Origin of the sequence: Chryseobacterium sp. RU37D (assembly GCF_900156075.1) — a bacterium.
Classification (GTDB): domain Bacteria; phylum Bacteroidota; class Bacteroidia; order Flavobacteriales; family Weeksellaceae; genus Chryseobacterium.
Genome location: NZ_FTMM01000001.1, coordinates 115,344 through 203,741 on the forward strand (window position 1 = coordinate 115,344; position 88,398 = coordinate 203,741).

Consider the following 88,398-nt stretch of genomic DNA (forward strand, 5'->3'; position numbering starts at 1 on the left):
AAAAAATGTTGGAAGGATATTTCTTCCTAAAATGAAGATAATTCCACAAATCGTCATGAAAATAAAGGCTATTTTCAGGTTATTAATCCCTACTTTTCTTAGCTCAATAAAGTTCTGTTCACCAAGTTTTCTGCCAATCATTACTGTTGAGGCTACACTGAAACCAATACATAAATTAAAGGTAAAAGAAGCCATACTTAATGCGATCTGGTGAGAAGCAATGTCGTGGGCAGAAATTAATCCGCAGATGAATGCTGCACCCGCAAACGCGGTAACTTCAAAAAACATTTGTAAAGCTGTAGGAAAACCTAGTCTCACCATTTTTTCAAACATCTCTTTCGTGAAAACTTGAATTTTTAGGGAGAAATCTTTAATATATTGTCTGGTTTTTTTCTCATTCAGAAGAACAAAATAAAGGAAAACAACCATGAAAATTCTTGCAATAAGGCTGGCCAGGGCAGAACCCTTCACTCCCATAGGAGGAATTCCGAAAAGTCCTTTAATGAAAACATAATTTAAAACAATATTAATTAAATTCGCAATAATGGTAGCTTTAGTAACCCCAATCGTATAAGAAAGTCCCTCTGAAACCTCTCTTAATGTCTGAAACATCATGAAGGGAACTATACTGATCGCCATAATAGTCAAAAAAGAAACTGTATCCGGAATAATTTTTTCTGGCTGCCCTGAATGGTAAAGGAGAGGCATGCCTAAGAATAATATCCCCATCAAAATTATCCCCACTGATATGTTAATGACAAACCCATGACTGAATACTGAATTGATGGTTTGATAATCTTTTTTAGAATGCGCCTCAGAAACGAGTGGGGGAATGGCAAAAGAAAATCCCAGCGCCAGAACAAACATCGAAAAGAATACGGCATTTCCCAAAGATACGGAAGCCAGGGCATCTGCTCCTAATAATTTTCCCACAATAATGTTATCAAATAAGTTCACCGAAACCTGCCCTACTTGTGTCAGCATTACAGGAAGGGCCAGAGTGAGGCATTCTTTTGTATAGTTTTTATTTAAAAAGCTCATAGTTTATCATTAATTTATTAAAAAAAATTGCAGTAACATTATGATACTGCAATTTTTATATTTTTAAGTAATAATTATATTACTTCCTTACAAAACTTGCAACGTCTTCAGCAGAAACAGTGTTTCCTCCTAAAATAATTAATCTTTCGACAACGTTTCTTAACTCCCTGATATTTCCTGTCCAAGAAAGTGCTTTTAAAGCATCAACAGCTTTATCATTAAATTTTTTAGCAGCGGTTCCATGTTCATCAGCAATCATACCTGCAAAATGCTCTACCAACAATTTGATATCTTCTTTTCTCTCATCCAATGGTGGTACATAAATCTCTATTACAGAAAGCCTATGGTAAAGATCTTCCCTGAATCTTCCGGCTTCAATTTCTTTCTGCATATTTTTATTGGTTGCTGCAAGTACCCTTACATCAACTTTTATTTCTTTGTCGCTTCCTACAGGAGAAACTTTACTTTCCTGAAGCGCCCTCAACACTTTTGCCTGTGCAATGAGGCTCATATCACCGATCTCATCCAGGAAAATCGTACCTCCGTTAGCCTGTTCGAATTTTCCCTGCTTATCTTTAATAGCTCCTGTAAATGAACCTTTTACGTGTCCGAAAAGTTCAGATTCAATAAGCTCTGAAGGTATTGCTGCACAGTTTACCTCTATCATTGGCCCCTTTGCACGTTCACTTTGATTATGGATGGCATGTGCTACCAATTCTTTTCCTGCTCCGTTTGGACCTGTAATCAGTACCCTTGCGTCGGAAGCAGCCACCTTCTCAATCATCTCCTGAATCTTTTGCAAACTTGCTGATTCACCGATCATTTGATACTTTTTGCTTACTTTTTTCTTTAAGGTTTTATTTTCAGTCTGAAGATTTTTATTTTCTTTTTTCAATGTTTCTTTTACTAAAGCATTTTTAACGCTTGTAATCAATCTGTTGATATCAATAGGCTTAGAAATGAAGTCATATGCACCTTCCTTTAGACAGGATACCGCAGAATCTATATCAGCGTGCCCCGAAATCATGATAAAAGTTGTTTCCGGCTTTAATGTAAGGCTCTGTTTCAGAAGCTCGGTTCCAGAAAGCTTAGGCATTTTTATATCAGAGATCACGAGCGCGAAGTCTTCTTTTTCTACCTGTTTATAACCTTCAAGGCCATCTTCGGCAATAATAAATTCATAGTCAGTAAGTTCATCAGAAAGAATACTTTGAAGTACTCCTGAAATTGCTTTTTCGTCTTCTACAATAAGGATTTTTTGCATAGTTGCAAATTTAGATTTTTTGATTGAATTATTAGCAAAAACTATACCTAAAGATACTATTGGGAATAATCTCTTCTGCCGAAAATAGCTGAACCGACTCTTACGGAATTGGCACCGCAGCTAATGGCAATCAGGAAATCGTCACTCATTCCCATTGATAATGTTTCCAGTGATTTTACTTTATTTAATTCATCAAAAATTGTTTTTAAGGTTAAAAATTCCTTTCTGACCTGTTCTTTATTGTCTGTAAACGTTGCCATTCCCATCAATCCTGTAATTTCAATACTAGGAAATTCCCCGTCCACATATTTCTTAAACAGGCTTTCTGCATCAGGAATGTTCAGCCCGAATTTCGTATCCTCTTCCGCAATTTTTACCTGCAGCAGCACTTTAATTTTCCTGTTGTGTTTTATAGCTTCTTTATTGATCTCGAATAAAAGCTTTTCAGAATCAACACTTTGAATGGTTTCTACGAATTCTGCAATATATTTTACTTTGTTAGTTTGTAGATGCCCAATTAAATGCCATTGAATATCTTTAGGAAGCTGAGGATATTTTTCCATCATTTCTTGAACTTTGTTTTCTCCAAAAACTCTTTGTCCCAAATCATAAACCTCCTGAATGACAGAAACCGGATGTGTTTTTGAAACTGCTACCAGCTGCACATCTGCCGGAAGCTGGCTTTTTATATGATTATAATTTTCCTGAATGCTCATACCTGCAAATTTCTGAATTTTAATTTAAAACTTCATTAATCTTCGGATATTCTGATATTTTTCTAAAAACAAAACGGTTGCTTTTTTGTAGTTTTTCAATAAATAAATCCAGTTCATTTACAGAATCTGCATCCCTTAAATATTGATCATGAGTAAGAAAAACAAGATGTCTAGAAGTTTTTTCCAAATCATTAAAAAATATGCTGTCTACTTTTTTCAGCATTTCTTCATGCTTTCCTTTCAGAATCATTTTATTGGTTGGCTTCCATTCAAGATCCCAACCGATTAGCTTGTAACCCGCCTGTTTAAGCTTATCTGCCGCTGCGGTTGAACTTTTCAGATCAGTTACTGTGATATTATTCAGTCTCCATATATTTCTTCCGGTAGTTCTGGCGATTTTATCATATAGTTTCAAACTGTCTTTTGCTGTGTCAAAATCCTGAACAACAGCCATCGGATTTTTGTAAAAATCTGTGTATTTATTATGAGCATGGGTAAAACTGTGATTTGCCAGTTCCACCAACTGATCTTTTCTTAATAATTCTAAATCTTCTTGTTGCTTTTTACTTCCGTAGGCGTGTTTTCCTACAAGAAAAGCGGTTGCACAAATATTTCTTTTGTGCAGAATTTTCAGAAGATTTTCAGTTCCCCGATTCGGACCATCATCGAAAGTAAGGTAGATTACTCGTTTATCTAGAGAAACGTTTTCATCATCGAGTTTGGGGTCAATTTTTGCGACGGGATGGTCTTTTGAAATCATCTTTTCAGATTCTTTCTTTTCTTTTTTTTGATTGCAGCTGTTGAATAAAATTGAAGTTGCACACACCAATGCAAGCATCCCAAGAAAAGTCTTGTTTCGAGACTTTTCCGCAAAAGTTTTTCTCATAAAATTGCAGGAATTTAAATTGTTAAATATTGTTAATTTTTACAAATTATTCTTAACAAAATCTATGCCGATACCTACCTGAAAATTTATTTTAAAGCATATTTTAATACTAATAAATTGATGGGCGATTTACTTCAGGATTTTCTTTAAATACAATGAATTATTAATAGCTGCATTTCCCCATGTATTGTTGAAAAATATAAATGATTTCCTATTTTTTTCTTTAATTTTTTCAGCCAACTGATCAAGAAAATCTTTACTATATTCAGATTTATAAAGAATGGGTTTACCATGAAGCCTGTAATATAGAATATCTGGGTTATTAACTATGACAGTTTCCGGTAAAGCTCCGGGGAAAGTCACTCCAGAGAAAACAATATTCTTTTCTTTTAATATTGTAAGTATTTCATCTTCCCACCACGATTGATGCCGGAATTCAATGACATTTAAATAATTAAAATCAAGATTACCAAGTATTAAATTAACATTTTCCGGGGTATTCTTAAATAAAGGAGGAAACTGATACAGAAAACCGGAAAGCTTTTCTTTTATATTGGATTGAATATGATCGCAGAATTCGGAAATTTCTTCTTTACAATCTTTTAAACGTTTTTCGTGCGAGATTGCTTTTGGAATTTTAATGAAAAATTTAAAGTCTTCGGGAGTTTCATCAGACCATTTTAAAAGTGTCTTTTTTGTCGGTTTTCTATAAAATGTGGAGTTAATCTCAACGCAGTTATATTCTTGGGAGTACAGGGTAAGAAAGTCTTTACTTTTTGCGTCTTCAGGATACAATGAGCCTTTCCAGTCATTATTGTAAAACCCTGAACATCCGATGTAAAGATTTTCTTTTTCCATACTGCTATTTTTTTACTCTCACAGATTTAGCGGATGTTTGCACCTATTTTAAGAAACATATCTACTAAATCTGAGAGAATATTAAAGTTATTTAATATCCAAATCAACCGAATTTAATCGCAGAGAATTTAAAATCACAGATAAAGAACTGAAGCTCATGGCCGCAGCTGCAATCATAGGTGATAATAAGATTCCAAAAAATGGATACAATAATCCTGCCGCAATAGGAACTCCCAGCACATTATAAATAAAAGCAAAAAACAAATTTTCCTTAATATTTTTCAAAAGCTTCTCGCTTAGCAACCTGGCTTTGGCAACACCTAGAATATCTCCTTTCAATAAAGTGATTTCTGCACTTTCAATGGCGACATCCGTGCCGGTTCCCATGGCAATCCCGATGTTTGCTTGGGCAAGGGCAGGAGAGTCGTTGATCCCGTCGCCGGTCATGGCCACGATTTTTCCCTGCTGCTGAATTTTTTTCACTTCATTTAATTTATCTTCAGGATGGCAGTTTGCTTTATAATGCCTGATACCCAGCTCGTCTGCAACGGCTTTTGCAGTAATTTCATTGTCTCCGGTCATCATGATTACTTCAATGCCTTCATTCAATAACTGCTGAACTGCTTTTTTAGAGCTTTCCTTGATTTTATCTGTAAAGCTGATGAATCCCAGCACCTCATTTTCCTGAGCAATATACGATATGGTATGCGCTTTTGACTGTACTTCAAGGGCCTTTTGCTTCAGATTTTCAGGAATGGTAATTTGATTATTCATCAATAAGCTTTCATTTCCCAGATAAATTATTTTTCCGCCTGAAATTCCCTTTACACCTTTACCTGAAATATTTTCAAAGTTTTCAATTTTTTCCGGCAAAATATTTTTGTCTTTTGCTTTTTTGATCACCGCATCTGATAACGGATGTTCTGAATTCTGATTTAATGAATAGGCTAGTTTTAACAATAAATTTTCATTGCTATTTACAGCTTCAATATGTTCTACAGATGGTTTCCCTTCAGTTAAAGTACCTGTTTTGTCGGTAATTAAAACATTTACTTTATTCATTTGTTCAAGAGCTTCAGCGTTTTTAATAAGAATCCCGTTTTTGGCCCCTTTGCCAATCCCCACCATCAGTGACATCGGCGTTGCCAGACCTAAAGTACACGGACAGGCAACAATAAGCACTGCAACGGCATTAACAAACGCAAACAGGCTTTTTTTCCCTTCCGGGCCAAAAAACTGCCATAAAACAAAGGTTAGAACTGCTATTAAAATAACAGCCGGGACAAAAACCCTGGAGACTCTATCGGTTAATTTTTGAATCGGGGCCTTGCTTCTGCTGGCTTCGTTGACCATTTTTATGACTTGAGAAAGTAGTGTTTCGTCGCCTACTTTTTCAGCCTTCATAATAAACACCTGATTCCCGTTGATGGTTCCCGAAGAAACTTTATCATTGATGTTTTTTTCTACCGGAATGGGCTCACCGGTGATCATACTTTCATCGATGTAAGAATTTCCTTCCGTGATTTTTCCGTCAACCGGAATTTTCTCACCTGGTTTTACTTTTAATAAATCCCCGATTTTTACCTGAGAAAGCAATACCTTTTTTTCTTCACCATTAATCATTAAATTGGCTTCGTCAGGTGAAAGATTCATTAATTCACGGATAGCATTGCCTGTTTTTTTATGAGCTGCGGCTTCCATAAGCTGCCCTAAAATCACCAGCGTTAAGATCACGCAAACCGCCTCAAAATATAATGGTATCTCATGATTATGCCCCCGGATTTCGTACGGAATAACATCCGGAAAAATGAGAGCCACAATACTGAAAGTAAATGCTGCTGCTACCCCTAACGCGATGAGACTGAACATGTTTAAGTTCCGTGTTTTAAAGGAAAACCAGCCTCTTTTCATCAGGAACCAGCCTGAGTAAAATAAAACAGGGAGCGTTAAAACCAATTCAGTAACGCCCTGAATTTGATGTGAAAAAGGAAAATCAATAAACATTCCCCCCATCGAAAGAATAAAAACCGGGATGGTGAATAATAAAGAAATAATGAATTTTCTTTTTAAAATATTATATGTTTTATCATCATCATCATCTTTACCGGGTATTCTGACTAAATCCATTCCGCAAATAGGGCAGCTTCCCGGTTCATTACGTATAATTTCCGGGTGCATTGGGCAGGTATATTTTACGGTCTTCTTTTCAGGGTATTTTACGAGATCCATTCCACAGACGAAGCATCCTACATTGCTGTCATATACTTTATCACCTTCACAAAACATGGGACAATAGTATTTTCCTGCCATTTCATCTGTTACTTTTGCGGCTTCATGATGATGACTGTGACCATGTTTATGGGAATGATGATGTGAATGTGCCGATTTTTTTACTAAATCTTCGGTAATTTCTTCCAAATGCATATGACATACAGGGCAATCACCCTTTTCGTCATAGATTTTACTGCCTTCACAGAACATCGGACAGTAATATTTTCCGATATGATTTTTGAAATTTTCAGGAAGGTTTGTTTTGGAATAAATCGGTTTAAAATTTGGATCTTTTGCTTGTTTTTCCTCGATCGGGACCAGGTACATATTGCAGACCGGACATCTTTTGCCCTGCTGAAAATACACTTTATCACCTTCGCATTCCATCGGGCAATAATAAACAGAAGATGGCGAAACTCTGTCCTGGGGTTTTATGAAAGCTTTTTCAGGATTTTCGGGGTCTTCCAGCTTATAATTTCCAATTTCTTCCAGCGCTTTATTTAAGGTATTGAAATCTATTTCTTTTTCGGAAATAATGGTTGCCATACTATTTCCAAGATTAATTTCAGCTTTGATCCCATCAATACTGTTCAGCTTTTCAGAGATTTTTTTCTGGCAGCCGGAGCAGGTCATTCCTAGTATTTTATATTGCTTTTCCATGATCCTTTTAATTTATTGTACAAATTTCCAAAACGAAATTGGAAGGTTGTTATAAATTTAAGGATAATGTTTATAGAATTTTGTTTGAGTCGTTGTATTGAAGGGTTTTAGAGTTTGAGAATTTTAATGTTATATTTTTATCTCGCGGATTTAGCATATTACGCAGATGTTTTCGTATACTTTTAGTACTCTTAAATTACAAAATCTGCTAAATCCGCGAGACTTTAGTCTTAGACAAGATCTAAAGGTTTACGATTGTGTACTTTTAATTTCTTAAATTCTGTAGGGGTGAAGCCTGTGCTGCTTCTAAACTGTGATGATAGATGCTGAACGCTTTTATATCCGAGCTTTCCGGCAATTTCCGTAAGGGTAAATTCATTATAAAGCAGCAGTTCTTTTACTTTTTCGATTTTCTGAAGGATAAAAAACTGTTCAAGCGTAACATTTTCATTTTGTGAAAACGTTTTGGAAAGGAAGCTGTAATCTTTGTGAAGGTTTGAAACTAAAAATTCTGACAAAAGGAAATTTTCATCAATATCCAGCTCACTGATTTTTATAATAATTAAGCTTTTAATTTTCTCAATAAGCTGGTGCGCAGAATTTTTTATTCGTTCAAAACCGGCCTCCCGTAACCGATTTTCTATCAACAGCAGCTGTTTTTCTGAAATTTCAGATGGTGTTTCCACCTCGCCGAGATTAATATTTTTGATTTTAACTTTAAATTCGTTAAAAATAGACGAAACTACCGCAATACACCTGTTGCAGACCATATTTTTTATGAAAATCTTCATAGTCCATTCTGCTTAAGACGGTCTATTACAAATTCCACTTTTGTTTTTCCGTGAGGAGCAGGGTTTCCTTCTTCATCTAGGTTTACCATGACAATTTTATCGACTGTGATGATGGTCTGGTGCGTCATTTTATTCCTTACCTCACAGGCAAGCGTGAGGGATGTAGACCCAAATTTAACCACTTCAATCCCAATTTCAATAATATCGCCCTGTTTTGCAGAGCTTACGAAATTAATTTCGGAAATAAATTTTGTGACCACTTTTGTATTTTCCAATTGAATAATGGCATATAGTGCTGCTTCTTCGTCGATCCACTGTAGCAATCTTCCTCCGAAAAGAGAATGATTGGGGTTCAGGTCTTCGGGTTTAACCCATTTTCTGGTGTGATAGTTCATCTTTGATAATTTTCTTTACAAATCTAGTGTTAAAAACTGGCTTTAGAAAAGAAATTGGATTTAGTTATCAAAAGAGAATTATTTATTTTCTCAATTATTTACTTTTGGATCAAATAGCCTTTCCTTTTGTGACAAAACTGTCATTTACAAATTGTTGATATCCATTGTTTTACAAAAGATAAATTGCAACTTTTTCATTTTCATTATGATGAATTCCAAGGCAGTACCTTTTCGCCAGGGAGAGCATCTGATGCAGACTGACCTTTTGAGAAAAACTTATCTGCTTTTTCATTTTCCGAAATATCATTTTTAAGGGCATAACAATTAAAAATAAGATTATCAGAAGTATATTTATATGGATTTTTTACAATCTGTTTGAATGGGAGATTCGCTAATGTCTTTCTTTTTTTTCAGCAGAAATCTGTGACCGCGAGACGGGAAAATCTTGTGCAACTTCGATAAAAATATTGATGTAATTGATGGTATATCTTTTCATAATCCAATAAAGTTATTTAAATATAAGTTTTTCATTGTAAAATCTGATTATTCATACTTTGTAAAATCGGTTCATTCTTATTATTTGTTATTGATAATTATAGTTTTAATAATTATTCATGATTATTTAATAAACAATTAATACTTTTTAACAAAATAAAAAATTCGATGAAAAATTTATTAAAATATTTTTTAAAAAACCTTTGAAATGAAATTATTAATCGTATATTGCATGCGTCTATATTTGGAATCAATATTTGTTCATTTACTTTATGTTGTTTTTCTTTTATATACCAAATCATTTTTAACATTTTTAATTTTTTAACTCAGATGAACATTTTTGTTTCAAACATCAATTACGCAACTAAAGATTATGAGTTGCAGGATCTATTTTCAGAATTTGGAGAAGTTTCTTCAGTAAAAATCATTACGGATAAAGAAACTGGCCGCTCAAGAGGTTTCGGTTTTATCGAAATGGAAGACTCTGAAGGACAGCAGGCTATTGAAGCTCTTAACCAAAAAGAATTCAACGGAAAAACTCTTAACGTATCAGAAGCTAAACCAAGAGAAGAAAAGCCAAGAAGAACTTTTAGTAACAACGGCGGTGGAAACAGAGGCGGTGGAGGTTACGGAGGTAACAACAGAGGTGGTGGCAGCTATGGCGGCGGCGGAGGCTACAGTGGTGGCGGTAACGGCGGAAAACGTTGGTAAAAATATAAGCGGCTTTTTAGCCGCTTTTTTTATACAAAACTAATGTAAACTTTATCTATAATTAGTATCTTAGATTGAGAAACAGCTGGCATTTGGCACAATTTTAGAAAACTTCTAACCAATCAAAATCAATTATAATGAGAAGACATTTATTAGCAGTAATAATGATGTTTTGTGGAGTACTTTTAAATGCACAAAACATTTTTGCCGGCCAGAATCTTCAGCCGGACAAAAAATACTGGTCAGACAACGGACAATATTATCTTGTATTTCAAAGAGACGGCAACTTAGTTTTGTATAATAGATCATCGCGAGCCATCTGGGAAGCAAAGACAATGAACAGAGGGACACAGGCTATTTTCCAGAACGATGGCAATCTTGTAGTATATGCTCCCGGAAACAGGTCTATATTTAGCTCCAATACCAGCGGAAGACGTGCCAACAAACTTGTTGTACAGGATGACGGAAATGTAGTAATTTACAACCGTTCCACACCGCTATGGGCTACCAATACCAATAATAATGATTCTAATAACGGAAACGGAAATGGCTGGGGCTTCCGTGGAGGGAGTGTAAATCCCGGTCACGAATTTTATAAAAGCCAAAAAATTTATTCCGGTGATCGCGGCGTATATCTTGTGCTGCAAAACGACGGCAACCTGATTCTTGCTAGAAGCAACGGGGAGGTAATCTGGGCTGCAGCAACGGATAATAAAGGAAGCAAGGCAGAATTCCAGCAGGATGGGAATTTGGTTGTTTATGATTCTTACAACAGAGCGGTCTGGTCATCAAACAGCAATGGTCGTGGAGCCACGAGGATGGATGTTCAAAATGACGGAAATCTTGTCATCTACAGAGATTCTACACCTATATGGAGCTCAGGAACACGAAAATAATAAGATTACTATAAACAGAAAGAGGCTGTCTCAAAAGTACGCCCTCTCTCGGACTCCTTGTCTGATAAATTTTGTCATTAAGGAGATTCTCTGAGCATTAGTTTACCTTTTGAGATAGACTCCTTTTTTTCATTTTAGCTGATCTTTTTTCTTCTTTTTCTTTTTATCCTTGTTTTTTTTATCTTTCTTAGGATGTAAAATTTCATTGGCATATTCCAGCTTAGGTTCTTTAATTCTTGCCGGTTTTAGTTCGATCTTTAAATCAAGATAGCCTTTTAAATCTTCATTAGAAATAAGTTTTTCATTAAATAAAAACTCCAGAATTTCCTTCCCCGAATCATTAAAAAAATGATGCAAAAGCTCTTTCAGTAAAAATTTTCTGTACTCTTCCAAAGGAATCAGAATGGCATATTTGAAAATCCGGCCTTCTTTTTCTGTGGAAAGATATCCTTTTTCAACCAATATCTTCAGATAGGTAGAAACGGTATTCTGGTGCGGTTTCGGATCAGGATGCTGTTCCATAATATCCTTTAAATAAAAAGAATTTAGCTTCCAGAACAGTCTCATTAAATTTTCTTCTGCAGATGTGAGGTGGCATATTTTCATATCAGATCTTACTATTGAATTGCATATTGCAATATAAGTAAATAAAATATACCACGGAAACAATCAAACCACCAAGCAATACTTCCCTCGGAGTATGCCTTTTTATAATAATTCTTATGGTTCCTACCAAAACGGCAATCATAGCCATACGAATCCCATTTTATTTTATAAAACTACCACAAAAATATTAAAGGCCGTATGCCTCAAATTTTTAATAAAATAATTACTGACCTGTAGGGCAAAAATTAAAATAAACAGCATTACAAAATCCAGCAGCCCGCTTTCAAAATAATGAAAGAGAAAGTAAGTAATCACACAACATGCAATAAAAATGTATAACGTTTTCTTCTGAACCTTATTGAAACATCTATATTGTTATATTTACCGCTTTTAACATTCCATACAATCCATACAATCCAGATAATTCCGGTAAAATAATCATTAATAATATAGGTAGGAAATAAAGGAGCGAGTCTTTTTAAAGAATAAATCTGTTTAAACTTTGTAGATTTTTACTATTGTTTAAATAGGTGACAATAACAATACTCCGATGTTGTAACGGCATCCTTTTGTTTCGCTTCGCTACACAAAAGATATAGTGAAAAGGAGGAAATTGCTCCTAAAAAATTTAAACAAGTTTAATATTTTAAAACACTTATGTAAATGAAAAATATAAATAACAGAGATTAAAGGATTAAAAAATCTGATATCCTTTTTGAGATTTATGTACCAATGAAGGCTGTTTTTCTTCCATGTTCTAGTTTGATAATATAAATATAATACTATAGCTAAAAAAACAATGAGTATAAATACAATAAAAACAAAGTTTTTTTTATAATTTTGCTCAACTATTTCATAATAAATAAGCAAAGGCTAACACATGAAAGAATTTTCTAAAGAGGTATACCTGAAGTGGTATGAAGATATGACAATGTGGAGAAGGTTTGAAGACAAATGCCGTTCTCTTTATCTAAAACAAAAAATCAGAGGTTTTTTACATTTGTACAATGGTCAGGAGGCAATTCCTGCAGGGTTTACGCATGCAATGGATTTAACTAAAGATAGTATGATTACCGCTTACAGATGCCATATCCATCCAATGGCAATGGGAGTAGATCCTAAGAGAATTATGGCAGAACTTTGTGGTAAAGCCACAGGTACATCAGGAGGTATGGGAGGATCTATGCACATTTTCAGTAAAGAACACAGGTTCTACGGAGGTCACGGTATTGTAGGAGGACAAATTCCTTTGGGAGCAGGTATCGCTTTCGCAGATAAATATTTTGACAGAAAGGCTGTAAACATTTGCTTCTTTGGAGACGGTGCGGCTAGACAGGGCTCATTACATGAAACGTTTAACATGGCGATGAACTGGAAGCTTCCTGTAATTTTCGTTGTTGAAAACAACCAATATGCAATGGGTACTTCTGTTAAAAGAACAGCGAACCACGAAGATATCTACAAATTAGGTTTAGGATATGAAATGCCTTGTCTTGCTGTAGATGCAATGGATCCTGAAAAAGTAGCAGAAGCTGCTTACGAAGCTATCGAAAGAGCCAGAAGAGGAGACGGGCCAACTTTCATCGAGGCTAGAACGTACCGTTATAGAGGTCACTCTATGTCTGACGCTGAGCCTTACAGATCTAAAGAAGAAGTTGCAGTTCATAAAAATGATGATCCAATCGAGTTAATCAAACAAAGAATCTTGGCTAACAGCTGGGCTACTGAAGAAGAATTGGAAGCTATGGATAACAAATCCAGAGACTTCGTTGAAGAATGTATCGAATTCATGGAAAACTCTCCATATCCGGATCCTGAGAAAATATATGAGTATGTGTATGCTCAGGAAGATTATCCGTTCTTAGATAAATTAGAAAACTAAAAGATAATAAGTCAATTTGAAAGTTTGAAAATTTGAAAATGATTTATTATCATATCTTTTTTAATTTTCAAATTAACAAATTCCCAAATTTTCAAATTAAAAAAAATTATGGCAGAAGTTATTACAATGCCACGTCTTTCCGATACAATGACGGAAGGTAAAGTGGCTAAATGGCATAAAAAAGTAGGAGATAAAGTAAAGGAAGGTGATATTTTAGCTGAAATTGAAACCGATAAAGCCGTTCAGGATTTCGAATCTGAGATGGAAGGTACTCTTTTATACATAGGTGTAGAAGAAGGCAGTGCCGCTGCTGTAGATTCTGTTTTGGCTATTATCGGTAATGAAGGGGAAGATATTTCTGGTTTAACAGGAGGAGCTGTTGCTTCCAGTACAACTGAAGAGAAAAAAGAAGAGCCTAAAGCAGAAACTAATGCTGCTCCGGTACAAGCTTCGGCTGAAGTTCCTGCAGGAGTAGAAGTGATTACAATGCCTAGACTTTCTGATACAATGACAGAAGGTAAAGTGGCGAAATGGCACAAAAATGTAGGTGATACAGTGAAAGAAGGAGATCTTCTTGCTGAGATCGAAACCGATAAAGCCGTTCAGGATTTCGAATCTGAATTCAACGGAGTATTATTAAAGCAAGGTGTTGAAGAAGGCGGAGCTGCTCCGGTGGATTCAGTTTTAGCAATGATTGGCCCTGCAGGAACAGACGTTTCAGGAGTAGGAGCTGCAAAGCCAGCGGCTGCTTCATCAGAAAAACCTGCTGAACAAAAAGCAGAAGCGAAAACAGAAGAAAAACAATCAACTAACAACCAACAACAATCGGCAACTAGCAATAACGACAGAGTAGCAATTTCTCCATTAGCTAAGAAAATGGCTCAGGATAAAGGTGTTGATATTCATTCTGTACAAGGTTCTGGTGAAAATGGAAGAATTGTTAAAAAAGATATTGAAAATTATCAGCCATCTGCAAAACCAACAGTTCCAGCTCCGGCTGCAAGTCCTGCTGCTCAAGTTGCATTAAACTTTGTACAAGGTGAAGATACAGAAACTCCAAATTCGCAAGTAAGAAACATAATCGCGAAACGCCTTTCTGAAAGTAAATTCTCCGCCCCTCACTATTATCTGATGGTTGAAATCAACATGGATAAAGCAATTGAGGCTAGAAAAGAGATCAATTCTTTACCAGATACCAAAATTTCTTTCAACGATATGATCATTAAAGCGACTGCAATTGCTTTAAGAAAACATCCGCAGGTGAATTCAAGCTGGGCAGGTGACAAGATCATCCACAGAGGAAATATTAACGTTGGGGTTGCAGTAGCTATCCCTGATGGATTGGTAGTTCCGGTATTGAAGAATACAGATCAAATGTCTTACACTCAGATTTCTGCTGCTGTAAAAGACATGGCCGGAAGAGCTAAGAATAAAGGTCTTAAAGCAAACGAAATGGAAGGTTCTACATTCTCAATCTCTAATCTAGGAATGTTTGGGATTGAAACATTTACAAGTATCATTAATCAGCCAAACTCTGCCATCCTTTCGGTAGGAGCAATTATCGAAAAACCGATTGTAAAAGACGGCCAGATAGTAGTTGGAAATACCATGAAGCTTTCATTGGCTTGTGACCACAGAGTGGTAGACGGTGCTACAGGTGCTCAGTTCTTACAAACTTTAAAAACATATTTAGAAAGCCCATTAACTTTGTTACTGTAAATTTCTAAGTTTTGAATAATAAAAACCTCTCAATTTTGGGAGGTTTTTTGTTTTACACTGAAAGAATATCACTAGTCTTCTCAAAAACATAAGATTTCCACTCTGTTTGTCATAGAAATTGGGATGACAAAATTAGTAATAAATGAATTCCTGAGTTGGATATTTGTATCTTTGCCAACGAAAAATGTGAGATAGAATTTTAGAAATTATTGCGAACCTAGTATTTAAAATTCAAATAAAAAAATGACAACAAAGCGGATTTACCACTCACAATTCACTTTAAAAATTTCTCATATTTCAAATCAATTTACTATTTTTGGATTATGATTAAAGCAAGGAATATCCATAAGTCTTATGGAGATTTAGAAGTATTAAAAGGTGTTGATATTCACATAAAAATGGGTGAAGTTGTATCCATTGTAGGAGAGTCCGGAGCGGGAAAATCTACACTTCTGCAGATTCTAGGAACACTGGATCTGCCTACAAATTCCAAACAATATGGTACAGAAATCGCTATAGCCGGCGAATCTTTTATTAATATGAATGATAAGCAGCTTTCTAAATTCCGAAATCAGAATATTGGCTTTGTTTTCCAGTTTCACCAATTACTTCCAGAATTCACAGCATTGGAAAACGTTTTGCTTCCCACAAAAATTGCAGGAACTGGTGAAAAAGAAGCTGAGGAAAAGGCTTATGCTTTGTTTGAGGACTTAAGAATTGAGCAGAGGCTGCATCATAAACCGAATCAGATGTCTGGAGGGGAAGCACAAAGAGTAGCTGTCGCAAGAGCTTTAATCAATTCTCCAAAAATCATATTTGCCGACGAGCCTACAGGAAATCTTGATTCAAAAAACGCTGATGATCTACATAGATTATTCTTTGATTTGAGAGACAAATACAATCAGACTTTTGTAATTGTTACACACAACCCGAATCTTGCTGAAATCACAGACAGAAAACTGGTAATGAAAGATGGAATGATCATCGATTAAATTTCTGCACAAATGATAAAAAAACTCTTTTATTCCTCTTTTTCTCTCTAAAAAATGTCCATTAAATTTTTAGCCGAAGACGACAGACCCAGAGAAAAATTTTTACTGAAAGGCAAGAATTCGTTATCGGATTCTGAATTACTGGCCATTATCATGGGAAGCGGAAGCAGGGACGAAACGGCTGTGGAATTGGCAAGAAGAATCTTAACTTCCGTGAACAACAATTGGCATCAGCTGAGTCTGCTTTCGATTAAAGATTTAATGAAATTTAAAGGAGTAGGAGAAGTAAAGGCGATCTCAATTACAACCGCTTTGGAAATCGGAAGAAGAAGGGCAAGCCAGGAAATCCCGGAAAAGCCTGTTATTTCTAACAGTCATAATGCGTATCAGATTTTCAGGAATCATTTATCAGATTTGAGGACGGAAGAATTCTGGGCTGTTTTCCTCAATCAAAGTAACAGGGTTATTCATTTAGCACAGCTTACACAGGGCGGAATTAACCAATCCATTGTTGATATAAGGGTTTTGTTTAAAACCGCTTTAGACCACTATTCAACCGGAATCGTTATTGCTCACAATCACCCTTCGGGAAACTTGAAGGCGAGCCGCGAAGATATTGAAATTACCCAGAAAATAAAAGAAGCCGGAAAACTTCTGAATATTCAGCTGTTGGATCACCTGATTATCACTCAGAATTCATATTTTAGTTTTTCAGACGACGGATTGCTATGATTAGAAGATTGAAATACAACGAAATTGATTTCGAAAAATATACAGATTGTTTGGAAAATTCTGAGCAGAGAAAGTATTCTGCCACAAAGCTTTTTTTAGACATCACTTCCGACAAGCAATGGGAACTACTGGTTTATGGAGATTATGAGGCTGTGATGCCGGTTGCTTTTATAAAAAGAATAGGAATTAAACTTGTTATCAATCCTAAACTCTGTCAGCAATTGGGAGTTTTTTCAAAGACGGATAATATTGAAATAAATGATCGGTTTTTACAATTTTTTCGAGAAAAATACAATATCTGGTATTATGCTTTTAATGATAGAAATAAATTTTCAGAACCGTTACAACTTCGAAAAAATTTTCTAATTTATCCTGAAAAATATGAAACAGTACGCCAGAAATATTCTCCAAAAAGAAAAAGAAAACTAAGGCTAGACGAAGAGGTTTCCACCCATTCCAAAATCATGGAAACCAAAATAAAAGATGCGGAAACTTTTATATCAGCCAATTTCATAGGAGCCAAAGATAATAACGATAAAGCTCATTTTTTAGAAATATTTACTAACCTGGAAAATTCAGGGCATTTGAAAATCGTAGCTTTTGTTTATAAAGAGAAAATTATTAATACCATTGCCGTGTTTTTTGATGAAAAGACAGTGGCACTTTTAGGCACTTTTAACGATAAAGATTATGTGAAGCTTTCCGGTGCTTCTACTATTATAGATCATGTCATTGCACAGAATATAGCACAGAAAATCTTTGATTTTGAAGGAAGTGAGGTTCCTGCGATTGAAGAATTTTTCAGAGGATTTCGTCCTGAGCTGAAAATGTATCCGGTCATCGCAAATTCTAAAAAAGATGTCATCAGAAAGACTTTAAAATTGTTCTGATTTAATGTTTTTTGCTGACAAACAGCACCGCATTTTTATTAAGTTTTATTGTAAAACCAAAAGGCTCCAGATCTTTGTTCAGGCGTTCTTGGGTGTAGTCTTGATGAATTTCAATAATGATATTTTCTACTTTTTCCAGCCATGAATTGTTTTTTCTTAAAAGCTCAACTTCTCCGCCTTCTATATCGATTTTAAGTAAATTTATTTCATTTAATTTGTATTCTTTCATTAAATTTTCAACGGAAATAGCCTTAATTTCAATGCCGGAGTCAGAAATTCTCTGATTATAAGAAAGTTCTTCACCTCCGAAATTCACCGTTCCGTTTTCAAAATAAATAGCAGCATTCACACATTCAATGTTTTCGAATGAAGATGTATTTTCCTTCAATAAAAGGAAGTTTTCAGGAGAAGCTTCTACGGCAATGATTTTTGCATCCGGATATTTCAGACTCAGATAAATGGAAGTCAGACCGATATGCGCGCCCAGATCAACAATCACTTTTGGTTTGTCCTCAAGAAAATTTAAATGCCGATCATACGTTTTCTTCCAGAATACTTCGTAAAAAATATCAATATCTCCTTTAAAAGTCCTCAGATAAAGAGCAAATTTTCTCTGATTTTTTGTGAAATGATAAACAAAGGTTTCGTCATTGCTCAGATCAAGTTTATTTTGTTTAAATTTTGAACTGTATCTTTTAGAATTAACAATAAAAGCAATAAATGTTTTGATATTACTACTCATTTTACCGTTAAAAGACAGTTTTGATATATAATTTTTGAAAGACACTTCTGTTTTATTTAGCAGCTGCAAATTAATACTATTTATGCTGATTGGAAAGAATATTTGATGCTAAAAATAAATTTTAAGGTTCTGTAGCAAGAATTGATGAAAAACATATTCAAAAACTACTAAATAATTAGTAATTTTGCTACCTCAAATTATGACAAATTTTTCAGAATATTTGCCCTATGCATTTGCATTGATCATCACGATACCATTTTTGGTTTTGGTGAGACAATTTATATTCACTTTTATTAAACTTAAAGAGCAGGAAATCAGGCTTCTTTCTGTAAAATCAAATGCTGAAAACAAAACGCAGTCTTATGAAAGAATGGTTCTTTTTCTGGAAAGGATAAAGCCATTCAATCTCGTCCAAAGATTTGATAAAGGCCTTGCGGTTCATGAGTTTATCTTCTTGACGGAAAAATCCATCAATGAAGAGTTTGAGTACAATTCTTCCCAGCAGCTTTATTTAACAAAAAATTCATGGAAAAATATAGTAGATTCCAAAAACGCTATAATAGATTTGTTTCACTCAACTTATGAAGGGTTAAAAGGCAACGCGAGTCTGGAAGAATTTAAAACAATTTTCATTATGAACTATATGAATGGTGAAGACTATATTTCAGCTACCATAGAAGATTTAAGAAGAGAAATTATAATAATAGCTTAACTAAAAAAATAAATTTAAAATAATGATTCCAAATTTTAAAGCACATCCATGGCACGGGATTTCTGCAGGAGAAGATGCGCCAAATGTTGTAAATGTTTTCGTGGAGATCGTTCCTTCAGACACTATTAAATACGAAGTAGATAAAGAAACAGGATTTTTGAAAGTAGACAGACCTCAGAAATTCTCAAATATTATCCCTGCATTGTACGGTTTTGTTCCAAGAACATATTGTGACACTGCTGTAATGAATCTCGCTGTTGAAAGAGGGGCAAACGACGTTACTATGGGTGATCATGACCCTTTGGATATCTGTGTATTAAGCTCGCACAATATTCACGCAGGAGGATTGCTGATGGAAGCTATTCCTATTGGCGGTTTTAAAATGATTGATGGGGGAGAAGCTGATGATAAAATCGTAGCTGTAATGATCGGTGACCACGCTTTCGGACACTTCAGAGATATTTCAGAATTACCTGAGGCAGAAGTGAAACGATTAATGCACTATTTTCTTACGTATAAAAACTTACCGGACGAGCCTGCAAAATGTAGAATTCAGGAGGTTTACGGTGCAGAACACGCTAAAAAAGTGATTAAGGCGTCTCAGGAAGATTACTCAAATAAATACGGAGGATAAAATTCTCTTTATTGAAGATAAAAATTAAGGATAAATGATTTTTCATTTGTCCTTTTTTGTTTTTAGAAGCTTTTCCCGCTTTTCATTACAATTCCTCATTACGACGAGGCTGCGCCGCTCCATTGCGGGATTTTTCATTGCAATCGGGGCTAGGGTGACAGTTTTGGTGGCTTCGAGAGCCTCAACCATCATTGAACGGCGGTCTTTTCATCAAATAGGAACGTGCTTTAGCTTATTTAATTAATAAAAAATAAATTGGCTTTAGTCGAACTTATTAATATATTTCTATTAATCAAAATAACATTAAACCTAAAACTTTAAACTTTAAATCGTCTTTGATTAACCGTTTAACCAATAGCTTTTAAATAGTTATAAATATTTTTCGTTAGTTTCATGAGAATTATTCATTATATTTAATTCTCTATTACCAAAAAATATTAAACTATGGATCTATTTACGTTAGTACCAATTTTCGGTGTTGTTGCATTACTTTACACTTTTCTCCAGAGCAACTGGGTAAGTAAGCAGGATGCCGGAAATGATAAAATGAAACTTATTAGCGGGCATATCGCTGACGGTGCAATGGCCTTTCTAAAAGCCGAGTACAAGATTTTAACCTATTTCGTAGTTATTGTGGCCATTCTTTTAGCAGTGATGGGAATGAGCAATGCCAATTCACACTGGACGATAGGTATTGCTTTTGTGGTAGGAGCTATTTTCTCTGCATTGGCCGGTTTTATCGGGATGAAAATCGCTACAAAAGCCAATGTAAGAACAGCAGAAGCTGCAAAAACCTCGCTTTCAAAAGCGCTTAAAGTTTCTTTTACCGGAGGCTCCGTGATGGGAATGGGAGTTGCCGGGCTGGCCGTTTTAGGATTAGGAACACTTTTTATCATTATCAGGCAAATCTTCGCCCCAGATGCTCCGGTAGATTCCCACGAAATGGAAAGAACCATTGAGATCCTTACCGGTTTTTCTTTGGGCGCAGAATCCATTGCATTATTTGCAAGAGTGGGTGGAGGAATTTATACAAAGGCCGCAGATGTAGGGGCTGACCTTGTAGGAAAAGTAGAAGCCGGAATCCCGGAGGATGATCCCCGAAATCCGGCTACCATTGCCGATAACGTAGGGGATAACGTGGGAGACGTTGCAGGAATGGGTGCCGACCTTTTCGGTTCTTATGTGGCGACTGTTTTAGCTACAATGGTATTGGGAAGGGAAACCATTTCCGAAGATTCTTTCGGTGGTTTTGCCCCGATTCTTTTACCCATGCTTATTGCGGGAACAGGAATTATTTTCTCCATTATCGGAACTTTATTTGTCAGAATCAATGATAATGAAGACTCTTCCACATCTAGCGTACAAAATGCTTTAAACCTTGGAAACTGGGGAAGCATTGTTATTACAGCTATAGCTTCTTATTTTTTGGTAACTTATATTTTGCCTGAGAAAATGGTTCTCAGAGGTCACGAATTCACAAAAATGGGTGTCTTCGGGGCTATAATGGTAGGATTGGTAGTGGGTACTTTAATGAGTATCATCACAGAATATTATACAGCAATAGGTAAAAGGCCGGTTTCAAGTATTGTAAGACAATCTTCTACAGGCCATGCCACCAATATCATTGGCGGACTTTCCGTGGGAATGGAATCGACATTACTCCCGATTATTGTTTTGGCAGGCGGGATTTACGGATCCTATCTTTGTGCCGGATTATACGGAGTAGCCATTGCAGCAGCCGGAATGATGGCCACAACTGCAATGCAGCTGGCAATAGACGCGTTCGGCCCAATTGCAGATAATGCAGGAGGTATTGCAGAAATGAGCGAATTACCAAAAGAAGTCCGGGAAAAAACAGATATTTTAGATGCCGTTGGAAATACTACCGCCGCTACGGGTAAAGGGTTTGCAATTGCTTCTGCCGCGCTTACGGCATTAGCTTTATTTGCCGCATTTGTAGGTATTGCAGGTATCGATGGAATTGATATTTACAGAGCTGATGTCCTGGCCGGATTATTTGTTGGCGGGATGATCCCATTTATATTTTCATCTTTGGCTATTACTGCGGTAGGACAGGCTGCAATGGCCATGGTAGAGGAAGTACGAAGACAGTTCCGTGAGATCCCAGGGATTTTGGAAGGAAAGGCACAGCCTGAATACGAAAAATGTGTAGCCATTTCCACAGACGCTTCCATTAGAAAAATGATGCTTCCTGGAGCAATTGCCATTATTTCACCCTTATTGATCGGGTTTATTTTCGGGCCTGAAGTTTTAGGAGGATTTCTTGCCGGAGCCACGGTAAGTGGTGTTTTAATGGGAATGTTCCAGAACAACGCAGGTGGAGCTTGGGATAATGCTAAAAAATCATTTGAAAAAGGAGTTGATATCAATGGGAAAACCTATTATAAGGGTTCAGAACCTCATAAGGCCTCAGTGACAGGGGATACTGTGGGTGATCCTTTCAAGGATACTTCCGGGCCTTCCATGAATATTTTAATTAAATTAATGTCAATTGTTTCCTTAGTTATTGCCCCAACTTTAGCAATACTGCATAAAGATAAGATAGAAGCCAACAGACAAGCAAAAATTGAAGCGCTGACCGGAGTTTCGGGGGTAAAAAGTACTGTAGTAACTACAGATTTAATGGAGTTAGGTCATAATGATATAAAAGGACGTTTGAACGAAAGCGGAGATTTTGTCTATGACACCGGAAATATCAAGGAAGTGGAATTGAAAGGCGGAAAGAAAATTTCTATTGGTGAAGGAAGTCAGTTATATCAATTATATAATTCAGTTAAAAATAAAGATCAGAAAATTTTGAATCCTAATAGTTGGTATACTATTGAAAACCTTTATTTTCAGACAGGTTCCAGTGATTTAAGACCTGGTTCGGAAGTTCAGCTCTTAAATCTTGTTGAAATTTTAAACGCTTATCCTGATTTAAAGATAAAGCTGGGAGGCTATACAGACAATACCGGAAACGAAGAAAGCAACCAAAAGCTTTCAAACCTAAGGGCTCAAACCACAAAACTGAAGTTATTGGAATTGGGTATCGCGGGTGATCGTGTAGAGGCGGAAGGATACGGCTCTCAATATCCTGTCTGTCCGGAAAATGACACCAATGAATGTAAAGCGAAAAACAGAAGAATTGATGTAAGAGTTTTAAGCCTTTAATCAATTTTAAAATATATAAGCACTGCCTTGGCGGTGCTTTTTTTATTGAAACTGATAACACAAATATTTTCTCGAACAAACACAAATCATCTGTTCAATCTGCCAAATCTGCGAAGGAAAATAGTAAGAGATTGCTTCGTCACTACGTTCCTTGTAAGACCTCAAAGATTCTTCCTTAAATGATTCAAGGCATCAATAATCAAATCATCATTTTTCGCAAAGCTAAAACGTACATAATCAGAATTTTGTCTTGAATTATAAAAAGCAGATAAAGGGAGACAGGATACTTTTTTATCAACGGTAAGCCATTTTGAAAACTCAACGTCTGTCATGGTTTTAGAGATGTTTCTGAAATTAACCACTTGGAAAACAGCTCCTTCAGCCTTATTTTCAGTGACGAACGGTGTTTCTTTAATCAGATCATTAAAAAGGTCACGCTTTTTCTGCATTAGAATATGATTTTCAGAAGATTCAAAAACTTCCAGATATTTTGCCAATGCATATTGACATGGAGAATTCGCGCTGTACGAGATATACTGCTGGTGACAGCGGAATTTTGAAGTTAAATCCGGCGGAGTCAATAAATATCCGACCTTCCAACCGGTCGTGTGAAACATTTTCCCGAAAGAAAAAATGCAGAATGTTCTTTTCTTTAGTTCCGGATGGAGAAATGAGCTGAAATGATCAATACCATCATAGCAATAAGTATCATAAATTTCCTCCGAAATCAAATAAATTTCCTGGCTTTTTATTAATTCATAAAGTCGGTCCCAATCATTTTTTGACCAGATTTTACCCGTTGGATTTTGAGGAGAATTGACAATAATGGCTTTTGTTTTTTCAGAAATACAATTTTGAAGTTTATCCCAGTTTATATTAAAATCATTATCAAGATCATAATATACAGGAATACCACCATTTAAAAACACCGAAGGCCCATAAGTATAATAAGAAGGCTGGATGATAATAACTTCATCTCCTTGATTCAGAATACATTTCAATGAGGTATATAAAGCAAAAGTTGCACAGGGAACAATGGTTACTTCATTTTCCAGAAGCTTAATGCTATTTATTCTTTTAAGGTTAAACCTAATGACATTCTCAATCAGCAATGGATTTCCTGCAAGTGGCTCATAATGATGGTTTTTAAGGTCTGCAGATTCTTTTAAATACACTCTGAGGCGCTCATCAATATCAAAATCCGGGATACCGAGTGACAGGTCAAAACTATTGTGTTTCGCCGCCAACTCAGACATATCCGTGAAAAATGAGTAATGACTGAATCCGTAAATATTATTCATCCCGTTGCATTTAATTCAAATATAAGAAAAATACACATCCATTAAAGATTAAATAAATTTTGTTATTTTTAAGCAAATTATTTTATAATGAAAAGACTATTTATTCCGCTACTTTCAATTGCTATGCTGGCAAGCTGTGGAACGGCAAGAACGTTTACCGATACATCTTCACCACAATTTGCATCCAACGTAAAAGGTGACAAAGAGTTTCTTTCTGCCTACAGAGAGATTAAAGCTGATGATCTAAAGAAAAACCTATACGTAATTGCTTCAGATGAAATGGGAGGAAGAGATACGGGCAGCCCTGGCCAGAAAAAAGCAGGAGAATACATGATAAACTATTATAAAAGCCTCGGAGTTTCTTATCCGAAAGCTTTAGGTTCTTATTATCAAAAAGTTCCGGCAGATTATATGAAGCAGAGGGGTGGAAGTAATCTTCCTGATTCCGAAAATATTCTGGCCTTCATTGAAGGAAGTGAGAAACCTGAGGAAATCATAGTAATTTCTGGGCATTACGATCATGTGGGAACAAAAGACGGAGTAGTATACAATGGAGCTGACGATGATGGAAGCGGAACGGTTGCCGTCATGGAAATCGCAAAGGCATTTCAGGCCGCGAAAAAATCAGGAAACGGACCTAAAAGATCAATACTTTTCCTTCATGTAACGGGTGAAGAGCATGGCTTATTCGGGTCTGAATATTATACCGATAATCCTGTTTTTCCTTTAGCAAATACGGTGGTAGACCTGAATATTGACATGATCGGTCGTGATGATCCGGAAAACAGAGGAAAGCAGTATGTGTATGTCATTGGTTCTGAAATGTTAAGCTCTCAATTAAAAGTTATCAACGAAGCAGCAAATAAAAGAACGAATAATCTGGAACTAAATTACAAATATGATGATCCCAACGATCCTCAGAGATTGTATTACAGATCAGACCACTACAATTTTGCAAAAAATAATATTCCGGTAGCATTTTTCTTTGACGGCATTCATGAAGATTATCATAAGCCTACAGATGATGTGGAAAAAATAGATTATGCATTACTGGCAAAAAGAACCCAGCTTGTTTTCGCAACTGCCTGGGAACTGGCTAACAGGAAGGATAGAATTGTTGTAGATCAGAAATAATTAATAATATTTATATGAATTTTAAGGGCAAATTTTTAAATGAGCTGTTTGTCTTTTTATATTTAAAATAAATTAAAAATGCTTCGAGAAGCCAAATTTGATGATATTCCCCAAATACAAAAAGTGAGGAATTCTGTTAAGGAAAATATGTTGTCTGATCCGAATTTAGTGACAGATAAAGATTGTGAAGAGTTTTTATTTAAAAGAGGTAAGGGATGGGTGTATGAAACTGATAACCAGATTGTTGGATTTTCTATTGTTGACTTAAAGGAAAATAATATTTGGGCGTTATTTCTGCATCCTAATTTTGAAAAGCAAGGAATTGGAGGGCTACTTCATAATGTTATGCTGAATTGGTATTTTAATCAGACCAAAGAAAATTTATGGCTAGGAACTTCTCCCGATACAAGAGCTGAAGACTTTTACAGAAGAGCTGGCTGGAAGGAAATCGGAAGGCATGGAAAGGGTGAAATAAAATTTGAAATGTCTTTTAGCGATTGGAAAAAATAAATAATATGAAACAAAAAGTTATATCTGTTGCCTTTAGATTTTTATCAAATTGTGTAATTATATTTTTCAGTGTTGTAAATTTCTTTTCTGTATTTTTTGCAAGTGGTTTTAAGCCTTGAGTTTTATCTTCAACACTTCTATACTTAAGATAAAAATCTATAAGATCAATCAACTTTTCAGGTTTTGTAAGTTTTTTTTCAGTTTTGATTTTATGTACAAAGTAGTTTTTGGTTATATATTCTTTGATTAGATTTTTTAGCTCCGGAGATGTAGCATTTAAATTATTATCAATGAATTTTGAATAGTTGATCTGAATAAACTGAGGTTATTATTTCTGTATTGAGAAGTCTTGTTTCTGATGATCTTGCACCCTTTATGATCTGATCTTCATTCCAACATTGATTATCACTATCCCAAAATTTTTTTTCAATAAAATAGGGTGTTACTAAAACAAGATCAAAATTTTTATTAGGTCTGTATCTGAAATATATTTTTTGTCTTTCAGAATTTCCTCTTAAGAAAAAATTAACTGTTGCAATAATTTTATAATTACTTGAATAGGTCAAATATAAAAATTTACAATAACAATTAAAAATTTGTTACCACATTTGTTACCACCAACTACCAACAAACTTGAACAAATTAAAACATGGTTAAATATAAATATTTTTAGAAAGTGTCTGAAAATGTTTAATATAAAAGGGTTTTCAAGAAAAAACAGGATATTCGAAAAACATCCTGTTTTAATATATGTAGCCTCACCAAGAATCGAACTTGGATCTAAAGTTTAGGAAACTTCTATTCTATCCATTGAACTATGAGGCCTTGATTTTTAAAATTTAAAGATATAAAAAATCCGCAAGAATCAATGGAAGAAGAGATGAAAGAATCTGCTCTTTAGGAGCAGATTCAGTAGATAAAACATCTCATTTTTTTAATTAGACAACAATAAAAAGCATAGCCGACAATGCTATGCTTAAATTTTTATAAATTTAATTGCGATTTCATAATTGAAAAAAGCAAAATATGTTTCCACTTCAGTTGTATTACATAGTAAATTTAGGAAATAATTTTATTCTAAACAATAATTAAATGTTAAAATTCACATGTTATGCACATTTTTTTGTGGATAAATTTAGAAGATCTAGTCTTCATATGAATAACCTTCAATGAAAGAATTTAGTATTTTCTTGCTTTTCTTAACGTCCTTTTCCATGGTTGAAAAATATTAAGTTTCTAATTGGAAATTTACTTATATATTTTTGAATAAAAAAAAGACTCTCTTTATATTTCTTAAATCTCCAACTTTTCCTTTATATACTTCGCAGTATGAGATTTTTTATTTTTTACCAGGTCCTCTGGAGTTCCTGTGAAAATTACTTCACCTCCATGCTTACCGGCTTCCGGGCCTATATCAATAATATAATCGGCGGACTTGATAATATCCGGCTGATGCTCAATGACAATCACCGAATGCCCAAGATCAATAAGAGCCTGAAGAGATTTAAGTAATTTCTGAATATCATGGAAATGCAGACCTGTAGAAGGCTCATCAAAAACAAACAAAGTCTTATCTGTTGTTACCCCTTTTACCAGGAATGAGGCCAGCTTCACACGCTGTGCTTCACCGCCGGAAAGGGTAGAAGAGCTTTGCCCCAGCTGTAGATATCCTAACCCAACATCCTGCAATGGTTTTAGCTTGGTTACGATTTTCTCCTCGTGATTATCTGTAAAAAATTCCAATGCTTCATCAACGGTCATGTGTAGAATATCAGAGATGTTTTTCTCATCATATTTCACCTCAAGGATTTCATTTTTAAAACGCGTTCCTTTACAAACCTCACATTCAAGCTCAATATCAGCCATGAACTGCATGGATACATTGATTACGCCTTCACCTTTACACTCATCGCATCTTCCACCATCTACGTTGAAAGAGAAGTGCTTAGGCTTATAGCCCATCATTTTGGATATCTTTTGCTTTGAAAACAAATCGCGGATATCATCATAAGCTTTCAGATAGGTAACAGGATTTGATCTGGAAGATTTTCCGATAGGGTTTTGGTCGATTAATTCAATATGCTTAATTAGCTTTTTTGGAAATTCTACAGCATCATAATCTCCTTTTTTACCGCCCATCCCCAACTGAATCTGGATGTCATTCGTAAGGATTTCTTTCATTAAAGTAGACTTTCCGCTTCCAGAAACTCCGGAAATTACCACAAGGTTTTCCAAAGGAACATCTACATTAATATTTTTAAGGTTATTTTGGCGAGCACCTTTTATATTGATCCATTCTTTAGCCTTTCTTCGTTTTGCCGGAACCTCAATCTCCAGTCTGCCGGTCAGGTATTTTGACGTTAAAGTATCCGCGTTTTTCAAATCTTTGTAATCACCTGCAAAAACAAGGTCACCGCCGAGATAACCAGCTTCCGGACCAATATCAATGATATAATCTGCAGCTTTCATCACATCTTCATCATGCTCGACAACAATTACCGTATTCCCGATATCACGAAGGTTTTTCAAAACATCAATCAGATTTTCAGTATCTCTTGAATGCAGCCCGATGGACGGCTCATCCAAAATATAAATTGAACCCACTAAAGAACTTCCTAAGCTCGTGGCAAGGTTAATTCTTTGGCTTTCACCGCCGGAAAGGGTATTGGAGGTTCTGTTCAAGGTTAAATATCCCAAGCCTACTTTTAATAAAAATTCAAGGCGGGTAGTAATTTCATATAATAATCTTTTCGCAACTTCCTGATCGTGTTCTGATAATTTTAATTCTTTAATCAAGGGGAAAAGCTCATCTAAAGGAAGCTCGATCATTGACTGGATATTATGCCCGTCAACTTTCACCCAGCTCGTTTCCTCACGCAGTCTAAGGCCTTCACAAGTAGGGCAGAGTGTTTTGCCTCGATAACGGGAAAGCATCACACGATACTGGATTTTATATAAATTTTCCTCAAGCATTTTGAAGAAATTATTAACTGAAGGAAAGCTGGAGCTTCCGTCTCCTTTCCAAAGGTAATTTTTCTGTTCCTTGCTTAACTGATGATAAGGCTTATGAATAGGGAAATCTTTAGCTTTTTTAATGAAAGCTTTCTTCCATTCGCTCATGCTTTCTCCTCTCCAGGCCATCACGGCATCTTCAAAAATAGACAAGGTTTTGTTGGGCACTACAAGATCTTCATCAATCCCGATTACTTTTCCATAGCCTTCACAGGCCGGGCAGGCTCCGTAAGGATTATTAAAGCTAAAAAAATGAACATTCGGCTCTAAAAACTCAATACCGTCAAGTTCAAATTTATTTGAAAATTCTCTGATCTTCCCGGTATCAACATTTTTTAATGAACAATATCCACGGCCTTCATAAAATGCCATCTGAATAGAATCCGCAAGCCTTTGAAGAAAACTTTCATCCTCTTCGTATGAAAAACGGTCGATCACAAGATTGATTTCCATTCCTTTTTCCGGAGTGAAACCGAAACTCTCCAGATCTTCGATTCCTGCTACATTTCCGTTGATTTCTAATCGAGTAAATCCGGCAAGTTTTAAAACATTTAAATTTTCACCGAAATTGGCAGTATCATATTCGTAAGGAGCCGTCAATAGGAAAGCATCTTTTTTTGAAGTTTTAATGAAATCCACCACGTCGGAAACCGAATCTTTTTTGACCTCTTCACCAGAAATAGGAGAAAATGTCTTTCCAATTCTCGCAAACAGAAGCTTCATATAATCATAAATCTCCGTTGACGTTCCTACTGTAGATCGCGGATTGGAAGAAATTACCTTTTGCTGAATTGCGATAGAAGGTGCTAAACCTTTAATATCATCAACTTTCGGTTTTTCCAGCTTACCCAAAAACTGACGTGCGTAAGAGCTCAAGCTCTCAACATATCTTCTCTGTCCTTCCGCATAAATCGTATCGAAAGCCAGTGAAGATTTTCCGCTTCCGGAAACTCCTGTAATGACGATCAGCTTATTTTTCGGGATGAGAACATCGATGTGTTTCAGATTGTTAAGGTGTGCATTCTTAACGAAAATCTGTTTTTTAATATCTATATCTGTTGTATTAGCCATAGTAAAATTAAGACTAACAAAATTACGAATTTTTAGCGGATTTTTTTATACATTTTAAAAGACAAATAGCATGAATAGAAAACTCAGGTAACATTAATTAAAACTTTTATTTGAGATTAATTTTAAACAATTGATAAAGAACATATATTATTCATAGCATATCATCAATCTTCAATTAAATATTATAATTTTATACTTTTTAATGGTGTGGTATTGTTTTGCATATTAAATTTATTTAAAATTGTATTCATAAATATGTAATTATAAAAATGAGAAAATTAATTAGAGATTTAGTTACACATTTAATGAGAAAAAGATAGAAATTACTAATTACTCCCAGAAAGATGCGGTTCCCAACCGCATCTTTTTTATGACAACTATCATTTGTATGTCATCTTAAACTCCATTATTTTTGGAACTTGTAAAAACTAACCGAGATACATCTGATCTATGATTAAGAAAATAGTAAGTGTTTTTTTCTTTGGAGCTTTATTTTTTATTCAGGCACAGGAAAAATCAACCGATATTGAAACCATTGAAATTCAGGGAAAGCTGATTTCTGTTCCTTATAAAATTGCCAATCAAAATATTACGGTCATTACAAAAGAGGAAATAGCCAACTCTCCTGCTAAAAGTATTGATGAAATTCTGCAGCAGGTTCCCGGTATGGATATCAGGAGAAGAGGGCCCAATGGAGTGCAGAGTGATCTTGGCTTTCGTGGAAGCTCTTTTGAGCAGGTGCTTCTGCTTCTGAACGGGGTCAGGATGAATGACTCTCAAACCGGGCACAATTCTATGAATCTGCCGATAGACCTGGAAGATGTGGAAAGAATCGAAGTGATAAAAGGACCCGGAGCAAGGAGATTCGGACAGAATGCCTACGCCGGTGTCATTAATGTAATTACAAAAACCCACATCGGAAAAAGGGTAAAAATAAGTGCTGAAGCAGGTGATTACGAAAGCTACAGCTTAGGCTTGAATGCGCAGTTGGGAAATGAAAAATTCTCGAATTCCTTACAGGCAAATTCTTCAGGATCTGAAGGTTATATGCATAATACAGATTACGAAATCAGAAATATTTTTTATCAGAGTAAATTAAATATCAATAACGGTGATCTCCGACTGCAGGCCGGTTTTTCCGAGAAAAAATTTGGGGCAAACGGCTTTTATTCTTCTTCGCAGGCTACGGAGCAATATGAGGAAACACAGGCTTCGGTTGTAAGTCTTGCGCATCAGCAGAGCTTTGGAAAATTAAAAATTCATTCAAATATATATTGGAGAAGAGGGCAGGATATGTATCTTTTTAACAGGCAAAAGCCTGAAATCTATCGCAATATGCACATCGGAAACAATGTGGGCGGCGAGGTAAATTCTAGCTATGAATGGGGATTAGGGACAACCGGAGTAGGTGTGGAACTGAGAAAGGAGTTTTTGGCAAGCAATAATCTAGGGAACAGAAACCGTTTTGTTTCTCAAATTTTCTTTGAGCATCATTTTTCTTTACTTGATAAAAAACTAAATATCAGCCCCGGATTTTCCTGGGCAAACTACTCTACTGAAGGAAATTTTTTCTATCCAGGTTTAGATGTTGGATATAACTTTAATCAGAATAATAAAGTTTACGGAAATATTTCCAGAGTTTCCCGAGTACCTACTTTTACAGACCTTTTTTATGTAAGCAAAACAGAACAGGGAAATCCTGACCTGAAACCTGAAAGTGCAGTTTCTGCAGAGATGGGATATGAGTTTCAGAATAAAGTTGTTACGGCAAAAATAAGCGGATTTTTAAGAAATTCGAGCAACTCTATCGACTGGACCAAAAAAACATTGAACGATCTCATCTGGTATGCCGGCAATGTAGATAAAATCAATACAAAAGGTATTGAAATAGAACTGAATCACAGAATTTTAAACTGGCTGAAATATACTGTCGGGTATACTTATCTTGATAATAATTTCAAAGCTTCTGATGAATTTGTTTCAAGATATGTCCTGGAAAATTTAAAGCATCAGTTCATAGCAAAGCTGGAGACAAAATTCCTGAAAAATTTTACCAATGAAGTTGTTTACCGTTATAATGAAAGAGTGAGCCTTGGAAGCTATAATATTTTAGACGAAAAATTAAGTTTCGTTAAAAAAGACTTTTCAGTGTATATTTTAATCAATAATTTAACAAATATTACATATACAGAAACTTTTGGGGTACAAATGCCAAAAAGATGGTTCCACATTGGTTTTTCTTATAATATCAATATTAACTAAATATTAATTCACCATGAATTAAACTTAATATTATGAAATTGTTAATTAATTTACATTTGCAAAAATTTTTTTGATGAAACTATTTCTAAACCTAAGTTTATTTTTATGTATTACCTTTTTAAAAGCACAGGAACACATTTCCAGCTTTGATGCGATTACCCTCACTTATAAGTTTCATCCAAAATTTTTCCTGTATGGTGAAGGACAGCTTCGTGGAAATGAAGATTATACCTATCCGGATTATTATGAGATAAAGGGCGGTTTGGGATATTATCTCACCAAAAATCATAAGCCTTTCGTGGGAATCGGAAGATATGTAAATTATAAATCGCACAGCCTGAGCAGGGAAGAGCTTCGCGTATGGCTTCAGGACGTCATTGATATAAAAAAGGGCATCGTAAAGTTTGAAAATCGTTTTCGAGTTGAAAAAAGCTGGTTTTATGAACCACAAACCGATAAAAGCTCACAAAGAATGCGTTACCGTTACCGTCTGAATGTAAGTGTTCCTTTAAATGCAAAAGAAGTAAAAAAAGGCACTATTTTTGCAAATGCTTACGATGAAGTTTTCCTTGTAAGCTCTATGAAACCTACTTTTGCAAGAAACAGGGTATATGGTGGATTTGGGTATCAGATTGATGATTATATCGGAATTGCAACCGGATACCTATGGCAGAGAGAGTTTGAAGCGTCGGGGAATAAAAATCTACATTTTATTTATTTAGCTTTAAATATTAATATTGACGGTACCAAACACCCTGTGAAAACATACGAATACCCAGGTGCAGATTAAAATATTTTTTCAAGCTCAGCCTTAAAGTTAATCAGCTGTATTTTATAATCTGTATATGCTTTATTTAAAATCGACTGATATTCATTAATTAATGAGAATACGGCATCCACTTCCTTCTGGATATACTTGTAGTTGTTGAAATAAATATATTCAGAATCAAGGAAATCTTTTAAAAGCCGCTTATCATCAAGTGATAAAAAATTTTTGTATCTGGATTCTTCGATGAATTTTTTCAAGGTTTCTTTAAATATTTTTTCATTTTTAAGCAGACTAGACCTATGCTTGCGGATTTCTTCAACAGGAAGGATGACCATCATAAACTGCAGATAGGGAATAAAATTGTTGATTGAATCCTGATAGACATCATATTCACTATCCAACGCAGCAAGGGTTTTATATTTTTCAAGTAGAATTTTCCTGTTTGCTTCATCTGCCTTATGATAAAAGTACCGGAAAATAGTTTTATCATTTTCCTTAATTTCAGACTGAATATTTTCAAGCTCTTTTGAAAATCTTGGGATTAAAATTTTTGCCTCGCTGGCTTTATACAATTTTCCGTTGCATTTAAATGTCCTTACCAGTTTAGGATTAGCAACCATCTGATGAAGCACATAAAGATCAGTCTCAACACCAGCTTTCTCATGTACAAGAGATACTTTTTTATCTGTAAAGAAATCGTTGCTTTCGGATGTTTCATAGATTAATTCTTCTACATTTTCCAGAATCGGATTATGTCTTTCGTAATATCCGTTAAAGTCAGAAAAAATACTTTTATATGGATATTTTTCTTCATAAAGATCCAGAAATCTTTCGTTAGTACTTACAACTTCGCCTATGTTTTTAATATTATTCAGGGTTAAAAATTTACTCGTCAAAGCTTTGCATATTTCATCAAATCCGCGGATGATACTTTTTGCAAGTGCATTATTTTCAGGGCAGTTTTTTGTTTTATTTTTCCAGATCGCCTCGATTCTTTTATCCGTTTCGGGGTGAAATGACCATTGATCTTCTATTTCTATTTTTGATTTGTTATATCGTCTAAGGTCTTCAATACCTACTTTGGGAAGATTATTTTCATATGAATGATGATTTCTTTCACTGAAAATTTTCATCAGTAAAGTCTGATTTTCAAAAAGATTTTCAGGAAGATATTTGTTATTACTTTCTGCATAGAACATAAACACACTATTGAAAGCTTCGCTGCTTAAATCCATTCTTAATAAAGAATCTGTCTGTTCTTTAGGATTGGTTACATAAGTGGCCACAGCGTCCGCGTGAAACTCCATTTCCTTTCTCAAAGAGGCATTATTTTTAAACAAAAAATCAGAAAAAAACTTTAAAATATATTGAAAAATACTTATAAAACCAACAGAAACCATTCCTGCAAGCTGAAAAGCCCAATGTCCGGAGCCATGCTTAAGTGAGTTTTCAAAATCTTTGTTGTTGTAAACAGTATCAAAAATAATTTTCTCGGCCTGGCTTACATAACCTCCTATCTTCATGCTTCGCTGTGAAAAGTGACCGAATTCATGAGCTAAAACCGTTTTAAGCTCTCCCACAGTAGAAGAGTTGATAAGTCCCATACCGATAGTGAGATTTTTTTTTACCGGTAAAAACATGCTCCAAAAAAGGGAATTATAGCTTACACTAGCATTCACTTCAGGAGAGAGAAACACCTTTCCCGGTTTCTGAACCTTTATTTCTGCGACGATTTCATCAATAATAGCAAAAAGCTCTGGCTGCAGCTTCCTGTCGATCTCGATCAAATGTCTGTTGTTGTAATGATTTTTTATGAAAATAAATTTGATCAGGTAATAAAATACGACCAATCCGATACTAAATAATCCTAAACTCGCCAAAACCGTAAAATAGTTGGCATGAATGGCTATTATTTTTATTGCTCCGTAACCTAATAAAAAAATCAGCAGGAGCGAAGCCATAATTAATAAAAAATAAACGATAAAAAATATTGAAATTGAGAAAATTGCGGAAATCAGCTTAGATCTGTAAGCCGGAGAAATAAAAGGTAAATTATTCATCATATGTGTTTTTAGTTATTTATCAATCAGATAGTGATAAGCTTTTAAATATTTATTAAATCTTTTAATATCTTTTGGGGTAAGCTCGCGGTTTACTCTTCTCAAATCCATATTATCGCGAAGATCATTGAGCTTTACTGCCACGGCAAGAGGAGAGCGTTCGGTTCTTTTTACAAAATCGTCATAGTTTTCATCCGGATCAAACTTTGTTAAACAGCTGATCGCGAAGATAATATATTCCGGAAAGCCTTCACTTCTCAGATAATCAAGGCTGAATTCCTGTGGATGATCTTCTACCACATCGTGAAGGACACCTACAATTTTTTCGTCGATGGTTTTGCCATATTCCATGACGCGCATGACGTGGGCGATGTAGGGAGCGTGGTATTTGTCGGTTTGGCCTTTGTGTGCTTTATCTGCAATTTTAATAGCTTTATGTAATAGTTCTTCTTTTATCATTATTAGGTAAAGTAGAATACAAAAATAAAAAATGCCTCAACATTTGAGACACTTTTTTAGGAATATTTTAACAATATTTTAATTAGCTGTTTTTTCTTCCACACTATATTGGATGCATTCTTACTATTGAAACTTCTACCATTATTAGATTTTACTTATTTTTCTGCCGTACAGAATTTAAATTTTATAATACATTTTATCTTTTCTTTTAGAATAAGCAGAAGTATCTCTTGGTTTTGCAACAAGCATTTTGTAAAGGCTGTTTTGTTCATCTTTTTGTTGTATCTACAAATTTTTAAGATTAAATTTCCTAAGCTTAATGATATGCTTTTCGGAAGTTGTTGTTTCCTGTCTTTTTCCTGGGAAAAAATTATTATTGAACTTAATGTAGCTGTCTTTAATATTAGTCTTATTATTTTATTATGAATTTTTTTTGAATTTGAATTGTAGCTTGTTTTCTTAAAATATATATAATATTATGTCATCAGCATTGCGTACTATGAAATTATTTCGGATAGTTAAATTTCTGGGTGAAACATAGCCTCGATAGGAATGACATCCTTTTTGGTTGCGGGTTTTGCTTTGCTCCACCCACAACCAAAAAGATATAATGGATAGCGGGAAAAAGCTCCTAAAAAAAGCATCTCAAAAATTGAGACGCTTTGAAATCAAATTTATATTTAAAAGACTAATAAGCTCCTTTATTGATGTAATGTGCAGCGATTTTCTCTGTCAATGCCACTACATTCGGATGATTGGTATATTTTGTAAATCTTCTAAGGCCGGAAAGCATCATTCTCTGCTCGTCGCCTTCAGCGAAAGAAACGATTCCTTCTTTTGCTGCCACGATAATTTTTTCAACCGCCTTGTAAAGGTTTAGCTGGGCCATTGCCGCTTCCACAGATTCTGATGAGAAATGCTTTTCTGCTCTCAAAATTGCAGATTCTGCCATGTAGATTTGGTTAAGAATTTCAGAAGCATTCAATAACAAATGCTGTTGTTTCTCAATATCTATCATATATTTTTGAAGAGCCGCACCTGAAACCATTAAGAAAACTTTCTTAAGATTAGCAATAATTGCTTTTTCTTCGCTCATAAAAGCTGAATAATCCGGAACTTCAAATGACGGAATTCCCATCAGTTCTTTGCTGATCGCCATTGCTGGAGACAATAAGTCTAGTTCTCCTTTCATTGCTCTCTTGATCAACATTCCTACGGCCAGCAATCTGTTGATCTCATTGGTTCCTTCATAAATTCTTGAAATTCTTGAGTCTCTCCAGGCAGCTTCCATTGGCGTGTCTTCAGAGAATCCCATTCCTCCGTACACTTGAATTCCTTCATCTGCTGTATGTTGAGCCAAATCTGAAACAAAAACTTTAAGAATTGAACATTCAACGGCAAATTCTTCAACACCTTTCAATTCTGCAGCCTGATGGTCCATTCCTTCGGCAACCAGTTCATCAATTTTATCCTGGATATTTTTCGCCGCTCTGTACGAACCTGCCTCACTTACAAAAACGCCGGTTGCCATTTCAGCAATTTTCTTTCTGATTGCTCCAAAAGTCGAAATCGAAACTCCAAACTGCTTTCTTTCGTTAGAATATTGAATAGAGTGGTTTAAAATTCTTCTCTGCGCATCCAGACAAGCAGCTGCTAATTTAATACGGCCAACATTTAATGCATTTAAAGCGATTTTAAAGCCGTTATTTCTTTCACCTAAAAGATTCTCAACAGGAATTTTCATATCATTAAAGAAAACCTGACGGGTAGAAGATGCACGAATACCCAACTTGTGTTCTTCCTCACCGAAAGTTAAGCTTTTAGGGTTTTCCAGTTCGGAACGGTTAATAACAAAACCTGTAATGTTTTTATCATCATCAATTTTTGCAAATAATGTAAAAGTATCTGCAAATCCTGCGTTTGAAATCCACATTTTCTGTCCGTTGATGATATAATGTTTTCCATCTTCAGAAAGTTTTGCTCTTGTTTTTCCTGAGTTGGCATCAGAACCTGCATCAGGTTCAGTTAAGCAATATGCTCCGAATTTTGTTCCTGCTGCTAAATCGGGAAGATATTTTTGCTTTTGAGCTTCTGTTCCATACAGAACAATTGGCAAAGTTCCGATTCCTGTGTGAGCTCCGTAAGCTGTTGCTAATGAACCGGTAACACCTGAAATGTAGTCACAGGCCAGCATGGTGGTCACGAATTCCATTCCAAGCCCTCCGTAGTTTTCAGGAACGGCAATTCCCAAAAGTCCCATTTCACCAAGCTTACGCATTACTTCTTCAGTAAAGCCGTAATCTTTTTTCTCAAAGCGTTCTTTTTGCGGAACAACTTCTCTATCAATAAATTCTTTCGCAGAGTCGCGAAGCATTTTTTGTTCTTCAGAAAGTTCTTCCAAAGAGAAGATTTCATTAGCTTGAATTTCTTTTATTAAAAACTCACCTCCTTTCAATGTTTTATTAAGTGTAGTCATTATATTTTGTATTTTAGTTATAATAATTCAAAAATTGAAGCAGCACCTTGTCCTGTTCCGACACACATAGAAACCATACCGTATTTGTTTCCGCGTTTTCTCATTTCGTCAAGAAGCTGAACGGTTAATTTTGTTCCTGTACATCCAAGTGGATGACCAAGTGCAATTGCTCCTCCGTTAACATTTAAAATCTCAGGATTTAAGCCTAATTCTTTTTTAATGGCAACAGATTGAGATGCGAATGCTTCGTTTAATTCTATTAATTCAATATCTTTTAATTCTAAACCTGCTTGTTTTAATGCTTTTGGAATCGCATAAATCGGTCCCATTCCCATGATTCTTGGCTCAAGACCTGCTGCAGCATAAGCTACTAATCTGGCTTCTGGTTCAATACCTAATTCTTTCACCATTTCTTCGCTCATTACCATTACGAAAGCTGCTCCGTCACTCATTTGAGAAGAGTTTCCGGCTGTTACGCTTCCTCCGTTGGCAAAAACGGGTCTTAATTTAGCTAAACCAGCCAAAGAAGTATCTGCTCTTGGACCTTCATCTACTGAAAAATCAAACTTTTTAGTCTGCATTTTCTGGTTTTCATCCAAGAAATTGTATTCAACAGGAATTGGAACAATCTGGTTAGCAAATCTGCCTTCCTGATTGGCTTTTAAAGCTTTCATATGAGATTCAAAAGCGAACTGATCTTGTTCTTCTCTTGTAATTTTGTACTGTTTCGCCACTTCTTCCGCAGTGTAACCCATTCCCCAATAATAATCAGGATTGGTTTTGGCAATATCTGTTTCAGGAACAGGTTTGTAACCACCCATTGGAATGTAAGACATTGATTCTGTACCTCCGGCGATAATGCAATCCGCCATTCCTGCCTGAATTTTTGCAGAAGCAATCGCAATTGCCTCACTTCCTGAAGCGCAATATCTGTTCACCGTAACTCCGGGAACTTTGTCTGTATTTAAACCCATTAAGGAAATCAAACGTGCCACGTTCAAGCCTTGTTCAGCTTCTGGCATTGCATTTCCTACGATAAGGTCATCGATTCTGTTTTTGTCTAATTGCGGAAGTTCAGCCATTAATTTTTCAATCACGGTTGCCGCCATTACATCGGGTCTTGTAAATCTTAAACTTCCTTTTGGAGCTTTTCCAACGGCAGTTCTGAAACCCTTTACTATATATGCTTGTTTTGACATTTTTTTGTTAATTAAAAATTAGTTTAAAAGTTTTTGCCTCGTAGAGGTAAACTGTTCATAGCTTTTTTGTTTTGCAATATGTGCGGAGCTCCGTAGGAGCGACCTGTTAATCTTCAATCCACTCAAATAAATATTTCGGATCATATTCAATTTCAAATTTTGACATAAAATCCAAATATTCTTCTTGAAATGTTTTCTTTTTATGATGTTCTTCTTGATTTAAAATATATTTAACAACAGAATCTAAACTGCTTTTAGAATAGGAAAAAGCTCCGTATCCTTCCTGCCAATTAAATTTTCCATTCATCCATCCTTTTTCATTAATGAATTTTGATGAACCTGCTTTAATATCTCTTACTAAATCTGAAATTGAAACTGTTGGACTCATACTTACAAGAATATGTACATGATCCGGCATTGCAAAAACTGCGAATAATTTTTGACTTCTATGAGAAATAATACCTGTAATAAATTTATGTAATTCTTCTCTATTTTCTTTTGAAATCAGATTTTGTCTTCCTTTGACAGCGAAAACAATTTGAATATAAATTTGTGTGTATGTATTTGCCATAAAAATTAACAGGTCGCCTCTACGAGGCTCGACTCGATGTTTTCTAAAATTATTCTGCTATTAACAGTTCGCTCCTACGGAGCTCGCCATTAATTTCTCAACGGTTTACCATTTTGTAACATATACTGAATTCTCTCCAATGTTTTTCTTTCACCACAAAGTTGCAAGAACGTCTCTCTTTCAAGATTCAATAAATATTGTTCCGTAACGACTGTAGGTTCAGAAAGATTTCCGCCGACCATAACGTTGGCTAACTTATCTGCAATCTTTTTGTCGTGTTCAGAGATGTAATTTCCGGTTAACATCTGGTCGGTTCCAACATAGAACATTCCTAATGCATCTTTACCCAAAACTTTTACTCGTTGCTCAATTGGTTGAGTATACCCTTGTTCTGCCAATAATTTGGCTACCTTTTTAGCCTCAGCAATCTGTCTGTTTTTGCTTACAGAAACGATATCTTTTCCTTTTTCAAGAATTCCCATATCATAGGCTTCATAAGCAGAAGTTGCCACTTTACCCATTGCGATATTCATAAAAGCTTCACGAAGTCTGTTATTTTTTACATCATCGTTGTGGAATTCTCTTGACGTTCTCAAAGTCAATTCTTTCGTTCCGCCACCACCAGGAATTACACCAACTCCGGTTTCAACCAATCCGATGTAAGTTTCTGCAGCTGCAACCACTCGGTCGGCATGCATTGTCATTTCGCAACCACCACCAAGCGTCATTCCGTGAGGAGCAACGACTACAGGAATAGAGGAGTAGCGAACTCTCATCATGGATTTTTGGAAGTAAGCAATTGCCATGTTCAAATCATCCCAATCCTGTTCGATTGCCATCATTAAAATCATGGCTAAATTGGCTCCAACAGAGAAATTAGTCGCTTGGTTTCCAATCACTAATCCGTCATATTCTTTTTCAGCTAAATCAATGGCTCTGTTTAATCCATCCAACACTTCACCTCCCAAAGAGTTCATTTTAGAACGGATCTCGAAGTTGATAATTCCGTCACCTAAATCTTCAATCGCTGCACCGGAATTGCTCCAAAGCGTTTTATTTTTTCTTATATTATCTAAAATAATGAAAGCATCCTGACCAGGAATTTTTTTATAATCACGGGAATTTTTATCAACATAAATGCTTTGTCCTTCATCATTTACTTTATAGAAAGTCTCCACATGCTGCACCCAGTCTGAAACTTGGTAACCGGCTTCTGTAGCCAATTCAATACCTTTTTGAACACCGACTGCATCCCAAATTTCAAATGGTCCGTTTTCCCAACCGAAACCGGCTTTCATCGCATCATCAATTTTGTAGATGTCATCAGAAATTTCCGGAACTTTATGAGAAACATAAGCGAATAATGCCCCCAACGATTTTCTGTACAATTCTCCAGCCTTGTCTTTTCCGCCAATTAAGACTTTGAATCTGTCAATTGGTTTGTCTATATTTTTAGTTAATTCTAAAGTCGGAAAAGAAGATTTTCCTTGAAGCTCGTATTCTAAAGTATCAAGATTCAACCCGTGAATTTCAGATTTTCCTTCAGTATTTTTCACTTTTTTGTAGAACCCTTGCTCTGTTTTTGAACCTAACCATTTATTATCAATCATTTTCTGGATGTAATCAGGAAGTGCAAAAACATTGTTGAAATCATTTGCTTCGGCACCGCTCTGGCGAACACCATTTGCTACCATCACCAAAGTATCCAAACCAACAACATCAGCAGTTCTGAACGTCGCAGATTTTGGACGACCAATCACAGGACCAGTTAATTTATCAACTTCAGAAACCGTTAAACCTAATTTCTGAACGTTGTGAAGCAAATCCATCATTGAAAATACTCCGATTCTGTTCGCAATAAATGCAGGAGTATCTTTTGCCAAAACCGTTGTTTTTCCTAAGAATTTAGCACCGTAATTCATGTAAAAATCAATGATTTCCGGAAGTGTGTCGTTTGTTGGAATAATCTCTAAAAGAGGAAGATATCTCACAGGATTAAAAAAATGCGTTCCTGCAAAATAATGTTTAAAATCCTCGCTTCTTCCTTCCGTTAAAAAATGGATTGGAATCCCCGATGTATTAGAAGAAATCAACGTTCCCGGCTTTCTGAATTGTTCGATTTTTTCGTAGACTGATTTTTTGATGTCAAGTCTTTCAACTACAACTTCAATGATCCAGTCTGTATTTTTTATTTTTGGTAAATCATCATCAAAATTTCCAACCTTAATTCTATCTGCGAATTTAGGAGAATAGAGTAGTGCCGGACTTGCTTTTTTGAGTTTTTCAAAGTTTTCCGCAGCGATTCTGTTTCTTACTGCTTTATCATCTTTGGTCAAACCTTTTTTCTGTTCCATTTCATTCAGTTCAAAAGGAACGATATCCAGAAGCGACACCTGGACTCCGATGTTGGCAAAGTGCGCCGCGATACCACTTCCCATAATTCCTGAACCTAGAACCGTAACATGTTTGATTCTTCTTTTCATTGATTTATTATTTGTAATTGTTTAATGCGTTTGTCATTTTCAACGAGATACAAAATCATTTGAAACTATACCCATAGTAAAATGATTATTTTTTATTATTAAGATCGGTAGCGATTTTCATAATTTCGCTCATCACTTGTTTAAAGGTCTCAAGTCTTTCCGAAGAAATTTTTTCCATTACTCTTTTATTGAAGTTGACAACAACTTCTTTTGAAAGATTTCTTGAGTTTAGGCCTTTATCAGTAAGCTTGATGATTACTTCACGCTTATCAGTGGTAGTTTTTTCCTTGTAGATATAACCATTGTCTTCCAAGAGCTTAATAATTCTTGTAAGTGATGTCGGTTCGATAGCCATCTTAGGACCAAGGTTTGTACTTCTTGTTCCTTCTTTAGGGTCGATCTTTAGAAGAGTGAGGGCCTGAACAGCCGTAGAATCATGCTCTTGTGCTAGTTCCGTATACATTTTTGAAACGGCTAACCAGGTCTGTTTTAAAATTAAGTCAACGTTTTCTATTTTATCCTTATTACTATCCATCATTCTATATTGAAATGGTTTTACCCAAATTTACTAAATATTATGCATGCATAGTATTTTTTAAAGTTAAAATTTGTTAATAAACTGATAATAAATTAATTAAAATATATGAAAAGCATAATAGTATGCATGCATAAGATATGAAATGAGTAAAGAAAAATAGTATTAATAAATGGTTTTCACGAAATTAACGATTTCTTCGAAAGATCCACATTGATGTTTTATTGTGGTACTGGAAATTATCCAAGTGTTATTTTGGAGTTCAAAATTCAAAGCAGAAAGATCTCTTTGAAAGTTCTTTTGAAGGAGAGAATATAGCATTTCCTTGTAGAAATCAGGTGCAATAATCTTTGGCGCAGCAAAATTCTTATTAATTTTAAATAGTGAGGGATTAATTAATTCTTCGTGCTGGAGTAGAACATCTTCCACAATTCCTGAGTACAATTGATTATCCTTTAGATACCAGATTTTATCTGCAAACTCTTTTGCCAATCGCCAGTCGTGTGAGGAAAAAAGAATAAGCTTATTTTGTTTTTTGGCTAATTTTCTGAGCGTTTTTAGAATAATGATTTTATTTTGTTCATCCAGATGGGTAGTGGGCTCATCAAGAATAATGACAGGTGAGTTCTGTGTCAAAGCTCGTCCAATAAATGCTTTTTGAAGATTTCCGTCTGAAAGGTTTTTAAGCAAAATATTTTTATACTGAGCCAAATCCAGCTGTTCTATAATATTCAAAACTTCCTTCTGGTCATCATTTTTAAGCTCAAAATAAAAAGGGTAATAAATATATTTTCCCAGAGAAATTAAATCTTCAACCGTATAATTCTGTGGAATAACTGCTTTTGAAAAAACAACAGCAACATACTCGGCAATTTCTTTAACAGAAAGATGTTTTACATTTTTATTATTAATAAAAATTTCTCCGCTTAAAAGTGTGATTTGATGTAAAATAGATTTAATTAAAGTTGTTTTTCCAACACCGTTGTTGCCAATCAATAAGCAAACCTCTCCTAAATTCAAATGGGCATTTGCATTTGAAATTAAGGTTTTATTGTAGCCGATGTTTGCTTGATTGATTTTTAAGTGCATTCTGTTGGTTTATCGCAAAGGCGCAAAATTTCTTTTACAAAAATACTGTTTTAAGGCGCAAGGAATTTGACTTTGTCAAATTTTTTATGATGTTTATTTATAAAAAGTTTACAATTCTTGTTACACCATTTTTAAAAACATCAGATTGAAAATTTAATAACAATCCTAGCTTACAATTTGTCATTTTCAGATAAGTCAAAAGTTGAGCTTTATGTGTTGGATTTATATACTCAACAGTTTTGATTTCTAAGATTAATTTATTTTCGACAATTATGTCTAATCTAAAAGCATTTTCAATTTTTAATTCTTCATAGATAATGGGAAGAAACTTTTGTTTCTCTACAAAAAGTTCGGCTTTGGTCAATTCATAAAATAAGCATTGCTCATACACATGCTCAAATAATCCGGCTCCAAGTTTCTTGTGTATTTTCTATCCTGTTTCAAAAACTATTTTTGATAATTCATTTTCTGTCATTTGTGTTGTGTTCTTTATTTATTGTTTTTTTGTTAATCGCAAAGGCGCAAAGATTTCTAATTTTCAACCCGTTTTAAGGCCCAAGAAAATCGAAGATTTTCAGCAAACAATGTGCTAATTTGACTTTACAAATATGCAGGTTTAAATTTTATCAAAGATAAAATCCTTGCGCCTTAAAATAGTATTTTTGTAAAATAAACTTTGCGCCTTTGCGATTAACAAAAGTTAAACTTTATTCTGTCTCAAAAGCATCATCAAAATTACAGGGATTCCAAAAACTGAACTTATTACATTTAAAGGAATTTGAGATTTTTCCGCGATAATGGAGAAAAATAACATCATCAACATTCCCAAAAACATATTCAGAATCCATTGCTGCCATAATTTTGCCGGATTGTAAATTAATCTGCAAAAATGCGGGACAATAATTCCTATAAATAAAATAGGTCCTAAAAAAGCTGTAATTGAAGCAGAAAGGAGGGAAGAAGCGGTTATAGTTAAAATTTTTAACTGATTCAAATTTACTCCCAGACTTTGGGCATATGAGCTTCCCAAAGAATTTCCAATTAATGGTTTTACAGCTTTAAAACAAAGTATTGAACCAATCAAAATAAAAATCGACAATACATAAATTTGATTTCGTGTCACCATATTGTTCGCTCCAAAAGACCATAAAATATAATTCTTTAGGCTCTGATTTTCTGCATAAAACTGAAGCAGAGAAACAATTGCCCCGGCAAACGCAGAAATCAAAAATCCAAAAATGACTAAGTAAGATTTATCCTGGAATTTCCTGGAGATTGACAGCAAAACCAGCATCAAAATTAAACTCCCAACAATTGAAGACAAGCTTAAAAAACTGTTTTGAAGAAACTCCGGAAACTCAACGTTATATGAAAAAAATATATAAAAAGCCACAGAAAGGCTCGCTACTGAGGTAATTCCCAAAATATCAGGACCAGCAAGTGGGTTTTGGAAATATTCCTGCATCAAAAACCCGGATGTAGGAATGGAAATACCAGCTAAAAGCATTACCAGAACACGGTTGACACGAATTTCAGCGATCTGGCTATTGGAGGATTCCGAAAAAAAATCAGGAAGATCTAAACTTAAAAATCCTGTGTTCAGATTAATAACCGCAGTGAAAATAATAGCGATCAATAACAATAAACACAGGATTTTAAACTTATTTGACATAAAAAAGTCCGTAAATCTTATTTTAAAAGAGAATTGATTTTCTCATTAAGCTCTTTTTCATTAATCATACCTAAGGTCTCATCGGTCTTATCACCTTTTCTCATGAAAGTAAACGGAATTGCACCGCCGTCCCATTGTTTAAAATTTCTCTTAAAGAAGTTTCCATCCAGAAGCTGTCCATCCAAAAGAACCGTATGATCCTGAATACCACGTTCTGCAGTAAAGCGAGGAACTTCCGAATTCCAAACATCCTTTTGGTCTAAACTTACGAAAGTAATTTTTACAGGTTTTCCGTTCAATTCCTGAATTTTATTCTTAAAGTGTGGAATCTCTTTTACACAAGGACCACACCAGGTAGCAAAGAAATTGGTTACATACAGCGTATCATTTTTCTTACCCAAAAACTCAGAAATTTTCTCTGGCGTAACAATTTTTAAAGCAACCCCAGAAGCTTCAGGTTTAGAAGCTATGGCAGAATCTGCAACTGATGTAGTTTCCTCATTTTTTTGACTTTCTTTTTTGCAGCCTGCCAAAGCAAACAAAACAAGCGTGGATAAAATTATCTTCTTCATAAATTATTTTTTATCTATTTTTGAATTGAAGTATGGAACAACAAATCTATAAAGGGAAACTGATACAGTTTCATTGGCTAAAAATAACGAAAAAGGAAGACCTGACCAAAAATACTTTCGCACTTGAATTTGAAATTCCCAAGAATTTAAGGGAAAATTTTAAGTTTGAAGCCGGTCAGTTTGTAAGTATAAGATTTAAATCTCACGGCAAAGATGTCATTAATGATTACTCGATGACTTCAGCACCTTACGAAGGAAAAATAGCTTTGGGTATAAAGGTAAAATCACCAGACGGAGAGACTTCGCAGCTTTTTAAAAACTACAATATCGGTGATGAACTGCTTATAAGCGAACCTTCCGGAAGATTCACCCTGGCTTCAAAGCCAAGTGAATTCAGGACCATTATAGGCTTTGCGGCAGGAATTGGCATTACCCCTATTTTAAGTCATTTTAAAAATATTCTTCATAACGAGCCCAGAACAAGAATGTTTCTGTTTTTTGGAAATAAAACCAATGAAGATCTTATCTACAGAGATCAGTTGGATAGTCTTGCGAGAACCTTCGGCAAAAGGCTGCAGATATTTTATTTCTTCTCACAGGAAAAAACATCGAACAGCTTTTTCCAAGGGAGGCTAGATGATAAAAAATTAAGCTTGATAGTTAATCAAATTCTACATTTAGATGATACTGATGAGGAATCTACTATCTGGGATGCTGTAGACGAAGTTTTAATATGTGGAAAAGGGGATATGATTAAAACTCTGGCCAACGCATGCTATCATCACGGCATTCCAAAGAAAAATATTCACTTTGAGCTTTTTGAAGAATATAATGACGATATTTATCATGTCGAAAAAAAGTTTCCGCTGATAAAAAATGTTGATGTAGAATTTAAAATGTTAGGAGAGATGCATCATACCAAGCTTCCTGATAACAAAGAAAAGCTGCTTCAGCAATTATTAGCTCAGAAGTTTCCGGTTCCTTATTCCTGTAAATCAGGTATTTGCGGAAGCTGCGAATGTATTTTAGAAGAAGGGGAAGTTGAGCTGCTGGAAAATGAATATTTGACGGAAAAAGAAGAAGAAAAAGGACATATTTTAGCTTGTATGTCGATTGCAAAAAGCAAGAAAATAAAACTTAACTTTGATCTTATTTGAGAATTATAAAAACCATATTTAGCCTGATTTTCATATCAATAGAAATAGGAATTCTGCTGATATGTCTTGCTAATGCCTGGGTTTTTGCACTGACGGACGGCAGGACCTATACAAAAATCTCAAAAATCCCGCCGAGGGAAGTCGCTCTGGTTCTGGGAACTTCTCCAAAAATGAAATCCGGGCTTTCTAACCCTTATTTTACTAAAAGAATGGATGCGGCAGCGCTTCTCTATCATCATGGGAAAATTAAGCACATCATCGTAAGCGGCGAAAAAAGTAAAGGTTATAACGAGCCGGCCGCCATGAAAAATTACTTGATCTATCAGGAAGGTGTCCCTGAGGAAATTATTATTGAAGATCCTAAAGGCTTTAATACCTACAAAAGCATTCTGCGATGCAAACACGTTTATAAGAAAGATAATGTAATTATTGTTTCACAGGGGTTTCATAACCTCCGGGCTTTGCTTTTCGCGAGAAACAACAGTATGAATGCTCTGGGCTTTGATGCACAAGACGTTTCAAGGCCGGAAAGCTACTACAGAAACCAGTTTAGGGAGATACTCGCGAGAACGATTGCTGTAGTATATTTTGGTTTGGGAATTTCGCCGGATTAGAAAGGATAACCAAATGCAATGTTCAGCGTAGGCTTGAATGGTTGGAAATATTTCAGCCTCCATCTGTCGCCTTCAGGTTTGTTCGGATCATAGATTTTATAGGCAAGGTCAAGACGTAATGTAATGTAAGCAACATTCACCCTTAAACCAACGCCGCTACCAATACCCACCTGTTTGAAGAATTTATTAAATTTAAATTCGTCACCATATCCGTCATTATAATTTTTTAAGCTCCAGGTGTTACCAATATCCGTAAAAATCGCTCCTTCATACATGTCATTAAACGGTACTCTTAATTCTACATTGGTAGTAAGCTTCACGTTATCTGTAATATAGGTACGAACCCTTTCATCAACCTGTGAATCTGCAGGCCCAAGGCCTCCAAAAGCCACCCAGGCTCTGATATCATTAGAACCACCATTAAAATAAGATCTGATTACTGGCATACTTTCAGAATTTCCGTAAGGAATTCCAATCCCCACAAACTGGCGAAGGACTAAAGTATTTCTATTAAATTTAAAATATTTCCTTACATCAAAATCAAACTTCACAAACTGAGCATAAGGTATTCCGAAAATGGTTCTTTCCGGAGCTGTTACAATACCCCCGTCATTTCTTTTTTGATTAAAAATACTGAAAATGTTTCCGCCTAATTCCACTTTTCCATTAAAATAAAAAGCATTCGGATAATCTTTTTTACCAATTTCATTATAAACGAAATTATAGATCATTGAAGAAATCAAAACATCCTGAGTCTGCCTGTCTTTATTGACCAAAGTACCAATGAAGGCATTATAGAGACCATCGTACTGCGGGTCTAGATTTTCCTGATAATCTAGGTCATCCACTATCTGTTGGGAAACTTGGTCTCTGGTGAGTTTACCCGCAGTGAAATCAGTTTCAACCGCAGGATGAGACTGAAAATAATTTGCGAAAATTTCATCCAATACCTCCCTGTCATTCACAAAATAGTCATAATAGGCAGATTTATTTTTGGTTAAACTTAGCTGGGTATTAAATAATGTCAGTCGGTGAGATACTTTATCATTTACTGTAGCCAGGTAATTTAAACCGGTATTAAAATTCACCCTTCCCAATCCGATATTATTCTGAACTGAAGCTCCTAAAATAATAGAGGAAGTAGGGCTGTACCTTTTAGGTAGTAATTTATAATAATCAAAAGGCAATAGCAGCTTTGGAAAGTTTAATGACGCCTGCGCAGATAATTCGTAAGCTAATACTCTTTTGCTGATATCTTTAGGGCTTCTGATGGAGCCAAATGTTCCGGCAAGGCTGGTAGAAAGGTTTTCTGCACCTCCAAAAATATTTCTTGTGGTAAGATCAACAGAAGGAGATACCCCCAAATTCAACAGCTGGGAATAATTAATATCCGTTGCTAGCTTTAATTCATATTTAGGAAGCGGTTTCAAAATATACATTACATCAACAATGCTGTCATTAGGTGCTGTATCTCCGCCACTTCTTAAAGAATCTCTTGATTTAAGAATACTAAAGTTATTCATTGACAACAGATTTCTTTTAGTCAAATCAAGTTTTTTTTGATCATAAATCTGTTTTGGGCCTACCGTAATTGCTCTCCAGATTGCGCGGTCTTTATATTGATTATTCGTCTTATGAAATCTGATGCCCCTTAAGCTGTCCTTGATTGTCTTTTTATGAAAGTCGTTCATTTCGTCAACAATAGCAACATCTATATTCCCAATAGTTGCCACTTTATAAGGTGTATCTAGAGAATCCTTATGAACTTCCAGGGTTAAGGGAATCTGTTTTCTGCTTTTAAGAGAATCTGCAATGAAATAAATTTCATCTCCAAGACTGTTAAATTTATAATATCCATAATCTCGCATCAAATCATTAATTCTTGTAACCTCTTTTTCAAGAACAGTCTGATCAAGAATCTGGCCTTGTTTTATGAGCGTTTCATGAATTTTTTGCTGATAAATATTTTTTACCGTTGGGTCTGGTATATTATAATAATATTCTTTTATGTAAGTCGGATCTTTATGGGTAATGAAGTAGGTAACTGCCGCTTTTTTAGCTGCAGAATCAAGATCATGCTTAAATTTTACTTCTGCATCCCAATATCCACGATAAGTCAATCTTTTTTTGATAGATTCAGCACCTTTTTCTGTTTTTGTCTGATCCAGAATTACAGGAGCAGAGCCCCAGCTATGATATAACCTGTCGAAGAAGAGGCTTTTCCCAATGCTGCTTTTCATATTATATTTTACAAAAAGTGAATCCCTTAACTTTTGATCTCTCAATTCATTAGGATATGTCATGTATTCATTAAGCAAAGTATCATATTTGGGATTTGCGGCATTATACAGCCACAAACTTAATGGCATGAAAAGAAATTGTCTTTTATTGGGTTTTTGCTGAACATAGCTTCGCAGCTCACCATCGAAAGTTTCTTTTTTATCTTCAAACTCAAAATTATTTTTTACAAGCAGATATTCGCCGTCGGGAACTTTTTTCGTTGTACTGCATGCATACAATAGACCAACAAATGTTGCAAATGAAATAATTTTATAATATTTTTGAGGAGAATTCTTATAATGCTTACAGCTCATACAATAAAAGTTTTACAGTCTTTAGATAAAAAGAAATTCAGACAAAAATACAATTTGTTTTTGGTTGAAGGTAATAAAATCATTTGTGAACTTTTTAATTCTAACTTTAAAATTAAAGAAATATTCTCTATCGATCCGCAAAAATTAGGCCGGACGAATTTTCCTGTAACCCATATCTCTGAAAATGAGCTAAAAAAAATTAGTTTTCTTCAGCATCCTAAAGATTCTGTTGCGGTCTGTTATCTTGAAGAGGAAAAAAAGTCATGGGATAAGAACATTCAATTGGTTTTGGATGGCATCCAGGATCCGGGAAACCTGGGAACAATTATCAGGCTTGCAGACTGGTTTGGGATTGAACAGATTATCTGCAGTGAAGATACGGTTGATTTTTATAATCCAAAGGTAATTCAGGCTACAATGGGGTCTTTTACGAGGGTAAATATTTTTTATACCAATTTGGTCGACTATCTTTCAAAAACAGAAAATATAAATATCGGAACAGATATGGATGGGGAAAATATCTATCATTTTAAAAAGCCTGATAAAATGAATTTAATTCTGGGCAATGAAGGCAACGGAATGCGTCCGGAAACTGAAAAACTTCTCCAAAAAAACATAATGATACCGAGATTCGGAAAATCACAGTCTACAGAAAGCCTGAACGTTTCTATGGCAGCAGGGATTATTTTGGGACAATTATTTTCTAATGGAAGAGATTAGATTTTAGAAGTTAGTAGTAAATAGTTTAACTAACCTCTAACCTCTAGTCTCGAACTTCTATATAAGCTGTTCCATACTCGAAACACTTTTATTTTTTTGATAATTTTCAAGTTTTTTTCTTACGAATTTTAAAGCGATAGGAGCGAGGTATATTAATGCAGCACCAAGAATTTTTTTCTTCCAATTGGAACTTTTTAAATTCTTTTTTGCATAATTTCCCACAAATGCAGTAACTGCCAATTTCATAAGCGCATCACCTGCACCACCCTTAAAAGCTGAACTGGCAATACCCATAGCAGCATTCTTGCTAATAAAAGCATCTTTGATTTCTGATGTAATCTGCTTAGCTATAATATCTTTCCTGAGAACAACCTTTTCATCACCGTCTTCATCTACTTTTTCCTGCAGATACTGATCTGTCAAACCATTAGTGAATGCACTCAAACTTTCCTTTGTGTTCTTAAACGTAAGAAGGTTTTCCAGATCATTGATTTCGGATTTCAACATTTTTTTCTTTCTTCTCAGTTCCTCCAAGCTTTCATACTTTCTGCCCATAGTCTAATGATTTAAAAATTTAATAACCTGATCTGCTACATAATTTACAATTTTCTTTTTAAAAATAACAATAAAAATCATTATTAAAAGATAAAATGCCGCAATAATAAGGAATCCGTAGGAATAATTATCCAAAGCTTTTCCTATAAGGAAGGCGATCCCAAAATTGAATAGAATAATGAAAAAACCAAAAGCCACAAGCAGTATCACAAAATAAGTGATCATACCTGCAGAAAGCGAAGACTTTTCTGTAGCTTCTATTTTCAGCAGATCAATCCTCTTTGACGCGTATTCTTTAATAGTTTCAATCATTGTTTTTTTTTAAAGTTATAAAAAAAGGAACTTTGTTGTATAAAGTTCCTTTTCATAATTTATCTAAAATAAATTATTTATTATTTTAGATCATTTAGTTCTGACTCTACATTTTTTACTACATCTGCAGTTTTAGAAACAATTTGATCTTTATATTTATCATATCCATCTTTCATAGTATGAGCTACGTTGCTCGCTGTTTCTTTGAAAGTAGAAGAAATATTACTGTATTGGTCTTTTACTTTTTCGGAAACTTCTCCATATTTATTTTTAGCCTGATCTTTAAGATCGTTTGCCTTAGTTTTTATCTTCTTTCTAGTTTCCTTACCTTCTTCAGGAGCATAAAGCATTCCTAAAATTACACCTGCTGCAGCACCTGCAAGAAGTCCTGCCAAAATACCCGCTGTATTGTTTTTTCTAGACATTTTTTGTTTTTTTAATAGTTAAAATAATATTAGTTTTTATGTATTGAAGCCTACAATTAACATACCAAAGAAAGGAATGTCTTATTAAAAAATGTTAAATCTTTCGAATGTGAGATAAAATACTCTCGACGGTTTCCTCTTTGGTAAGATTAGTATTATCGATCACAATAGCATCATTAGCTTGCTTCAAAGGAGCAATTTCCCGCTCACTATCAATCTTATCTCGTTCTATAAGATTATCTTTTACCTGCTTTTCATCAGCCTTAATTCCCAAAGAAAGCAGCTCATTATATCTTCTTTTGGTACGTTCGTCAATACTTGCTGTTAGGAAAAATTTATAGTCAGCATTTGGCAGAACTACTGTCCCAATGTCGCGTCCGTCCATAATAATGCCACCTTTTTCTGCCAAAGAACGTTGAGACTGGAGTAAAAAATCTCTTACTTCCTTCTGTTTTGCAACAAAACTTACATTATCGGAAACTTCATTTGTTCTGATAGCTTTTGATATATCAATATGATTAAGAAAAAGAACCAATTCTCCGTTGTTATTTTTAAATTCAAGCTCAATTTGGTCAAAGGAAGAGAAAAGCTCATTAAAATCAATAGAATCATCATCATTAAGGCAGTTCTGAAGTGCGAACCACGTCACGCCTCTGTAAAGCGCACCCGTATCCAGATGAATAAGCCCAAGCTTTTCAGCAATGACTTTTGATATTGAACTTTTCCCGGTAGACGAGTAGCCGTCGATAGCTATTACAGATTTTTCCATATTGCAAATTTCAAGAAATTTTCTTAAAAATCAAGAAACCTTAAGATATTTCTTAAGGTTTTATTTTATTTTAAAATATTTCAGTTAATTATTTAATATCCTGCATGGCTCGTAAGATCCACAGAAATACCTATCTGATTGACATTGGAAGAGTTGTGATACCTCACATGAGCATAATCAATCCTGAATCTCGAAAGCTTGATCCCGAAACCGGCAGAAAGCCCTGAGAAGTTTCTCTGATCTGCCACCGCTAGCTCATTTCCTCTTTTTACATTATATCCAAGCCTGATATTGAAACTTTTTTCTGGGAACAATTCTGCACCTATAGAGAAATGGTCGGCAATTTTTCTGCCCGCATTTACTTCCTGCCCGTTTACATTATATTGAGAAGAAATATTGAATTCCTGAAGGTCATGTGCCGTAATTGTAACAGCCAGAGGAATTGCTTTTAATATCCTGGTATATCCTAAATCTATCCTGAATGGAAGATTTTCCCTTGTTCCGTTGAAAGATTTAAACTGATACCCGAAATTTCTTAAAATTAATGATGCGGTTTCCTTATTTTTTTTATTATGATAGGTAACTCCGAGATTTCCTGCGACGGCAGAAGAAGTATAGTTATCAATTTTTGAAGTAATGAAGTTTAATCCTCCGCCAATGGTCCAGTCTTCTTCAAACTGATAGGCATATCCGGCTCCGATGGCAACATCTGAAGCTTTAAATGTACCATTTTCAAAACCGCTTTCATCCGTTCTCGGGATGTCTCCATAGCTCATATATCGAGCATTGATCGTAGCCATATGGCCGTTATCAAAGTCTTTTGCATACGCTATGGTTCCGTATTTTGAATCCGCAAGATAGGCTGTTGCATTTACAGAAAGCTGGTTATCAGAATCTTTATTTAGCAAAGAGGGGTTTGCAATAGCAAAGGATACATCACGATCTCTAATGGAAATGGCATCACCTCCCAAAGCCGCCTGTCTTGCAGAAACAGGAAGGTTTAAAAAAGGGAAAACGTTTGTTCCTGTTTGTGCATAAGAAACAATTCCTGATAGAAATAATGAAAAAATGACAATTTTCTTCAATTCAGTTTATTATTAATGCAAAAATAATCCTTTTTCGTACTTTTCAAAATATTTCTCACATTATTTATTGGTAAATATTCAAGTTTTGTGAAAATAGGGGTTTTTATTATGATGGTGTGGGATTTTTAATTATTTTTCTCAGAATTAAATCTTCAAGGTTTCAAAAAACTAGGTTTATTTATTTGCGGAATGTTATAATCAACCTTAAAAACAGCTTACAATGTAACATTTAAAAATTTCAGACAGAATTAAAAATCAACCCTATTAATGATTATATTTGCACAGTCAAAATTTTGACAACATACGAACTAAAAAGTTATTTAAAAATAAAGATGAAATATAAAAGAATCCTTCTAAAACTGAGTGGTGAAGCCTTAATGGGAAACAGACAGTATGGTATTGACAACGAAAGGCTGCAGGAATACGCTGCTGAAATCAAAAAAGTAGTCGACAAAGGCTGTGAGGTTGCCATTGTAATTGGAGGAGGAAATATTTTCCGTGGCGTTGCAGGAGCTGCGAAAGGAATGGACAGGGTACAGGGAGATTATATGGGAATGCTTGCAACAGTGATCAACGGAATGGCTCTGCAGGGCGCTCTGGAAGATGCAGGAATTAAAACAAGACTTCAGTCTGCCATTGAAATGGATAAAGTAGCGGAACCTTTCATCAAAAGAAGAGCAGTAAGACACTTGGAAAAGGGAAGGGTTGTGATCTTTGGAGCAGGTACCGGAAACCCATATTTCACAACGGATACTGCAGCAACATTGAGAGCGATCGAAATCGGGGCAGACGTTATTTTAAAAGGAACAAGAGTAGACGGTATCTACGACAGCGATCCTGAAAAAAATGCAGACGCCGTAAAATATAATTCATTATCTTTCGACGAAGTTTATGCTAAAAACCTGAAAGTAATGGATATGACAGCATTTACTTTGAGCCACGAAAACAAATTGCCGATCATTGTTTTTGATATGAACAAAGATGGTAATCTTGAGAGAATTGTAGATGGCGAAAATGTGGGTACTTTAGTTGACTTATAATAAAAGAGCCAAGTGAAATAAAACATAATAAAGCTTGTAAATTAATAGCTTTTTACTTTTAACCTGTTTTTTAACTTGAACCTTCAATAAATGTGTAACTTTTCAAATTTTAAATATATAATGGAAGAATTAGATCTTATATTAGAATCTGTAAAACAGGACATGGATGCAGCAGTAAAGCATTTGGATCATGCTTTTCAAAGAATCAGAGCCGGGCGTGCTTCTACAACAATGGTTCAGGATGTAATGGTGGAATATTACGGAGCATTGACTCCCATCAACCAGGTTGCAAATGTTTCTATTCCGGATGCCATGACGATTTCTATTCAACCTTGGGATGCTAAAGCCATTAATGATATTGAGAAAGCCATTGTCAATTCAAATTTAGGTTTTGCTCCTTCCAATAACGGAATTAATATTATCCTTAATGTACCGCCATTAACAGAGGAAAGAAGAAGAGATTTAGCAAAACAGGCAAAATCTGAAGCTGAAAATACCAAAATCGTAGTAAGAAATGCGAGACAGGACGGTTTGAAAGAACTTAAAAAACTGGAAGGTGTTTCTGAAGATGTTATTAAAGGGGTAGAAGCAGATATTCAGGTACTTACTGACAAATATGTAAAGCTTTGCGATGAGCATCTTAAAGCCAAAGAAGCTGATATTATGAAAGTCTAATTTTTAGTTCTTTGAGAAAAATAAAAAAGCGGTTTCCATTTAAGAAGCCGCTTTTTATTTTATAATGTTTTTAATCTTTTAAATTTACTGATACCTCTTATGTTCATTATCCTTAACAAATAATTTTGTAACCGGCTTGAAGAATGCTTTATATTTTTCTGCATCAAATAATTGTGAATCCGTAAGGGCTTTATAGGTCATCCAAACCCCGAAAGGGAAAAGGACAATATTAGGAATCCATGCTGCGAGATAAGGATTTATTTTTCCTGACCAGGCCATATTTTCCGTACTTACATTGATTACATAGAAAATAATAAAAATTACAATCGCAATGATCACAGGAAGTCCCATTCCCCCTTTCCTGATAATAGAACCCAAACTCGCTCCAATCAGGAAAAAAATGATACAGGTAAAAGAGTAAGAAACAATTCTCTGCTGATAAATTACTACTTTGCTGTAATATTTTACCCCAGGATTAATCTCGTTATTTTTCGTGTCTAAGGTATTTTTAAGATTACCTAATCTGTTGTAAGCATTAAAAATCATTTCTAATTTTTTATCGCTTTTTACTGTATCCAGTTTCACCAGCTGTTTTGGTTTTACCTTCGCTTTATTCGTAGTGGCATCCATGTAGCTGATCACGGAATTGGTCTGGCTCAGCACATCATTATTAACGTTGGTAAAGAATTTATCATTGTCTTTTTTTGTTTTATCAATGGTGGTATTCAGCTCATTAAAGGTCTGGAAACGGTAATCATCCGTGATTTTTTCTTCCTCAATTGCTTTGTTGATAATTTCACTTACATCAAAATGCGAAACCAGAGTATCAAATTTAATGGCCTGATCCGGCTGTTTTAATCGTACATTGTCGCCTTTACCGGCAAAGTTATCTTCATAAACATAACCGTTATATAAAACCAGTTTCAGATAATTTTTATTAGCAGCCGGAATAAATTTCCCTTTTTCTGCTACAATAGACTGTTGGTTTTCGTAATTACTGGCTTTTCTGTGAACAAAAACTCCGTCAATATTTTCTCCATTTTCTCCCGAAATTTTATCAAACTTGACCATATATCCGGGTATCTGATCGATAAACTGCCCCGGTGTAAAGTTCAAAGCAGGCTTGGTTTGGGCAATATTAAAAAGCATATTTTTTGCCTTTCTCTGAAAATCCGGAATAATATTATTGGAAAAAAAATAGAGCATGACAGACATTATCATTGTCACTCCCAAGAGCGGAAGCATGACCCTTGTCAACGAAATTCCAGCCGCTTTCATGGCTGCAAGCTCATACCGTTCACCAAACTCCCCGAAAGACATGATACTGGCCAGAAGAATGGTGAGCGGCAAAACCATACTGATAACACTTACCCCAAGATAAAAAAGAAGCTTCATAATCTGCCAGTAGCTCAATCCTTTTCCCATAAACTGTCCTAGCTGAACCCAGATAATGTTTACAATAAATATGAAAAACAATACACTGAATATAAAAAAAAATGGCCCAAAAAAGGTTTTTATGATGTATCGGTCTAGTATTTTTAACATTCGTCAAAATTAAACAAAAAGCCCACAAAGTTTTCTTTGCAGCTCTTATATTTTATGAAATTTTTATAATTAAGCAAAAAGGTTAAAATGCAACAGCGCAAATTTGCTTTTAAAATATCCGCGATTTACCTTTTTGCTTATAATTCAGTTATGATATAATTTTTAAACTTATTTTTATCAAAAACAAACATATTTTGATCCAGATCCTGGTTTTCTTTATAATCTTTAATGGCTATCACCGCGACATCTTTATTGCTTCCGTACTGCTCAAGCTTTACCATTTGTTTTCTTTCAGAATCTACAAAAAGATATACATATTGTATCCCGTTTGATTTGATAGGGGTAAGCTTAATGAAATCAGTATTCACTCCGTTTACGAATTTCTTACCATTATAGATAACATTGTAATCATTTCTGTAAGTAGAAAGATAATTAATAGGGGAGAACATGGTACTGCTGGCGTTAGGTTTAGCTACAGTCACTTCCATATCTTCAGTGTTGACATTGTAGATTTTGTTTCCGTCGAAAATCTGTTCTGTTTCCATAATTTTCAACTTGTATTTGTCTCCGGAAGCATAATAAATTCCAGGTTCTGTTTTAGTAACCTGCCCATTTACTCCTCTTCCGAAGGAAAATTTGAAGTAGGTATTCTTTTTTGATTTGTAATTTGCCGTAATATCATCTAATATTTTTTTGGCTTTTGCGTCAATTTTCTGTGCACTTGCTAGTCCCGCTGCACCTACAACCAATCCGCTCAATATAACTTTAGAAAAAATATTTTTCATTTTATTTAATAATCTTTATTCTTTAGACTTTTTTATTGTTAAAGGTTAAAATTTCAAAGCACTAAACTCCGTTAATAGAAACTTCAATTCTAATGGTTAAAATTCAAAATTTTAACCTCGCAAATCTTCCAAAAACTGTTCCAAAGAATGCAGGTCACTGATCAGGACTTCCCTTGCTTTGGCTCCATTGAAGCCTCCTACAATTCCACTGGCTTCCAATTGATCCATAATTCTTCCGGCCCTGTTATATCCTAATTTTAATTGCCTTTGAAGCATCGATGTAGAACCCTGCTGTGTAGAAACAATGATTCTCGCGGCTTCTTCAAACAAGGTATCCTTTTCATTCGGGTCGAAAGCTCCTACAGTACTCGTAGAATCTTCAGAAACATATTCAGGAAGAAGGAATGCTGATGAATATCCTTTTTGCTCACCAATAAATTCTGCCAGCCTTTCCACTTCGGGGGTGTCTACGAAAGCGCATTGAAGCCTCAAAATTTCATTTCCATTAAAATAAAGCATATCTCCTTTACCAATCAGCTGATCCGCTCCCGGAGAATCCAGAATCGTTCTGGAATCCACACTTGAAATTACTCTGAAAGCCGCTCTTGCAGGGAAGTTAGCTTTGATCATACCCGTAATTACGTTTACAGACGGTCTTTGTGTTGCAACAATCAGGTGAATTCCTACTGCTCTAGCAAGCTGTGCTAATCTGGCAATCGGTAATTCCACTTCTTTTCCGGCTGTCATGATCAAGTCTGCAAACTCATCCACAACCAAAACAATATAGGGTAAGTAACGATGTCCGTTTTCAGGATTTAATTTTCTTTCTGCGAACTTTTTATTGTATTCTTTTAAGTTTTTACAGAAAGCATTTTTCAAGAGATCATACCTTGTATCCATTTCGATACAAAGGGAGTTCAATGTATTGATTACCTTATTCGTATCTGTAATGATAGCTTCTTCGGCATCCGGAAGCTTTGCAAGATAATGTCTTTCAATTTTTGAATATAATGAAAGTTCCACCTTTTTCGGGTCTATCATTACAAATTTCAATTCGCTTGGATGTTTTTTGTAAAGAAGAGAAGTTAAAATTGCGTTAATACCCACAGATTTACCTTGTCCTGTAGCACCTGCCATCAGCAAGTGAGGCATTTTTGATAAATCTGCCATGAAAATTTCATTGGAAATCGTTTTACCGAAAACCACAGGAAGATCCATATCCGTATTCTGGAATTTTTGAGAAGAAATCACCGAACGCATAGATACCATCGTAGGATTTTTTCTAGGAACTTCAATCCCGATTGTCCCTTTCCCAGGCATTGGTGCAATAATCCTTATTCCTAAAGCAGAAAGGTTCAAGGCAATATCATCCTGCAGCTTTTTGATCGCAGCCACGCGGATTCCTGCTTCAGGAACAATTTCGTATAAAGTCACCGTAGGCCCGATTGTCGCTTTAATCTCGGCAATACCTACATTAAAGTTTTTAAGCAGTCCAACTATTTTATTTTTGTTTTCTTCTAATTCTTCTTTATTGATAGAAATTTCTTCGCTTCCGTAATCTTTCAGAAGATCAACGGGAGGCATCTGAAATTGAGCAAGGTCCAGTTTATGATCATATAAACCATGCTTTTCGACCAATTCCTGGGATTTTCTTTCAGAATCATCCAAAATATCTACAATAGGGGCAACTTCCACATTAAACTTAATATTTTCCTGAGCATTAGTATGTACAGATACTGAGGGCTTAATATCAAAAGCCTGTTCCGGGCTTGAAGTAGGAATGGCCGGTTTTGCATTTAAATTTAAATGTACAGATTGTGAAAAATCATTTTTAGGATCTTCTTCGAACGATGTCTGGTTCGGAGTAACAATCGTGTCCAGATTGGTGAAAACCGGAACTTCAGGAAAGCCTTTCGGAATGCTTACATGTTCTGGTTCTGTCATTTTTACAGAAGGTTTTTCTACAAGTTCGGTTACTGTTATTTTTGAAGGAGTTTCCTCTGCTTTTTCAATTTCTTCGATCAGTTCTTCATCAGCTTCAAAATTTTCATCTGAGCTCGGCATCATAGATTTTACTCTTCCGATGGTATTTTCATTAATATCATTCAGCCTTGATTTGATAGAGCTCGGACGAAGGTTAAATTCTAAAATAAAATATAAAACAATACTCGCCACCAGAACCAACCAAAGCCCCACAGAACCAATGATAGCATTGAGAGACTCCATGATCTGATAGCCGTAAACACCGCTCAAAACGCCTTGACCTTTTGTAATGGCTCCAAATAAAATTGGAATCCAGCAAATGAAAAACAAAGAATGACCAACGGTTTTCCATGGTTTAAAAATTTTCTTTTTTAAAATGATAGTCCCGAAAACCAGGAATAAAAAGGCTATGATAAATGAAGCCACCCCAATACTTTCAAAAATAAAAATATTCCCGAGCCAGTCGCCCAGTTTTCCGAAAAGATTAGAAGACTTTATGCTCTTATCCAGCATAGTGCCTGCCTGGCTTTGGTCAGCCTTCCAATTCATTAAGTATGAGGTAAATGAAAGGGTGAGCACTACAGAAAAAAGTATGAAAGTAAGCCCGAAAAATACCCGTGGCTTAGATAAAAATTTGCCTTTCTCAGACGATTCCTGCTGTTTGTTTTGTGTGTTTTTATCCATAATATCAATCTGGCAAATTTAATGTTTTTTCAACATTAAACGAATGCTTTTTTACTTAAAAGAAATGTTAATTTGATTATATCGAATCTTCGATTTCAATAAGCCAAAAACCTCCAAGAATTTAATTAAGGCTTTATATAAAAAAGTTTAAACTTATCATCTGCGTAATCTGCGGGATAAAATAAGATTCAAGTATTTTTTGAACTAGTTCAAATGCCAGGATTTTTCCCATGCCTAATTTTGTCTCATAAAATTTAAACAAAAATGAAAAATTTATTGAAAAGCACATTGGCTTTATGTTTAACCTTAATTTCATTAATAACAATTAACGCACAAAAAAGAAACATGGAAAATACAGCATTATTAATCATCGACGTACAAAATGATTATTTCAAAGGAGGTAATATGACGCTTCCTGGGGCAGAAGAAGCAGGCAAAAAAGCACAACAGGTGTTGGAATATTTTAGAAAAAACAACCTTCCTGTAGTTCATATAAAGCATATCGCTACTAATGAGGGTGCGACTTTCTTTCTTCCGGAAACCAAAGGTGCAGAAATCAATGCTCTTGTAGCTCCTAAGTCCGGAGAAAAAGTAATAGTAAAACATTTCCCTAACAGTTTTAGAGACACAGATTTGTTAGAATATCTTCATTCAAAAGGGATAAAAAACCTTGTTATTACCGGAATGATGACTGACGTTTGTGTAGAATCTACAACGAGAGCCGCATTTGATTTCGGTTTTAGTAACGTAATCATTGGTGATGCTACTGCCACAAGAGAAAGAGACCTAAACGGTAAAGTTGTAAAAGCAGAAGAAGTACAGCGTTCATTTTTAGCTGGTATTTCTGCACTAGGAGGGCTTTACGCTAAGATAGTTAACACAAATGACTTTTTAAAATAACCGATCTTTTTTAAGTTCGTAATAAAGATATCAATATAATTTTGGTATCTTTATTTTTGTTTAAAAACCTATTGATGTACAACTTGCTTTATCAAAATATTTCCCGCCACATCCATCTTTCGGAAGAAGAATTTCAGCTTTTTGCAGAACCTTTTGAACTTAAAAAATCTAAGAAAAAAGAAATTGTTTTGCATGAAGGTGAATATTGCAATTTCGAAGGTTTTGTTTTGAGCGGATGTTTTAAAATTTATTTCTTAAATGAAAACGGGTTTGAGCAGACTTTATATTTTGCCGTTGAAAACTGGTGGATTACAGACTTAGACAGCCTTATCAACAACGTTCCCAGCACATTGAACATTGAAGCAGTGGAAGAAAGTGAAGTTTTAATGATTTCAAAAAAAGAAAAGGAAAATCTATACGAAACCCTGCCACAGACTGAAAAGCTTTTCAGGATTATGAATCAAAAGTCTTCTGTTGCCCTACAAAGGAGAATTTTATCCTTAATGAATAAAACCGCAGACAAAAGATACCTTGAATTTTTAGAAAAATACCCCGGTCTGGAACAACGCCTTACACAGCAGCAAATCGCCTCATACTTGGGAATTTCACATGAATTTTTAAGCAAGATCAGAAAGAAAACAACTTTAGGCAAATAGAAATTTTAACAGTTAATATCAATTTAAAGCTTGTAAAATTTAAATTTTCTTCAATAAAAATATACTTATTAAGAATCTTTCAAAATAACGAATATCACCGTGAAAGTGACAAAAAACAGCTTTTTTTGACGTCTTTGTGGTTTATCATCCTTATTTTTGCATGTCAAGTATATAAATCATGAAGAAGCTCCAGGATATTCTTATCTCGACCAGGACAATGGCTGTATTGTTGCTGGTGTATGCATTTGCAATGGCTTATGCAACTTTCTTAGAAAACGACTACGGAACTCCCACAGCAAAAGCATTAATCTACGAAGCAAAATGGTTTGAACTGATCATGTTTCTGCTGATTCTCAATTTCATAGGAAATATCGGAAGATATAGGCTCTGGAAAAGGGAAAAATGGCCGGTTCTGGTTTTCCACCTTGCATTTATATTGATTTTCATTGGTGGTGCCATTACAAGATACATCAGTTTTGAAGGAACGATGCATATCAGAGAAGGAGAGACCTCAAACGAAATTGTTACCGACAAAAATTTCCTTAAAACTCAAATTGAAGAAAAGGGAGACGTTCTTAATTATCAGGACATTCCTTATTTAATGTCTCCTTTACATAAAGATTTACAGGCAACATATGATTTCCACGGAAAGCAGGTGAAGGTTGTTGCTAAAGAATATGTTCAGAGAAAAAAAGACAGCTTGATTGCCGAGCCAAACGGCACCGAATACCTTCATTTGGTTTCTACAGGAAATACCGGAAGACAGAATATTTTCATCAAACCGGGCGAAACCAAGTCGATCAACGGAACATTGGTTACCTTCAACAGATCCATCGAAGGGGCTGTAGAATTCAAAAATGAAGGCGGAAAATTATTCATTAAAACTCCCGTTGACGCATCATTTATGACAATGGCAACTCAGGCGACGGGAAATACGGTTAAAAATGAATTCCAGCCGTTGGCTTTGAGAAGTTTATACTCAATTAATGAATTGAAATTGGTTGTTCCTGAAGGTCTTAAAAAAGGAAGATTAATGGCAATTGAAGGTGACAGAAAGAAAGATCAGGCTGTTCCTGACATGCTGACTGTTGAAATTCAAGGGCCAAAAACTAAGCAGCTTGTAGACCTTTCGGTTGAAAAAGGAAACCCGAATGCTTACAAACAGGTGACAATGGACGGGCTGAACATCATGATTGGTTTCGGTCCGAAAATTTACAACACACCTTTCTCGCTTAAGTTAGATGATTTCGTAATGGAAACATACCCCGGAAGTTCATCTCCGAGTGCTTATGAAAGCCACATTAAAATCATTGACGAAGGTAAACAGACGCCTTTTAAAATTTATATGAACCACGTTTTGAATCATAAAGGATACCGTTTCTTCCAATCCAGCTTTGATCCGGACAGAATGGGAACTGTTCTTTCCGTAAATCATGATTATTGGGGGACTTTGATCTCTTATATCGGTTATACATTCTTATTCGGAGGGATGTTTTTCATGTTCTTCTGGAAAGGGACTCATTTCTGGAAATTAAATAAAATGCTGAAAGACGTTAATAAAAAAAGAGGGACAGCTGTACTTTTACTGGTTTTAAGTTTAAGCTTAAATGCCCAGAAAATTGAAACGCACGGTACAACAGATGGCAGCAGAGAGCACATCCACGTAGAAGGTGAAACTCATAATCATGCTGCCGAAACAACTCAGACTCAGCAGCCAAAACAGAATTCTCTTGCGGCTCCTTTAGCTAAAATGAAAACTATTTCTGCGGACGAAATTATTGCCAGAAATAAGATTGATAAAGACCATGCGGATAAATTCGGGTATCTCTTGGTGCAGAATTTTGATGGAAGAATTGTTCCGATCAATACCGAAGCTTTAGATGTTTTAAGAAAATTATATAAAAAAGACGAATTCAAAGGAACGGACGGGAAATCTCTGACGGCCAATCAGTGGTTCCTTTCCATCAATACAGATACGCCGAGCTGGACAATGGTTCCGATGATTAAAATCGGGCCAAAAGGTGGTGACGAATTAAAGAATAAAACCAAGGCCAATGATGAAGGTTATACTTCATTAATGAACCTTTTCCCAGCCGACGCCAACGGAAATCTTACCTATATTCTGGAACACGACTATAATACGGCGTTCCGAAAAAAACCTGGAGAACAGACGAATTATGACAAAGAAATCATTGCTGTAAACGAGAGAGTTCAGATCTTCAACGAATTTTTCAGCGGACAGTTTATGAGAATTGTTCCTGTAAAAAATGATGCCAACCATACATGGCATTCGTGGCTTGACCAAAAATTTGAACCGGATATGGAATCCCAACAGATAATGGGGCCTTATTTTGCAGAAGTTTTACAGGCTCAGCAGTCAGGAAACTGGAGCAAGGCTGATGCGGAATTAAAAAAATTATCAGATTATCAGCAAAAATGGGGTAAAGCCGTTGTTCCTGCAAAATCAAAAGTTGATCTTGAGGTTTTCATGAATAAGGTTAATATCAATTTCAAATTATTAATTTTTTATACATTAATAGGAGGATTATTATTGATTTTAGGCTTTGTTGAGTTATTCAGATCAAGTAAAGTTTTAAATAAAATCATTAAAGCCATTATCATTATTGGCATTGTTGGATATATTTTCCATTTCCTAGGACTGGTTGCAAGATGGTATATTTCAGGACATGCCCCTTGGAGTAACGGTTATGAAGCTATTATTTTCATTTCGTGGGTGGGAATTACTGCAGGTTTAATACTATATAGAAATTCTAACGCATTGATTCCTGCTGCAGGATTTATGGTGGCTGTAATCATGATGGGCTTTGCTCATGGAGGTTCAGCGCTTGACCCACAGATTACACCGCTTGTTCCGGTTTTAAAATCTTACTGGCTGATCGTTCATGTGGCAATTATTACTTCGAGTTATGGCTTCTTCGCCTTATCCATGATTATTGCGGTGATTAGTCTGGTATTTTTCATTATTTCAAGCAAAGGAACATATAAATTACATCATGATACCACATTAAAAGAACTTGCGATCGTTTCCGAAATGTCCTTAACAATAGGATTATTTGCACTTACCGTAGGAAACTTCTTAGGAGGGATCTGGGCAAATGAATCGTGGGGAAGATACTGGAGCTGGGATCCAAAAGAAACATGGGCATTTATCTCCATCATGGTCTATGCTTTCGTCCTTCACATGAGACTTGTTCCGGGATTGAGAAGCAGATGGGCATTTCATGTGGCAACGATGTTTGCTTTCTGCTCAATGGTGATGACCTATTTTGGGGTTAATTATTATTTAAGTGGACTTCACTCGTATGCGGCGGGAGATCCGGTTCCGGTTCCGGCTTGGGTGTACATCGGTCTTGCAACGATGCTGACATTATCTTCTGTATCATATTTTAAATTTAAAATGTTAAATAAAAAGTAGATTAAAAAACGTCATAAATAGAATCCCTGAAATTAATTTTTCGGGGATTTTTGTATTTAATAATTAATAACAGCAGTATGATGCAACAGATGCTGAGCGGAGTCGAAGCATTTTAATAAAAACTAAAACCCTTAAAAAACTCAAAACTTATAACTCATAATTCAAAACTTTTCCATATCTTTATGATATCAAAATAATATCAAATTAATAATTCATATCATGGAAAAAATCTTAAGACCAATGTCGGGATACCTTACGTTAGTTATTTGCCTGGGGCTGTTTATAGCTTCTATTTATCTTTTTATTACGGGAGTTGACCAAAATATTGCTTTGGTTGTTGTCGCTTTATTATGCTTCATTCTTTCGTGCTTTTTCTTAAAAGGTTTAATGATCATTCAGCCGAATCACTCAAGAGTTTTAAACTTCTTCGGAAAATATGTGGGAACAGTGAAAGAAAATGGATTATTCTTTATCAATCCTTTATATTCATCCCAAAAAATCAGCTTACGTTCTGAAAATTTACAAGGTCAAACCCTGAAAGTAAATGATAAAATGGGTAACCCCATCGAAATTGCAGTTGTAATTGTCTGGAAAGTAGGAGATACCTACAAAGCGGCGTTTGACGTTGAACGTTACTCAGATTTTGTAAAAATGCAGAGCGAGGCGGCAGTGCGTCATTTGGCGATGAGTTTTCCTTATGATAATTTAGAGGATGACCATGCTCCAATCACTTTAAGAGAGGGCGGGGATAAAATTAACGCGATCTTGGAGCAGGAACTAACAGACAGACTTTCAAAGGCAGGAATTACAATTCAGGAGGCAAGAATTTCACACTTGGCTTATGCTTCAGAAATCGCAGGGGCTATGCTTCAAAGACAGCAGGCAACAGCCATTGTAGCAGCAAGAACAAAAATCGTGGAAGGTGCAGTGGGGATGGTAGATCTAGCCTTAAAAAAGCTTTCAGAAGAAAATATTGTTGAATTGGACGATGAAAGAAAAGCAGCCATGGTAAGCAATTTGATGGTGGTTCTTTGTGGCGAAAAAGCAGCAACCCCAATCCTTAATGCAGGAACTTTGTATAATTAATAATGAAGAATTAAATTATTCTTAAAACTTTGCTGAGTACTAACGCCTTTGCGAAGTAAAAATATACACAATAATTTAAAGAAAACCTTTGCGCTCTTTGCGTTAAACAATTAGAAAAATGAAATCAGATAAAACTCAAAACACTCCCGAAAGCAAAGGTAAAAAATCCTTCGTCATAAGGATTGATGAGTCTACTTACAAGCTTCTGGAAAAATGGGCCAATGATGAATTCCGAAGCGTAAACGGGCAGATTGAGTATTTGCTTCATCAAAATCTGATTAATTCAGGAAGGAAGAAAAAAGAATAAAATTGGGATTAAGTTTTTCTCGCACATTGCACAGATTTTTTTATCCAATTTAAAACGTAAACATCTGCGTAATCTGTTAAATCAACGAGAGAAAAAAACAGCGAATCAACATCAAAAAAAGCAGAGAAAATATCTCTGCTTTTATGTTCCATATTATCAATTAAATTAATCAAATATCGTAGAAAAATAATTAGTAATAACCGTCCAGAAATTCTTTCCCAAAAAATAGATAAGGATAGAGGTAATAATTCCCTTTACTGTAAAAAATATAATCCCACCGATTCCGAACTTCTTCACCAGACTTTTCCATTTGGAGGTTTTCTTTTCATCTCCGGGCTCGTTGATCGTCTTATTATTTTTCATTTCTGAATTTCGAATGATTCTTTACAAAGATAATCATGTTTATAATTAGTCCAAATAAAAAAATATGTTAAAATTAAAATTTTGCAGTTCGTTTAATATTTTTAACTTTAGGGAAAACGAAAAGTAAAATTTTTATGTCTAAAAAAGTAAAGGATTTTGGGATTGAAAAGATTCTCAAAAATCTAGGAATTAAAGATGAAAATAAGGGGACTTCAGTAGGCGGAAAATACTTTGCATCCGGAAAAAGCATAGAAAGCTATTCACCGGTTGACGGTAATTTGATTGCTAAAGTAAAGACTTCCGGCGAATCCGATTACAACAAGGTAATTGAAATTGCTGAAAATGCTTTCAAAGAGTTCAGGCTGATTCCGGCTCCTAAAAGGGGAGAAATTGTAAGGCAATTAGGCCAAAAATTAAGACACTATAAAGATGATTTGGGAAAGCTTGTCTCTTACGAAATGGGAAAGTCTCTACAGGAAGGTCTTGGTGAAGTGCAGGAAATGATCGATATCTGTGACTTTGCTGTTGGGGTTTCAAGACAGCTTCACGGCTACACCATGCACTCAGAAAGACCCGGCCACAGAATGTATGAGCAATATCATCCGCTGGGAATCGTGGGAATCATTACAGCTTTCAACTTTCCTGTAGCAGTTTGGGCCTGGAATACGGCTTTGGCCTGGATCTGCGGAAACGTTACAGTCTGGAAACCTTCAGAAAAAACGCCACTTTGTGCGATTGCTTGTCAAAATATTATGAATGAAGTTTTAAAGGAAAATAATCTTTCTGAGGGAATTTCAAGTGTATTGGTTGCGGATCACGAAATCGGGCAGAAATTAGTAGATGACAAAAGAATTGCGCTGGTTTCTTTCACAGGTTCTACAAGAGTCGGAAGATTGGTTTCTACCAATGTTGCCCAGAGATTCGGGAAATCTATCCTTGAATTGGGAGGAAACAATGCCATCATCATTTCTAAAGATGCGGACATCGATATGTCTATCATCGGAGCGGTTTTCGGGGCAGTTGGAACAGCAGGCCAGAGATGCACTTCAACGAGAAGATTGATCATCCACGAGAGCGTTTATAATGAAGTAAAAAACAGACTGGTAAAGGCTTACGGACAATTGAAAATCGGTAATCCTCTGGATGAGACAAACCATGTAGGGCCGCTTATCGATACGGATGCCGTAAATATGTATCAGGAAGCCATTAAAAAAGGGAAAAAAGAAGGTGCAAAATTCATCGTTGAAGGTGAAGTTTTAAAAGGAAAAGGCTACGAATCCGGATGCTACGTAAAACCTTGTATCGCAGAAGTGAAAAATTCTTATGAAATCGTTCAGCATGAAACTTTTGCTCCCATCTTATATCTTATCAAATACAAAACTTTAGAAGAAGCAATTGCTATTCAAAATGATGTTCCTCAAGGCTTATCTTCAGCTATCATGACCCAGAACCTAAGAGAGGCAGAGTTATTCCTTTCTCATGCAGGTTCAGACTGCGGAATTGCCAACGTTAATATCGGAACTTCAGGAGCGGAGATCGGCGGAGCTTTCGGTGGTGAAAAAGAAACCGGAGGCGGCAGAGAATCCGGATCAGACGTTTGGAAATACTATATGAGACGTCAAACGAATACTATAAATTACACAACCAATCTTCCTTTAGCACAAGGAATTAAGTTTGATCTTTGATCAAAGATCCAGAAATTCTGAAATTGAGAGATTCAGAAATTAGTAGCTTTTTAATAGTAAATAATTTTTTAATCTTTTAAATTTTAATTATTAATCCTCTAAGATTATTATTAATATGGAACAAACAATCGACATACAAACAAATAAAGTTAAAGAAACAGTAGGCAGGCACGTTTTGGCAGACGGTTTTGATTTCGTGATGGATATCGAAAAATCCCACGGCTCATGGCTTTATGATAAATTGACAAACAGAGAATATTTGGATATGTTCTCCATGTTCGCTTCGGCATCTATCGGGTACAATCACCCATATCTGGTTGAAAAATCAGCATGGCTGGGAAAAATGGCCGTTAATAAGCCCACTTTAGCCGATGTTTATTCTGAAGAATATGCACATTTTCTTGAAGTTTTTGAAAGAGTTGTAATTCCTGAAGAGCTACAATACGCTTTCTTTATTGAAGGTGGAACTCTGGGCGTAGAAAATGCACTGAAGGCGTGTTTCGACTGGAAAACTCGCAAAAATTTTGAAAAAGGCCTTAATATTGAAGCAGGGATTTCTATCCATTTTAGACAGGCATTTCACGGAAGAAGCGGCTATACTTTAAGCTTAACAAACACTGCTGATCCTAGAAAGTATCAATATTTTCCAATGTTTAATTGGCCAAGAATTTTAAATCCTAAATTAACTTTTCCAATCACAGAAAAAAATTTGGAAGAGACTATTAAAAATGAGAAATTAGCTTTACTTCATATTGAAGAGGCTATTCTGATGCATCCTGATAAAGTAGCTTGTATTATCATCGAACCTATTCAGGCCGAAGGTGGTGATAACCATTTCAGAGATGAGTTTTTATCCGGCTTAAGGAAAATTTGTGATGAAAACGAAATCTTATTGATCTTTGATGAAGTTCAAACTGGTATCGGAATTACAGGTAAAATGTGGGCGTTCCAACATTTCACTGCAAAACCGGACATTATTTCTTTTGGTAAAAAAACGCAAGTTTGTGGGGTTTTAGCCAATAAAGAAAAATTCGATGAAGTCCCGGATAACGTGTTCAGAGAAAGCTCAAGAATCAATTCTACTTTTGGGGGTAACTTTATAGACATGCTTCGTTTCCAACTGGTAATGGAAGTGATTGAAAAAGAAAACCTTGTAGAAAATGCCAGAGTTGTCGGTGATTACTTACTGGAAGGCTTAAAAAAATTAACAGAAAAATATCCTGAAAAATTATCGAACGCAAGAGGAAGAGGCTTGATGTGTGCCATCGATATGTCGACTCACGAACAAAGAAACCAGCTGAAAGACGAGCTTTGGAATGATGGAATGATCATTCTGGCATGCGGTGACAAATCGCTTCGGTTCAGACCTCATTTGAACGTTACAAAAGAAGAAATACAACTTGCTTTAGACAAAATTGAAAATAACATTAATAAAATTTAAATTCAAAAATTTGTAATTTTCAAAAAAACTTTATATATTTAAATACTCAAACGGGATAGAGTATGGAAAGAAGTACAAGAGTATCAGTTTTTGAAAGTGATAAACCTTCAGAAATACAATTAATCAAATCAAAATTGGAAGACGCACAAATCACCAACAGTGTTGAAAACAATTACATTACATTTACAACAACGCCAACTGCAACATCGTTAAAAGTAATGGTAGATTTGAAAGACGAGAAGAGAGCCTTTGAAATAATTGATGCTTATCTTCAACAATATGAAAATCAATAAAAACAATTTCATAATTTTAAATTTTACTACTTCTAACCGAAAATTAATTAATATTAATTTTCGGTTTTTTTAATTAATATTTTTCAGAATATGGATTCAGAATTTAAACTAAGAAAAGCTGCAATCGAAGACAGAGAAATTATCTGGAATATTTTACAACAAGCCATTGAAAGAAGAAAGCTCGACGGAAGCACACAATGGCAGCAGGGCTATCCAAACCCGGAAACCGTAGAAAGTGATATTGCAAAAGGTTTCGGATATGTAATGACAGTAGATGAAAAAATTGCGGTTTATACAGCTTTGATTCTGAATGACGAGCCGGCATATAGCACCATCGAAGGTGAATGGCTGAGCAACGGAGAATTTGTTGTTGTTCATAGAGTAGCTGTTGACGAAAAATTTGCAGGGCAGGGAATGGTGAAGAAATTATTTGACTATATTGAAGAATTCACAAAATCACACGGAATTCTAAGCATTAAGATTGATACCAATTATGATAATATCGCCATGTTGAAAATCCTTGAAAGCAAAGGCTATTCTTATTGTGGAGAAGTTTTTCTGGCCGGCGGAATGCGAAAGGCTTTTGAGAAGATTATAATTTAACCAAAAAGTTAAATCAACTTTCATTGAATTTTTAAAACGATAGGAATTCATAAACTCTATCGAGTTTGTTCGTTTAGTTCAGAACTAAGTTATACTTTTGCTTCAAATTTATATACCATGCATAAGAGTATAGAAATTGATGAAAAAATTTTCCAGGATGCCGTAAAGTTTTATGGCATCATTTTCAACTTACCCCCATTGGCTTCAAAAATATATGCTTACCTGCTTTTTGATTATAAAAAAGTAGGGATTACTTTTGACGAGTTTGTGGATGTACTTTCTGCAAGTAAAAGTTCCGTATCTACCAGCATCTTGCTTTTACTTAACGCAGAACTTATCGTTGATCACAATAAAATGGATGAGCGGAAAAGATTTTTTTTCATCAATGAAGAATATAAAAAGATAAGATTTGAAAAAATAGTTCAAAAGATGAAAGACGAATTAAAACTACTGGATGATTTAGATCAATTTAAAAAAAATCGTGATGATGGACACAATGAACGAATGGAAGCATATAAACTTCTTTTAAACAAAAACATTAAAAATATTCAGGAATCTCTTAATAAACTATAAAATGAATAATAAGCTAGTTATACTTTCTATTGCAGCGCTTTCTTTGGTGGCCTGCAAAAAAGAAACTCCCAAACAAGATGGTCCAAAACCATATCCTGTGGTAAATGTGGAGATGAAAAATATAGTAGGCTATCAGACTTTTCCTGCTACCATTCAGGGGAGAATAAATAACGATGTTCGTGCTAAAATACAGGGATATATCACTCAGGTTTTGGTGGATGAGGGACAGTATGTTACAAAAGGGCAACCTCTTTTCCGTTTGGAAACCAATATATTAAATGAAAATGCTGCAGCCTCCAAAGCGGGAATTGGTGCGGCAGAATCGAATATTGCGGCAGCTCAGGCGGCGGTAAATGCTGCCAATGTGGAAGTTAATAAACTGAAACCATTGGTTCAGAAAAACATTATCAGCAATGTGCAATTACAGACGGCGCAGGCTAACTTAGCACAGGCTCAGGCTCAGCTGAAGCAGGCTCAGGCGGCTAAAAGCCAGGCGGTGGCTAATTACAAAGGGATAGAAGCTAATATTGAATTTTCTATCATTCGCGCACCAATTTCAGGCGTTATCGGAAAACTTCCATTAAAAGTGGGAAGTTTGGTTGGCCCAACTGACCAGACTCCATTAACAACAATTTCTGATACTTCCCAGATCTACGCCTATTTTTCAATGAACGAAAAAGAATATTTCAACTTCCTTGAAAAATCTCCAGGTGCTTCTTTACCTGAAAAAATTAAAAATCTTCCGATGGTAGAATTGCAATTGGCAAATGGAAGTATTTACGGAGAAAAAGGTAAAATTGAAGCCATTACAGGGCAGATTGATGCCACAACAGGTACCATCCAGTTCAGAGTTGGCTTCTCAAATCCTCAAAAATTATTGAGCAACGGAAACAGCGGTACCATCAGACTTCCAAAAACTTATGATAATGTACTGGTCGTACCTGAAAGTGCTACTTATGAGCAACAAGGAATTGTTTACGTCTATAAAGTTGATAAAGCAGACACGGCAAGAAACGTTGTCATTAATGTGATCGACAGAATCGACAATTTAGCTTTGGTAAACTCGGGAATAAATAAGGGCGAAAAAATCATTGCAGCAGGAATCGGAGGTTTAAAGCCAGGAACTGCCGTGAAGCCAAAACCTATCAAAATGGATAGTCTTGTTCAATCTATAAAACCGAAATTCTAAAATGATTAAAAACTTTATAAACAGACCGGTTTTATCCACGGTAATCTCAATCTTGATTGTGATTCTCGGGGTATTGGGATTGATCTCGCTGCCGGTTACACAATATCCCGACATTGCACCTCCTACAGTAAGCGTTTCCACAAACTATACCGGAGCCAACGCGGAAACTGTGATGAAGAGTGTGGTGGTTCCTTTGGAAGAGCAAATTAACGGGGTGGAAGGAATGGATTACATCACTTCATCTGCCGGAAATGATGGTTCTGCACAGATTCAGGTATTCTTTAAACAGGGAATCGATCCTGATATTGCAGCGGTAAACGTACAAAACCGTGTGGCCAGAGCAACACCTTTGCTGCCTGCAGAAGTTACACGTTCCGGGGTGGTAACACAAAAACAGCAGACAAGTGCCTTGATGTATATGTCTTTCTATTCCGAAAATAAAGATTTAGATGATGTATATCTTCAGAACTTCCTGAATATTAACGTTATTCCAAATTTAAAAAGAATTAATGGAGTAGGAGATGCCAACGTTTTCGGGGGTAAAAATTATTCCATGAGAATCTGGCTTGATCCTGCAAAAATGGCCGCTTACGGAGTAACTCCAACTGATGTTACCAATGCCATCAACGAACAGAGTAGAGAAGCAGCAGCCGGTTCTATCGGACAAAACAGCGGTAGTTCTTTTGATTATATCATTAAATATGTTGGTAAGTTTAACGATAAAGCCCAGTATGATAATATTATAATTAAATCCCTAAGAGACGGTCAAAACCTGATGCTAAAAGACGTTGCCAAAGTAGAGCTGGCAGGTCAGTCATATACAGGAATCGGAGAAAACGGAAATAATCCGGCGATCAGTATGGGTATTTTCCAGACACCGGGTTCAAACGCTCAGGAAATTATTAAAAATATTAAAACTTATCTAAAATCTGCAGAAGGCAGTTTTCCGCAGGGAATTAAATATACCTTCAACTTTGATACTAACGAATTCCTTGAAGCATCGATTGAAAAGGTTGTTCATACCCTGATCGAAGCATTTATTCTGGTATTTATCGTAGTATATATTTTCCTTCAGGACTTCAGGTCTACTTTGATTCCGGCCATTGCGGTTCCGGTTTCTATTATAGGTGCTTTCTTCTTCCTGAATTTATTTGGATATTCATTAAACTTATTAACACTCTTCGCTTTGGTATTAGCGATAGGTATTGTCGTGGATGATGCGATTGTCGTCGTTGAGGCCGTTCATGCCAAGATGGAGCATGGTATTGCTGATGCTAAAAAAGCAACGGTAGAAGCAATGGATGAAATTACAGGAGCTATTATTTCAATTACTTTGGTAATGGCGTCGGTATTTATTCCGGTAACATTTATCACAGGTCCTACCGGGGTTTTCTATCAACAGTTCGGGATTACATTGATTGTGGCAATCATTATTTCTGCAATTAACGCATTAACATTGAGTCCGGTTTTATGTTCTTTATTCTTAAAACCTCACGATGCTCATCATTCAGAATATAAAAATTTGAATATCCTTCAGAAGTTTTTTTATAAGTTTAATATTGCTTTCAAAACAACAACCGAACGTTATGGAAGAGGTTTTGTATTTTTATTAAGACATAAATGGATCACTTTGATAATCTTCGCCATCACTGGCGGAATCCTTTACTGGGCAAGTACTTCCATGAAAAAAGGTTTTGTACCGACGGAAGACAGGGGAATTATCTTTACAGACGTTCAGCTTCCTCCGGGCGCATCTATGGAAAGAACGTATAATGCTCTGAAAACCCTTCAGGCAAACGCTTTAAAAGTTCCTGGAGTACAAAACGTAACAATTTCTACAGGGAGAGGTTTCTTATCCGGAAACGGTAGTAATAACGGTTTGGCTTTCATTAAGTTAAAACCATTTGATGAAAGAAAAAAAGATGGACAAACGTCTGAGGATATTACAAAAAAACTATTCGGGATTTCAGGGAAAGTTCCTGATGCTAAAGTAGTATTCTTCCAGCCACCAAGTGTTCCTGGTTTTGGTAACAGTGCAGGTTTTGAAATGGTTCTTTTAGATAAAGCCGGAAGTGAATATGCAGAACTAGATGCCAAAACCAATGAGTTTATCGGAAAACTGATGGAAAGACCTGAAATTGAATTTGCGCAAACATCATTCAATACAAAATATCCTCAGTATGAAATGCAGATTAATGTTCCGTTAGCAAAACAATTAGGAGTTTCTGTAAGTGATATCCTGGCAACAATGCAAGGATATATCGGAGGAATCTACACCGCCGACTTTACGAAATACGGAAAGCAGTTCAGGGTAATGGTTCAGGCGCTTCCGGAAAACAGACAAAATATTGATAATCTTAATGATTTGTATGTAAGAACAGGTTCAGGTGTAATGTCACCAATTTCACAATTTGTTACATTGAACAAAGCATATGGACCTCAATCTGTGAGCCGCTACAACCTGTTTACCTCAGTAAAAATTACAGGATCTAATTCTGCAGGATTCAGTTCAGGGGATGCTATTGCAGCAGTTCAGCAGGTGGCAAGCGAAACGTTAAGTCAAAACTATGATGTAGAGTTTACAGGATTATCAAGAGAAGAATTGAATTCAGGATCTCAGACGATTTTAATATTTGCCTTAAGTTTAATTTTCGTCTATTTCATCCTTTCTGCTCAATATGAGAGCTATATTCTTCCACTAATTGTAGTAATTTCTCTTCCTCTCGGGGTTATGGGAGCTTATTTCGGACAGAAAATCATGGGCTTGGAAAACAACATTTATTTCCAGATTGCCCTGATTATGTTAGTAGGATTATTAGCTAAAAACGCCATCTTGATTGTTGAATTTGCTGTTCAGAGAAGGCATCACGGAGAAACCATCGTAATGTCTGCTATCAACGCCGCAAAAGCGAGGTTAAGACCGATTCTGATGACCTCATTTGCCTTTATCTTCGGTTTATTACCATTGGTTTTAGCCAGCGGAATCGGGGCTGTAGGTAACAGGTCTATCGCAACTGGTGCGGCAATAGGATTATTAATAGGTACCATTTTAGGATTATTTGTAATCCCTGTTTTATATGTCATTTTTGAATTTTTACAGGAAAAAATTAAGCCTATTAAAAAGAAAGAAATCAATTTAGCAGAATAAATTAATTAGAGAAGTTAGAGGATAGATATTAGAATTTAGTTTTAAATCTAACTTCTAACCTCTAGTTTCTAACTTCTAATTTTAAATAATGAAGAGTATTTTAAACACCATAAAAGGAATAACATTCTCAGTCACAATTCTTGCCACAGTATCATCCTGCATGGCAAGGAAAGAATACCAGAGACCGAATAATGTTGTGGACGAAAAGCTGTACCGTACAGATATGCTTCCTGCCGACAGTACGAATATAGCGAACGTTTCATGGAAAGAAATTTTTACAGATTCGATACTTCAGGGGCATATCTCAAAAGCCCTTGAAAACAATCTGGATATTAGAATTGCTTTACAGAGCATCACTTCGGCAGAAGCTTATTTAAAGCAAAGTAAAGCCGCTTACGAGCCTACCGTGACTGTAGGCCCCGGCTACACTTTCCAGACTCAGTCTCTGAATACACAAACCGGACAGCTTTTCGGACAAAGAAGATATATCAATCAGCTTGACATTACCGCAAATATTGGCTGGGAAGCTGATATTTGGGGTAAGTTAAAAGCACAGGAAAAAGCTCAGCTTGCTACTTATTTAGGAACTGTTGCAGCTCATAAAGCAGTAAAAAGTGACCTGGTAGCTTCTATTGCTTCGGCCTATTATCAATTGCTTACCTTCGACGAGCAGAAGAAAATTATTACGGAAACCATTAAAGTTCGTGAGGAAAATTTAGAAACCACAAAAGCTTTAAAAGTTGCAGGAACATTAACCGAGGTGGCTGTTCAACAAAGTGAAGCTTTAGTTTTTAATGCAAAATCTTTATTGATCAATATTGATACTCAGATTCAGCTATTGGAAAACACAATGAGCCTGCTGATGGGAGAGCCTTCTCATACAATTGAAAGATCAACTCTGGATGCACAGAATGTTCCTATTAATCTAAAATTAGGCTACCCGGCACAGCTTTTGGCCAACAGACCTGATGTAATGCGTGCAGAATATAATTTAATGAACGCTTTTGAACTGACAAACTCTGCAAAAGCACAGTTTTATCCTACTTTAAGAATTACCGGAAGTGGAGGTATTCAATCACTTGATATTGACCACTTATTCAGTGTTAATTCTTTATTTGCCAATGTAGTGGGAGGTTTGGCTCAGCCTATCTTAAACAGAAGATCTATCAAAACAAATTATGAAGTAAGCCTTGCCAATCAGGAAACTGCTTATCTGAATTTCAGGAAAACAGTTCTTACAGCAGGAAAAGAGGTTTCTGATGCGATAAGGGTATTTTCTGTTCAGGATTCTTATATTGACCTTAAGCAAAAAGAATTAAATTCATACAAAAAGTCCGTAGATTATTCACAGGAATTAGTGAATTATGGTATGGCAAACTACCTTGAAGTTCTAAATGCCAGCGTAAATTCTTTAAATGCAGAATTGAATATTGCCAACGCTCAATATAGTAAAATGAAAGCTGCAGTAGAGCTTTATCAGGCTCTCGGCGGAGGCTGGAAATAATTTCGACTATAAAATTTATAAAGGCGCATGTTATTTTTTTAGCATGCGTTTTTTGATATGTTTTGTTTATTTTTATATTAAGAAATTTAGTCAGAAATAATTTTTAGGGTTAAGAATTAATAAATTAATTTTAATATAATGCTGGTCTTAATTTTAATTTAATAGTCTGATTTTTATTGTTTTAAAATAAGATTGGTATATTAATTTTACATTGTTGTTATTTACATTAAAACTAAAAATTCAAAGAAGTTTGTAATTAATTATCAAACTTATTAAAGAAAATTTAACAAAATGTTTGTACATGTAGTTTAAATACTTACTTTTGTACGGCTTTGGGGAATTAGCTCATCTGGCTAGAGCGTTAGACTGGCAGTCTAAAGGTGACGGGTTCGATCCCCGTATTCTCCACATATTATTTGGATAAAATTAGTATTAATTATGAAGAAACTTTTTTTACTTTTATTAACTGCTTTTTTATTCATCGGTTGCAGCAAAGATGATGATACTATTTATGATTTCATCGGAACCTGGGCTGGAACTTATGAAGGAACCGAAAAAGGCGACTGGAACATCGTAGTGGCAACCGACGGAAAAGTGACCGGAACAATGCATTCTGATCAGACCAGTGAGAATTACTACATTTCAGGGTTTCTTACTGATTCCGGAGAAATTACAGCCACCATCGGGTCACCTGCAGATGGAGAATTCAGAGGAAATTTGAACAGAGAAGATAAAAAAGCTTCCGGAAACTGGGTAAATTCTGTACCGACACCAGATAGATCAGGAACCTGGAAAGGTGAAAAAACTTCTAAATAATAAAAACTTACAATATAAAAGAGCCGTCCGATGGGATGGCTCTTTTGTTTTTAGCATTTAAATTTTATATTTGTAGTATAATTGATTCAAAGCGGATGAGTATGACAGTTTTATTTCAGGGTAATTTCAGAACAAAGCAGTTAATAGGCTTACTTATCGTTTCTTCCTTTGCAGTATCATGCGGAAGCTCAAAAAATGTAACAGCTAAAAAAAATACAACTAACACTGTTGCAAAAAATGAAAATCTCCGGAAACTGGATTCAAAATTTGACGGAAAAGTTTCAAAATCAATCGACGATATCCTAAAAGATGCAGAAAAGTATCTCGGAACACCCTATAAATTTGCTGGCAATTCTTCTGCCGGATTCGACTGCTCCGGCTTTACTTCAAAAGTTTTTGAGGAAAATGATTTTAAATTACCAAGAAGATCTGCAGATCAGGCCGAAGCCGGGCAAAAAATTGATATAAAAGACGTAAAACCCGGAGATCTTTTATTCTTCGCAACAGCCGGAGGAACAAGGGTTTCTCATGTAGGGATCGTCCATGATATCGGAAGTGACGGCGAAGTGAAATTTATCCACGCATCCACCACAAAAGGAGTAATCATTTCTTCATTAAACGAAAAATACTGGAATAAAGCTTACCTGCACGCACAAAGGGTTTTGTAAACTAAAAATTAATCTTAACTTAAGCCTAAAACTTTTGTATCTTCGCGAATAAATTTAAACTAGAAACATGTCGTTACAACAAACAATTGAAAACATTTGGGATAATAGAGATCTTTTGCAGAACGAAGACAGCCAAAAGGCGATAAGAGAAGTTGTTTCTTTATTGGATGCCGGGGAGCTTCGTGTGGCGGAACCTATGGAAAATGGTTGGCAGGTGAATGAATGGGTGAAAAAAGCTGTAGTAATGTATTTTCCAATTCAGAAAATGGAAACTATTGAAGTAGGACCATTTGAATTTCATGATAAAATTCCTTTAAAGAGAAATTATGCCGAAAAAGGAGTGAGAGTTGTACCGCATGCCATCGCGAGGGAAGGTGCTTTTGTGGCTTCCGGAGTGATTATGATGCCGTCTTATGTAAACATCGGAGCTTATGTAGATTCAGGAACGATGGTGGATACCTGGGCTACAGTGGGAAGCTGCGCACAGATCGGTAAAAATGTCCATCTGAGTGGCGGTGTAGGAATCGGTGGTGTTTTGGAACCCCTTCAGGCAGCTCCTGTGATTATTGAAGATGATTGCTTTATCGGATCAAGATGTATCGTGGTAGAAGGCATTCACGTAGAAAAAGAAGCTGTTTTAGGAGCAAATGTCGTGCTTACGGCATCCACAAAAATCATTGATGTTACAGGCTCTGAACCTATTGAAATTAAAGGTAGAGTTCCTGCCCGTTCGGTAGTGATCCCGGGAAGCTATACAAAACAATACCCTGCCGGGGAATATCAGGTTCCGTGTGCTCTTATTATTGGTAAAAGAAAAGAATCTACCGATAAAAAGACCTCTTTAAATGATGCATTGAGAGATAATAATGTTGCTGTTTAAGATTAAAATTTTAAACTAAAACCTCACAATCTTGAAAGATAAATTTCTTAAAATACTTTTAAACCCTAAATATATATTTGGGGTTTATCTTATTATATCGGTTGTTACAGCGATTTCCAAATATTTAAGAGGAGATTATGCAATTAATAATTATCTGATTTTCAAGAGTGTATTTTTTAATACCATTAATCAGAAAAATTTATTTATTCATTATCCCGATCTTTTTTTTGATCTCAATCATTACGGTGTGTTTTTTAGCGCACTGATTGCCCCTTTTGCTATAATGCCCGACTGGCTGGGAATTTCTCTTTGGAATTTAGCCAATACTTTTATTTTCGTTTACGGAATTTACAAGCTTCCGTTTTCAGATTCAAAAAAATCAATTTTTGGATTACTTTGCCTTCAGGAGTATATTACGGCAGCTCTAAGCCTGCAATTCAATGTAGCGCTTACAGGGCTTTTGCTGCTATCTGCCGTTTACATTTATGAAAGAAAAGAAGTAAAATCTGTTACCGCAATTTTAGTAGGAGTTTTTGTAAAAATCTACGGAATTGTAGGACTTACACAATTCTTCTTTATTAAAAATAAAACAAAATTTATTCTTTCGGGAATAATAATTGCTGTATTATTTTTTGTGCTTCCGATGGCATATTCCAGTCCGAAATTTGTGATCCAGTGTTATTTTGACTGGTTCAATTCTATTGTTGAAAAAAACAATGAAAACCAGGTGTTGGGAAATATGCAGGATATTTCTTTAATGGGTTTTTTCAGAAGGATTTTAGGGGATGCTTCCATTTCTAATCTGGTATTTTTAGCATTTGGATTACCGCTTTTTGTCTTACCTTATATCAGAATTAAGCAATATCAATATTATGCATTCCAACTGATGATTCTGGCTTCTACTTTACTGTTTTTGGTATTGTTCAGCTCAAGCTCAGAATCCCCAACGTATATCATTGCTGTTGTAGGTGTTATGATTTGGTTTTTCCTTCAAAAAGAAAGAACACCGTTCATTATCGGACTGTTGGTTTTCGTAATAATTTTCACCTGTTTTTCCACATCAGATTTATTTCCAAAATTCATTAAAGAGAATTATATCAAAAAATATTCTTTAAAAGCCGTACCTTGCATTGTAATATGGTTGAGAATAACATATGAACTTTTAACTAAAAATTTCGAAAAAGATTACAGCCTGAATTAATAATATGAAAAAAATTTCAATTGTAATTCCCGCCTATAACGAAGAAGGAAACGTTACCATGATTCATCAGAAGATCAAAGAAGTTTTTGATGGATTAAACAATTATGATTTTGAAATTATATTCGTAAATGATGGAAGCAGAGACAATACGCAGCAAAAATTAGAAGAACTTTGCCAACAATATGAAGAAGTAAAATTCATTGAGTTTTCAAGAAATTTCGGGCATCAGCCTGCCGTAAAAGCCGGAATGGACAATGCTCACGGAAATGCTGTCATTTCAATGGACGGCGATCTTCAGCATCCGCCGGAACTGATCCCCGAAATGATCAAAAAATGGGAAGAAGGCTATGATATTGTCTTTACGGTAAGAACTTATCCTAAGGAAATTTCTTTATTCAAAAGGAAAACTTCAGATTTTTTCTACAGACTTTTATCAAATTTATCTGATGTTGATTTAACGAAAGGTGGAGGATCTGATTTTAGATTAATGGATGCCAATGCAGTTGAAGTGATGAGAAAATTCAACGAAGATGATCTGTTTCTGAGAGGCTTGACAAGCTGGATGGGCTTTAAACAAACCGGAATTGAATTTACAGCCAATGAAAGACTATCAGGGCAGAGCAGCTACAATCTTAAAAAAATGATCACATTTGCCTTTACAGGGATCACAGCTTTCAGTGTGAAGCCACTTTATATTGCAGCTTATCTGGGTTTCCTGTTTTCTGCACTTTCCGTGGTGGGATATGTCGGATATGTGATCTATTCATTCGTTGTGGAAACAGAAATTTCCGGTTGGGCATCTTTGATTATGACAATTGTTTTCTTTGGCGGATTACAATTAATCATTTTAGGAATAATGGGGATATATTTAGGAAAAATATTTAAACAAGTGAAAGAAAGACCTAATTATATCATAAAAAATAAAAATTTTAAATAATGGTTTTATTAAGTTTTGATATTGAAGAATTTGATATGCCATTAGAATATAAAGGTGAAATTCCTTTTGACAGGCAGATTTTAATTTCGCAGACCGGATTGATAAGAATTTTAGATATTCTTAAAAAACATAATGTAAAAGCTACATTTTTTTCAACCGTGGTTTTTGCAGAAAACAGCAAAAATTTAATTGAAAGACTTTTAAGCGAAGGCCATGAACTGGCTTCTCACACTTGGTTTCATTCAGATTTTAAAGAAGAGCATCTGAAAGAATCCAAAGATAAATTAGAAGAATTATTTTCTACAAAAATTACGGGCTTAAGAATGCCTAGAATGATGCCTGTAAGTAAAAATGCAGTTGAAAATGCGGGTTACTCTTATAATTCATCCATCAATCCTACATTTCTTCCGGGAAGATACAACAATTTGAAAGTTTCGAGAACCTATTTTTGGGAGGAAAGTGTTATTCAGATTCCTGCGTCGGTTTCTCCTAACTTCAGAATTCCTCTGTTTTGGCTGAGCTTTCATAATTTTCCACTATTTTTTTATAAAAAGCTGGCTTCTGATACGCTCAAAAAAGATAATTATCTGAATATTTATTTTCACCCTTGGGAATTTGCAAAAATTAAGGATGAAGCTTTTAAATTACCCGGTTTTACCGTAAAAAATTCAGGGAAAGAAATGGTTGAGCGTTTCGATGAATTTATTTCCTGGTTGAAAAGTAAAAATTATACATTCGGGACATTTCAGGAATTTCAAAAACGAATTGAATCATGAAAATAGCATATGACGCTAAACGATTTTTCCACAATACTTCTGGTTTGGGCAATTATTCCAGAGATCTTGTGCGAATTCTGGCGAAATATTTTCCCGAAAACGAATATATTTTATTAAATAAAAATAAATCGGAAAGAGGAGAGGATATTCTGAAAAAAAAAAATGTAAGTTTTGTACAAACATCTAAAGGAAACATGTCCCGCCAATTCAGAATGGGAAAAGATGCGCAGAAGCAAGATGCCGATATTTTTCATGGTTTGTCTGGTGAATTACCTTTAAAATGGGGTCAAAAGCCAATCAAAAAAATTGTTACTATTCATGATCTGATTTTTGTGCGCTATCCGCAATATTACTCTTTTTTTGATCGTAAAATTCATTTCTGGAAATTCAAAAAAGCTGCAAATTCAGCAGATAAAATTATTGCCATTTCTGAACAGACAAAGCGAGATATAGTACAGTTTTTAAAAGTTCCTGAAAGCAGAATAGAGGTTATTTATCAGGGCTGTCATCATGCTTTTAAAGAAAATCAGCCGGAAGATTTTATTCAAAAAACAAAGCAGAAATTCAGTCTTCCTGAAAAATACATTTTAAATGTAGGAACTATCGAAGACCGTAAAAATATTTTGAATGTAATTAAAGCTTTAAAAGATACAAAAATCCCTTTAGTAGTGATCGGAAAAAAAACAAAGTATTTCAAAAAAGTGAAGAATTTCATTCATAAGAATAGCATGGAAAAGCAGGTTCATTTTATGGAAGGAGTTTCTATGGATGAACTGGCTGTCATTTATAAATTAGCCGATATTTTTATTTATCCAAGCTTCTTTGAAGGTTTTGGAATCCCTGTAATAGAAGCACTTTTCTCAAAAACAGTAGTTATCACGAGCAATACAAGCTGCCTTCCTGAAGCTGGAGGGCCAGATTCTGTATACATCGATCCAGAAAACTATTTGGATATTCAGTCAAAAATAAAATTTTTATGGAATAATGAATCGGAAAGAAAACGTCGTGCTGATAAAGGTTTAGAATTTGTTCAAAAATTTAATGACGAACCCATTGCTAATGAACTGATGAATCTTTACAGAAAAGTTATTTCATAAATTATAGGTAATTTTCCAACACCCTGTTTATTCACAAAATTTCTTACCAAATGAATTTTAATTGAAAAGAAAAAAGCCCTGTATAACAGGTTTTTTTTCATATTTTATCTATTGGCAACCGCAAAATGCTGCAGCGCTCCAATGGCTGCTTTACCAACGTTAAAAACGTACATTACGTCTGTATTTGCGAAGGTATCATCTTTTGTATGAGAAAGATCGCTTCTAAGATATTCAAAAAAACCTGTAATTACTTCACCTTTCTCTTCGAAAGAAATGTAGTCTGTATCTTCGGCTGGGTCAATATCCGTTTTAAGCGGTGAATAAAGTGTTGTACACTTGATCAGTTCCTGGGTAACTGCCCTCGAAGCCTCGTTATTTGCGGAAATTCCGCCCCGATCTTCGTCACAGAAAACGGTATCGTTATTTTCACCTTTAATCCCTCCGACTTGGTCAAGGTTGAAGACCAATTTTATGTCCAGTTGTTTTATATCGTCCTTATAAACAATATTTTTTACATAATGCCTGCTTCCAACAAGACCTTGTTCTTCTCCAGAAAAATGGATAAATTTAATCGAATATTCCGCGGGTACATCTTTTAAAATCCTTGCTGTTTCCAAAATGATGGATGTTCCGCTACCATTATCGTTTACACCTGGCCCGTTAATGCTGTCGAAGTGTCCGCAGATAATAATATATTTATTGGGAAAAACGGTTCCCTTTTTCGTAATGATAAGATTTTTTGATTTAAATTTTCCGATAGAAAAAGGATCTTCTTCCATCTGATCTTCAGAATATCCGAAAGATAAATATTTATCTTTTATCCAGTTCAGGGCATTATCATTTTCTTCAGAGCCTGTTGTTTTAATTCCGAGCTTTTCAAATTCTTTTAAATTTGATTCAATATCTTCTTTTCTTAGTTTGTTTACCCTATCCTGATAGGCCTTAATAAAGGTCTGGGCATTAGCACTTAAAACAGATAAGGAAAAGAGTAGGATGGTAGTGATTTTTTTCATTTTGGTGGTTATAGTTTATTTGAATTCTTCAAATGTAGATATAAAAAATCCTAAGTAAATACTTAGGATTTTATTATTTTATTTTTATCATTATTTTTCAATAATTATTTTTCTTATCGCCTTTTTGTTATTCGCTTTTATCGTGCATAAATAAGTTCCGTTAGTAATTCCGGAAACATTGATTTTTTTTCCGTTTTCTTTATTTAAAATCAACCTACCGCTCAAATCTGTAATTTCCAGATTGAAATTTTTAATATCATTAGGAAGTTCTACGTTCAAAATATCTTTTGCCGGATTCGGATATATTTTCACTGATTCCAAGGAATTGGCCACGGCATCATGAGTTCCCAAAACAGTAGTTGCCACTGCAAAGTGTTGCAATGCTCCTACTGCTGCTTTTCCTACATTAAATACATAAGTAGGGTCTACATTGGCAAAAGTATCATTTATCGTATGTTCGTTATGGCTTCTGATATTTTCGTAAAATCCGGTTATAATATCACCATTTTGCTCGAAAGGAATATAATCTGATGAATAAGCATTTGACATCACAGTCCCGAGCGGTGAGTAAAGGGTTGTACAATTTGCCAGTTGTTGTGTGAAAGCCAGCGACTGCGCATCATTTGAAGTAAGCCCTGACTGATCACTCTCACATTTGATTGCATTATTATTATTTCCTATTTTTCCGCCTACCTGATCCAGATTGAAAACAAGCCTTATATCCAACTGGCGTACATTGTTCTGAAAAACGATATTATCCGCATAATGGCCGCTTCCCTCGAGGCCTTGTTCTTCCCCTGAAAAATGGATAAACTTGATAGAATATTGTGTTGGAATATCCTTCAAAATTCTTGCAGCTTCCAGAATGATGGATGTTCCGCTTCCGTTGTCGCTTACGCCCGGCCCTGTTACAGTATCATAATGGCCGCAGATAATAACATAGGTGTTGGGATAAGTAGTTCCCTGTTTTGTTATAATTAAATTTTTGGAGCTTATATTTCCTCCAAAAGTAAAAGGATCTTCCGAAATCTGGCCTGCAGTATATCCGTACGACTGATATTTTGTCTTAAGCCAATTCAGAGCAGTAGTATTGGCAGCAGAACCGGTAGTTTTCACTCCCATACTTTCAAATTCCTGAAGCATGGTGGTGATATTGGTCTGAGAAACCTGATCCGCCCTGTTTTTATAAGCCTGAATAAAACTTTGCGCCTGAAAGCTATAAGTCGTTAAAGAAATAAATAAAAGAGTAGTTAATTTTTTCACTTTTAAAGAAAATTTTATAAAATCAATAAATAATAGACAAATGTATATAATAAAAAAATCCTGAGCAAAAAACTCAGGATTTATATTGATAACAAAAATTCTACATTATTATTTTACTTGATCTACAACAGCTTTGAAAGCCTCAGGGTAATTCATTGCTAAATCTGCTAAAACTTTTCTGTTTAGTTCGATGTTGTTCTTTTTAAGAGCTCCCATAAACTGAGAGTAAGACATTCCGTGCTCTCTGGTACCCGCATTGATACGAGTGATCCAAAGTGCTCTGAAGTTTCTTTTCTTCTCTTTTCTACCACGGTAAGCATATTGCATTGCTTTTTCTACCGCGTTTTTAGCAACAGTCCAAACGTTCTTTCTTCTTCCGAAATAACCTTTAGCTTGCTTAAAAATTTTCTTTCTGCGAGCTCTGGAAGCTACGGCATTTACTGATCTTGGCATAATTTAAATTGTTTTTTTGAAAAGGGCGGTAAATTCTTTCATTACTCTTAGCTGCTCCATTTCAGGGTTAAAATTTTGAATTTGTTTTGAATTCTTATAAACCGAATATAGATTTATAAAAACTACTTAATTGCTAATTGACGCAATACGCTTTTCTCGTCCACAGCAGCAACGTAAGAAGTCGTAGTAAGATTTCTCTTCTGCTTCGTTTCTTTTTTAGTTAAGATGTGGCTTTTGAAAGCATTTTTTCTTTTGATCTTACCAGAACCAGTAAGAGCAAAACGTTTCTTAGCACCTGATTTCGTTTTTAATTTTGGCATTGTTTTGCTTTTTATTGTTTTGTTATCAATATCTGTATTGGCTACTCCTGAAACATTCAGGAATAATAATCTGCAAAATTAAGGAAAAATTTCGAGATAATGAATTTTTATTTGAAGCCGTTTCCTGCTTTTCACTGTATCTTTTTGGTTGCGGACTCCTGAACTACGTTCGTAAACCTCCAGTTTATACTCCGCCCGCAACCAAAAAGGATGCCGTTGCAATCAGGCTAGGATGGTAGGATAGGTGGTTTCGAGTCCCTCAGCCACTAGAGAAACCCTGGTCTTTCAATATAAATTCTATTTCTGATAAATCACTTTTATCACACAGTAAAGTCCAGGAAATTTAATAACTCAGATGGTGGCTGAGGGACTCGAAACCACACAACTTGCAAATCTTTAATAAAAACAGCAACCAAAATACTTTGATTGCTGCTTTATTTATATAGAAGTTGTTTAAACTTTTAATTTTTTGATTAATCTTAAAGAAAATGCTAAAAAATGCAGATTCTTCCAAGTAATATCCAACGTTTCAAATCTTATCAGCAAAGCCTTAAAGCCGTCTAACCAAGCATTTGCCTGCTCTATTTTAAATCTGTTTTCGTACA

At 35.3% G+C, this 88,398-nt stretch carries 77 protein-coding genes and 2 tRNA genes (1 of these 79 cut by a window edge); 40 read left to right on the forward strand and 39 right to left on the reverse strand.

What is annotated here, in order from left to right; translation table 11 throughout:
- From BW926_RS00555 to BW926_RS14700, 9 genes are all read right to left on the reverse strand, one after another.
- On the reverse strand, window positions 1-1,041 hold the 5' portion of the coding sequence (locus BW926_RS00555; protein WP_076443446.1) for an MATE family efflux transporter. 321 nt of this gene lie to the left of the window's left edge; only the first 1,041 of its 1,362 coding nucleotides appear in the window; the start codon lies at window positions 1,039-1,041; its stop codon lies off the left edge, out of view.
- A gap of 79 nt (window positions 1,042-1,120) precedes the next feature.
- Window positions 1,121-2,305 (reverse strand): sigma-54-dependent transcriptional regulator, encoded by a 1,185-nt coding sequence (locus tag BW926_RS00560; RefSeq protein ID WP_076443447.1) that lies wholly within the window; start codon window positions 2,303-2,305, stop codon window positions 1,121-1,123.
- Window positions 2,306-2,361: 56 nt separating this feature from the next.
- The gene (locus BW926_RS00565; RefSeq protein ID WP_076443448.1) at window positions 2,362-3,021 is read right to left on the reverse strand and encodes a YggS family pyridoxal phosphate-dependent enzyme; all 660 of its coding nucleotides are present in this window, start codon (window positions 3,019-3,021) and stop codon (window positions 2,362-2,364) included.
- Window positions 3,022-3,040: 19 nt separating this feature from the next.
- On the reverse strand, window positions 3,041-3,907 hold the full coding sequence (locus BW926_RS00570; RefSeq protein ID WP_076443449.1) for a polysaccharide deacetylase family protein: 867 nt from the start codon (window positions 3,905-3,907) through the stop codon (window positions 3,041-3,043).
- A gap of 129 nt (window positions 3,908-4,036) precedes the next feature.
- A complete protein-coding gene (locus tag BW926_RS00575; protein WP_076443450.1) occupies window positions 4,037-4,765 on the reverse strand; it encodes a DUF72 domain-containing protein in 729 nt (242 codons plus the stop codon).
- A gap of 87 nt (window positions 4,766-4,852) precedes the next feature.
- Window positions 4,853-7,696, reverse strand: a complete 2,844-nt coding sequence (locus BW926_RS00580; protein ID WP_076443451.1) for a heavy metal translocating P-type ATPase — start codon at window positions 7,694-7,696, stop codon at window positions 4,853-4,855.
- 230 nt (window positions 7,697-7,926) lie between these two features.
- On the reverse strand, window positions 7,927-8,487 hold the full coding sequence (locus BW926_RS00585; RefSeq protein WP_076443452.1) for a helix-turn-helix domain-containing protein: 561 nt from the start codon (window positions 8,485-8,487) through the stop codon (window positions 7,927-7,929).
- A complete protein-coding gene (locus tag BW926_RS00590; protein ID WP_076443453.1) occupies window positions 8,484-8,882 on the reverse strand; it encodes an acyl-CoA thioesterase in 399 nt (132 codons plus the stop codon). The genes BW926_RS00585 and BW926_RS00590 overlap by 4 nt, the downstream gene beginning before the upstream one ends.
- A gap of 203 nt (window positions 8,883-9,085) precedes the next feature.
- Window positions 9,086-9,253, reverse strand: coding sequence for a DUF6157 family protein (locus tag BW926_RS14700; protein WP_410493235.1), 168 nt, complete (start codon window positions 9,251-9,253; stop codon window positions 9,086-9,088).
- Window positions 9,254-9,707: 454 nt separating this feature from the next.
- On the opposite strand from BW926_RS14700, the gene BW926_RS00600 reads away from it, so the two are divergent.
- Both BW926_RS00600 and BW926_RS14305 read left to right on the forward strand, forming a co-directional pair.
- Window positions 9,708-10,088 (forward strand): RNA recognition motif domain-containing protein, encoded by a 381-nt coding sequence (locus BW926_RS00600; protein ID WP_076443455.1) that lies wholly within the window; start codon window positions 9,708-9,710, stop codon window positions 10,086-10,088.
- A 137-nt stretch (window positions 10,089-10,225) separates the two neighbouring features.
- Entirely contained in the window at window positions 10,226-10,984 is a 759-nt protein-coding gene (locus tag BW926_RS14305) for a hypothetical protein (RefSeq protein ID WP_076443456.1), read from the forward strand.
- 129 nt (window positions 10,985-11,113) lie between these two features.
- Here BW926_RS14305 and BW926_RS00610 read toward each other — a convergent pair whose 3' ends face one another.
- Window positions 11,114-11,590 (reverse strand): BlaI/MecI/CopY family transcriptional regulator, encoded by a 477-nt coding sequence (locus BW926_RS00610; RefSeq protein WP_076443457.1) that lies wholly within the window; start codon window positions 11,588-11,590, stop codon window positions 11,114-11,116.
- A gap of 880 nt (window positions 11,591-12,470) precedes the next feature.
- Between BW926_RS00610 and pdhA the strand changes: the two genes are divergently transcribed.
- The 5 genes from pdhA (at window position 12,471) to BW926_RS00635 (ending at window position 17,805) form a co-directional block, all read left to right on the forward strand.
- Window positions 12,471-13,472: a pyruvate dehydrogenase (acetyl-transferring) E1 component subunit alpha gene (gene pdhA, locus BW926_RS00615; protein WP_076443458.1), complete on the forward strand. Its 1,002-nt coding sequence runs from the start codon at window positions 12,471-12,473 to the stop codon at window positions 13,470-13,472.
- 108 nt (window positions 13,473-13,580) lie between these two features.
- Window positions 13,581-15,191, forward strand: coding sequence for a pyruvate dehydrogenase complex dihydrolipoamide acetyltransferase (locus tag BW926_RS00620; protein WP_076443459.1), 1,611 nt, complete (start codon window positions 13,581-13,583; stop codon window positions 15,189-15,191).
- 323 nt (window positions 15,192-15,514) lie between these two features.
- Window positions 15,515-16,183, forward strand: coding sequence for an ABC transporter ATP-binding protein (locus BW926_RS00625; RefSeq protein WP_076443460.1), 669 nt, complete (start codon window positions 15,515-15,517; stop codon window positions 16,181-16,183).
- Between the two features lie 54 nt (window positions 16,184-16,237).
- Window positions 16,238-16,915 carry a RadC family protein gene (gene radC / locus BW926_RS00630; protein ID WP_076443461.1) on the forward strand — a complete coding sequence of 226 codons (678 nt, stop codon included), beginning with the start codon at window positions 16,238-16,240 and terminating at the stop codon, window positions 16,913-16,915.
- Entirely contained in the window at window positions 16,912-17,805 is an 894-nt protein-coding gene (locus BW926_RS00635) for a hypothetical protein (protein WP_076443462.1), read from the forward strand. Before radC ends, BW926_RS00635 begins: the two co-directional genes overlap by 4 nt.
- A 1-nt stretch (window position 17,806) precedes the next feature.
- Here BW926_RS00635 and BW926_RS00640 read toward each other — a convergent pair whose 3' ends face one another.
- Window positions 17,807-18,547, reverse strand: coding sequence for an FkbM family methyltransferase (locus tag BW926_RS00640; protein WP_143756479.1), 741 nt, complete (start codon window positions 18,545-18,547; stop codon window positions 17,807-17,809).
- Window positions 18,548-18,746: 199 nt separating this feature from the next.
- Between BW926_RS00640 and BW926_RS00645 the strand changes: the two genes are divergently transcribed.
- From BW926_RS00645 to BW926_RS00655, 3 genes are all read left to right on the forward strand, one after another.
- Window positions 18,747-19,259, forward strand: coding sequence for a DUF7935 family protein (locus BW926_RS00645; protein WP_076443464.1), 513 nt, complete (start codon window positions 18,747-18,749; stop codon window positions 19,257-19,259).
- A 22-nt stretch (window positions 19,260-19,281) separates the two neighbouring features.
- Window positions 19,282-19,893, forward strand: coding sequence for an inorganic pyrophosphatase (locus BW926_RS00650; RefSeq protein WP_076443465.1), 612 nt, complete (start codon window positions 19,282-19,284; stop codon window positions 19,891-19,893).
- A gap of 444 nt (window positions 19,894-20,337) precedes the next feature.
- Window positions 20,338-23,067 carry a sodium-translocating pyrophosphatase gene (locus BW926_RS00655; protein WP_076443466.1) on the forward strand — a complete coding sequence of 910 codons (2,730 nt, stop codon included), beginning with the start codon at window positions 20,338-20,340 and terminating at the stop codon, window positions 23,065-23,067.
- Window positions 23,068-23,228: 161 nt separating this feature from the next.
- On the opposite strand, the gene BW926_RS00660 is transcribed toward BW926_RS00655, so the two are convergent.
- On the reverse strand, window positions 23,229-24,368 hold the full coding sequence (locus BW926_RS00660) for an aminotransferase class I/II-fold pyridoxal phosphate-dependent enzyme (protein WP_076443467.1): 1,140 nt from the start codon (window positions 24,366-24,368) through the stop codon (window positions 23,229-23,231).
- 87 nt (window positions 24,369-24,455) lie between these two features.
- On the opposite strand from BW926_RS00660, the gene BW926_RS00665 reads away from it, so the two are divergent.
- Both BW926_RS00665 and BW926_RS00670 read left to right on the forward strand, forming a co-directional pair.
- Window positions 24,456-25,502: a M28 family metallopeptidase gene (locus BW926_RS00665; protein WP_076443468.1), complete on the forward strand. Its 1,047-nt coding sequence runs from the start codon at window positions 24,456-24,458 to the stop codon at window positions 25,500-25,502.
- A gap of 78 nt (window positions 25,503-25,580) precedes the next feature.
- Window positions 25,581-26,012: a GNAT family N-acetyltransferase gene (locus BW926_RS00670; RefSeq protein ID WP_076443469.1), complete on the forward strand. Its 432-nt coding sequence runs from the start codon at window positions 25,581-25,583 to the stop codon at window positions 26,010-26,012.
- A 753-nt stretch (window positions 26,013-26,765) separates the two neighbouring features.
- On the opposite strand, the gene BW926_RS00680 is transcribed toward BW926_RS00670, so the two are convergent.
- Window positions 26,766-26,837 (reverse strand) — tRNA-Arg (locus tag BW926_RS00680).
- Between the two features lie 468 nt (window positions 26,838-27,305).
- Window positions 27,306-30,095 carry an excinuclease ABC subunit UvrA gene (uvrA, locus tag BW926_RS00685; RefSeq protein ID WP_076443471.1) on the reverse strand — a complete coding sequence of 930 codons (2,790 nt, stop codon included), beginning with the start codon at window positions 30,093-30,095 and terminating at the stop codon, window positions 27,306-27,308.
- 450 nt (window positions 30,096-30,545) lie between these two features.
- On the opposite strand from uvrA, the gene BW926_RS00690 reads away from it, so the two are divergent.
- Entirely contained in the window at window positions 30,546-32,357 is a 1,812-nt protein-coding gene (locus BW926_RS00690) for a TonB-dependent receptor plug domain-containing protein (RefSeq protein WP_076443472.1), read from the forward strand.
- 73 nt (window positions 32,358-32,430) lie between these two features.
- Complete coding sequence (locus tag BW926_RS00695) at window positions 32,431-33,147, forward strand: DUF2490 domain-containing protein (protein ID WP_076443473.1); 717 nt, start codon at window positions 32,431-32,433, stop codon at window positions 33,145-33,147.
- On the opposite strand, the gene BW926_RS00700 is transcribed toward BW926_RS00695, so the two are convergent.
- The 11 genes from BW926_RS00700 to BW926_RS00750 all read right to left on the reverse strand — a co-directional run bounded on the left by BW926_RS00700 (window position 33,144) and on the right by BW926_RS00750 (window position 46,242).
- Window positions 33,144-35,189, reverse strand: coding sequence for a M48 family metallopeptidase (locus BW926_RS00700; RefSeq protein WP_076443474.1), 2,046 nt, complete (start codon window positions 35,187-35,189; stop codon window positions 33,144-33,146). The two genes, BW926_RS00695 and BW926_RS00700, sit on opposite strands and share 4 nt — an antisense overlap.
- Before the next feature lie 12 nt (window positions 35,190-35,201).
- Window positions 35,202-35,645, reverse strand: a complete 444-nt coding sequence (locus BW926_RS00705) for a phosphohydrolase (RefSeq protein ID WP_076443475.1) — start codon at window positions 35,643-35,645, stop codon at window positions 35,202-35,204.
- A gap of 688 nt (window positions 35,646-36,333) precedes the next feature.
- Window positions 36,334-38,121: an acyl-CoA dehydrogenase family protein gene (locus BW926_RS00710; RefSeq protein WP_076443476.1), complete on the reverse strand. Its 1,788-nt coding sequence runs from the start codon at window positions 38,119-38,121 to the stop codon at window positions 36,334-36,336.
- Window positions 38,122-38,138: 17 nt separating this feature from the next.
- Window positions 38,139-39,320: an acetyl-CoA C-acyltransferase gene (locus tag BW926_RS00715; protein WP_076443477.1), complete on the reverse strand. Its 1,182-nt coding sequence runs from the start codon at window positions 39,318-39,320 to the stop codon at window positions 38,139-38,141.
- A 106-nt stretch (window positions 39,321-39,426) separates the two neighbouring features.
- Window positions 39,427-39,891 (reverse strand): IS200/IS605 family transposase, encoded by a 465-nt coding sequence (gene tnpA, locus BW926_RS00720; RefSeq protein ID WP_076443478.1) that lies wholly within the window; start codon window positions 39,889-39,891, stop codon window positions 39,427-39,429.
- Between the two features lie 89 nt (window positions 39,892-39,980).
- Window positions 39,981-42,374: a 3-hydroxyacyl-CoA dehydrogenase/enoyl-CoA hydratase family protein gene (locus BW926_RS00725; protein WP_076443479.1), complete on the reverse strand. Its 2,394-nt coding sequence runs from the start codon at window positions 42,372-42,374 to the stop codon at window positions 39,981-39,983.
- Between the two features lie 85 nt (window positions 42,375-42,459).
- Window positions 42,460-42,909: a MarR family winged helix-turn-helix transcriptional regulator gene (locus BW926_RS00730; RefSeq protein ID WP_076443526.1), complete on the reverse strand. Its 450-nt coding sequence runs from the start codon at window positions 42,907-42,909 to the stop codon at window positions 42,460-42,462.
- Window positions 42,910-43,074: 165 nt separating this feature from the next.
- Complete coding sequence (locus tag BW926_RS00735) at window positions 43,075-43,998, reverse strand: ABC transporter ATP-binding protein (RefSeq protein ID WP_076443480.1); 924 nt, start codon at window positions 43,996-43,998, stop codon at window positions 43,075-43,077.
- 97 nt (window positions 43,999-44,095) lie between these two features.
- Window positions 44,096-44,425, reverse strand: a complete 330-nt coding sequence (locus tag BW926_RS00740; RefSeq protein ID WP_228403367.1) for a GxxExxY protein — start codon at window positions 44,423-44,425, stop codon at window positions 44,096-44,098.
- Between the two features lie 273 nt (window positions 44,426-44,698).
- Window positions 44,699-45,670, reverse strand: a complete 972-nt coding sequence (locus BW926_RS00745) for a FecCD family ABC transporter permease (protein ID WP_076443481.1) — start codon at window positions 45,668-45,670, stop codon at window positions 44,699-44,701.
- A 17-nt stretch (window positions 45,671-45,687) separates the two neighbouring features.
- Window positions 45,688-46,242, reverse strand: coding sequence for a TlpA family protein disulfide reductase (locus tag BW926_RS00750; protein WP_076443482.1), 555 nt, complete (start codon window positions 46,240-46,242; stop codon window positions 45,688-45,690).
- Window positions 46,243-46,274: 32 nt separating this feature from the next.
- Between BW926_RS00750 and BW926_RS00755 the strand changes: the two genes are divergently transcribed.
- Both BW926_RS00755 and BW926_RS00760 read left to right on the forward strand, forming a co-directional pair.
- Window positions 46,275-47,399, forward strand: a complete 1,125-nt coding sequence (locus BW926_RS00755; RefSeq protein WP_076443483.1) for a flavin reductase family protein — start codon at window positions 46,275-46,277, stop codon at window positions 47,397-47,399.
- Window positions 47,396-48,013 (forward strand): SanA/YdcF family protein, encoded by a 618-nt coding sequence (locus BW926_RS00760; protein WP_076443484.1) that lies wholly within the window; start codon window positions 47,396-47,398, stop codon window positions 48,011-48,013. The genes BW926_RS00755 and BW926_RS00760 overlap by 4 nt, the downstream gene beginning before the upstream one ends.
- Here the strand turns inward: BW926_RS00760 and BW926_RS00765 are convergent.
- Window positions 48,010-50,607 carry a translocation and assembly module lipoprotein TamL gene (locus BW926_RS00765; RefSeq protein ID WP_083672225.1) on the reverse strand — a complete coding sequence of 866 codons (2,598 nt, stop codon included), beginning with the start codon at window positions 50,605-50,607 and terminating at the stop codon, window positions 48,010-48,012. The two genes, BW926_RS00760 and BW926_RS00765, sit on opposite strands and share 4 nt — an antisense overlap.
- Between BW926_RS00765 and BW926_RS00770 the strand changes: the two genes are divergently transcribed.
- A complete protein-coding gene (locus tag BW926_RS00770) occupies window positions 50,593-51,327 on the forward strand; it encodes a TrmH family RNA methyltransferase (protein ID WP_076443485.1) in 735 nt (244 codons plus the stop codon). The genes BW926_RS00765 and BW926_RS00770 overlap by 15 nt on opposite strands.
- A 57-nt stretch (window positions 51,328-51,384) precedes the next feature.
- On the opposite strand, the gene BW926_RS00775 is transcribed toward BW926_RS00770, so the two are convergent.
- The 5 genes from BW926_RS00775 to porQ form a co-directional block, all read right to left on the reverse strand.
- Entirely contained in the window at window positions 51,385-51,882 is a 498-nt protein-coding gene (locus BW926_RS00775) for a phosphoribosyl-ATP pyrophosphatase (RefSeq protein ID WP_076443486.1), read from the reverse strand.
- Between the two features lie 3 nt (window positions 51,883-51,885).
- Entirely contained in the window at window positions 51,886-52,194 is a 309-nt protein-coding gene (locus tag BW926_RS00780; RefSeq protein ID WP_076443487.1) for a phage holin family protein, read from the reverse strand.
- An 80-nt stretch (window positions 52,195-52,274) separates the two neighbouring features.
- Entirely contained in the window at window positions 52,275-52,619 is a 345-nt protein-coding gene (locus tag BW926_RS00785) for a YtxH domain-containing protein (protein ID WP_076443488.1), read from the reverse strand.
- A gap of 94 nt (window positions 52,620-52,713) precedes the next feature.
- Window positions 52,714-53,388: a (d)CMP kinase gene (gene cmk, locus BW926_RS00790; RefSeq protein ID WP_076443489.1), complete on the reverse strand. Its 675-nt coding sequence runs from the start codon at window positions 53,386-53,388 to the stop codon at window positions 52,714-52,716.
- A 92-nt stretch (window positions 53,389-53,480) separates the two neighbouring features.
- The gene (porQ, locus tag BW926_RS00795; protein WP_076443490.1) at window positions 53,481-54,473 is read right to left on the reverse strand and encodes a type IX secretion system protein PorQ; all 993 of its coding nucleotides are present in this window, start codon (window positions 54,471-54,473) and stop codon (window positions 53,481-53,483) included.
- 332 nt (window positions 54,474-54,805) lie between these two features.
- Here porQ and pyrH point away from each other — a divergent pair, with 332 nt between their 5' ends.
- The gene (gene pyrH / locus BW926_RS00800; protein WP_076443491.1) at window positions 54,806-55,513 is read left to right on the forward strand and encodes a UMP kinase; all 708 of its coding nucleotides are present in this window, start codon (window positions 54,806-54,808) and stop codon (window positions 55,511-55,513) included.
- 120 nt (window positions 55,514-55,633) lie between these two features.
- Window positions 55,634-56,188 carry a ribosome recycling factor gene (gene frr / locus BW926_RS00805; protein WP_076443492.1) on the forward strand — a complete coding sequence of 185 codons (555 nt, stop codon included), beginning with the start codon at window positions 55,634-55,636 and terminating at the stop codon, window positions 56,186-56,188.
- Window positions 56,189-56,272: 84 nt separating this feature from the next.
- Here frr and BW926_RS00810 read toward each other — a convergent pair whose 3' ends face one another.
- From BW926_RS00810 to BW926_RS00820, 3 genes are all read right to left on the reverse strand, one after another.
- Window positions 56,273-57,733, reverse strand: coding sequence for an LptF/LptG family permease (locus BW926_RS00810; RefSeq protein ID WP_076443493.1), 1,461 nt, complete (start codon window positions 57,731-57,733; stop codon window positions 56,273-56,275).
- A gap of 137 nt (window positions 57,734-57,870) precedes the next feature.
- Window positions 57,871-58,518: an outer membrane lipoprotein periplasmic chaperone LolA1 gene (locus BW926_RS00815; protein ID WP_076443494.1), complete on the reverse strand. Its 648-nt coding sequence runs from the start codon at window positions 58,516-58,518 to the stop codon at window positions 57,871-57,873.
- A 111-nt stretch (window positions 58,519-58,629) separates the two neighbouring features.
- A complete protein-coding gene (locus BW926_RS00820) occupies window positions 58,630-61,185 on the reverse strand; it encodes an FtsK/SpoIIIE family DNA translocase (RefSeq protein ID WP_076443495.1) in 2,556 nt (851 codons plus the stop codon).
- Window positions 61,186-61,530: 345 nt separating this feature from the next.
- Here BW926_RS00820 and BW926_RS00825 point away from each other — a divergent pair, with 345 nt between their 5' ends.
- From BW926_RS00825 to BW926_RS00845, 5 genes are all read left to right on the forward strand, one after another.
- A complete protein-coding gene (locus BW926_RS00825; RefSeq protein ID WP_076443528.1) occupies window positions 61,531-62,085 on the forward strand; it encodes a cysteine hydrolase family protein in 555 nt (184 codons plus the stop codon).
- A 74-nt stretch (window positions 62,086-62,159) separates the two neighbouring features.
- Window positions 62,160-62,741, forward strand: a complete 582-nt coding sequence (locus BW926_RS00830) for a Crp/Fnr family transcriptional regulator (protein WP_076443496.1) — start codon at window positions 62,160-62,162, stop codon at window positions 62,739-62,741.
- A gap of 178 nt (window positions 62,742-62,919) precedes the next feature.
- Window positions 62,920-66,177 (forward strand): cytochrome c biogenesis protein, encoded by a 3,258-nt coding sequence (ccsA, locus tag BW926_RS00835; protein ID WP_076443497.1) that lies wholly within the window; start codon window positions 62,920-62,922, stop codon window positions 66,175-66,177.
- A 219-nt stretch (window positions 66,178-66,396) separates the two neighbouring features.
- Window positions 66,397-67,263 (forward strand): SPFH domain-containing protein, encoded by an 867-nt coding sequence (locus tag BW926_RS00840; RefSeq protein WP_076443498.1) that lies wholly within the window; start codon window positions 66,397-66,399, stop codon window positions 67,261-67,263.
- A gap of 118 nt (window positions 67,264-67,381) precedes the next feature.
- Window positions 67,382-67,570, forward strand: coding sequence for a type II toxin-antitoxin system antitoxin (locus tag BW926_RS00845; RefSeq protein ID WP_076443499.1), 189 nt, complete (start codon window positions 67,382-67,384; stop codon window positions 67,568-67,570).
- A 165-nt stretch (window positions 67,571-67,735) separates the two neighbouring features.
- On the opposite strand, the gene BW926_RS00850 is transcribed toward BW926_RS00845, so the two are convergent.
- A complete protein-coding gene (locus tag BW926_RS00850) occupies window positions 67,736-67,933 on the reverse strand; it encodes a hypothetical protein (RefSeq protein WP_076443500.1) in 198 nt (65 codons plus the stop codon).
- 134 nt (window positions 67,934-68,067) lie between these two features.
- Between BW926_RS00850 and BW926_RS00855 the strand changes: the two genes are divergently transcribed.
- The 16 genes from BW926_RS00855 to BW926_RS00930 all read left to right on the forward strand — a co-directional run bounded on the left by BW926_RS00855 (window position 68,068) and on the right by BW926_RS00930 (window position 84,744).
- Entirely contained in the window at window positions 68,068-69,618 is a 1,551-nt protein-coding gene (locus BW926_RS00855) for an L-piperidine-6-carboxylate dehydrogenase (RefSeq protein ID WP_076443501.1), read from the forward strand.
- 115 nt (window positions 69,619-69,733) lie between these two features.
- Complete coding sequence (lat, locus tag BW926_RS00860; protein ID WP_076443502.1) at window positions 69,734-71,059, forward strand: L-lysine 6-transaminase; 1,326 nt, start codon at window positions 69,734-69,736, stop codon at window positions 71,057-71,059.
- Window positions 71,060-71,121: 62 nt separating this feature from the next.
- Complete coding sequence (locus BW926_RS00865; RefSeq protein ID WP_076443503.1) at window positions 71,122-71,352, forward strand: DUF2007 domain-containing protein; 231 nt, start codon at window positions 71,122-71,124, stop codon at window positions 71,350-71,352.
- Window positions 71,353-71,442: 90 nt separating this feature from the next.
- Entirely contained in the window at window positions 71,443-71,955 is a 513-nt protein-coding gene (locus tag BW926_RS00870; protein WP_076443504.1) for a GNAT family N-acetyltransferase, read from the forward strand.
- Window positions 71,956-72,072: 117 nt separating this feature from the next.
- Window positions 72,073-72,528 carry a transcriptional regulator gene (locus tag BW926_RS00875; RefSeq protein WP_076443505.1) on the forward strand — a complete coding sequence of 152 codons (456 nt, stop codon included), beginning with the start codon at window positions 72,073-72,075 and terminating at the stop codon, window positions 72,526-72,528.
- A 1-nt stretch (window position 72,529) separates the two neighbouring features.
- The gene (locus tag BW926_RS00880; RefSeq protein ID WP_076443506.1) at window positions 72,530-73,717 is read left to right on the forward strand and encodes an efflux RND transporter periplasmic adaptor subunit; all 1,188 of its coding nucleotides are present in this window, start codon (window positions 72,530-72,532) and stop codon (window positions 73,715-73,717) included.
- Between the two features lies 1 nt (window position 73,718).
- Window positions 73,719-76,865, forward strand: coding sequence for an efflux RND transporter permease subunit (locus tag BW926_RS00885; protein WP_076443507.1), 3,147 nt, complete (start codon window positions 73,719-73,721; stop codon window positions 76,863-76,865).
- Between the two features lie 88 nt (window positions 76,866-76,953).
- Window positions 76,954-78,369: a TolC family protein gene (locus BW926_RS00890; RefSeq protein WP_076443508.1), complete on the forward strand. Its 1,416-nt coding sequence runs from the start codon at window positions 76,954-76,956 to the stop codon at window positions 78,367-78,369.
- A gap of 334 nt (window positions 78,370-78,703) precedes the next feature.
- Window positions 78,704-78,777, forward strand: a tRNA-Ala gene (locus BW926_RS00895).
- 30 nt (window positions 78,778-78,807) lie between these two features.
- Window positions 78,808-79,185 carry a hypothetical protein gene (locus BW926_RS00900; protein WP_076443509.1) on the forward strand — a complete coding sequence of 126 codons (378 nt, stop codon included), beginning with the start codon at window positions 78,808-78,810 and terminating at the stop codon, window positions 79,183-79,185.
- Between the two features lie 101 nt (window positions 79,186-79,286).
- The gene (locus BW926_RS00905; protein ID WP_076443510.1) at window positions 79,287-79,853 is read left to right on the forward strand and encodes a C40 family peptidase; all 567 of its coding nucleotides are present in this window, start codon (window positions 79,287-79,289) and stop codon (window positions 79,851-79,853) included.
- A 67-nt stretch (window positions 79,854-79,920) separates the two neighbouring features.
- A complete protein-coding gene (locus BW926_RS00910) occupies window positions 79,921-80,733 on the forward strand; it encodes a 2,3,4,5-tetrahydropyridine-2,6-dicarboxylate N-succinyltransferase (protein WP_076443511.1) in 813 nt (270 codons plus the stop codon).
- A 31-nt stretch (window positions 80,734-80,764) separates the two neighbouring features.
- Window positions 80,765-81,934 carry a glycosyltransferase family 87 protein gene (locus BW926_RS00915; protein WP_076443512.1) on the forward strand — a complete coding sequence of 390 codons (1,170 nt, stop codon included), beginning with the start codon at window positions 80,765-80,767 and terminating at the stop codon, window positions 81,932-81,934.
- Window positions 81,935-81,938: 4 nt separating this feature from the next.
- Window positions 81,939-82,871 (forward strand): glycosyltransferase family 2 protein, encoded by a 933-nt coding sequence (locus BW926_RS00920; protein ID WP_076443513.1) that lies wholly within the window; start codon window positions 81,939-81,941, stop codon window positions 82,869-82,871.
- Window positions 82,871-83,647 carry a polysaccharide deacetylase family protein gene (locus tag BW926_RS00925; protein WP_076443514.1) on the forward strand — a complete coding sequence of 259 codons (777 nt, stop codon included), beginning with the start codon at window positions 82,871-82,873 and terminating at the stop codon, window positions 83,645-83,647. The genes BW926_RS00920 and BW926_RS00925 overlap by 1 nt, the downstream gene beginning before the upstream one ends.
- A complete protein-coding gene (locus tag BW926_RS00930) occupies window positions 83,644-84,744 on the forward strand; it encodes a glycosyltransferase family 4 protein (RefSeq protein ID WP_076443515.1) in 1,101 nt (366 codons plus the stop codon). The genes BW926_RS00925 and BW926_RS00930 overlap by 4 nt, the downstream gene beginning before the upstream one ends.
- 104 nt (window positions 84,745-84,848) lie before the next feature.
- On the opposite strand, the gene BW926_RS00935 is transcribed toward BW926_RS00930, so the two are convergent.
- From BW926_RS00935 to rpmI, 4 genes are all read right to left on the reverse strand, one after another.
- On the reverse strand, window positions 84,849-85,757 hold the full coding sequence (locus BW926_RS00935) for a M28 family metallopeptidase (protein WP_076443516.1): 909 nt from the start codon (window positions 85,755-85,757) through the stop codon (window positions 84,849-84,851).
- A 90-nt stretch (window positions 85,758-85,847) separates the two neighbouring features.
- Window positions 85,848-87,020 (reverse strand): M28 family peptidase, encoded by a 1,173-nt coding sequence (locus BW926_RS00940; RefSeq protein WP_076443517.1) that lies wholly within the window; start codon window positions 87,018-87,020, stop codon window positions 85,848-85,850.
- A 108-nt stretch (window positions 87,021-87,128) separates the two neighbouring features.
- Window positions 87,129-87,473, reverse strand: a complete 345-nt coding sequence (gene rplT / locus BW926_RS00945) for a 50S ribosomal protein L20 (RefSeq protein WP_076443518.1) — start codon at window positions 87,471-87,473, stop codon at window positions 87,129-87,131.
- A gap of 122 nt (window positions 87,474-87,595) precedes the next feature.
- A complete protein-coding gene (gene rpmI / locus BW926_RS00950) occupies window positions 87,596-87,793 on the reverse strand; it encodes a 50S ribosomal protein L35 (protein ID WP_076443519.1) in 198 nt (65 codons plus the stop codon).
- Window positions 87,794-88,398 lie beyond the last annotated feature (605 nt).

What these genes read in the sequence shown, in the direction of transcription:
- BW926_RS00570 (WP_076443449.1), bottom strand. Translation starts at nt 3,907, where the DNA reads ATGAGAAAAACTTTTGCGGAAAAGTCTCGAAACAAGACTTTTCTTGGG.
- BW926_RS00665 (WP_076443468.1), top strand. Translation starts at nt 24,456, where the DNA reads ATGAAAAGACTATTTATTCCGCTACTTTCAATTGCTATGCTGGCAAGC.
- BW926_RS00840 (WP_076443498.1), top strand. Translation starts at nt 66,397, where the DNA reads ATGGAAAAAATCTTAAGACCAATGTCGGGATACCTTACGTTAGTTATT.
- BW926_RS00765 (WP_083672225.1), bottom strand. Translation starts at nt 50,607, where the DNA reads ATGAGCTGTAAGCATTATAAGAATTCTCCTCAAAAATATTATAAAATT.
- BW926_RS00855 (WP_076443501.1), top strand. Translation starts at nt 68,068, where the DNA reads ATGTCTAAAAAAGTAAAGGATTTTGGGATTGAAAAGATTCTCAAAAAT.
- radC (WP_076443461.1), top strand. Translation starts at nt 16,238, where the DNA reads ATGTCCATTAAATTTTTAGCCGAAGACGACAGACCCAGAGAAAAATTT.
- BW926_RS00825 (WP_076443528.1), top strand. Translation starts at nt 61,531, where the DNA reads ATGGAAAATACAGCATTATTAATCATCGACGTACAAAATGATTATTTC.
- BW926_RS00715 (WP_076443477.1), bottom strand. Translation starts at nt 39,320, where the DNA reads ATGTCAAAACAAGCATATATAGTAAAGGGTTTCAGAACTGCCGTTGGA.
- BW926_RS00815 (WP_076443494.1), bottom strand. Translation starts at nt 58,518, where the DNA reads ATGAAAAATATTTTTTCTAAAGTTATATTGAGCGGATTGGTTGTAGGT.
- BW926_RS00750 (WP_076443482.1), bottom strand. Translation starts at nt 46,242, where the DNA reads ATGAAGAAGATAATTTTATCCACGCTTGTTTTGTTTGCTTTGGCAGGC.
- BW926_RS00910 (WP_076443511.1), top strand. Translation starts at nt 79,921, where the DNA reads ATGTCGTTACAACAAACAATTGAAAACATTTGGGATAATAGAGATCTT.
- BW926_RS00890 (WP_076443508.1), top strand. Translation starts at nt 76,954, where the DNA reads ATGAAGAGTATTTTAAACACCATAAAAGGAATAACATTCTCAGTCACA.
- BW926_RS00640 (WP_143756479.1), bottom strand. Translation starts at nt 18,547, where the DNA reads ATGAGTAGTAATATCAAAACATTTATTGCTTTTATTGTTAATTCTAAA.
- BW926_RS00655 (WP_076443466.1), top strand. Translation starts at nt 20,338, where the DNA reads ATGGATCTATTTACGTTAGTACCAATTTTCGGTGTTGTTGCATTACTT.
- BW926_RS00730 (WP_076443526.1), bottom strand. Translation starts at nt 42,909, where the DNA reads ATGGATAGTAATAAGGATAAAATAGAAAACGTTGACTTAATTTTAAAA.
- frr (WP_076443492.1), top strand. Translation starts at nt 55,634, where the DNA reads ATGGAAGAATTAGATCTTATATTAGAATCTGTAAAACAGGACATGGAT.
- BW926_RS00575 (WP_076443450.1), bottom strand. Translation starts at nt 4,765, where the DNA reads ATGGAAAAAGAAAATCTTTACATCGGATGTTCAGGGTTTTACAATAAT.
- BW926_RS00850 (WP_076443500.1), bottom strand. Translation starts at nt 67,933, where the DNA reads ATGAAAAATAATAAGACGATCAACGAGCCCGGAGATGAAAAGAAAACC.
- lat (WP_076443502.1), top strand. Translation starts at nt 69,734, where the DNA reads ATGGAACAAACAATCGACATACAAACAAATAAAGTTAAAGAAACAGTA.
- rplT (WP_076443518.1), bottom strand. Translation starts at nt 87,473, where the DNA reads ATGCCAAGATCAGTAAATGCCGTAGCTTCCAGAGCTCGCAGAAAGAAA.
- BW926_RS14305 (WP_076443456.1), top strand. Translation starts at nt 10,226, where the DNA reads ATGAGAAGACATTTATTAGCAGTAATAATGATGTTTTGTGGAGTACTT.
- BW926_RS00755 (WP_076443483.1), top strand. Translation starts at nt 46,275, where the DNA reads ATGGAACAACAAATCTATAAAGGGAAACTGATACAGTTTCATTGGCTA.
- BW926_RS00775 (WP_076443486.1), bottom strand. Translation starts at nt 51,882, where the DNA reads ATGGGCAGAAAGTATGAAAGCTTGGAGGAACTGAGAAGAAAGAAAAAA.
- BW926_RS00920 (WP_076443513.1), top strand. Translation starts at nt 81,939, where the DNA reads ATGAAAAAAATTTCAATTGTAATTCCCGCCTATAACGAAGAAGGAAAC.
- BW926_RS00900 (WP_076443509.1), top strand. Translation starts at nt 78,808, where the DNA reads ATGAAGAAACTTTTTTTACTTTTATTAACTGCTTTTTTATTCATCGGT.
- BW926_RS00725 (WP_076443479.1), bottom strand. Translation starts at nt 42,374, where the DNA reads ATGAAAAGAAGAATCAAACATGTTACGGTTCTAGGTTCAGGAATTATG.
- BW926_RS00810 (WP_076443493.1), bottom strand. Translation starts at nt 57,733, where the DNA reads ATGTTAAAAATACTAGACCGATACATCATAAAAACCTTTTTTGGGCCA.
- tnpA (WP_076443478.1), bottom strand. Translation starts at nt 39,891, where the DNA reads ATGGCAAATACATACACACAAATTTATATTCAAATTGTTTTCGCTGTC.
- BW926_RS00820 (WP_076443495.1), bottom strand. Translation starts at nt 61,185, where the DNA reads ATGGATAAAAACACACAAAACAAACAGCAGGAATCGTCTGAGAAAGGC.
- BW926_RS00690 (WP_076443472.1), top strand. Translation starts at nt 30,546, where the DNA reads ATGATTAAGAAAATAGTAAGTGTTTTTTTCTTTGGAGCTTTATTTTTT.
- BW926_RS00875 (WP_076443505.1), top strand. Translation starts at nt 72,073, where the DNA reads ATGCATAAGAGTATAGAAATTGATGAAAAAATTTTCCAGGATGCCGTA.
- BW926_RS00705 (WP_076443475.1), bottom strand. Translation starts at nt 35,645, where the DNA reads ATGATAAAAGAAGAACTATTACATAAAGCTATTAAAATTGCAGATAAA.
- BW926_RS00710 (WP_076443476.1), bottom strand. Translation starts at nt 38,121, where the DNA reads ATGACTACACTTAATAAAACATTGAAAGGAGGTGAGTTTTTAATAAAA.
- cmk (WP_076443489.1), bottom strand. Translation starts at nt 53,388, where the DNA reads ATGGAAAAATCTGTAATAGCTATCGACGGCTACTCGTCTACCGGGAAA.
- BW926_RS00625 (WP_076443460.1), top strand. Translation starts at nt 15,515, where the DNA reads ATGATTAAAGCAAGGAATATCCATAAGTCTTATGGAGATTTAGAAGTA.
- ccsA (WP_076443497.1), top strand. Translation starts at nt 62,920, where the DNA reads ATGAAGAAGCTCCAGGATATTCTTATCTCGACCAGGACAATGGCTGTA.
- BW926_RS00650 (WP_076443465.1), top strand. Translation starts at nt 19,282, where the DNA reads ATGATTCCAAATTTTAAAGCACATCCATGGCACGGGATTTCTGCAGGA.
- rpmI (WP_076443519.1), bottom strand. Translation starts at nt 87,793, where the DNA reads ATGCCAAAATTAAAAACGAAATCAGGTGCTAAGAAACGTTTTGCTCTT.
- BW926_RS00935 (WP_076443516.1), bottom strand. Translation starts at nt 85,757, where the DNA reads ATGAAAAAAATCACTACCATCCTACTCTTTTCCTTATCTGTTTTAAGT.
- BW926_RS00700 (WP_076443474.1), bottom strand. Translation starts at nt 35,189, where the DNA reads ATGATGAATAATTTACCTTTTATTTCTCCGGCTTACAGATCTAAGCTG.
- BW926_RS00600 (WP_076443455.1), top strand. Translation starts at nt 9,708, where the DNA reads ATGAACATTTTTGTTTCAAACATCAATTACGCAACTAAAGATTATGAG.
- BW926_RS00865 (WP_076443503.1), top strand. Translation starts at nt 71,122, where the DNA reads ATGGAAAGAAGTACAAGAGTATCAGTTTTTGAAAGTGATAAACCTTCA.
- BW926_RS00785 (WP_076443488.1), bottom strand. Translation starts at nt 52,619, where the DNA reads ATGTCTAGAAAAAACAATACAGCGGGTATTTTGGCAGGACTTCTTGCA.
- BW926_RS00735 (WP_076443480.1), bottom strand. Translation starts at nt 43,998, where the DNA reads ATGCACTTAAAAATCAATCAAGCAAACATCGGCTACAATAAAACCTTA.
- BW926_RS00925 (WP_076443514.1), top strand. Translation starts at nt 82,871, where the DNA reads ATGGTTTTATTAAGTTTTGATATTGAAGAATTTGATATGCCATTAGAA.
- BW926_RS00695 (WP_076443473.1), top strand. Translation starts at nt 32,431, where the DNA reads ATGAAACTATTTCTAAACCTAAGTTTATTTTTATGTATTACCTTTTTA.
- pdhA (WP_076443458.1), top strand. Translation starts at nt 12,471, where the DNA reads ATGAAAGAATTTTCTAAAGAGGTATACCTGAAGTGGTATGAAGATATG.
- uvrA (WP_076443471.1), bottom strand. Translation starts at nt 30,095, where the DNA reads ATGGCTAATACAACAGATATAGATATTAAAAAACAGATTTTCGTTAAG.
- BW926_RS00770 (WP_076443485.1), top strand. Translation starts at nt 50,593, where the DNA reads ATGCTTACAGCTCATACAATAAAAGTTTTACAGTCTTTAGATAAAAAG.
- BW926_RS00565 (WP_076443448.1), bottom strand. Translation starts at nt 3,021, where the DNA reads ATGAGCATTCAGGAAAATTATAATCATATAAAAAGCCAGCTTCCGGCA.
- BW926_RS00635 (WP_076443462.1), top strand. Translation starts at nt 16,912, where the DNA reads ATGATTAGAAGATTGAAATACAACGAAATTGATTTCGAAAAATATACA.
- BW926_RS00620 (WP_076443459.1), top strand. Translation starts at nt 13,581, where the DNA reads ATGGCAGAAGTTATTACAATGCCACGTCTTTCCGATACAATGACGGAA.
- BW926_RS00645 (WP_076443464.1), top strand. Translation starts at nt 18,747, where the DNA reads ATGACAAATTTTTCAGAATATTTGCCCTATGCATTTGCATTGATCATC.
- BW926_RS00660 (WP_076443467.1), bottom strand. Translation starts at nt 24,368, where the DNA reads ATGAATAATATTTACGGATTCAGTCATTACTCATTTTTCACGGATATG.
- BW926_RS00580 (WP_076443451.1), bottom strand. Translation starts at nt 7,696, where the DNA reads ATGGAAAAGCAATATAAAATACTAGGAATGACCTGCTCCGGCTGCCAG.
- BW926_RS00830 (WP_076443496.1), top strand. Translation starts at nt 62,160, where the DNA reads ATGTACAACTTGCTTTATCAAAATATTTCCCGCCACATCCATCTTTCG.
- pyrH (WP_076443491.1), top strand. Translation starts at nt 54,806, where the DNA reads ATGAAATATAAAAGAATCCTTCTAAAACTGAGTGGTGAAGCCTTAATG.
- BW926_RS00745 (WP_076443481.1), bottom strand. Translation starts at nt 45,670, where the DNA reads ATGTCAAATAAGTTTAAAATCCTGTGTTTATTGTTATTGATCGCTATT.
- BW926_RS00610 (WP_076443457.1), bottom strand. Translation starts at nt 11,590, where the DNA reads ATGAAAATATGCCACCTCACATCTGCAGAAGAAAATTTAATGAGACTG.
- BW926_RS00845 (WP_076443499.1), top strand. Translation starts at nt 67,382, where the DNA reads ATGAAATCAGATAAAACTCAAAACACTCCCGAAAGCAAAGGTAAAAAA.
- BW926_RS00905 (WP_076443510.1), top strand. Translation starts at nt 79,287, where the DNA reads ATGACAGTTTTATTTCAGGGTAATTTCAGAACAAAGCAGTTAATAGGC.
- BW926_RS00930 (WP_076443515.1), top strand. Translation starts at nt 83,644, where the DNA reads ATGAAAATAGCATATGACGCTAAACGATTTTTCCACAATACTTCTGGT.
- BW926_RS00590 (WP_076443453.1), bottom strand. Translation starts at nt 8,882, where the DNA reads ATGAACTATCACACCAGAAAATGGGTTAAACCCGAAGACCTGAACCCC.
- BW926_RS00880 (WP_076443506.1), top strand. Translation starts at nt 72,530, where the DNA reads ATGAATAATAAGCTAGTTATACTTTCTATTGCAGCGCTTTCTTTGGTG.
- BW926_RS00870 (WP_076443504.1), top strand. Translation starts at nt 71,443, where the DNA reads ATGGATTCAGAATTTAAACTAAGAAAAGCTGCAATCGAAGACAGAGAA.
- BW926_RS00585 (WP_076443452.1), bottom strand. Translation starts at nt 8,487, where the DNA reads ATGAAGATTTTCATAAAAAATATGGTCTGCAACAGGTGTATTGCGGTA.
- BW926_RS00670 (WP_076443469.1), top strand. Translation starts at nt 25,581, where the DNA reads ATGCTTCGAGAAGCCAAATTTGATGATATTCCCCAAATACAAAAAGTG.
- BW926_RS00885 (WP_076443507.1), top strand. Translation starts at nt 73,719, where the DNA reads ATGATTAAAAACTTTATAAACAGACCGGTTTTATCCACGGTAATCTCA.
- BW926_RS00780 (WP_076443487.1), bottom strand. Translation starts at nt 52,194, where the DNA reads ATGATTGAAACTATTAAAGAATACGCGTCAAAGAGGATTGATCTGCTG.
- BW926_RS00560 (WP_076443447.1), bottom strand. Translation starts at nt 2,305, where the DNA reads ATGCAAAAAATCCTTATTGTAGAAGACGAAAAAGCAATTTCAGGAGTA.